This window comes from Streptomyces sp. NPDC087440, from assembly GCF_044744005.1.
Classification (GTDB): domain Bacteria; phylum Actinomycetota; class Actinomycetes; order Streptomycetales; family Streptomycetaceae; genus Streptomyces.
Genome location: NZ_JBIUXN010000004.1, coordinates 65,887 through 178,365, shown reverse-complemented (window position 1 = coordinate 178,365; position 112,479 = coordinate 65,887). Strand labels below are relative to the sequence as shown.

Below are 112,479 nucleotides of genomic sequence, written 5' to 3'. Positions count from 1 at the left end.
GCGCAAGCTCACGTACTACGTCGGCATGTCCCTCGACGGCTTCATCGCCGCCCCGGACCTCTCGATCGACGCCTTCCCGGTCAGCGAGGAGTTCCTGAAGGACTTCCTGGTCGGTGAGTACCCGGAGTGCCTGCCCACCCACGTCCGCGCCGCACTCGGCGCCGACGAGGCACCCAACACCCACTTCGACACGATGATCCAGGGCCGCACCACCTACCAGGCCGCCCTCGACATCGGCATCACCAGCCCGTACGCCCACCTGCGCCAGTACGTCGTCTCCCGCAGCCTCACCGAGTCCCCCGACCCGGCGGTCGAGCTGATCTCGGGCGATCTGGCCGCGAAGGTACGGGAGTTGAAGGCCGAGGACGGCGGGCTCGGCATCTACCTCGGCGGCGGCGGCGAGGTCGCCGGACAGCTCGTCGACGAGATCGACGAACTGGTCGTCAAGCTCTACCCGGTCGTCATCGGCGACGGCGTCCGCGTCTTCACCGCGGAGTTCGGCGTGCACTCCTTCACGCTCGACTCCACCCGCACGTTCGACAACGGCACCGCCGTGCTCACCTACTCCCGGCTGAAGGGCTGACCCGCTTGCGCAAGCTGATCTACTACGTCGCCACGTCCATCGACGGCTTCATCGGCGACCCGGACACCGGGGACGGCTCGTTCTTCGAGCAGTTCTCCTCCGGGGACTTCCACGACTTCATGCTCGGCGAGTACGGGGACGTCCTCCCGTCGTTCGCCCGCGAGCACCTCGGCATCGCGGACACCCCCCTGACCCGCTTCGACACCGTCATCCAGGGCCGCCGGAGCAACCAGGTCGCGTACGACATGGGCATCACCAGCCCGTACGCCCACCTGCGCCAGTACGTCGCCTCCCGGTCCCTGACCGAGACCCCGGACCCCGCGATCGAGCTGATCCAGGGCGATCTGGTGGAAAAGGTACGGGAGTTGAAGGCGGAGGACGGCACGCTCGACATCTACCTCTGCGGCGGCGGCGAGATCGCCGGTCAGCTCGTCGACGAGATCGACGAACTGGTCATCAAGACCTACCCGGTCCTCGTCGGCTCCGGCGTCCCCCTGGCGTCCGCCGGATTCGCCCTGCGCCGCTACGAGTTGACCTCCTGCCGGTCCTTCGACAACGGTGCGACCGTCACGACGTACCGCACGGTCCGGTGACCGCACCCCGGGCGGCCGCCGCGTACCCGCGGCGGCCGTTCCCGCTCGATGATCGACGCGTGCCCCGGACGCACTAAAGTCCCGCCCATGACAGGAGAGTCATGGGTCGGCTGGTACCGCGATCGCGCCGGTACGGAAGCCCTCACCCTCAGCACCGACGGGCGGCGCCTGCACGCCCGCATCCGGGGGCACGAGCTCACCGGCGAGACCTTCACCGGCCTCTTCCCCGACCCGGAAGTCCCGCCGGACGACGGCACGTTCACCCTCACCCCGGCGGGCGCGCTGTGCGGCTGCGTCCTGGAGTGGGACATACCGATGCCGGTGTACGACGACGGCACGGTGCACCGCGCCGCCCTGCGCTGTCTGCTCTCGCTCGGCCGCCCCGCCCCCGGAGCGCCCGACGGCGACCTGGAGCGCCTGCACCTCGGGCTCGCTCTGCACTTCGACGGGGCGCTGTTCACCTCCGGGCACGCCGAGAACGACTTCGAGGGCGCGCTCGCCGAGATCCAGCGGCAACTGCCCCCGGGCTCCTACCTCAAGTCCTGCCTCTCCTGCGCCTTCTCCGACTACTACCCGGCCGCCGGGGGAGGCCTGTTCGGCGGCCTGGCCTGCTTCCGGGACGCCAAGGACGCCTACCGGGAGGCCGCTGACGCGGACGCCGTCCTCGGCATCTGGGACCGCAACTCCGGCTCCGTCCAGGAGACCCACCGCTGCCCCGACTTCGAACGCAGGCCCGCAGAGGGGCCCGGCACGGGACATCGCGGCCCCTTCCCTCCGCCACGGGTCGAACTGCTCCCCGTACAGGGCGATTTCCAGCCTCCGCAGGCCTCGACGGCCTGAGGGCGCGCGGGTGTGCCCGTACGGTCCGGACCGTACGGGCACACCCGTCGTACGCGGGGGGCGTCAGCCTCTTCGGCCTCGGCCCCGGTCTCGGCCCCGGACTCAGCCGACGAGGCCGTTAGCCCACAGCTGGTTCACCCGGGCGCGCTCCTGGGCGTTCGGGTTGGTGTTCTGGCAGGAGGTGCCGGGGCCGCCGCCCGACATCAGCTCGCTGCACGGGCCCGAGTAGTGGTCCGGGAGGCCGAGGACGTGCCCGGTCTCGTGGGCGGTGACGCGGGTGGAGTTGTACTGCTGGTTCTGCCGGTAGTCCAGGAAGATGTAGCCGCGGCCGTGGCCGTCGGTGCTGGCGTAGGAGCCGCGCGAGTCATTGCCCTCGCGGTACGTGAAGTTGGCGCCGGAGGTGACCTCCTGGAGCTTCACGTTGGTCACCGAGCTGTTCCAGATCTGCGTGGAACGGGCTATCTGGGTGCGGAAGCTGGGCGCACTGGCGGCGCTGTAGCGGACCGTGACGACCTTGATGCCGGGGTTGGCGGCGCGCTGCTCGCGCACCGACTTCAGGACGGCGTCCTGGAAGGCCTTGGTGGCGGCGGCGTTCTCCGTGGACTGCTCGTACGCCGCGTAGCTCGCCGTCTGCGGGGCGGCGGGCGCGGTGGCGTTCGCGGCGGGGGCCGCTCCGACGGCGGCGAGGCCGAGACCGAGGGCGGCGGCGAAGAAGGCGCGGGGGTGTCTCATGGTGGGGGGTCTCCCTGCTGTCCGGCGGCCCGGCGGGTCCGGGCTCACATGGGGATCGGATGGGACTGGGGAGAGTGTGGGGGAGCGGGGGCGGGCCGCGCATGATGTCAACCGCTGATAACGCCATGACATCCCCCCGGCCGCACACTCCTCAACACACAGGAAATCAGGGGCAGTTGACGGGTGCGGCGCCGGGTGAAATCCGGCCAGTCGGGCGAGGAAGCGGAAGGCGGGCCTCTGGTGCCCATGGGGGTGCAGCCCTACCCTCGCCCCCATGGAGCTCGAAGTCCGCCACCTTCGTGCACTCGTCGCGATCGCCGACGCGGGCAGCCTGCACAAGGCCGCCCGCACCCTGGGCATGAGCCAGCCCTCCCTCACCACCCAGCTGCGCCGGATCGAGAACTCGGTCGGCGCGGAGCTCTTCTCCCGCCGCCGCACCGGCTGCCGCCCCACCCCGCTCGGCCAGTCCCTGCTGGCCAGGGCCCGCCCCCTGGTCGACGGCATGAGCGAGCTGATCACCGAGACCCGGGCCGAGGCCGCCCGCACGCACGGCGGCGGCCCCGCCCTGCGCATCGGCTCCACCGCGAGCCGGGTCGTCGCGCTGTGGATGCGAAGACTCCGGCTCAGACTCCCGGACGCCGACACCACCCTCCACGTCGACGTCTCCGCCAGCGCGCTGCTCGCCATGGTCGCCTCGGGGGCGCTGGACGTCGCCTTCGTGCACGAGGTCGAGGGCTGCCCGCTGCGGCTGCCGCCCGAACTCGAATTCCGCGTACTCCTGGACCGCGAGCCGCAGTTCGTGTCCCTGGCCGTGGACCACCCCGCCGCCGCGTCACCGGTCGTGGACCTCGCCGACCTCGCGGGGGACCGCTGGATGGTCGACCCCAGCGTCGACGGCGAACGCGACGGCCTGCGCCGCGTCCTCACCCAGGCGGGCATCGACCCGCCCCTCCTGCACGGCGACTACCTCACCGCCTCCTCCCTCATCGTCATCGGCGAGGCCGTCGCGCCCTGCCAGCCCACCTCGGGCCCGCGCGACGACATGGCCATCCGCCCGCTGCGGGGCGACCCCCTGGGCGTACGCCTGCTGCTGGCGGCCCGCCCCGGACTGCCCGAACTGCCGCTGCTGTACGCCGACCTGGAGGCCGCCTACCGGGACGCGGCGCTGCGGGCGCAGGGGTACCGGGAGTGGCTGGAGCGGGCGGGGAGCCCGCTGGTGGGGACGTAACGGGCAGTGAACGTGAAGGGGCCCCAAGGGCGAGAACGCGAAGGGGGCCCCGCCACGACGGGGGAACGTGGCGGGGCCCTCATCCAGGCACGTGCCCAGCGGCGGGAGCGGCATGCGTGGCGGAACGAAAAAGATCTCCCCGGCGCCGACCGCGTTGATCACGCCCGCCTCCGGGCACCCGGAGCGGCATGAAGGCGAACGCGATACGCATGCTGATGTGGCTGGCCGTGCTGGTGGAGCTGATGGCGCTGTTCCAGCACCAGGTGCTGGGGCGGACCTGGCAGGAGGGCTTCACGGTCGCGGGCGGCTGCGCGCTGGTGGGCCTGTTCGCCGCCCGCACGGCGGGGCGAACCCGGTCCCGCTGACCGGCCCGTCGTCCTCTTCGTCCGTTACGCTCGCCGTGTGACGGCCACAGGACAGACACCGGACCCGGCAGCGACGGCACGGGAACGGTACGAGGTCCTTGCGGTGGCGTCCTCCGCAGGCGGCATCCGCGGACTCGCCGTGCTGCTCGCGGGCCTGGGCGCCGACTTCCCGGTGCCCGTCGTCGTCGTACAGCACCTCACCCGCACACACCGCACCTTCATCGCCGAGGTCCTCGCCCGGCGCTCCTCCCTGCCGGTGAAGCTGGCCGAAGCGGGGGAGCGGATCGGGGCGGGCCAGGTGTACGTCGCGCCGCCCGACCGGCACCTGCTGATCCGCGCCCACGGCGTGACGGAGCTGTCCACCACCGAACTCGTGCACTTCGTCCGGCCGTCCGCCGACCTCCTCTTCACCTCCGTCGCCGACACCTACGGGCCCCGCGCCCTGGTCTGCGTACTCACCGGCACGGGAGTGGACGGAGCGACGGGAGTGACCAGGGTCAAGGAGGCGCGGGGCACCGTCCTCGCCGAGGACCCGGGCAGCGCCGAGTTCGACGGGATGCCGTCCGCAGCGGTCGCCACCGGGGCCGTCGACCGTGTGCTACCTCTTGAGGACCTCGCCGCGGAACTGCGTGACCTCGTGGGCGCGGCGCAGAGCACCTAGCGATCGGGCGCACCGGTCGGCCGATCCTTGAACAGAGGCAGTGAGCAGTGATGAGAGAGCCGGCTGCGGGCACGGAGGCCGAACAGGGCCTGGAGGAACTGCTGCACTTCCTGCGCGACTCCCGCGGATTCGACTTCACCGGCTACAAGCGCTCCACCCTGGGCCGGCGCATCCGCAAGCGGATGGTCGACGCCGGGGTGCAGGACTACGGGGACTACCGGGACCTGCTGGAGACCGACACCGACGAGTTCCGGACGCTCTTCAACACCATCCTGATCAACGTCACCTCCGTCTTCCGCGACCCCGACGCCTGGGACCTCCTCCAGCGCGAGGTCGTGCCGAGGATCCTCCAGGAGGTCGAGCCCGAGGCCGAGATCCGGGTGTGGAGCGCGGGCTGCTCCAGCGGCGAGGAGGCGTTCTCGCTGGCCATGATGTTCGCGGAGGTCCTCGGCTTGGAGGAGTCCTTGAACCGGGTCAAGATCTACGCCACCGACGTCGACGAGGAGGCCCTGCGCGAGGCCCGCTCCGGGCTGTACGCCGCGAAGACCCTGGAGCCGCTCGGCACCGAGCTGCGCGACCGCTACTTCGAGCAGAGCGGCGCCAAGTTCGTCTTCCGCCCCGACCTGCGCCGCCGGGTGATCTTCGGGCGGCACGACATCACACGGGACGCCCCGATCTCCCGGCTCGACCTGCTGGTCTGCCGCAACACGCTGATGTACTTCAACGTCGAGGCCCAGTCCCAGATCGTCGACCGCTTCCACTTCGCGCTGCGCGAGGGCGGCCACCTCTTCCTCGGCAAGGCCGAGATGCTGCTCAACGACGCCGACCGGTTCGAGGCGGTCAGCATCCGCCAGCGGATCTTCCGCCGGCGTCCGGGCGCCGACGGCCTGCCGTACGCCCCCAGCACCCACAAGGTCAGGGTGGGCAACGGCACCGGACCCGAGATGCGCGAGGCCACCCGCACCCGCCAGCTCCGCGACCTGATCCTGGACGCGGCCCCCAGCGCCGGGGTCGCCCTGAACGCCGAGGGCACCGTCGTCATGATCAACAGCCAGGCGCGCTCCCGCTTCGGGCTCACCGCCAACGACATGGGCCGCCCCTTCCAGGACCTGGAACTCTCCTACCGGCCCATCGAGCTGCGCTCCCTCATCGACCAGGCCACCCACGAGCGGCGCACCCTGCGGGTGAACGGCGCCGAACGCCACCTCGGCGACACCGTCCAGTACTTCGACATCCTCATCCAGCCGATCTCGGCCGGCCCCGGCCTGCCCGTCGCCACCAACATCACCTTCACCGACGTCACCCTGGCCACCCAGCTCAAGGCCGAGGTCAAGCGCGTACGGGAAGACCTGGAGACGGCTTACGAGGAACTCCAGTCCACGAACGAGGAGTTGGAGACCACCAACGAGGAACTCCAGTCCTCCATCGAGGAGCTGGAGACCACCAACGAGGAACTCCAGTCCACGAACGAGGAACTGGAGACCACCAACGAGGAACTCCAGTCCGGACACGAGGAACTGGAGACCATGAACGACGAGATGCGGCTGCGCACCGCCGACCTCGACGAGGCCCGCGCCTTCCTGGAGGGCGTCGTCAGCTCCATCGCCGCAGGAGTGGTCGTCCTGGCCGCGAACATGAAGGTGAAGAGCTGGAACCGGGGCGCCATCGAACTGTGGGGCCTGCGCGCCGACGAGGTTGTCGACGAGAACTTCTTCGCCCTGGACTTCGGGCTGCCCACCGTCGGGCTGCGCGAGGTCATCCAGGAGTGCATCGCCTCCGGCAAGCGCTCCCGGCCCGTCAGCATCGCCGCCGTCAACCGCATCGGACGCAGCATCAACTGCTCCGTCACCTGCTCCCCGTTCGACGGGCACAACGGGGGAGTGGTCCTGCTGATGGAGGACGTCCCCTCCGACAGCCCCGGCTGACGCGCCGACAGCCCCGGCTGGCCCTCCGGCAGCCCGGCCGGCCCGCCGGAAGATTCTTCCCGCACCCCCTCCCCGGCCGCCCCCCGGACGTACGCTGGTCGTATGACGGCACAGGGCGGGCCCCGCGAACCGGTCGGTGACCAGGCGGCTTCCGCGCTCCGCCGTGCCGTTCTGGCCGCCGCGCGCGAGACCCGCCAGAACCGTCTCGCCGAACGGCACGAGCGCCTCGCCGCCGAAACCGGGCTCCCCTTCCACCGCTCCATGGCCGAAACGCACCGCAAGGTCGCGGCGCGGCACCGGGCGGCGGCCCGGCTCCAGGAGGCCTTCGCCCGGCGCGCCGCGCTGTGGTCGTCGGACCGGGGGGCCCGCCCCCTGTTCATGACCGAGGTCGCCGACGCCTGCGGAACGCGCAGCGCCGCCCTCACCCTCGTCGGCGCGGACCTCGGCCAGCTCGCGGTCGCCGCCTCCGACCGGCTCGCCCGGCAGGCCCAGGACGTGGAGTACGTCCTGGGGGACGGCCCGGCCCGCGAGGCGGCCCGCGGTCGCCTGGTCGTCGCCGCCCACGGCGCGGACGTCGAGCAGCGCTGGCCCGGGTACGGCGTGGGGCTGGCCGGACTGGGACTGTCCGCCGTCGTCGCCGTGCCGCTGACCGCGCCCTCGGGCTGCTTCGGCGCGCTCACCGTCTTCGACCCCCGGCCCGGCCTCGCCGAGGAGGGGGTGCTCGACGAGGTCGCGGCGGCACTGGCCGACGGCGTACTCCTGGGCGCCGACGCGGAAGCCGACCTGTACGGCGGCGCCGACCTGCGGGCCGTCGTCCACCAGGCGGCCGGGGTGCTGTCGGAGCAGGTGCGCTGCTCCGTCTCGGACGCGCTGGAGCTGATCAAGGCACGGGCGTTCGCGGGCGGGGAATCGGCCGAATCCGTCGCGGAACGGATCGTTTCCGGTGAACTGCGCCTCCCCCCGGGCCCGTTCGGGGTTGACTGATCGCGTACGGGCCCGACTCGGACCGTACGGGACCCGCGTCGACGGAAGGGATGCCACCATGAGCACGCCCGAGCAGCACCTCGCGGACGCCTTCGTGACGGTCGCCGCCTCGCTCGGCCACGCCTACGACGTACCCGCCTTCCTGGACGTCCTCGCCACCACGGGCCGGGACCTCCTGGAAGCACACGCGGCCGGTGCGGTGCTCGTCCTGGACGCGGCGCAGCCCGCCCGGGTGGCCGGCTCGGACCCGCAGGTGGCACTGCTGGAGGAGGAGGCGGCCCAGGGGCAGGAGGGCCCCGGCCACGACTGCCGCCGCACCGGCGAGACCCTCGACGTCACGCTCGGCGCGGAGTCGGCGGGCCTGCGCTGGCCCCGGTACACGGCCAGGGCGAGGGAGCTGGGCTACGCACGGGTGGCGGCCCTGCCGCTGCGCGGGCACGACGAACGCGTCGGCGCGCTCGTGCTGCTGCGCGGCGACGAAGACCCCCTGTCGCCGGGCGCACTGGCCTTGGGGCGGGCCCTGGCGGACGCCGCGACGATCGCGCTGCTGCGCGAGCGCGCGCTGGACGAGAGCCGCCGGTTGACCGCCCAGCTGGAGCAGGCGCTGAGCAGCCGGATCGTCATCGAACAGGCCAAGGGCGTCCTCGCGTCCCGGCTGACCCTCTCCGTGGACGAGGCGTTCGTGCTGCTGCGTCGGCATGCGCGGGCACACCAGCGCAAGCTGTCGGACGTGGCGATGGACGTGGTGGGCGGACGGATGTGACGCGGGCTACGGCCTGCGCAGCAGCGTGATCCCGTCCCGGCGCACGACCTCCGTGTACCCGTGCTCGCGGTACAGCCGGAGCATGTGCTCGGACCGCTCGACGGGGCAGGGCACCTTGACGGTCGGATCGGTACGGTCGAAGACCACCCAGCGCGGCGGGTGCGCCGGCAGACCGGTCGGCAGGGCCTTCGGATCGTCCCCGGTCCCGTAACAGACGAGACTCACGGTGGTCCGCGAGGTGAGGAACGGGGCGAGCCGGTTGGAGGAGGCGACGGTGTCGCCGTCGGGGATGCGGTCGAGGACCTCCCGGGCCACGGCGACGTGTTCGGGCGTGCGCCAGGCGGACGGCAGCACGAGGTCGTGCAGCGGGTAGACGACGGCGCACACCGCCGTGAAGGCGGCGGAGAAACCGAGCGCCCGCCGCCGGCGCCGGCCCGGCAACAACTCTCCCCGCCTCCTGCTCAGCACATCCACGAACCCTGCGAACAGCACCGGCATCAGGATCGCGCTGTAGTGGAACCCCGGCGTCCAGTAGTGCTCGTTGCCCGCGACGAACCGCCACCCCACCGTCGGCACGCACAACAGCAGCAGCGGCGACCGCACCCCGACGAACGCGACCGGCGCCGCCAGCATGAACACCAGCAACCACTTCATCGGCGGCCACACCAGCCCCAGCGCGAGCGACAGCACTCCACCGCCGCCGGACCCCTCGTCGCCCGGCAACTGCCCCCAGTACGCGAAAGCCCCGCTCGGATTCATCGCCGGAAGCAGCACAAGAATCTCCACCGCGCTGCCGACGACCCCCAACACCACCACGGCGATCCCGAGCCCGAGCGGAGCGTCCTCCTGCTGCCCCGTGCCCTTGCCCTTGACCGCCTGCCAGACGATGTACGCCCCCACGGCGGCCAGCGTGATCCCCAGATCCTCCTTGACCAGCAGCAACGGCGCCGTCCACAGGACCGCAGCCCACCACCGCCGCTGCCCGAGCGCCACCGCGCCGAAGGCCAGCATGGGCACCGCGAACGCGATCTCGTGGAAGTCCTTGGCCGCCGCCGAGACGATCCCCCAGGACGCCCCGACCCCGCACCCGACCACCAGCGCCGCCACCGGCCCGACCGCCCGGTGCGCCCACCGGGTCAGCGGGTAACAGGCCAGCGCGAGCAGCGCGGCCTGCGCCACCAGCAAGGTGTACGTACTCGGAAACACCCGATATACGGGCGCGAGCAGCACCAGAATCGGATGGAAGTGATCCCCGAGCAGATTGAACCCGGGCCCCTTCAACTCCACGACCGGCGCCCGCCCGTGCGCGTACGCGCGTACCGCCTGCTCGAATATCCCGACGTCGAACCCGCCGTTGAGCCCCTGCCGGTGCCGCAGCACCGCCACGACGGCGTACAGCACGAAGAAGCCCCCGCTGAGCCCCCACCCCAGCACCCGCCCCCCGGGCAACCGGTTCCGCACCCACGCGGCACCTCCACCCCGGGGCGCCGGTATTCGTCCGGTGCCCGGGCTCCGTACCGCTGACTCCACGATCGTCTCCACATCCGGCTGCGCATCTTCGCCGGGCTGTGCGACACCCGGGCTCGCGAGGGCACCCCACGGCGGCCCTCGCCGCCCAACCTACGGCCCGGCCCGCGACCGCCCCAAGCCCGGGTCCCGGCCGCTCCGACGGCCTCCGCGCGCCACGGCCGCGGCCGGTCCTCCTACGCCGTGCGCCACCCGGACAGCCGGTCACGTGGCCCGACGGCTGCCGTGAGCCGCATCCCCGGCAACTCCGATGCCGCGACTCCCAGTTCCCGGGCGATCTCCCGCGCCGGGTACCGGGCCGGCTCCACGGCGTCCGGGGCGTCCGCGACGATCTCCGCCTGGTCGCCGAACACCAACAGAACCCGCACCTTCACCCGCTCGTCCATCCGTCCCCCTCCCGCATCCACCGAACCGTCAGGATGCCGCGCGCAGTGCTTCGCCGGGACGGAAACGCCACATCTCCCGGCAAGCACGAAGGGGCGCCCCCCAGGAACGTCGGGCCGCCCTGGGGCAGTGCCCCACCCCCCCGCCCGAAACGACCGGACCCGGTCCGCCCTGCCCACCCGAAAGGGCGAGCGGCGGACCGGGTCCGGTCAGTGCGGTGACGGTGGAGGCGTCAGGCCTTCTTGGTCTCCTAGTAGGGGGGTGGGTCGGTGACCTGCGGTGATGAGTGCTGTGGGTCGCTGACCTGGCCTTTTGGGGATGGGTGGCGATGGGTGCTGACGGTCGTCAGCGAGTGTCTTGCGGACTGTGTGCGGACTGGTCGCGTCGCTCGGTCATTTCCCTGACGTACTGGCGGTAGCGGCCGACTTCCGCGTTGAACTCTGAATTGTCCATGTCGAGTCCGTTCGCGGGGCCGGGCAGTTCGGCGAGTTCGCGGAGGGAAGGTTCGAAGTCCGGATTCAAGCCTTTGTGGCACGTACCGCAGAGTGTGACGAGGTTCTCCTCCGCTGTGGGTCCTGCCATTCGCCAGGGAACAAGGTGATGTACGTGGAGTTCCAGGTCGATGTGATCTGTTGCTTTGCGGCCGCAGATGACGCAACGAAAGTTGTCCCGCTTGAGTACCTGGCCACGGAGCTTTCGACTCGGGGCGCGACGGCTTACTGCGTCATGAGAGAGGTGGGATGTGCCGACGAAGCCGAATCCGCCAACCTCGATGGTCCCGTCGTGCATGCACTCAGACGGAGCGATCACCTTGGCCAGGCGCTTCTCGGCGATGGCCTTCTGGACCAGGGCGTTGCCGCCCAGACGATAGAAGATCGCGAGGCTCACGTCATCGTGGACCGCGATCCAGTCTTGGCCAAGCGCGGACCAGGCTTGCGTGATCCAGGCACCAGACAGGAGCCGAGCTTCGCGGATTTCCCACCGTGGGTTGCGTTCGGACCAGGCCACCCACTGAGTCTGGGCCTTCCAGAAGGGGCGGCCACGCCTGTTCATGCCCAAGGTCAGGGCGTAGTACTCACCATCGGGATCGAAATGGCGAAGCTTGCCTGTCGGCTCAGGCTCGTCAACTCCGCCGGTCTCAGCTGTCATATGGCGAATGTGCCATACCGGACTGACACTGGATGGGTTCGTAGCGAATCCCGACGGTGACGTACAGATACGGTTTGACAGCTAAGACGATCTCCCCGTTCAGGTTGGCCGCATGTTGTCTCCAGCCGCAACGCTTGGGCGAGATGGTGCCCTGCCACGGAGAGTCGAGTCGGTGGGCAACGGGCACCCAGGGCGACGGCCGAAACGCTTCTGGCTGATCCATTCAGAGCCTCCCGCCAGGGCTCCCTAGCACGGGTTCGGCTTCCTCAACCCCTGAGAACGGCGTCCAAGTCGCCTGAGTAGACCACGGCGAGTTCGTCGTTGGCGGGCGGCTCGAAGCGGGCGAAGAAGTCGTCCAGTGCTTCTGGGGTCACGGTGAGGGCGTTGGCGTCTTCGCGGCGGTTGCGTTCGTTGAGGCGGGTCAGGAGTTCGTCGCGGTCGGCCGGGAGGTAGACCAGGACGGGTTGGCCGCCGGCCTGGCGGGCGGTGGTCTGCCAGGCGGTGCGGTCGGCTCGGGTCCAGAGGCCGTGGTCGAGGACGACGTCGTGGCCTGCGGTGAGTTTGGCGGTGAGCTGTTGGCGGATGGTTTCGACGGCGGGGCGTTCGCGCTCGAAATAGGTGTGCTCGGGGTAGTCGATGCCGTAGCGGCCGTGGAGGCGGTGGACTTCCTCGTCGACGGAGAGGCGGGTGAAGCCTCGTTCGGCGAGGGCCTTGGCGAGGGTGGTTTTCCCGGAACCGGTGATGCCGATCAGGAGGACGGCGAGCGGCATGGGGCGGTCCCTTCGTGGCGCTGTGGAGTGGCGTGGGCATTGTCCCTAACTGCGGGCGGTGGGGGTGGGAGGACGCCAGGCGGTGTGGACGGCGTGGGCCTCGGAGTGCCAGTTGTACGGGAGTTGGTTGAGGCTGACGCGGCGGAACGCGAAGCGGGGGTCGGTGAGGTTGATGGTGCCGCCGTGGTCGTTGAGGTGGGTGAGGAGGCGGTTGGCTTCGTCGCGTACGGCCGGTGTGTGTTCCTGCCAGGTGCCGGAGCCGAAGTGGGTGACGCGGCGGCGGAGGTCTTCGAGGATTCCGGAGCGCCACTTGAAGTGGTGGACGGCGGCCAGGTGGGCGGGGTCGGAGTGGTGGCCATGGGCTCGGTGGTTGCCGGAGGCGAGGGCGACGTCGTGGTGGGCGAGGACGATCTTGCGGGGGTCGCCGTACAGGAGGCGGTGGGTGAGGTGGCCGCCGAGGGGATAGGCGTGGTCCAGGCCCTGGCCTGGGTTCCAGGCGGTCATGCGTCCCCTGGTGGAGATGCGGTCGAGAAGGAGGCCGCCGACGGTCTTGTGGCGGGTGTGGTCCGCGTGGTCGGTGATCTCGTGGAGTGGGGCCGCGTACTGCTGGAACTCGTCGGAGTCGGCGATCAGGTGCCAGCCGGGGCCCGCTGTGGCGCGCAGGGCGTCGCGGAGTTGGGTGTTGGTGTGCTCGTGCCAGGGGCCGGTGCTGCATCCGGTGGGGATGATGCCCAGCTCTCGGACGGTGGCGTTGAGCTCGTGGCGGAGGTCGGTGGGGACGTGGTCGGGGAAGTGGAAGGCGAGGAGGAACCGTTCGATGCCGAGTTCCCGGTAATGAGCCACCCAGGTGGTCAGCAGGGGTGGCTCGACGGGGCCGATGACGGCGATCAAGGGTGGGGGTGCGGTCAGCATCGGGGCTCCTTGGGGAGGAGGCGTGCGTGGGTTCGGGTGAAGAAGTCGGCCTGCTCGGTGGCCGGCCACATGCCCAGCAGGCGGGAGGCGTCCGGGCCGGGCTGGGGGAGTGGAGTGGAGGTGGTGGCGCGTAGGGCTTCGGCGAGGCGCGTCGGGTCTCCGGCCGTGAAGGTGTGGGCCCAGGGTTGGTCTTGGAGGGCGGCGGTGAGGGCCGGGTCGTGGTCGGAGATGAGGAGCGGGATGCCGTAGCGGGCGCTGTCCATCACCAGGCCGGATTCCTTGGCGATGCCTGGGCGGCGTATGACCAGGGCTGCATCTGCGGCGGCGTATACGAGCCGGAGGAACTGCTCGCCGACCGGTCCGCGAGTGAGATGCAGACGGACGTACGGGAGCTGTCGCCAGCGGTTCAGGGTGGGCTCGTCCAGTGGGTGACCGGCGACCAGTAGGTGCAGTGGATGGTGGAGCTTGGTGAGGGCAACGTCGAGGGTGGCGAGGTCCTTGTGCGGCCACCAGCCGCCCACCAGGCACACCGCTGGTTCGTCATCTGGGATGGCGAAGGCTGTTCTTCCGCTGGTTCGTTCTGAGAGCGAGATCCGCTCGGTGCCGTCGTCGATTGCGTACGTCCGGACCTGCCCTGCGAGGCGGGGGAACTGCTCCGCAGCCTCCGCGGCGACGGCAGTCGTGGGGTAGAGCGCGATGGTTCTTGCTTCTGCCCGCCGCGCGAGCCGACCGACGAGCCGAAGCGGGAGGTCTTCGGTCGTGTTGACCTCGTGCACGAAGCGGAGGTGCGGCTGGCCGCCAAGGAGTGCGGCCAGGCCGTGAAAGGCTTCGCTTGCCGTCAGGATGACTACGGAGTCGGCGTTCGGCGCGCGGATACGTGCCGTACGTAGGGCGGATGCTTCGGCCAAGCACCGTGCCAGCAGCGTCACTTGATGTGGCAGGCGTCGTGCCGCGCGGGGCCAGCGGCTGGAGCGGAGCGTACGCAGGACGACCGCGGAGACGGCCGCCGCCACGCTGGAGCCCATCATCAGCACAGCAGCGACAGCCCCGATCGGTGTCGTGATGACCCGCGCCCTCGCCTTCCGCAGGGCGGTGGTCGCCTCCCTCGTGATGCCGTGCGGGGCGATGACCAGGCTGCCGGGGCGGGCGCGGGCGAGCGCCACCAGGGCGTGCTGGTGGTGGCCGCCCGGCCGGTGGGCGTACGGCTCGATGAGGACGAGAGAGCCGGTCATCCGGAGACCGCCTGGTCGCCATGGGCCATGGTGAAGCGGGCGCGCAGCCAGTCCGGGTCGTTGAGGTAGTCGAACCGGGCGATGTCGCGTGCGGCCTCGCGGGCGAAGGCGATGCCGTCGTGGGCGCCGGCCGTTGCGTATGAGGCGTACTCGCCTGAGCGGCTGTTCGTCCACGACTGGAGCCTGGTGCGAGCGTCGGTGTCGTCCATGCCGTACTCGCTGCCGCGCGAGAGCATGGCGCACTCCCGGAACCCGGCCTTCCACGCGTGGAAGGGGGTCTGGTTGAAACGGGTGACGCCCGCCGTCTGCTGCGCGAACTCGATGCGGCCGGGGAGCGCCGCGAGTACGTCGACGGCCTGGCCCATCTCGCGCAGTGCGCTGCGGCGAATGAGCTTGAGGCCGCCGTACCCGTAGCTCAGACCAGTGATCGGGTTGGTGGCGCGCCAGACCCGCATGGAGACGCCCTCCTCCAGCGGAGCGACGGCACCGGGAGTGAACTCGGGGTCGATGTCGAAGTCGCCGTCGGCGAGGAAGAACTGCTCGCGGTCGACGACCTCCGCGCACAGCCGGTAGGCCCTGCGCATGCCGTGGACGCCGTGCAGGCGCTTGACGGTGCCGCCCAAGGCGCGTTGCAGGCGGGAGTGGAGTGCATTGGCCATGGGCTCGTCGTACGAGAGCAGGACCGCGTCGAAGCCGTTCATCGCGAGATCGCCTCCAAGTAGCGGGCGGCGATGAGGGCGGGCGTGAAGTCGGCGGTGGAGGCGTGGGCGCGCTTGGCGTGGACGGAGTGGAACTCGTCGTCGACGGCGAGGCGCTCGGCCAGTTCGACGGCCTCGGCGGTGGTGGAGAAGCACAGCTCGGGGTCGATGTGTTCGGCGAGCCAGCCCAGTCGCGGGGAGATCACTGGCAGGCCCATGCCCTGACAGTCGATGACGCTCATGGACCAGGGGCAGCCGGGCCGGAACGGAGCAATCCCGAACCGCGAACCTGCCAGGAGGTTCTTGTACCGGATGCGGTCGCCCCGGTCGGAGACGACCTGCACGTGCGGCAGCGCGGCGAGCTCATCGCGCAACTTTTCCGGGCTGCTGTCCAGGCCGGTACGTGAGGTGCGGCGGTCGCCGAAGAGGTCGAGGACGCGGAGTCGTACGGATGCCGACGTGGTCAGCGCGCGGGCAAGGTCCACGAACTGCGCGGTGCCGTAGTGCGCGTACAGGCGGTGGTTGTAGACGCCGATGGCTTCACCATCTGCCTGGCGTCGGACAAGGGCGGGGTCGCGTACCAGGCGCACGTCACGCGGGGCGGGCACCACCCGCAACCGGTCGCCCAGCTCGACCGTCATTCGCGAGGCCGCCGCCGAGATCCAGGAGGCAGCCGTCGAGGAGTGGGCCAGTATGCGGTCGCAGGCGGCCAGGCCGGCGGCGAAGGTCAGCAGGACGGTTCGACCCAGACCGGCGTCGTCCAGCGACGGGTCAAGCTGCATTTCACCGTCCTCGTCGAAGGAGAACGGCAGGTAGTGGCAGTACCCGGCCAGCAGCGCGTCCGAGCCCGCCTCCAGCAGCGCGGTGCGGACCGCCGGGGCCTCCTCGATCTGGTTGGCGACCACGACGTCCGGCTTCTCGCTGCGTACGAGGGCCACCAGCTCGTCGAGGTTGGCCGAGAAGCGGGCCCGGTACTTCGTCCCCGGGACGCGGGTGCGGTGGAACCCGCACCGGGAATCCCCCGCCGGAGCCGGGGCGGCCACGGTCACCTCGGCGCCGGCGTCTGCCAGCGCCGGGGCGAGCAGGTCCGCGAAGATCCACCCTGAGTCCGACGAGAGTCGGTCGGGATTGGAGATGTTGAGCAGGTACAGCACACGCATGACAGGGTCCGCCTTCCTCAACTGCCCTGGGATCGGGATCGATCAGGGCCGGTGAGGGAAGGAAAACGGCAACACGTGACGTGACGGGATGGTGAACTTGGATCACTCACGGTTCATTCATGCTCACCAATCAGCACCCGGGGGCGGGGCTTCGATGGACGCGCAGCACAACCCACCGCACGAATCGCATCACGATGCCGCAGTCGATCCAGTCGATCCAGTCGAGCAGGCAGCCAAGGACTACGCCGCCGAGCTGGCCCGCTGGCGCGAAGTGCGCGGTGTGTCCAAGCGGGCCCTGGCCCACAAGATGGGCTTCGACCCTTCCTACGTCAGCCACATGGAATCCGGCCGCCACAAGCCCAGCGAGGAGTTCTCCCGCCTCGCCGACGAAGCCCTGAACGCGGGCAAGGCGATCTGGAAGCGCTGGTGCGACTACGAACAGGCGCGGGCCCGCTCACGCCGCCCACCAACCGCCACACCCGCCCCACTGCGGCCCGAACAGCCTTACGCCACGGGCTCCGCCCTCGTCGTGGAGCACGACGCCGCACGCCTTGAATACGACGGTCACTCCTACCGCCTCACCATGCGCCGCCTGCTGCGCAACACCGGCACCGAGCCCGTCACCCGCTACCTCATCCGCATCTCCGTCGACCGCTACCCAGGCGACCCCGAGCGCTCCAACGCCCACTACCGTGCCCACCCCCTCACCTGGGAAGAACTCGCCCTGACCGCCACCTGCCGGGGCGAGGCCATGCGATGGGAGGCCAAGCACGACCGCGACGCCTTCAAGGAGATCTGGCTCGTCTTCGACAACCGCCAGGGCCGCTTCCCGCTCTACCCTGGCGAGTCCGTCTGGATCGAGTACGCCTACAGCGTCGGCGACGACAAGTGGGGCAACTGGTTCCAGCGCGCGGTCCGCCTTCCCACCGAACAGCTCGAAGTCCAGCTCGCCTTCCCCGCCGGCCTCGACCCGGTCGTCTGGGGCACCGAGACCTCCATGACCGCCGAGGCGTCCCCGCTCCGCACCCCTCCCGTCCGTACGGAAGAGGACGGGGTTCGCCAATTCACCTGGATCACGCCCACGCCCGCACTGCACGCTCGGTACCGTCTGGAATGGCGGTTCCGGGCGCGACCCGAACCCGAACGTGACACGGAACAAGAGGAGTTCAGGTGATGGACGTGCGGCCCAGCCAACGAATGCGTGACCTCGGTGTCGTCCAGCGAGGTGCCGGAATCCTCACCTCCACCGCGCGCGCCTTCGACCTACCCGCCGAACGCGAGGAAGCCGAGAGGGTCGTCGACGAGCTCTTCGCGGCCATAGAGCGCATCGGTCAGGTCCACCCTTTCGCCAAGGGCATGGGCATCGCTGCGCCGCAGATCGGGATCAGCCGGGCTGCTGCAGTCGTCCAGTCTGCCGAGCCCGGCGCACCCGCGATCATCCTGCTCAACCCCCGTGTCACCGAGCGCTCGCAGGAGGCAGACGAGCAGTACGAAGGCTGTCTGTCCTTCTTCGACGTACGGGGCATGGTGCCTCGACCACTGCGGATCACCGTCGCCACCACTGCCTTGGACGGCAGCGCGGTGACCACCGTCTACGAGCAGGGCCTGGCCCGCCTTGTCCATCACGAGATCGACCATCTGGAGGGCTTGTTGTACGTGGACCGGATGGAGCCGGGGGTCGAGCCGATCCCGGTCGAGGAGTACCGGCAGACCGGCCGGTCGTGGTCGTACAACTCCTAGTCGAGACCTCTGCAGAACCTGGGCGGTTAGCCATAACGGCGATCCGTCCATCACTAGGCCCTCCTGGTGGTGTCGGTTCCAGTGGGTCGTCCCGCGTGGTACCCCCGCACGCGCCGCTGCCGCTGAGCTGATGGGCACAGAAGTTCCCCGTCATCCCCTTCTTGTGTAACTGACAATAACCGAAGTACCTTGCTGGGCATGCAAGATGATGCGTGGTCACCAACTCCCGTACTGCTGACGGTAGATCTCGTGATCCTGACGTTGCGGGAGAGCCGTCTGCACGTGCTCTTGGTGGAGCGGGGCGAGGATCCCTTCCGGGGTATGCCCGCCCTGCCCGGAGGTTTTCTGAACCACGATGGGGAGGAGATCCTGGATGCCGCCCACCGTGAACTGAGCGAGGAAACGGCCCTGGCGGCCGGCCATGTGCACCTTGAACAGTTGGCCGTGTACGGGGACTCGGGCCGCGATCCGCGGGGTCGAGTTGTCTCCGTGGCTCACCTCGCGATCGCTCCGGGGCTACCCGACCCAGTTGCGGGAACGGATGCCACCGATGCAGCGTGGGTTCCTGGGGAAGCCGTCCTGTCCGGCGAGTTGGAGCTTGCCTTCGACCACCGTCGAATCGCTACTGACGGGATCGAACACGCGCGTACCAAGCTCGAGTTCTCGGCGCTGGCCACAGCATTCTGCGGGGAGAGTTTCACCCTCGCGGAGCTGCAACAGGTGTACGAGGCCGTCTGGGGCACCGAACTGGACACCCGCAACTTTTACCGGAAGGTCCAAGCTGCGAAGGGATTCATCGTCCCTGCTGACGCGGATCGCAGGACCACTGGAGGACGGCCCGCACGGTTGTACCGGGCCGGTCCCAAAACCGTGCTGTTCCCACCTCTGATCCGACCGGCACCATCCGCGACGGAAGAGAGCACGAAAGGGGAAGAGGCATAGATGTCGAATGGTCAGGTGGTGATTCTCACTGCCCTCAACCTTGAATATCAGGCTGTGCGCCAGAGGCTGGTGGGTCCGCAGGTGCATCGCCATCAGCGTGGTACGCGGTTCGAGGTGGGCACCGTGCGGGGTACATCGTGTCGTGTTGCACTCGGTCTGACGGGCAAGGGGAATCAGCCCGCCGCGGTGATCGCCGAACGCGCGATTCAGGAATTTTCGCCCGCGGCTGTGCTGTTCGTCGGAGTCGCCGGAGCCCTGTGGGACACGGCCAGGCTGGGCGACGTGGTGATGGCGACACACGTTTACGCCTACCACGGCGGGACCAGCGAGGACGACGGGACTAAAGCCCGGCCTCGAGTGTGGGAAGCACCGCACGGCATCAGCCAACTCGCTTCGCACTTGGCACGCCTGAACGACTGGGCGGACCTCACGCCCGGCGACGAGGACGCGCCGCAGGTGCGCTTCGGCGCAATCGCCGCTGGCGAGGTCGTCCAGAATTCGAGGATCTCGGCCGAGGCGAATTGGATCCGACAGCACTACAACGACGCACTGGCCATCGAGATGGAGGCGGCAGGGGTGGCACAGGCTGGCCATCTCAACGGGGCGCCGGTGGCCATCGTCCGGGGAATCAGCGACCGGGCTGACGGCACGAAGAACAGTGCTGAGGACCGTAACTGGCAGCCACGGGCCGCAGCGAATGCGGCAGCGTTCGCCATCCGGCTAGCAGTGGAGCTGGTGGGGGAACAGGAGGAGACCGCGATGCCCCAGGACGGCATGGCCCGATCGCTCGACCGGTTCGACCGAAGCGTCAGCAACACCGCCCACAACAGCACCGTCGGCATCATGGCCGGCTCGGTATCGAGCAGCAACGTCCACATGAACCCGGTACCAAAGGCATCCGACCCAATGGACCTGATTGCGGATCTGACCGGTTTCCGTGAGCAGCTGGGACGGCACCGCACCGAGGGCACCCTCGATGAGGACACCTACCGAGAAGCCCTGACCGATCTGGATTACGCGCTCCGGACGGCCGGGGGAAGCACCCCTGAATCATCGAAGCGAACCGCCATGACGCTCAGGAGGCTGCGCGGTTTGGTCGCGGAGTGCCCCGCACTAGTGGCCGCACTGGCCCCCATGGTCGCCGCGGCCGGTGAACGGACATGAACCAAGACAACGGCGCCTCATACAACTCGGCCGCCGACTCCACCGTGGGGATTCAGGCCGATACGGTACACAACTCCAACGTCTATTTCGTCCATCCGGATGCCTCACCGCAGGAGAAGTACACCGTAGGCGTTCGGTTCCTGGAGGACGGTATCCCCAGCCGTGCCCGCGAAATGATCACTGATGCGATTGCCCACGGTTACCTCGGCGCGGAGGTTCGTTTTCACTGGGTGCTCTCCGTTCTTAGCGCGCGCACTTACGACGAACTCAGCACAGAAGAGGTCCAACGGCTTCGCTACTTCTCCGAGCTCATACACACATACGCCGAGGACGAGTGGAAAGACGCTCTGCGCGTCACCTTCGACCTGCTGGCGGTGCTCAGCACCGCGACCGGCGAGACCGGACCCGTGCTGAAGCAACTCCACCACCTGCCGCTCCGCCAGCACAAAGCGATCCTTCGTCACCTCGACCTCATGCTCACCGGAGGGTTGAAAGACGACTTGTGGGTGGAGACCTGCGAACGGGCCACTGCGGAGCGCTTCGGCAACGACCGAGCCCGGCGGGTCTGGGCTTACTTCGTGCCTGCCCCCATTGGCGCGCGTGCCGTTCTGCCCAGCCCGAGCACCGCTGCCGCCGCCAAAGCGGCCCTTCCGGTCCGGACGGCCCTGTTTGCCGTCAGCAGCGTGCTCCTCTTTACCTTGGCACTCATCGCCAACCCACTCATGGCGATCGTCGAGTTGCTGGTAGCGCTCGGAGCGGGTCTTACTGCGACACGCTTCGGAGACCGGTGGTGCAGCCAAGAATCTCGGTTGGATCTCACATCCGCGACCCACGTCCCACACCCGCTCGGTCCCACCTCCGACGAGAAGGGGTTCACCAAGAGCGTTCGCCATTCTTTCGATCACTACTTCAGCGTCCGCACACCCTCAGAGTTCTCGCCGGACGCGTGGCTCGCCCATACCGCCCAGGTCCGCAGTAGCCTTGCCGCCGAGATCGCGGACCTTTATCGGGAGAGTCGGATCAGTGTGGAACGGGTCAATTGGTTGATCCGGTACCTCGCTGAGGACGCCCGGAACCGGCACAACAACGGCACCTTGTTTGAACCTCACGACCAATACCGGACTCCGTTCGGGACAAGAGCTCTGACCGTGGTGGCTTTAGCCGTGCTCTGCGCCACGGCTCTGACTGCGTTCGGAACGGCATTCTCGGGTGCCGCCTCACTGCGGTCGCTGTGGGCGTTCCTGGCCGTGCTGGGTGCGGCCTGGTCCGGGCACGCAGCCGCTTGTCTGTGGCTGGAGGTCCGGCGTGATGAGCACCGTCTGGCCCGGGAGACCCTGAAGTACCACGAGCAGTTGACTGCACGACAGGACGCCCACCAGCGCTGGAAATCGTCCCTCGATGCCACGCGCCCCAGCGAGCAGGAAATGGAGACCTGGCTCATCTGCGACAAGACTTTGTTCGTCGATGAAGCGCTCAGGCACCACCGGCTCACCTGGCGCGACCTGATCACTCATACCATCCTGGTGGCCCCTGCCCGTCCCTACAAACGAGGCCGGGTCAAGCACGGCCCCTGGCGGTACTCGCACTACGTTCTCCGCCTGTTCCTGTTCACCCAGGACGGCATTCGCGAAATGAGCTCGGAGTTCAACTTCTCCGACGCAACGCGCAAGAACGAGCAGCGGAGTAACTACCGATTCGACGCCCTGTCCTCCGTGCAAGTGACGGAGAAATCTGACGGAGGCTACGACCTGGAAGTCGTCCTCACCAACGGACCAGCCAGGAGCATCCGCGTTAAGGACGCCGATGCTCATCAATTGGCTCCGGAAGAGGATTCCAAAGAAATCTCCGAGATCAACCTCAGCGCGGCTGGCTCCACCCACACCTTCCGCCTATTGGAGGGGATGGCGGCGGATGGAAAGGGCTGGATCGAACGGTGCCGCCCTGACAACTTGGCACCTTTCCGGACCGCCGACTGATTCTGAACTCGAGCGTAGGAGTACCTGTGACTTCCACGGACGATGTCACCGAGAGTAAAATCCTGCTCTCTGAATACGACCGCCTCAAGGAGGAGCAGAAGACTCGCATAGGATTCCGCGACAACCTGCTCTATTTCACGCTCGCCGCGGCCACTGCGGTCGTGGCGGTTACTGTCCAGAGCGGGCAGTTTCGACTGCTGCTCTTCGTACCCGCGATCTGCCTGATTCTGGGTTGGACCTACCTGGTCAACGACGAGAAAATCTCGGCGATCGGCTGCTATGTCCGCGACCAATTGGGACCGCGTCTGGGGGAGCTCGCGTCCGCTCCCGGCACGGTGTTCGGCTGGGAGGTCTACCACCGCAACGTTGCGGGCCGCACCATGCGCAAGCGGCTTCAGACCGCGGTAGACCTGTCCGCGTACTTGGTTCTTCCCATGGTCTGTACGGCCGCGTTCTGGTGCTCTCCCCACGTTCAGCCCCTGCTCGTGCTCACTTCCCTCGTGCAGACGCTCGCTCTCGCGGTACTCGGTTGGCAGTTCCTGCGCCGCGCGGAGCGGTAGCACCAGCATTGCCGGAGCAGATCCTCCTCGCTTTGGAGCTCGTAACGGTCATGAGTGGATCATCTTGAGGTGTCGCCAGCAGATGAGGCCGCAGGCCAACGAGACGAAGACGTAGCGGAGGTCGGGTCTGCTTTCTCGGCGAACGGCGAGGCATTTGAAGTGGTGGAGCAAGGCGCAGGTCTGGTCCACGACATAGGGGAGTTTGCCCATGCCCCTCTATCGCGCGCGGCGAGGAAGCCGCCAGCCAAGCTGGTTGTCGCGCGCTGAGACTGTAGTTGGCGCCTTCGTAGCCGCTTCTTCGAAGTTCCTGCTGCGTAGGAGGGTGGCTCCGCGGAGTCCTTCGGGCTGGGCTTTCAGCCTCCATATCAAGACCTGGGCTGGATGGTTGGCGGTGTCGAGTTCGTGGATTTCTCCGGCTTCGGCGAGCAGCGTGACCGCCTGAAACCCGCTGGCCTCAGCGTGGCGCAGGACTGCCGTCAGCGCAGGCCATCCGGGGTCGGCCAGAATGCGCGTGGCGTGGACGGGGAGGGCGGTACGCAGAGTGGTTTCGTAACGGGTGACCGTCTCGGTGGATGGGGCACGGCGGGCGAGCTCGGTCAGGACGGGGGCGGCCTGTTGCTGGTACGCGGTACGTAGGTGGGTGAGGGCCTGGTGGGCGGTGGTTGCCTGTTATTGGTTGCCGCGCTGCTCGTGCCAGGGGGCGGAGGCGCGGGCCAGGTGGATGGCAGCGAAGAGGACGGCCATGAAGAAGCCGACCGCGTCGTGCGTGCCGTAGAGGAGTTCCTGTCCAGCCTTCCGCTGGGCGTGGCCGTCCTGGTGGTCGGCGCGGATCGCCGAGCGGTTGGCGCGGTTGAACGCGCTCGCTGCGGCGTGCAGTTCGGCACGGAGGGGGTGGGGTCCGTACACGGTGGCCGTGTGGAGGAAGTCGCCGAAGGCGGCGATCTCGCCCTGAGCCTGGTGTGCGTTGGTGTTTGGGTCGGTGAGGGTGGCGTGCGCGGTGCGCAGGGTGCGCTCGGCCTGGTGCCATGGGTGGGTCGGCGGGGCTGCGAGCGACGTGGACGCGTGGGTGGTGAAGCGTTCGCGCAGGCGGTGGATGGACAGGTCGGGGGAGAGTTTCGAGCCGCCGAACTTCACCGGCTGACCGGCTGCGGTGTCGCCGGGGGCCGACAGGCTGTAGCCGATCACCTCGCCGGACTCGGGGCCGATGCGGGTGTGGACCGCGATGCCCAGGTCGGTCAGGATCGCGAAGTAGTCGTCCTCGTTGCGGGACGCTGCGGCGGCGGTATGGGCTTTCTCGCGCAGCCAGGCGCGGGCGGTCACTGTACGGCCCTGGCGTTCCGCCTTGGCGCGCTCGGCACCGGTCGGGGTTTTGGGTGCGGTGCCGTCTCCTTGGCTGAGCTGGCGCAGGCCCAACTCCTTCTCGATCTTGCGGCATTCGGCTTGGGCGCGTTGTCCGTCGCGGTTGCTGCGGGGGCGGCGGCCGTCGGCGCGGACGCTGGTGGCGATGATGTGGATGTGGTCCTTGGCGTGCCGTACCGCGACCCACCGGCATGCCTGCTCGTCGCCCTCCGGGGCGATGCCGGCGGCGGCCACGATGCGGCGGGCGACCTCGGCCCATTCAGCGTCGCTGAGGTGGCGGTCGGTGGGCGCCGTCCGAACCGGACAGTGCCAGACGTGGTTTGTGGGCTTGGCTCCGCGCTCGCGGGTGGCCAGGGTGACGTACTGGTCGAGGCGCTTGGCGAGCTGGGTGACCGTGGCGGTCGGGTCGCGGCCGGGGTCGGGGGCACCGGCCATGTCCCAGGCCGCGATCAGGTGGGGGTCGAGGTGTTCGTCGCGGCGGCCGGGGCCGAAGGCGTAGGCGATCAGGCCACGGGTGTCGTTGCCGGTGGAGATGTCGGGGACCACCGGCTCACGCGCCCAGGACGTGGTCGGCCACGGTGTAGTCGTACCGGACGGCCTGCTCGACGGCGGCCAGGACGTGTTCGGTGCGTGCTGGGATCTCGCCCCGGTTGATGGCGGCGGTGATCTGATTGAGGTTCCGGCCGATGCGGTCCAGCGCCTGGGTGTGGGTTTCGATGGCGTGCAGGAGCTGACGGTGGGGATCGTCCTCCGGGCCTGACTGCCCGCCTGTGTGGCCGAGTGCGGCGCTCAGGGCGGCGTCTCCGACGAAACCCGCGAAGCGCTTCCCGCGGGCCGCCGCAGCCGCCGTGATCGCCTCGGCGGCCGAGGGCGTGAAGCGGACCTTCTTTTCCACGGTCCGCTTCTCCCGGGTGCGTCGTCGGTTCATCGCGAGCGGCAGCGGAGGGGCGTCGAGGTCACGCCAGACGGGACTCTCGATCGGTGACGGCTGGTCGGCGGAGGGGGTGGGCGTCGGCGGTGCCTCCTCAGTGGCGCTGCCCTCGGGCGGACGTGCCTCCTCCTGCTCCGGCGCCCCCTGGCGCTGGAGTTCCCCCGCCACCCCTGGGGCGGGGGCAAGCGCGGACGAAGCCCCGGAAGGGGCTCGTTCGCTCCAGCTTGCTGCTGATCGGTGGGCCAGGGCGAAGAGGCCCCTGCGACGACGTGCGGGGGCCTTGTCGGTGTCGTCGTTGTGCATGGTGATGGTGCTCCTGGGGCGTGGTGGCAGGGCTGCGACACATCCGTCCCATCCGTCGCATCGCTGGTCAGGACAGGTACGGATGGAGGGGCAGGTACGGGGGAGTCCGTCCCGGCGAGGAGATCCGTCCCCGCGCTGACCTGCGCGGGGACGGATGGGACGGTTTACCTCGATGGGCGTGCGGAGCTCAACGGGTGCGCTTGGGGCCGGAGATTCCGCCCATCACCCCGACGGGCATCCCTCCCGTCGGGGTGATGGGCGCGCTTCGGACCGGGCGGGCCGGAGTGGGCGGTACTACCTCCGAGGGTTCGGGGCAGTAACGGTCCCACGCGTCCACGAACTTGTTGCGGAAGTAGCCCTTGGCCTGCTTGCCCTGTTCCGGACGGAAGTTGGCTGGGTTGATGCCGAAGTCCCGCAGCAGGCCGGACAGGAGGTGCGCGTTGAGCCCGCTCTTGCCGTACTCGGGCCACGGGGATTCGGCGTCCGTGATGAGGGCTGCGAGCAGATCCTGCGTACGAAGGGCTTCGGGATCGCCGTGATCGGCGAAGACGCGTCGGATGTCGCGCAGCAGCCGGGTCCTGAGCGTGGACTCCTCGTCCTGGCCCGCCTGGTGCTTGGTCATGGCCAGACAGGCGGCTCGGGCGAGAGCGGGCCACTCCCCGCCGGCCAGGTCGGCGACGATGATCAAGGGTTCCCAGGTGTCTGCGGCGCGGTCCTCGACGGGCATGGGCGGTATGAGGCGTGAGGCGGCATCGAGGAGCGGGACCAGCCAGCCGCTCAACTGGTCTCGTAGCACATTCAGTTCGGGCACTGAGTGGCGCGAGCGGAACTGTGCGATCTTCTCGCCGTCCTTGCGCTTCTTCACGCGGACCACCACGGCCCGGTCCATGATCGTGTCTGGTAGGTCGCCGATTCCCGCCAGGGCGGCCATGGCGAAGGTGGGGAACGCCGTCGGCTTGTGCTCGGGGCCAGAGACCCGCCAGGCGGGCCGGTTGCGCTGGTGTCCGGCGTTCAGGAGGCCGCGCAGGTCCTCCTTTTCGCCGGCCTTGGGGCCGAAGATGGTGTCGGCCTCGTCCACCAGCAGGGTCGGCGGGTTCTCACCGATGACGCGGAAGATCACCGCCGGTGAGGTGTTCACCGTCATCATCGGCTGGTGCACGATCTCGTGGAGCACATCCAGGAGGCGGGACTTGCCGCACCCCTTGGTCGGGCCCACGACCGCCAGTCGGGGTGCGTGCTGCAACGCGGGCTGGAGGTGGGTCGCCGCCACCCATAGCGTGACGGCGGTCAGCACCTCCGGGCTCGGCAGGGCCACGTACCGGCCGATCGCCGTTTGCAGCTCGGCCAGCAGGTCCGCGCCCTTGGCGTCGGTCCGGCGGTCCCCGTGGTCGGTCCGGCCTCCGTCGTTGGTCCGGTCCGCCTGGTCGGTCCGGTCCCCACCGTCGGTCCGGTCCCCACGGTCCCCACGGTCCGTCCGGTCCGCCCGGTCCGTCCGGTCCCCGTAATCGGTCGGTCCCCGAGAGGGCCGGGGACCGGGTGCGCGGCCCGGTCCCCAAGGGGTGTCCGACTCGGTCCGGTCCCGTGGTCCGGTCCCCTGGGGACCGCCGTTCCCGGTCCCCGGTTCGGTGGGGACCGTGGCGTGGGGACCGGTCCCCACGCCGTTGACCTGCGAGTTTTCCGGTCCGATGAGTGGCTGGTCCGGGACTTCAGGTGTCCCGGGTGCCCCGGGAGCAGGCTCATGGCGCGGACGGTCCCCGGTCCCCGCGCGCGGTCCGCGGTCCGCGACGGCTTCGGTCCGGGGACCGGTCCCACCCTGGAGACGGTCCCCGATGTGGGGACGGTCCGTGTCCCGTTTCGGGACAGCTCCCTGGCCGGGGACCGCGACGGTAGGCCAGAGGGCCTTGATGGTCGAGGCGATGCCGCCGTACATCCGCGCAGCCATCGTCGTCCTCGCCGGATCAGGCTTGCGCATAGGGGAGTTGCTGGGGCTGAAGGTCTCGGACGTCGACTTCAAGCTCGGCACCATCCGTATCGAGCGGCAGCGGCTTCCGTCCGGCCTGATCGGGCCGCCGAAGACGAGCAAGTCGCGGCGTACGGTCCCGGTCGGCGAGGTCGTCACCGACGCGCTGCTCGCGCACCTCGCCGCACGCTCCTCGAAGTAGTGGCTGTTCACGATGGAGGAGGGGAGCCGCTCAACTACCGACGGGGGGAAGACGGAGTGGAACTGCGCCCGCAGGGCGCTCCAGGCGGCGGAGAAGGAGGCGGCCGAGCGCGAGGGCCGCAAGCCCGTCGAGCTGCCGCACATGGTGACCCACGACCTGCGGCACTTCTTCGCCTCCGCGCTCATCGCGGGCGGGGCGAGCGTCAAGCAGGTGCAGATTGTCCTCGGTCACGCGGACGCAGTGATCCCGCTGCGGATCTACGCGCACCTGTGGCCGGGGGAAGAAGACCGCACCCGCTCCGTCATGGACGCCGTTCTCGGCGGCCTGCGGACCGGGTGCGGGCAGGGAACCGATCTGACTAGCGAAACCGCGGGTCAGACCGCCTCACCAGAGATCAAGCCTTCTTGGTCTCCCAGAAGATGCGGTCGATCTCGGCGATCAGCTCGAGGGCCTTCTCGCCGGTCTTCGGGTCCGTGGACGCCTTGGCGGCGGACAGGGCCTTCAGGGTGTCGTTGACCAGCTGGTGCAGCTGCGGGTACTTCTCGAAGTGCGGGGGCTTGAAGTAGTCGCTCCACAGCACCGAGACGTGGTGCTTCGCGAGCTCCGCGCGCTGCTCCTTGATGACGACGGCGCGCGCCTGGAAGTGCGCGTCGTCGTTGGCGGCCATCTTCTCCTGGACGGCCTTGACCGACTCGGCCTCGATACGGGCCTGGGCGGGGTCGTACACGCCGCAGGGGAGGTCGCAGTGGGCGCTGACCTTGACCTTGGGGGCGAACAGGCGGGAGAGCATGTAAATCGCATCCTTCCTCGTGATCGTCTTCTCAAGGGTGGAGATTACTCCGTGCAAGGAGGGTTTTCGCGAGTGCCCCCATGGGCTTACGTCAAAAGTCCGGGGTGAGTATGGGACCGGGGGCGGTGAAGGATCGGGACGAGGAGGTGCCGCAGATGACGGACTACGGGCAGGGGCAGCCGCGTGAGCAGGGGCTGCCCGCGGGCTTGTTGCCGTTCGGGATGGCCGAGGTGACGGGGCTGTCCATGGTGCCCACGCTGCGGCACCGGGACCAGGTGCTGGTGCACTGGGGTGCCGCCGTGCGGGTGGGCGACGTGGTGGTGCTGCGGCATCCGTTGCGGCAGGACCTGTTGGTGGTGAAGAGGGTTGTGGAGAGGCGGGAGGGGGGGTGGTGGGTGCTGGGGGACAACCAGGACGAGGAAGTGTCGGACAGCAGGGCGTTCGGGGCCGTGCCGCCCGCCCTCGTGCTGGGGCGGGTGCGGGCGCGGTACCGGCCCGTGCGGGCCGGGCGTCAGCGGTCCGTGGGGGTCGTCGTGTCGTGGCTGGTGTCGGCGGTGCGGCCGGTGTGGGCGGACCGGTCGCTCTCCAGGCGCTTGCGGGCGCGGTAGGCGGCCACGTTCGCGCGGGTCGCGCAGCGGTCGGAGCAGTAGCGGCGCGAGCGGTTGGTGGAGGTGTCCAGGTACGCGTTGCGGCAGGGGGCCGCCTGGCAGAGGCCGAGGCGGTCCGGGCCGTACTCCGTGACGTGGAAGGCCAGGCCCATCGAGGCCGTCGCGGCGAAGCCCGCGGTCGCGTTCGAGGGGTGGTCGGCGAGGTGCATGTGCCAGTCCGGGCGGCCGTCGGACGTCCGGGTCTCGTGGCCGGAGATCTGGGGGCTCACCGGGAATTCGAGCAGGAGCGAGTTGAGGAGGTCGACGGCGAGCGTCTCGTCGCCCTCGTCGGCCGCCTCGAAGATCGCGCGCAGCCGGCTGCGTACGGAACGGAAACGCGTCACGTCCGCGTCCGTGGCCCGGCGGGCGGCCTGCTGGCTGGGGCCGAACAGTTCGCGGACGGCCTCCACGGAGGTGAGCGTGTCCTTGTTGCGGGCGGGTTCCTCGGTGTTCACCAGGCGCACGGCATGGTCCGCGTAATAGGCCAGTTCCACTTGTAGTCCTTACCGGGGCGGTTTAGTCTCGGTGCGAGTGCTCAAAGTAATGGGCGATTGTCTGTCTAGGGTATTACGGAGTGGGTGGTTTCTGTGGTGGACGGGTCGGTGGACGAGTCGGCGGCGGGGCGGAACGTGCGGGGCTGGGACGCGTGGCAGACGAGCTGGGACCGGCAGCAGGAGTGGTACATGCCGGACCGCGAGGAGCGCTTCAGGGTCATGCTCGACATGGTGGAGGCCTTCGTCGGGCGTGAGGCCCGGGTGCTCGACCTCGCGTGCGGTACGGGAAGTATCACGGGCAGGCTGCTCAAGCGGTTCCCGGGGGCGACGAGTACGGGCGTCGACCTGGATCCGGCGCTGCTCGCCATCGCGCGGGGGACCTTCGAGGGGGACGGGCGGGTGGAGTTCGTGAGCGCCGACCTCACCGACCCGGCGTGGCGGGACAAGCTGCCGTACGACTCGTACGACGCGGTCCTGACGGCGACGGCCCTGCACTGGCTGCGGCTCGGCCCGTTGGCCACGCTGTACGGGCAGGTCGCCGAACTCGTGCGCGAGGGCGGGGTGTTCCTGAACGCGGACCGGATGAAGGACCTCACCACCCCGCGGATCAACGCGGCGGAACGGGTGGTGCGGCATGCCGTCATGGAGCGCGCGAAGGGCGAGGAGGGCGTGACCGACTGGGCGGGGTGGTGGCAACTGGCCGCTGCTGACCCGAAGTTGGCCGCGCCGACCGCCGAACGCTTCGCGATCTTCGGGGAACACGCGGACGGCGAGACCCCGTCGGCGGAGTGGCACGCCTCGACCCTGCGCGCGGCCGGTTTCGCGGAGGCGCGGGCGGTGTGGGCGTCGCCGTCGGACGCGATGGTGCTGGCGGTGAAGTAGGGGGAGGGGCCTGTCCGTCGGGCGAGCCCGCCCGGTACGGGGCGCGCACCGGCGGCCGGTGGGTCCGCCTGGTACGGGGCGGGCTCGCCCGACGGTGGGGTCCGCCCGGTACGGGGCGCGCACCGGCGGCCGGTGGGGCCCGCCTGGTACGGGGCGCATCGGCCGCCAGTGGGGGCCGCCCGGCACAGCGCGTGCACGGGCCGGTGGAGGGCCGCCCGGTAAGGGGTGCGCCGTGCCCGGTGTGGCGTGCGAGCCCGCCCGGCAAGAGGCGTGCGAGCCCGCCCGGCAAGAGGCGTGCGGGCCCGCCCGGCACGGGCCGTGTGCGCGCGAAGGGGCGGTGCGGGAGTCGACCCGCACCGCCCCTTCTCGTACCGCAACGCGTACTGCCACCCGTACCGCAGCGGAGCGCTACAGCACCTTCGACAGGAAGGACTTCGTCCGGTCGTGCTGCGGGTTGGTCAGCACGTCACGCGGGTGGCCGGACTCGACGACCACGCCCCCGTCCATGAAGACCAGCGAGTCGCCGACCTCCCGGGCGAAGCCCATCTCGTGGGTGACGACGATCATCGTCATGCCGTCCTCGGCGAGGCCCCGCATGACGTCCAGGACGTCGCCGACCAGCTCCGGGTCGAGCGCGGAGGTCGGCTCGTCGAAGAGCATCAGCTTCGGCTCCATGGCGAGCGCGCGGGCGATCGCCACGCGCTGCTGCTGGCCGCCGGAGAGCTGCGCCGGGTAGTTGCCCGCCTTGTCGGCGAGGCCGACCCGGTCCAGCAGCTTCAGCGCCCGCTCCCGGGCGTTGGCCTTGGAGACGCCCTTGACCTGGACCGGGGCCTCCATGACGTTCTCCACCGCGGTCATGTGCGGGAAGAGGTTGAAGCGCTGGAAGACCATGCCGATGTCCCGGCGCTTCAGGGCGACCTCGCTGTCTTTCAGCTCGTAGAGCTTGTTGCCCTTCTGCCGGTAGCCGACCAGATCCCCGTCGACGTACAGCCGTCCGGCGTTGACCTTCTCCAGGTGGTTGATGCAGCGCAGGAAGGTCGACTTCCCGGAGCCGGAGGGGCCGACGAGGCAGAACACCTCGCCCGTGGCGACCTCCAGGTCGATGCCCTTGAGGACTTCCACGTTGCCGAAGGACTTGTGCACGCCCTCGGCCTTCACCATGGCGCTCATCGGACGCCCCTCCCACCGCTGAGGCTCAGCAGATTGGCCTTGATCTTCTGGAACGGGGTGTCCGGCAGCGCACGCAGCGTGCCGCGGGCGTAACGCCGCTCCAGGTAGTACTGGAAGACGGAGAACACGCTGGTCATCACCAGGTACCAGATCGCGGCGACGAAGAACATCTCCATCACGGCGTACGAGGTCGAACCGATCGCCGACGTCGAGCGCAGCAGCTCGTTGTACGTCACCGCGTACACCAGCGCCGACGTCTTCAGCATGTTGATGAACTCGTTGCCGGTCGGCGGCACGATCACCCTCATCGCCTGCGGGATGACGATCCGGCGCAGCGTCTTGCCCTGGCTCATGCCGAGCGCCTGCGAGGCCTCGGTCTGGCCCTCGTCGACGGCCAGCAGGCCGGCACGGCAGATCTCCGCCATGTACGCGGCCTCGTTCAGGCCGAGCCCGAGCAGCGCGCACAGGAACGGCGTCATGACGTCCGTCATCTCGTCCTTGTACAGCGGACCGAGGTTGAGGACGGGGAAGATCAGCGCCAGGTTGAACCACAGCAGCAGCTGGAGGTAGACGGGCGTGCCGCGGAAGAACCAGATGTAGAGCCAGGCGACCCCGCTGGTCACCGGGTTCTTGGAGAGCCGCATCACGGCCAGCACGATGCCCAGCGCCACGCCCATCACCATGGCGAGCACGCTGATCAGCAGGGTGCGTCCGGCGCCCGCGACGACGGTGTCGTCGAAGAGCTTGTCGCCGACCGCGCCCCACTGGATGTCGCCCTGCGAGAACGAGTACCCGAGCAGGAGCAGCAGTGCGATGACGATCACGCCGCTGATCCAGCGCCCGTAGTGGCGTACGGGAATGGCCTTGATGGTCTCGGGCGGCACGGCCGACGAGGGCGGGGTGGCCGCCTTCACCGCCGTGTCCGAGCGCTCCGACGGAGGTGTGTCCGCGGGCTCCTTGCTGAACTTCTCAGTCATGACGACTGCCCTTCAGTGGTGCTCAGTGGTACGCCGAAAAGGGACCGGGACAGGTCACTTGCCGCCGTTGATCGCGGCGGCCTCGATCGCACCCGTCTGGGCGCCCCACTTCTCCAGCACCTTCTTGTAGGACCCGTCCTTGATGATCGCGTCGACGGCCTCCTTGAGGACGTCGCGCAGCTTGCTGTTCTTCTTGTCGACGGCGATGCCGAACGGGCCCGCCTCGAACTGCTCGCCCACGACCTCGAAGGTGTTGCCGCCACCGGCCTTGCGGGCCAGGTCGGCCGCGACCGGGAAGTCGTTGACGCCGGCGACCACGCCACCGGCCCGCACGCGGGTCTGCGCCTCGGTGTCGTTCTCGAAGGACTTGATGTCGACGGCCTTCTTGCCGCCGTCGGTGCACTTCTTGGAGAGGTTCTTCAGGGCCGTCTCGTACGTGGTGCCCATCTGCACGCCGACCGGCTTGCCGCACAGGTCGTCGAAGGACTTGATGCCCGCCGCGTTGCCCTTCTTGACGTAGATGGCGGTGCCCGCGACGAAGTAGTCGACGAAGTCGACGCCCTGGCCGAGCTTCTTGCCCTTCTCGTCCAGGCCCTCCTGGCGGGACTTGTTGTCCGTGATGGAGGACATCGCGGCGTCGTAGCGGCCCGCGTTCACACCGGTGATCAGGGTGTCGAACTTGGCGTCGGTGAGCTTCACCTCGACGCCCAGCTTCTTGCCGATCTCGGCGGCCAGGTCGGCGTCGACACCGACGATCTTGCCGCCCTCCTTGGACTCCATCGGTGCGTACTCGGCGTTGGTGCCGATCTCCAGCACCTTCTTCTTCTGGATCTCCTCGGGGAGCTTGGCGAAGAGGGCGTTGCCGTTGGCCTTGGCGGAGCTGTCGCCGCCGTTCGGCTCGGCGGACTTCGTCTGGTCGCCGCAGCCGGTCAGAACCAGGGCTCCGGCGACCGCCAGGGCGCCGACCGCGGCTATGCGGGAACGTGCGGCAGAGCGGCGGGGGGTGCGAGCGGTCATGGGGGTCCTCCGGCAGACGAGGGTGAGCGTGCGGGCGCCCGGATCTTTCTCGGGCGCCGGGTGCCCGGACGATTCGGGCAGGTCGCGAGGGTTGAGCACGCGGCTCTGGGTGGCACGACCCGGACGCGACCAGGTGTGATGTCGGCATCTTGCCATTCGGACCCGGTCATGAAGGGGGCCGGTCATGTCAAAATCAGATAACGGGTGATCCCCGAACCCCAACAGGCCGGTACATCAAGGCCGGACCTTCTGCGGGCGGACGGCCGTACGGCCGGAGAAACTCCGGCAAGTCTCGCGATGCGGACACAAAAGAAGACGCAGAACGCGACATGTCCTGGACTTCCGCGGAACTTGTCCGACATGGCCGTACGAGTCCCCCCAGATCCCCTCGCGGCCCGCTCGCAATCGGCAACAGCGGGACCTCCGACCCGGAATCGGACTCGTCGCGGATGCGTTCGGTCCGGTAAGAAGGACGTTTACACCCCTCATCCGGGGCCCAGGGCGCGTGTGCGGCGCGCCCGCGCGTTCGCACCTCCCCCTGGCCGGGGCGGGGCCGACCGCTCTCGACGGAGCGGACCGACCCCCCTTGACAGGGCGCGAACGCGGACCCGCCCACCCCTCCTCAACCAGGAGTGGCCACCCTCAACTGATGAAGACTTAAGGGGTCAAAAGACAATGGCAGCGGAGATCGTCAATCCCGAGACCGGCACGGGCGCAGGGCTGGATGAGCCCTTCGACCCGGCCTTCGCGCTCCACCGGGGCGGAAAGATGGCCATCCAGGCCACCGTCCCCGTGCGCGACAAGGACGACCTGTCCCTCGCTTACACGCCCGGTGTCGCCAAGGTGTGCACCGCCATCGCCGAGCAGCCGGACCTGGTCAACGACTACACCTGGAAGTCGAACGTCGTCGCCGTCGTCACCGACGGAACGGCGGTCCTCGGACTCGGCGACATCGGCCCGGAGGCATCCCTCCCGGTCATGGAGGGGAAGGCCATCCTCTTCAAGCAGTTCGGCGGCGTCGACGCCGTCCCGATCGCGCTCGCGACCAAGAGCGTCGACGAGATCGTGGACACCGTCATCCGCCTCGCCCCGTCCTTCGGCGGGGTCAACCTCGAAGACATCTCAGCCCCGCGCTGCTTCGAGATCGAGGACCGGCTCAAGGAAGCCCTCGACATCCCGGTCTTCCACGACGACCAGCACGGCACGGCCGTCGTCACCCTCGCCGCCCTGCGCAACGCGGCCCGCCTCACCAACCGCTCGCTGAGCGACCTGCGCGCCGTCATCTCGGGCGCGGGCGCGGCCGGTGTCGCGATCGCCAAGTTCCTCCTGGAGGCCGGCCTCGGCGACGTCGCCGTCGCCGACCGCAAGGGCATCGTGAGCAAGGACCGCGACGACCTCACCCCGGTCAAGCGCGAGCTCGCCGAGCTCACCAACAAGGCGGGCCTGACCGGCTCCCTGGAGTCCGCCCTCGCGGGCGCGGACGTCTTCATCGGCGTCTCCGGCGGTACGGTCCCCGAGCCCGCGGTGGCCTCCATGGCCCCCGGCGCCTGCGTGTTCGCCATGGCCAACCCGAACCCCGAGGTCCACCCCGACATCGCGCACAAGTACGCGGCGGTCGTGGCCACGGGCCGCTCGGACTACCCGAACCAGATCAACAACGTCCTCGCCTTCCCGGGCATCTTCGCGGGCGCCCTCCAGGTGCGCGCGACGACGATCACCGAGGGCATGAAGATCGCCGCCGCGAACGCGCTGGCCGACGTCGTGGGCGACAAGCTCGCCGCCGACTACGTCATCCCCTCCCCGTTCGACGAGCGCGTCGCCCCGGCCGTCACGGCCGCCGTCGCCGCCGCCGCCCGCGCGGAGGGCGTGGCACGCCGCTAGCCGCTGCTCGCCGCGTTACGTGTACGGGCCGCGCCCGTGTCCCCAGTGCGGGGGGCACGGGCGCGGCCCGCTTGCGTGGGGGCGCCCCGGCAGAAGGCCGGGCCCGGCACACCGGGTGCGGACGCGGCACGGGTCACACCCGGGAGCTGTTCCGCCCCGCACCCCCTGCGGCCTATCGTCGGGCCATGTTCGCCGCCTACGCAGCCCGCATCGACCGTGACCGCCCCCTCGACGGCCTTGAGCTGGGGGAGCGCCCGGAGCCCGAAGTCCGCCCCGGCTGGACCACCGTGACGGTGAAGGCCGCGAGCCTCAACCACCATGACCTGTGGTCGCTCCGTGGGGTGGGCATCACCGACGAGGCCCTCCCGATGATCCTCGGCTGTGACGCCGCCGGTGTCGACGCGGACGGCAACGAGGTCGTCGTCCACTCCGTCATCGGCGAGACCGGCCACGGCGTCGGACCGTACGAGAAGCGCTCGATCCTCACCGAGAAGTACCAGGGCACCTTCGCCGAGCGGGTCACCGTGCCCACCTGGAACGTGCTGCCCAAGCCGCAGGGCATCAGCTTCGAGGAGGCCGCCTGCCTCCCCACCGCCTGGCTGACCGCGTACCGCATGCTCTTCACCAACGCCGGTGTGCGGCCCGGGGACGCGGTCCTCGTACAGGGCGCGGGCGGTGGCGTCGCGACCGCCGCGATCGTCCTCGGGAAGGCGGCCGGTCTGCGGATGTACGCCACCAGCCGCGACGAGGCCAAGCGCAAGCGGGCCGTCGAACTGGGCGCGGTGGACGCCTTCGAGCCGGGTGCGCGGCTGCCGCAGCGGGTCGACGCCGTCATCGAGACCGTGGGGGCCGCCACCTGGTCGCACTCGGTCAAGTCCCTGCGCCCCGGCGGCACTCTGGTCATCTCGGGCGCGACCAGCGGCCAGAACCCCTCCTCCGCCGAGCTGAACCGGATCTTCTTCCTGGAGCTGAAGGTCGTCGGCTCGACGATGGGCTCGAAGGACGAACTCGAAGACCTGCTCAACTTCTGTGCCGCGACGGGCGTACGTCCCGTGATCGACCAGATCCTGCCGCTGGACCGGGCCCGCGAGGGCTTCGAGCGGATGGCGGGCGGCGACCTCTTCGGGAAGATTGTGCTCACCGGGTCTTGAGAGTCGCGGGGGGCGCTGTTTGGATCACCGGCATCATCTGACTTGCGATGCCGGACGGCCGAGGAGTGCCCCCATGCGCAGCAGCACGTACGGAAGATTTGTCGTCGTCGGGGTGAGCTGTGCGGCGCTGCTGGCGGGTCCTGCCGCCCACGCGGCGCAGCCACAGCCGAAGGCCGGGCCCGCGATCCCGAAGCTCACCGACGACCAGGGCCGCACCCTCACCCTGCGCGGCTGGAACGTCGAGGACAAGACCAACCGGGGCGACAAGGCCCTGACGCTCATCACCGAGAAGCACTTCCGCGACATGAGCGCGCAGGGCTTCAACTTCGCCCGCCTGCTGGTCTACTGGGACGACATCGAGGCGGTGCGCGGCCGCTACAGCGAGGCGTACCTCCGAAAGATCGACCGCATCCTCGGCTGGGCCCACAAGTACGGCGTCAAGGTCCTCCTCGACGGCCACCAGGACGTCTTCGGCCCCGCCTTCGGCCACCGGGGCATCCCGGAATGGGCCACCCGCACGGACGGCCTCCCCTTCACCCCCAACCCCGACGACTGGTTCTCCGAATACTTCCAGCCGGCCGTGCAGCGCGCCTTCACCCACCTCTACGAGGACGCGGATCTCCAGCGGGCCCAGGCCAAGGTCTGGCGGCTGCTCGCCGACCGCTTCGGCGACCACCCCGCCGTCTTCGGCTACGACTTCCTCAACGAGCCGATGGGCGAGCTGAAGGAGGGCGAGGACCTGCCCACGGCCGCCCGCCGCATCGAACGCGACCAGATCACCCCGATGCACAACCGCCTTGCTGCGGCCGTCCGTTCGGTGGACCGTCAGAAGTGGCTGTTCGTCGAGCCGACCCCGATCGTCGGCGAGGGCGTCCCGACCGGCCTCGGCGAGATCAAGGACCCCAAGCGCAAGGTGGTCTACGCCCCCCACTTCTACAACACCGCCATGGAGGCGGGCGCGGACTACGACCCCGCGGAGGGCTGGATCGAACGCTACGAGGCCGCCGTCACCCAGTACCCGAAGCAGTACGGCGTCCCGGTCGTCGTCGGCGAGTGGGGCCCCCTGAACAACGACGGCCCGAACATGGGCGCCTTCTACCGCGACGCCCTCGCCTCCTTCTCCCGCTACAGCTCCGGCTGGACGGGCTACGTGTGGTGCTACGGCGGCGGTTACTGCGCGGTCGACGCGGCGGGCAGGTTGCGCGGCCACAAACAGCGGACGGCCGCCCCGTACGCGGCGAGCGTCGCGGGCCGCGTGAACTCGACCTCGTACTCGTACGAGAACAACTCCTACTCCCTCTCCTACACGCCGAGTTGGCGCGGCGGCACGGAGGCGGTGGTGTCCGTGCCCCCGACCGCGAAGGGCTGGCGGGTACGGGTGACCGGCTGGGGCTGGACGAACACGCGGGAGGTCCCGCCGTCCCGAGCCGGAACGGTGCGCGTCCACGGAGTACCCGGCGAGAAGGTCACCCTGACCGTCCAACAACGCTAGCGGCCCCACCAGTCGGCTCACGGCCGCCCAGGCTCGTGTGCTGCACATGCGGCTCCGCCGCTCCTTCAGGGGCGCGGGGAACTGCGCGAGCAACCACGACGGATCTGCACGGACCCGTGCAATGGCCGCGCGGCGAGCGCTTTAGGGAAAGGGGCGGGTCCGGGGCCTCTCCTGCCCGAGCCGGGCGGGGCTGACGTGTCCGGTACGGGGGCGGGCCGGGGCCCCTTTGGACGCGCACCCGGTGTCGGGGCTGGCCAAGGGGCGGCACCCGGGTGGGCCGGGAGCGGGAGGGGCCGCCCCCTTGCCCGCCCGTCCCGCCCCCGGGGGGCGGCCCCGCCGCCCAAGGGGGCTAGGGGGAGGAGGGAGGGGGGCGGCTCCGCCGCGCAAGGGGGTTCAGGGGGAAGAGGGGGTGGAGCTCAAGGGGGCTGGGCGGCAAGAGGCGGAGCCGTGGGGGTGGGGCGGCGCGAGGCGGAGCCAAGGGGCGGGCCCTCTTGTCAACTGGGGTTGACGGGTGGGGGTTGTCAACGTAAATTGACGAGCATGAGCGAAGCAACCGATCTCGCCGCCAGGGCGGGAGACCAGGACCCCAGGGTCGGGCTGCGCGCAGTGGTCGCCCTGAGACGACTGCTGGAGCAGCTGGAGGCCGTACAAGTACGGGGTGCTCGCAACCAGGGCTGGTCATGGCAGGAGATCGCCGCCGAACTGGGCGTCAGCAAGCAGGCCGTGCACAAGAAGCATGGGGGTCGATGATGTTCGAACGGTTCACGGAGAGCGCCCGCCGGACGGTGACCGGCGCGGTCGCCCAGGCCGAGCGGCTCGACCACCCCGAGATCACCGAGGAGCACCTCCTCCTCTCCCTCCTCGACACGGCGGAGGGCCGCGCCTTCTTCGCCTTCACCGCGCTCGGCGTACGCGACCGCCGCGCCGAGATCGAAGCGGCACTCGCGGCAGCCCGCCGCAGGGGCGGCATGTCGAAGGCGGACTCGGAGGCCCTCGCCGACCTCGGGATCGACGTGGACGCCATCGTCGCCAAGGTCGAGGAGACGCACGGCCCGGGCGCACTGGGCATGGGCACCCCGGAGACGGAGCCCGCCGGGCGTCCCCGGGCGCGCCGCAAGAGGGCACTGCTGGACCACCGGCCGTTCACGCCGGGCGCGAAGAAGGTGCTGGAGCAGTCGCTGCGGGTCGCGCTGGGCCGGGGCGACAGGCACATCGGCGAGGAGCACCTCCTCCTGGCACTGGCGGTGCGCCCGGGCGTCGTCTCGGAGGTCCTGGCGGACTTCGGGGCGGGGTACGGGGACGTGGAGCGGGTGATGTTCGGGAGCGAGGGCACCTAGCCTCCCCGCCCGCTCCGGACGGGCGTTGTCGGACCCGGCCGCTATGGTCGGGTCGACAACGCTCGTTTCGTCGCTTTGCGGGAGGTTCGTGGTGGTGGCTGATCCGGTGCCGGTGGAGTTCGTGCCCGCGGGGCGGGTGGTCGCGGAGCCGGTCACGAAGGTGGGCGGACAACCGGTGTGGCTCGACGCCCCGCAGTGGCCACTCTCCAAGGACTCGGGCGAACCCATGGAATTCATCGGCCAGTTCGAGCTGCCGGGCGACCGCCTGGCGTACGTCTTCATGACCGAGAACGCCCCGGGCACCTTCGTCCCGGACGGCGGCGAGAACGCGGTGATCGTGCAGCCGGGCGGCCGCGTGCCGTCCTTCGTCGCAGGGGTACGCGACCTGGCCTCCGGCCCCACCCTCGGGGACGACCACCTGGCCGTGCCGGGAAAGCTGGACGAGGACGGCGAGAGCTGGCAGTTCCTGGGCGGCCCGGGCGTGGAGCCCCTGTGGCTCCAGGGCGAGGAGACACCGGGCGAGGAAGAGGGCACGCCGTGGGACCTGCTGGTCCAGCTCGACGCGACGGCGCTGCCGGTGTACGTCAACTTCGGGGACGCGGGCATCGGTTACGCGTTCCTCTCCCCGGACGGGGGTGAGGGCCGCTTCCTCTGGCAGTGCACCTGAGCCGGGCCGGACGTATCCCGATCAATGCTTGACCTGAACCTTGGTTGACGTACGAGAGTCGTGCCATCGAAGCCCGACGTACGCGATGCGAGGAGATGCCCGATGACTCAGCCCACGATCCTGGTGACCGGCGCGACGGGGAAGGTCGGCGGCGCGCTGGTGGCCCAACTGCACGCGGCGGGCGTGCCGGTGCGGGCGCTGGTGCGCGGGAACACGCCGGACTTCCCGGAGGGTGTTCAGGCGGTGCGCGGCGATCTCGGCGACCCCGCGTCGCTGGGTACGGCCCTGGAGGGTGTCGACGCGGTCTTCCTGGTGTGGCCGTTCCTGAGTGCCGAGGGCGCGTCGGACGTGATCGACGCGATCGGCAAGCACGCCCGGCGGGTGGTGTACCTGTCGTCCGCCGGGGTCGGGGACGGGAACGGTGGCCGGGACGGGGCGGAGGAGCCCGACGAGGCGATCACCCTCTTCCACACGGAGCTGGAGCGGCTGGTCGAGGCGTCGGGCCTGGAGTGGACGGCGCTGCGGCCCACCGGGTTCGCGGGCAACACGCTCGGCTGGGCGGAGGAGGTCCGCACCACCGGTGCGGTACGGGCGCCGCTGGCCGCGCTGGCGCGCCCGCTGATCCACGAGGCGGACATGGCGGCGGTCGCCGTCCAGGCCCTGACCACCGACGCCCTGCTCGGCGCCCGCCCCCTGATCACCGGCCCCGAACTGGTCACCCAGGAACGGCAGGTGGAGCTGATCGGCGAGGCGATCGGGCGGCCGGTGCGGTTCGAGGAGATCACCTTGTCCGAGGCCGCCGCGGAGATGAAGGCCGCGGGCTACCCGGCGGAGCTGGTGGAGGCCATCGTGCCCGCCCAGGCGAAGATGCTCGCCGATCCGGAGCCGGTCAACGACGAGGTCGAGCGCATCACGGGCACCCCGGCCCGGTCCTTCCGCGAGTGGGCGCGGGACCACGCCGCGGACTTCCGCTGAGCGGACGGGCCTCGCTGAGCGCGAAGCGGCGCTTGTGCTGGAGGCGGGTGGTGCTCGATCGCCCGCTGGATCTGCTGCTCGACAAAGAGGCGCAGCGCTTCCTGGGCGGGGGTGGGCCGCCCTCGGGGGAGGCGTGTTCAAAGGCGTGTTCCGTCAGCTCGAGGAGGCCCGCGTCCGGGTGGGCAGGGGCGGGGCAGTGCGACCGGTCGGAGGCCGGGGGAGGCAGCAGTCATGACGCCACCCTCCGACCTCAACCGCGATCGCAGTCAGGTTCCGCGCGCCTGCGACTACCGCTTGAACCTGACGTACAGCGCCGCCGCGATGCCGATGACGACCACGACGGTCGCGATGACGGCACCCGACGCACCCGTGAGTGCGGCCAAGGTCTGAGTTGCCATGTCCTCTCCCCGATCCATCCGCCTCTTCCGCCGACCTCGGCGGCTCCTCCGCATGGCTTCTCGCGCCAGTACCCGGCTCCGAAGGGGGCATGCGCGGAGGGCTGCCGGGATGACGTACTGCACCGAGGTGGCCGTCGCGTCGGGTCAGGTGCGTCAGTAGTCGCGTGGTGGGTCGGGGGCGGCCGGGGTGCCCGTCACCGCGTCGAGCCGCCGTGTGCGTTCCGCCGTGCCCCGGGTGCCGACGTTCACCAGCCGCAGCGGGCGCCACTGCTCGTGCACCGGCTCGGCCAGGAGGAGACCGGTACCGATCACCGTTCACGTGCGGCCGCCGGCCTGCGCCGCCCGCCGCTCCGCCTCGGCGCGGCCGAACCGCGGGGCCGGGAGAACGGGGTCCGGGGCGAAGCGCGTGGTGAGCGACATCAGGCCACCGCCCCTGGTGAGGGTGAAGTCCAGGTGCAGGGGCATCAGGACGCCGTGACGGTAGCGCCGGTAGGTGACGAGCACCGGGCTGTCGAGCTGCGGGGTCTGCTGGACCCTGGTGATCCGGGTCTGCGGGCCGAAGAGCGTGGTGTTGGTCGTACGGGCCCAGTGGAGTGGGGCGGGGGTCAGATCCGGACCGTCGGAGAGGCCCGCGACGGGGGTGATCGCGGTCTGGAAGAGCGTCAGGACGGCCAGCGCCCCGCACGCGGTGAAGGCCGTGCCGCGTACGACCTCGGAGCGGGGGAAAGGCGTCGCCGGCCCGTCCGCGCAGCGCGAGCAGGAGCAGGAGCGTACTGGCTGCCCAACCGGCCCCGGCGCCTGCGTAGTTGAGCGCGAGGTCGATGTGCGTACAGCTGCGTCCGAGCGGCAGCGCGGCCTGGGCCAGTTCCACTCCCGGAACGGCCAGGCAGGTGACGCCGGGTGGCGAGTACGAGGAGGAGGCACGGCAGTGCGAAGAGCACCGCGTTGAGCTGTCCCGGGACCGTTTGCAGCGCCCCGTGCAGGGTCGTGCCCGTCGCACGCACCCGTTCCGCGGAGGTGCTGTTGTGCCCCGGGGTGAGGGTGACCGCGAACGCACCGGTGAACAGTGCGGCAGCCGCCGACGCGAGCCACGGACTGCGGCCGCGGGCACGCGCCCACAGGGTGGCGGGCAGGCCGAGGGGGAGCGCCAGGCCGAGGTGGCGGGTAGGTGCTCGTGCCGGGGGCGAAGGGGCGCTCGGGCGGCAGGGGTTGAGGGGCGGGCCCCGGACCGCCCCTGGGGCTTCTCCGCCGGGCCACCGACGGCTGAGCAGGTGCGGGACATGGCCTTCCCGCCGAGACTGTGCCCCTTGGTCTCGCTCTTGAGCGGCGTAGGACATAAGAAGGCAGGGCGGCGGAATGCTGGTCCACCCCCGTCGCCAACGCGCCATCCAGAAGGGTGAATGAGTCGTACGACGCCGATTCGGGGCGATCGCGATGCGTGCTGTGCCCGGCGGTGCCACCGCAAGAGAGGCTCTCGGAGGGGGCGGCCGATCCGTACGGCATGGGGTGTGACATGGGGCGGCCATCCCCCCCGCACGTGAGAAGTAGGACACCTTCGCGGGAAAGTGTCCTACTTCTCAGCGGGGTGGTCCTGGAGCGGTGTCGCTCCGAGGCCCGGGGTTCCAGGTGCCTAACCGGGTGCGTGGTGCTGGGCCGCTCCTTCTGCGGGCCTCGCTCCAGGCCGACCTCGCCGACGCCCAGGCCCGCAACACCCGCCTGGCCGCCCGTGTTCAGCATGGCCCCCCGCCGACATCGGCCAACCGACAGCCGACCAGGGCTCTCAACCGGCGCGGCTGAGACGTTCGGCCGGTATCGCCTCTTGCCTGCGACCCGCCCGACGCATGAGGCCACGAACGCCGACAGCCAGCGCCCAGAACAGGAGAGGAAGAGCGGCGACCCGTTCCATGCCTCCCATGCCGAGTCCGAGGTAGTGACGGGAGAGGAACAGCCCGAAGGCCGTGATCGCTGTGGCTCCCAGCAGGGTGGTGACCCACCGCAGGGGGGCCGGTACGTGTTCTGCCAGACCGAACCCCGCCACGACGAGACCGATATTGCCCGCTGCCATGATCAAGAGGGCGCCCAGGACATGCTGGTTCTCGTTGACGTCCGCAGGAGCCAGCCCGGCCAACACGAATCCCACGCCGGCACCGGCGAGCAGCAGACGGGCCACGGCAGCGGCCCGTCCCCTGCGCCACAGGGCACCACCGGTCAGGGCGGCACCCACAACGAGCAGCACCCCCAGGGCCACGAACGAAAAATTCATCAGACCGTGCTCGGGGGAACAGATGTACCGCGGCTCAGGATCTGGCTGTAGGGCGCAGTGAACGTTGCCCAAGTCGCTGATGTTGTTGCCTGCCCAGCTGTACGGTCTGGCCCAAGCCGACTCGGCAATTCCATGGATGACGAAGAACTGCACCACGCCCACGATCCATGCCGAGTACCCGATCCGGACTCTCACCTGTCCACCTTCCGCCTCGCGAATATCGTGCGGACAGCCGATCATGCGGCGCCGGGCTCGGGCACTCCGACAAGCCCCCTGGAACACAGTGGGGCAGACCCCACCGCGACCGTTCGTCCCCACCTTCACTGGCGGGACCGGCAGCTTCGTCGCGGGGAAGTGCCCTACTCCGCTACGGCCCTCACCCCGGAGCGGCGAGGCTCCGGGGTGAGGGGTGGGGCAGGTGTGTGTGCTGCGGGCCGTTACTTCTGCGTATCCCGCAACAGGTGGCCGATGTGCGCCGCCGCGCCCGCCAACCGGGCGCGTGCGTCGGCCAGTTGGGAGGCGGTCACGCCGTGGTCGCGGGCCGTGTCGCGGATGTCGTCGCGGAAGCGGTCCAGGAGGCGGTCCAGTTCGCGGGCCGGGTCCGTGCCGGGCTTGGTGTCCTCGTGGGCCCAGTCGGGGAGGGGGGCCGAGGTGGGGGTGTCGTCGCGGACGGCGTCCTCCCAGACGTTGCCGGACGAGGGGGCGGGCCTGTCGGTGCGTTCGACCGTGATGTCGGGGGCCTCCTTCGGGGCCTCCTGGCCGCCCTTGCCGAAGCGGCCGAAGTCCTTGCCCCAGGCGCGGGTGAACTCCTTCTCGATCTCGGCCAGTCCGTCCCGTACCGCAGAGGGCCAGTCGCCGCGCGACACGTGCTCGCGGACCTGCTCCTCGACCCGGCGGGCCGCCTGCTGCATGTGCTCGCGGGCCCGGTCGGCGGTCTCCTTGGCCTGGCGGCGGGCGTCCTGCGCGTCCTGGCGGGCGCGGCGGCTCTCGTCCTTCGCGCGGCGCGCCTGCTCCTTCCACTCCTGGCGGGCCTTGCGCATCTCCTCCTTGGCCGTGCGCCAGGCCTCCTTGTCGCCCCACGGGCCCCCGGTGCCCCAGTCGCCGCCGGACTCCTTGCCCGGCGTGGCGGACGTGCCCGAGGCGGCGGCCTGGGCCTTCATCTCGCGGCGCAGGTCACCCGCGGCGCTGCGCACGTCGTCGCGGATCTCGGCGGCCAGCTCGGAGACGGACTCGCGGATCTCCATCTCCAGGTCCGCCAACTCGCCGCCCCGGTCGGCCAGTTCGGCGCGGCCCGCGTCGGTGATCGAGTAGACCTTGCGGCCCCCCTCGGTGGCGTGCGTGACCAGGCCCTCCGCCTCCAGCTTGGCGAGCCGGGGGTAGACGGTGCCCGCGGAGGGTGCGTACAGGCCCTGGAAGCGCTCTTCGAGGAGGCGGATGACCTCGTAACCGTGGCGCGGCGCCTCGTCCAGCAGCTTCAGGAGGTAGAGGCGGAGGCGGCCGTGGGCGAAGACGGGAGGCATGTCAGAGGACCTTTCCGGAGGGCGAGTCGGTGGGCGAGTCGGTGGGAGGGGTGTCCATCGGTGCGTCGTCCACCGGTACGTCGTCCACCGGCGCGTCGTCCGTCGGCGGGCGGCGCAGCAGGGCGATCGAGCCGGAGACCGTCGTCGCGCGCAGCTTGCCCGCGCCCGTGCCCAGCGTTCCGGTGATCTTCTTCTGTGCCCACTGGCCCGAGACCCGCAGGTCCTCGAAGGCGCTGGAGACCGAACCGCTCGTCGTGTTCGCCTCGACCTTCGCGTCCGCCGGGTGCGGCAGGCGGATCGCCACCTCGCCGGAGACGGTCGTCAGGGCGATGTCGGCCGGACCGCCCCGGGCCGGGTCGACGTCGATGACCATCGCACCGCCCACCGACTCCGCCCGTACGGACGAACCCGCCCCGTCGACCATCGTCAGGTCGCCCGAGACCGACTTGAAGTGCAGGTCGCCGGTGAGGGAGTGGGCCTCCAGATTGCCGGAGACGGTCTCCGCGTTCACCTTGCCGGTCAGGCCGACCAGGGTGGTGTCGCCGGTGACGCCGCGCACGTCGGCCCGGCCGCGGATGCCGGAGACCACCGCGCTCGCCCCGACCGTGCCCACGCTCACCTTCGCGCCCGCCGGAACGGCGAGGGTGACCTCCGCCGAACGGCGCCAGCTCTGCCGCTCCAGGAAGCTCAGGAAGCCCTTCTTGCTCTTCCAGGGCAGGTCCTCGTACGTGACGGTCAGCGTGCCGCCCTCGTGCGTGACGAGCAGCGGCGGGCCGTCGATCCCGGTCACCTCCAGCCGGGCGCCGGCGGCCGGGTCGTCCGTGCCCACGACGTTCACGGCGCCGTTGACGATCTGGACGCTCAGGGCGTCGACGGGCTCGTCGAAGGTGAGTTTCTGCGGTTCGGTGACGGACCACTCGGTCATGGCGATCTCCCCGGTCTGGACGTGACGCGCGGCTTGCGGCATTGCGACGCAACATATCGCGTCTTCTCTCCAACACGATATATCGCGGTTGGGTGAAGTCAACATAAGGGTGGGTGACTGTGAGAGGTGGGGCGGGTGTATATGTCCTAGCGTGGGTGGTATGTCGCACCCTGTGTCCCCGTCCGTGTACGCCACCGGGGCCCTGCTCCTCTGCCGGGCGCCGGTCGCCGACGTACGCCCCGCGCTGCCGCTGCTGCGCGAGCGCGCCCTGCTGGCCCCCGCCGGGGACGGCTGGAGCGTCCTGGTCCCCGAGGGGAAGCCGTGGCTGGCCGAGGGGAGTGTGTACGAGCCGGTCGACAGGGTGGTGGCGGGCTGGGCCTCCGCCCTCGCCATCGGCACCAACTGGCCGGTGCTGGCGCTGTGGTGGGACCCCGACCGGGCGGGCTACACGCTGGCCTCGGGCTTCCGGCGGACGGTCGGTTACGAGTGGCTGGCCGACGGCACGCCGCTCGGCGAGGACGAGGCGATGCGGACCTTCGCGGTGCGGCTGGGGCTGGACCCCGTACACGACATGGAGAGCCTGGAGGGGCTGGCCCGGCCGGACAGCGACGCGGACGCGCGGGCGCGGCTGCTCGGGCTGATCGCGGTGCTGCACCGGGTGGGGCTGGAGCTGCCGGTGGGGCTGACCCCGGGGGAGAGCGCGGACCGGCTGCGGGAGGTGGCCAGGGTGGGGCCGCAGACGGTGGCGGTGGAGTGGGCGGGCTGGCGCGACGCGCTGGACCATGGGCCGCTGGCGGAGTGGGTACGGGGCCCGCGGGCCCGCGTGTTGGGGGCGGCGCAGGTGGTGGCGGGGGTGCCGATGCTGGTGTGGGGGTGGCGGAGGGGGTCCGCCGGGTGGGCGGTGGCGGGCGGACTGATGCTCGCCCAAGGCGTGGTGGGCCTGGCCTACGACCGCGTCCGCACCCGAACCTGACGGCTTCCGGCGCCGCGCGGTGCGCCCCGTCAGGGGCGCGGGGAACTGCGCGCCCAGCCACCCACTCACCCGCACGGGAACCGTGCGCAGCCGCGCGGCGAGCGCTTTAGGTGGAGGGGCGGGTCTGGGGCCTCTCTGCCTGAGCCGGGCGGGGCTGACGTGTCCGGTACGGGGGTGGGCCGGGGCCCCTTTGGACGCGCGTCCGGTACGGGTGCTGGGCCAGGGGCGGCACCGGGGTGGGCCGGGAGCGGGAGGGGCCGCCCCCTTGCCCGCCCGTCCCGCCCCCGGGGGGCGGCCCCGCCGCCCAAGGGGGCTGGGGAAGAGGGGGGAGGGCGGCCCCGCCGCCCAAGGGGGCTGAGGGGAGGTGGGGGAGGGGGAGGGCGGCCCCGGCGCCTAAGGGGGCTACAGGGGAAGCGGGGGCAGGGCGGGTTGCCCGGAGGGCATGCCGTTGGGGGGTGGGGAACGGCGCGACCAGCCACGACGGTGCTGCACAGGAACCGTTCACCAGTTCCCGCGATGAGCGCTACTCGTCCTCGTCCTCGTCGTCCAGGCGGGCCAGCCACGTGGCCAGGCGTTCCACCGGGACCTCGAAGTCGGGGTTCAGGTCCACGAACGTACGGAACTGCTCGGCGAGCCACTCGAAGGTGACTTCCTCCTCGCCGCGCCGCTTCTCCAGCTCTTCGATGCCACGGTCAGTGAAGTACATGCGTACAAGATTAAAGGGCCCGCCCCCGCGAAAACCTCTCGCGGGGGCGGGCCCCTCACATGCTCTGACCAGCGTCAGCGACTAGGCGTCGAAGACCTCGGTGACGAGAGCCTGCTGCTCCGCCTGGTGGCGCTTCGCCGAGCCGACGGCCGGGGACGAGCTGTGCGGGCGCGAGATGCGGCGCAGGCGCTCGCCGTGCGGGATGTCCGCGCCGACTGCCAGGTCGAGGTGGTCGATCAGGTTGAGGGCGATGAAGGGCCATGCGCCCTGGTTCGCCGGCTCCTCCTGGGCCCACAGGTACTTCTCGGCGTTCGGGTACTTGGCGATCTCGGCCTGGAGCTCCGCACCCGGGAGGGGGTAGAGGCGTTCGAGGCGGATGATCGCGGTGTCCGTGGCGCCGCGCTTCTCGCGCTCGGCCTCCAGGTCGTAGTAGACCTTGCCCGCGCAGAAGACGACCTTGCGGACGGCCGAGGCGTCCACCTTGTCGTCGCCGATGACGGGACGGAAGCCGCCCGTGGTGAACTCCTCCGCCTTCGACGCCGCCGCCTTCAGACGCAGCATCGACTTCGGGGTGAAGACGATGAGCGGCTTGTGGTGCGGGTTGTGGACCTGCCAGCGCAGGAGGTGGAAGTAGTTCGAGGGGAGGGTCGGCATGGCGACCGTCATGTTGTTCTGCGCGCACATCTGGAGGAAGCGCTCCGGGCGGGCGGACGAGTGGTCCGGGCCCTGGCCCTCGTAGCCGTGCGGGAGGAGCAGGGTGACGCCGGAGGTCTGGCCCCACTTCTGCTCGGCGGAGGAGATGAACTCGTCCATGACGGTCTGGGCGCCGTTGACGAAGTCGCCGAACTGGGCCTCCCAGATGACCAGCGACTCCGGGCGGGCGAGCGAGTAGCCGTACTCGAAGCCCATCGCCGCGTACTCCGAGAGGAGGGAGTCGTAGACGTTGTAGCGGGCCTGCTCGTCCGAGAGGTACTGGAGCGGGGTGTAGTCCTCGCCCGTCTCCTGGTCGACCAGGACCGCGTGGCGCTGGCCGAAGGTGCCGCGGCGGGAGTCCTGGCCCGCCAGGCGGACCGGGGTGCCCTCCATCAGCAGGGAGCCGATGGCGAGGGTCTCGCCCATGCCCCAGTCGATCGTGCCGTCGTCGACGGACGCGGCGCGGCGCTGCATCTGCGGCATCAGGCGCGGGTGGACGTGGATGTTGTCCGGGATGTTGACCTGCGACTCGGCGATCCGCTTCACGGCCTCCTGCGAGATCGCGGTGGTCACGGCCACCGGGAACTCGGCCTGCGGGTCGCTGTACGGGGCGGCGGCCGGGGTCGACGTGGCCTCGCGGACCTCCGCGAACACCTTCTCCAGCTGGCCCTGGAAGTCCTGGAGCGCCTGCTCCGCCTCTTCCAGGGTGATGTCGCCGCGACCGATCAGGGACTCGGTGTAGAGCTTGCGCACCGAGCGCTTCTTGTCGATCAGCGTCACCATCTGCGGGTTGGTGAACTGCGGGTTGTCGCCCTCGTTGTGACCGCGGCGGCGGTAGCAGATGAGGTCGATCACGACGTCCTTGTTGAACGTCTGGCGGAACTCGAAGGCCAGGCGGGCCACGCGGACCACGGCCTCCGGGTCGTCGCCGTTCACGTGGAAGATCGGCGCCTCGATCATGCGGGCCACGTCGGTGGCGTACATCGAGGAGCGCGAGGCCTCCGGGGCGGCGGTGAAGCCGACCTGGTTGTTGATGACGATGTGCACGGTGCCGCCGGTGCGGTAGCCGCGCAGCTGCGACATGTTGAAGGTCTCGGCCACGACGCCCTGGCCCGCGAAGGCCGCGTCGCCGTGCAGGGCGACGGGCAGGACGGTGAAGTCCGTGCCGCCCTTGTTGATGATGTCCTGGCGTGCGCGGGCGATGCCCTCCAGGACCGGGTCCACGGCTTCGAGGTGCGAGGGGTTCGCGGCCAGCGAGACCTTGATCTGCTCGCCGTCGAGACCGGTGAAGGTGCCCTCGGCGCCCAGGTGGTACTTCACGTCGCCGGAGCCGTGCATCGACTTCGGGTCGAGGTTGCCCTCGAACTCGCGGAAGATCTGGGCGTACGACTTGCCCACGATGTTCGCGAGGACGTTCAGGCGGCCGCGGTGGGCCATGCCGATGACGACCTCGTCCAGACGCGACTCGGCGGCGCTGTCGATGACGGCGTCGAGGAGGGGGATGACGGACTCGCCGCCCTCCAGGCTGAAGCGCTTCTGGCCGACGTACTTGGTCTGCAGGAAGGTCTCGAAGGCCTCGGCGGCGTTCAGGCGGCGCAGGATGCGCAGCTGCTCCTCGCGCTCGGGCTTCGAGTGCGGGCGCTCCACCCGGTCCTGGATCCACTTGCGCTGCTTCGGGTCCTGGATGTGCATGAACTCGATGCCGGTGGTGCGGCAGTACGAGTCGCGCAGGACGCCGAGGATGTCGCGCAGCTTCATCATCGACTTGGAGGCGAAGCCGCCGACGGCGAACTCGCGCTCCAGGTCCCACAGCGTCAGCCCGTGCTCGTTGATGTCGAGGTCGGGGTGCTTGCGCTGCTTGTACTCCAGCGGGTCCGTGTCGGCCATGACGTGGCCGCGCACCCGGTAGGAGTGGATCAGCTCGAAGACGCGGGCGGCCTTCGTGACGTCGTCGTCGTGGCTGGCGTCGATGTCCTTGAGCCAGCGGACCGGCTCGTAGGGGATGCGCAGCGCCTTGAAGACGTCGTCGTAGAAGCCGGACTCGCCGAGCAGGAGGTTCGCGACGATGCGGAGGAACTCGCCGGAGGCGGCGCCCTGGATGACGCGGTGGTCGTACGTCGAGGTCAGGGTCATGACCTTGGAGATGCCGAGCTTGTTCAGGGTGTCCTGCGAGGTGCCCTGGAACTCCGCCGGGTAGTCCATCGAGCCGACGCCCATGATGACCGACTGACCGGGCATCAGACGCGGGACCGAGTGGACGGTGCCGAGGCCGCCCGGGTTGGTGAGGGAGACCGTCACACCGGTGAAGTCGTCCATCGTCAGCTTGTTGTCGCGGGCGCGGCGGACGATGTCCTCGTAGGCCTGCCAGAACTCGAAGAAGTCGAGCGTCTCGGCCTTCTTGATGCCGGCGACGACGAGCTGGCGGTCGCCGTTGGGCTTCACCAGGTCGATCGCGAGGCCGAAGTTGATGTGCTCCGGCTTCACCATCGTGGGCTTGCCGTCCTTCTCCGTGAAGGAGTAGTTCATCGACGGCATGGCCTTGATGGCCTGCACCATCGCGAACCCGATGAGGTGGGTGAAGGAGATCTTCCCGCCCCGGGCGCGCTTCAGGTGGTTGTTGATGACGATGCGGTTGTCGAAGAGCAGCTTCACCGGGACCGCGCGCACGGACGTCGCCGTGGGGACCTCGATGGAGGCGTTCATGTTCTTCGCGACCGCGGCGGACGGGCCGCGGAGGGTGACGTACTCGGGACCGGCCGGGGCGGAGGTCGCCTCGGCGGCGGGAGCGGGCTTCACAGGTGCGGCCTTCTGTGCGGGTGCGGGTGCCTTGGCGGCCGGTGCGGCCTGGGCGGGAGCGGATGCGGCGGGGGCCGCTGCGGCGGGCTTCGCGGCCGGCGCAACTGCGGGCTGCGCCGGAGCGGCGGGGGCCTGCGCCGGGGCCGCGGGCTGGGCCGGGGCGGGCACCTGGGCGGCGGGCGCGGCCTGCTGCGCCGGAGCGGCGGCAGGTGCGGCCGGGGCCGGGGCGGCCGGGGCGGCGGCGGGTGCCTGTGCGGCGGGGGCCGACTTCTCTGCCGTACCGCCGGTGGCTCCCGGCTTGTAGTCGGCGAAGAAGTCCCACCACGCTCGGTCGACGGAACTGGGGTCCTGGAGGTACTGCTGGTAGATCTCGTCGACGAGCCACTCATTGGGACCGAAGGCAGCGGCAGGGTTCTTCCCCTGCTCGGCTTGGTCGGTCGACGAGAGACTTGAGCTACTGGGGGACTGAGACGACACGGCGTTAACCGCCCTCTTCCGCTTCGCAAGGTGGTGGACAGCGGAAATAAAGGCTACGCCTCCCCGGCCGGGAGATGCAGACCGGGCGGTGCATCCGTCGCGTAAGTCACATCGGAGAGCTGGTTTCGGCGCACGAAATGGCGGGAAACAAGCGGGGTTCCGGTGTGGACCGCGCGTCAAGCGGATGCGAGCCGGGTGCATCCGACCGAGGATGCGGCCTTCAGCCCCGCATCCTGGCAGGACGAACGCAGAACGTCCGTTTCTGGTTCGAACCCTACGTCAACTGCGCGAAGAGGCGGTCCCCGGAAGGGTCACCTGAATCCGGCAGCCCCGTTCGGATTCGGCCACGCCGATCCGGCCGCCGTGCAGATCGACGGCCCAGCGCGCGATGGCCAGACCGAGACCCGTACCGCCGTCGCTGCCCGACGTGGGCTTGGCGGGCGACTTGCCCTGATTGAAGCGTTCAAACACCCGGTGCCACTCCGACTTCGGTATGCCCGGACCCTCGTCCAGCACTTCCAGGTCGAGGCTCTCCGGGAGTTCCCCGCGCCGCGCCCGTACCGTGACCCGGCCGTGCGGCGGGGAGTGCTTCACCGCGTTGTCGATCAGGTTGGCGACCACCTGGTGCAGCCGCTCCTGGTCCGCGTGCGCGGTCAGCTCCGGTGGGGAGACGTCCAGGTGGAGGTGGACGTCCTTGCGCATGTGGCGGCCGGACCCGGAGGCCAGGTTGCGCTGCGCGGCGGCCAGATTGGCCTCCTTCAGCACGCCCGACAGATACGGCCACACCTCGAAGCGGCGCGCCTTCAGCGGTACGACACCGTTGTCGAGGCGGGCCAGGTCCAGGAGGGTCTCCACGAGGCCGCCGAGCCGCTCGGTCTGCTTGAGCGCGGTGCGCATGGTCTCGGGGTCGGCGGCGACCACGCCGTCCACCACGTTCTCCAGTACGGCACGGAGCGCGGCGATCGGGGTGCGCAGCTCGTGGGAGACGTTCGCGACCAGTTCCTTGCGGTTCTGGTCGACGGCCTGGAGCTCCTCGGCCATCCGGTTCAGGGTGGTGGCCAGGCCCCCCAGCTCGTCGCGGCGGTTCTCACCGTCGATGCGGCCCGTGTAGTCGCCGTGCGCCATGGCGGCGGCGACCTCGCGCATCTCGTCGAGCGGCTTGGTGAGGTTGTGCGCCACGAACTGGGTGATCAGCATCGACGCGATGATCGAGAAGACCGTGATGAAACGCAGCTCGGTCTTGGTGGCCAGCGCCACCATCACCAGACCGGTGGTCAGCGCCACCGACACCACGACCAGGGCGATCAGCTTGCCCCGGATGGTGAAGGGACGCAGAGCGAGCGGCCGGGACGCCAGGTTCCCGAGGCGGCGCAGCAGCCGGCCGGGGCGCAGCCGCTCCCGCAGGGGGCGCCTGACGCGCTGCCCGCAGTCGCCGCACCGGCGCGCCGGGCGCGCCGGCTCCCGCCGCTGCTCCGGCACCCGCCGTCGCAGCGACCCGCGCCCGGTCCCGCCGCGCTTCGTCCCGGCCGTACTGCTCACGGCGCCGGCGTCTCCAGCGCATACCCCACGCCGTGCACGGTACGGATGCGCTCCGCGCCGATCTTCCGGCGCAGCGCCTTGATGTGGCTGTCGACCGTACGGGTGCCCGAGGCGTCCGCCCAGTCCCACACCTCGGCGAGCAACTGCTCCCGGGAGAGGACGGCGCGCGGCGTGTTCGCCAGGCAGACCAGCAGGTCGAACTCGGTGGGCGTCAGGTGTACGTCCTCGCCGTGCACCCGCACCCGCCGCTGTGCGTGGTCGATCTCCAGCTCGCCGAGGCGCAGGATGCCGCTGCGCGGCGTGGCGGCGGCGATCGTGGCCCGCTCCACCCGGCGCAGCAGGACGTGCACCCGGGCCGCCAGCTCGCGCATGGAGAACGGTTTCGTCATGTAGTCGTCCGCGCCGACCCCGAGTCCGACCAGCATGTCGGTCTCGTCGTCGCGTGCGGTGAGCATCAGGACCGGCACGGGTCGCTGCGCCTGGACTCTGCGGCAGACCTCGAGGCCGTCGAAGCCGGGCAGCATGATGTCGAGGACCATCAGGTCCGGCTGCCAGGCCTCGGCCGTGTCGACGGCCGCCGGGCCGTCGCTCGCGGTCTGCACCTGGAAGCCCTCGGCCCGCAGCCGGGCCGCGATGTTGTCCACGATCGTGGAATCGTCCTCGACGACCAGTACCCGGCGCTGAGCGCCGGGCGTGGCCGCGAGGCCGTTGTGGCTGGTGTGTGTCTGCTCCATCGCCCCGCCCCTGGAGTGCGTTCGTAAGATCCCGCGGTCAGATGAGCAGCGTACGGGCACTGACCTGCTCACGGCTACGCGGTGCAACTGCCTGCCCCGGCACCGAAAGCGACGCCTCGGGCAAGTTGTTGGTTATGGCTTTAATCCCTCTGAATACGACATTCCGCAATGACTCTTCGTAAGTCGAGGCCGCGCAACTCGCCCTGTGCACAAGGAAGTAGACGTTGCGTAGGCGTCGTGCCCCGCCGTGTCGGCCCGGTGACCCGTTGTTCACCGTAGCCAGGGTTGTACGCGCAAACGTGCGGAACCTGTGAATGTTGTCTCGCGCGGGGCGCCGGGGGCCGCCGGGGCCCCGCGCGAGGCGTGTGGGGGCCGCCGCTCCGGGGGGTTGAGGGGCGGCGGCCCGGGGTGGTGACCGGCTGCTTCGATCAGACGCGCGGGGCGCTGTGCTTCACGTAGCTCTCCAGCTTGCGCAGCTCACGCGTGCCGTCGATCGAGGTGCCGTAGGTGCGGTCCCAGGTGATCGGGGCGATCGTCACGTGGTTCTTCTCCAGCAGCCAGACCTGGTCGGCGTCCTTGCGGCTCTCGTCGCACTCGCCGCCGGAGGACAGCTTGCCCTCGCACAGGCCCATCGTGATGTCGAAGCTGTCGCCGCCGTTCTTCTGCTCGTAGTCGTGGTAGATCGCCGCACCATTGCCGACGCGGGTCCAGACCGGGGCCTTGACCTTCTCGCCGTTGGTGGTGTCGGGGTAGTCGACCTTCACCGCGAACTTGCCGGTGAGCAGCTTGTTCTGGCGCATTCCGGCGAGGAACCGCGCGCCGAACTCGGCGGTGGCCCGGTAGGTCTGCACCGGGTAGCTGGTGTTGGTCGCGTCGCCCTCGGCACTGAACGCGACCGCCGGGACCTGCTGGTCGATGGCGGCGACGGCCGCGCCGACGGTGCCCGAGTCGTTCACGCTGGCGGCGATGTTGGGGCCGGAATTGATGCCGGTGAGGACGACGTCCGGGTCGCCGCTCCAGCCGACCTTGGCCTTCAGGCCGCCGCGCAGGGCCAGCTTCACGGTGTCGGCGGGGGTGGCGGACGGGGTGTCCTTGCCGCACGGGCCGTCGGCCACGCACACGCCGAACACGGGGGAGCCGGAGGGGGTTCCGGCGCAGTCGTTCTCGTACCCCTGGGGGAGGGCCGTGCGCCGCTGGGCGGTGAGGACGCCGCCGTTGGTGACGGCGGTGCCCTTGCCGGACTGGACCTGCCACGGGGCCATCACGACGACGTCGGCACCGGCGGCGCACATGGCGCGGCGCAGCTCGTAGAGGCCGAGGCCGTCGGAGTGGGAGGGCTTGGCGGCCTGCATGCCGTCGTCGTTCGAGATGAGGACGCGCAGGCCGGCGAGGGGCTTGGCGGAGGGCTTCTGGGGGTGGTGCTTGGCCTGCGGGGCGGGCGGGGCCGGGGTGGGGGCGGAGACGTAGGCCGTGGCGCCGAGGCCGGCGACGACGGCACCGGCCGTGGTCAGTGCGAGGAGATTGCGACGAGCGGAACGCATGGGATGGCAGTCCCTTCCAGGCAGAGAGTGGTGGGTGGTGGGGGAGGGCGGCTCTGTGGTGCGTGGTGCGTGGCCTGTGGTGTGTGGCCTGTGGTGTGTGGCCTGTGGTGTGTGGTGGTGTGGTCCGGGACCCGGCCCCCCACAGGCGGGTCCCGGACCTCGGCAGCGCGCGAGGCGTTGCCGCAGCGGGGTTGATCAGGAACCCCGCGGTCTGACATCGGTCGGTGCCCGACCGAAAGCTGTTGTGTCGTGCTGGGTGGGGGTGTTCGGCCGGACCCTGTTCCGACCGGCCCGCCGCCGATCCCTCGGGCTCGGCTTCCGCCCCGGCCCCTCGGACTCGGCTTCCCCCCTTGCCCCTTGGGCTCGGCCTCCCCCCAGTGCCCTGGGGCTCCGCCCCCCTCTTCCCCCGTAGCCCCCTTGGGCGGCGGGCCCGCCCCCCGGGGGCGGGACGGGCGGGCAAGGGGGCGGCCCCTCCCGCTCCCGGCCCACCCGGGTGCCGCCCCTGGCCCAGCACCTGTGCCGGGTGCACGTCACCGCCAAGGCCCCGGGTCGCCTCCCGGTGCCGGGCATGCGCAGCTCTGCCCCGCCGGGGCAAGGGGGTCCCCAGCCCCGCCCCTTCACCTAAACCCGCGGGGCTGATGGGGGGTGGGTCCCGGGCAGGGGGTGGTGGGTCTCGGTTCCGTGCGGATGCGTCGTGGCTGGTCGCGCAGTTCCCCGCGCCCCTGAAGGGGCACGGAGGCAGCGCAGCCGGTCGCGACCGCGCGGCGGAGCCGCAGGTTGGTACAGCCCCGCGCCCCTGAAGGGGCACGGAGGCAGCGCGGCCGGTCGCGCCTGCGCGGCGGAGCCGCAGGTTGAGCACAGCCCCGCACTCCTGAAGGGGCGCCCGCGCGGCGGAGCCGCAGGTTGAGCACAGCCCCGCACTCCTGAAGGGGCGACCGCGCGGCGGAGCCGCAGGTTGAGCACGGTCCCGTACCCCTCGCGGGGTGCCCGCGCGGCGGAGTCGCACCGTGAGCACGGTCCCGCGCCCCAGACAGGGCGCGAACGCTCCGGACGGGTCAGATTTCGAGGCCGTGGGCGTAGGGGAAGACCGGGTTCTCCGTGTCGTTGGGGACGTCCGGGCGGGCCGCCTCCACCGCCGCCATCGAGCGCGGGAGCTCGAAGGGCAGCCGGCCCTCCGCCTTCGCCCGGCCGAAGGCCACGTCCAGGAGCGCCGCGTCCGCCGCGCCGAAGTCGGCGATGACCGCCGCCGCGTGCTCCGCGATCTCCGGGATGACCGCCGCCCGCTCCAGGTTGATGCCGACCAGGGTGGGGACGGAGTCCAGCAGACCCACGATCCGCGCGAGCTCCTCGCCCTCGAAGGCCAGCGTGCCCGAGTGGAAGAAGGACTCGAACTTGTTGGCCCGCTCCTCGTAGGGGGTGCGCAGGCGGATCACCGCGAAGTCGGCCTCGGCGGGGGTCGCGACGACCTCGCCGTAGGCGGCGGCGACCGCGGGGTCCACGTTCTCGACGTACAGCTTCGGACGGCCGGAGAGGGGGAGCGTCAGCTCGCGGTTGGACAGGACGGTGAGGGAGCGGCGCTGGGCGCGCTCGCCCGCGGCCTTGAAGTCGGCGCGGCCCACCGTCTCCTCGGCCAGGTCCACGTCGACGTAACGGTTGTCGAAGAGGCCGAGGACGAACTTTTCGCGCAGGATCCGGCGTACCGAGACGTCGATGCGCTCCTCTGCGATGCGGCCCGAGCGGACCAGCTCCACGATCACCTCGGGGCAGGCCTCGCCGCCGAACTGGTCGCAGCCCGCGTCCAGGGACTTCGCGGCCAGCTCGGGGCGCGAGAGGTGCTCGACGCCCCAGGCGCGCGCGGGGTGCGGTTCGCCGAAGATGTTGGCCTCGGTGAGCAGGCCCCAGTCGGTGCACACGATGCCCTGGAAGCCGAGCTGGTCGCGCAGGAGGCCCTGGATGACGCCCTTGTTGAAGCCGAAGCCGACCTCTTCCCAGTCGGTGCCGACCGGCTGGCCGTAGTACGGCATCATCTGCGAGGCACCGGCGGCGATGGCCGCCTTGAACGGTTCGAGGTGCAGATCGCGCATGCCGCCGGGGTAGACCTGCTCCTTGCCGTGCGCGAAGTGCGGGTCCTCGCCGTCCTTCTGCGGGCCGCCGCCGGGGAAGTGCTTGACCATGGTGGCGACCGAGGCCGGGCCGAGCTGCTTGCCCTGGAGACCGCGCACGTACGCCTGGACCAGCTCGCCGGTGACCTTGGCGTCCGAGCCGAAGGTGCCGTTCTGGCGGGACCAGCGGGGCTCGGAGGCGAGGTCGATCTGCGGGTGGAGGGCGACCCGGAAGCCGACCGCCAGGTACTCGCGGCGCACGATGTCCGCGAACTCCTCGACCAGGTCCGCGTCGTTGATCGCGGCCATGCCCAGCGGCTCCGGCCAGGCGGAGAACGCGCCCGCGTTGAAGGACGCACCGACGTTGTCGGTGAAGGAGTGGCGCGGGTCGGTGGAGAGGGAGACCGGAATGCCCAGGCGGGTGCCCGCCGCCAGCTCCTGGATGTTGTTCGCCCAGGTCGCCATCTCACGGGGGCCGTAGGTGCCCATGAGGTTGAAGTGGGTGAGGTGCTTGCCCTCGACCAGCTCCGGCGTGGTGAAGGGAAGCATGGAGCCGTCGGTCTCGGTGACCAGGCTCCCGTCCGCGTTCATCATCAGCATGTCGTGGAACATCTGCCCGGCCTTCTCCTCCAGCGTCATGCGGGGGAGCAGGTCGTCGACGCGCTGGTCGGGGGTGAGGCTGGGGTCCTGGTAGGGGTGCATCCGGTACTCCTGAAGGGTGCTGCGAGGGGGGGAAGTGGTGTGCGGTGGCGGGGAGTTCGCGGGGGCGTGACTCCCGTACGGGACCTACGGGACCTAGGTGACCGACCTGATCAGCCGGGCGGCCACCGCGCCGCCCGCCGCGCAGAGGGCGCCGAAGAGGAACAGCGCCCCGTAGTTCTGGCCGCCGTCCGCGCTGCCCGCACCGATCGCGAGGACCGCCGGGGCGATCATCGGGACCAGCGACTGCGGGAAGGCGATGGCGATGTTGAGTACGCCCATGCCCTGGGCGGAACTGTCCTTGTCCGGCAGGACGCTCGCGCCGATCGCCATGTCTACCGACAGGTACAGGCCCTCGCCGAACCCGAACACCGCCATGGCCAGCAGGAACAGTCCGTACGACCCGGTCAGCGCCATCAGGGCGAGCGCGACCGCGACCAGCGCCGCCGAGGCGAGGACGAAGGGCTTCCGTCTGCCCCACCGGTCCGAGAGATTGCCGCCGAGCAGCGAGCCCACGACCGTCGAACCGACCATGATCAGCGTGCCGAGGAACATCTTCTGCGCGACCTCGGACCGGCTGAAACCGAGCCGGTCCATCAGGAAGTACACCTGGTAACTGGTGACGCAGGAGTCCGCGACGAAGATCATGAAGCGTGCGCCGAAGTACCGGGCGAAGTCCGGGTGCTTGCGCGGGCTGATCCAGAAGGAGCCGAAGAAGTCCTTCGTACGGTACGGAGGGAACGTGCCCGGTGCGGCCGGGCGGTCCTTCATCACCGAAGCGAGATAGACCACCGCGACCAGTCCGATCGCGCCCGGCACCAGGAACGCCAGCAGCAGCGAGCCGTGGAAGAGCTGGGCGAGGAAGGACCCGGTGACCATCGCCACCGAGATCATCATCCCGACCAGACCGGACACGCGGCCCCGCTGGTGTTCGGGGATCAGGTCCGGCAGGCAGGAGGAGAGGGCGCACAGTGCGGCATTGCAGCCGAGCTGGGCGACGGCCCAGCCGAGGGTGAGGACGAGGATCGAGTCCCCGAGCGCCACGACCGTCAGCCCCGCCATCGCCACCGCCATGCCGCCCAGCAGCCAGGGCCGGCGGCGGCCGAAGCGGCCGGTGGTGCGGTCGGACAGCGCGCCGAAGAGCGGGTTGCCGAGCATCGCCAGGACCGCGCCGACCGACAGGACCAGGCTGAGCCGCCCGCCGCGCCCGCTCTCGGGGACCAGCTGCGAGACGCGCAGGGCGAGGGTGACCAGGACCGGGGTGAGGACGGTCAGGTACAGCCCGAGCTGGGCGAAGGCGAGGCCGAGGACGAGGGAGCGGGGGGCGTCGGAGGGGGTGGGGGTGGGTTCCGGGGCCGGGGCCGAGAGGGCGGTGGTGGACGTGACACGTGTCAACGCCGTGCCTGCCGCCGCTGCGTCGCGGTCCGTGACCATGGGGAACTCCGAGAGGAAAGGGGGCCGGTCGGCTTCGGTGCCGACCCGGCGAGCACAGGCTAAACGCGAAAACCGAGTACCTACTAGGTTTGTGGTGTGTTGCGTGGATCACACGGCATATCCGGGCGGAAGGGGCGGACCGGGGGGCGGGGTCGGGACCGGATTCGGGGCGGATGCGGGCCGGATCCGGGGCGGGCCCGGGGTGGGCCCGGGGCGGGGCGGGGCGCGTCCGGGCGGGTGTCCGGGGGCGCTCTAGGGTGGGTGCATGGCAGCAAGCACGGGGGGCGCGACCCGGAAGAGCGCAGGTCGGGGCAGTTATGCGGTGGGCGAGGCGCGCCGCCAGCAGATCCTCGACACGGCGATCGAGCACTTCGGGCAGTGGGGCTTCCACGCCTCGTCCATGGCCCGGATCGCCCACGACTGCGAGATCACGCAGGGCGGGCTGCTGCACCACTTCCGCAGCAAGGAGGACCTGCTGCTGTCGGTCCTCGCCCAGAGCGAGCAGCACGACATGGAACAGCTCTTCGCGACGGACCCGGCGACGGTGGTCGAGGGCATGGAGGCGGTGATCCGCCTCGCGGAGTCGAACACGAGGCGGCCGGGGCTGGTGCGGATGTTCAACGTGCTGGTGGGCGAGTCCGGGAACCAGGGCCACCCGGCCCACACCTACTTCCGCGCCCGGTACGAGAGGGTGCTCGACCACACGGTCGGAGTACTCCGCGCCGGGATCGCCCGGGGCGAACTCCGCCCGGACGTGGACGTGTTGGAGCTCGCCCAGGAGCAGATCGCGGTGATGGACGGGTTGCAGTTCCAGTGGGCGCTGGCGCCCGAGGCGATGGACATGCCGGGGCGGCTGCGGGCGTACATGGATCGGATGCTGCGGTCGGTGACGGTGGACGGGAGCGGACTGGCAGGGGTCCCGGCGGGGTGATCGGGTCCCGGCGGGGTGATCGGGTGCCGCCGGGGTGATCGGGTGCCGCCGGTGGGGCGGGCTCCCGTCGGCCGGGGCGCGGACTACCCCCGCTCCACCCGCGCTCCCCGCCACACGTACAGACCTCCCCCCAGGGCGAGCAGCAGCAGCGCCGTCGTCCAGGCCGCCCCCTGCGGTCCCGGCTGCATCGGCCAGGCCCACACGGCGGCGGATCCGCCCGGGGTACGGGGGGCCGCGAGGTAGGCGGCGCCTCCGTAGGCCGTCATCGGCAGCCAGCTCAGGCGTGCTCCCAGGAGCGCCGCCCCCGCCGCCGCCAGGCCCGTCGCGCCGAGGGTGTTGCGGACCATCGCCGGTGCGCCGAACGCCTCGGGGTGGCCCGGCACCGCCAGGGCGAGCAGGACCGCCGCGAGTGCGGTCAGGGCGCCGAGGTGGAGGAGGCGCAGGGTCCACCACGGCCGTACGGCGGTGCGGTCCAGTTCGTCGGAGCGGGTGAGGAGTCCGGTGCCGATGGCGGAGGAGACCAGCAGGGTGGCCAGGAAGATCACGGGCGCCCGGGCGTGATGGTCGAACTGCGGCTGCCCCTGGATCCAGTCGGCGGCCCACGCGGCGGACCCGGAGGTCGCGACGAGCGCGGCGAGGGTGAGGGGGAGGGAGCGTGAGCGGGCGTGGAGGAGCCAGAGGGTGCGGGGGGTGCAGGGGGTGACGCTCCATGTCCCGGCGGCCGTGCGGCTTCCTGTCACCTCCGTCCCCTCCGTCGTGTCCGTCGCACCTGTCGTGCCCGTCGTGTCCGTCGTGTCCGTCGTGTCCGTCGTGTCCGTCGTGTCCGTCGTACGGGAGTGGGCGGGCCTCACAGCTTCGGCAGCCGCTTCGGGTCGCAGGCACGGGTGGCCGCGGCGTACCTGTCGAGCCAGGCCTTCCGGGCCGCCGGGGTCATCGCGGCCAGCGGGGCGCGGAGTTCGGTCTGCCGGGCGGGGGCCGGGGCGTCGGTGCCGGATGCCCCGGTGGGCGGAGCGTCCGGGGACGGCGGGGCCAGCCAGGCCAGGACGGCGTTCCTGGTCTCCCAGAAGTGTGCGGACTCGGCCTCGGTGAACTTCTCCGCCGGGCAGCTGCCGAAGAGCGGAAGCCTCGCCGCGGTCTCCCGGGCGAACCCCGCCGGGTCGACGAGTTCGTTGCGGGCCACGGTCCAGCCCCGGGTCAGCAGGGGCAGGCGGGCCTCGGCGGGACCGGGCCCCGTATCGGTCGAGACGTACGAGACCGGGGGGTCCGGCAGTTCCGCCACCCGGGAGTTCAGCCCGGCCAGGGCCGCCCTGATCGCGGGCAGCAGGTCGCGGTCCGGGTCGTCCACGCAGATGCCGGGCAGGGTGTCGTAGTCGCACACCCGGACGCCGGGGGTCGGTACGTGCCGCCACATTCCGGTGCCGACCTGCGCGACGGTGGTCCCGGCCGCGACCGCCACCACCAGCGGCACGACCGCGAGCACCCGGCGGCGTGCGGCGTACAGGACGAGGAGGGTGGCAGCCAGCCCGCACGTCCAGGCGGACATCACCAGGGGCTGCCACCACAGCGGGACATGGGTGGTGTCCACCTGCTCGTTGGGGCTCAGCAGACGCAGGTCCGACGAGACGTAGGAGGGGAAGCCCAGTCCGAGGTACGCGCAGGCGGCGAGCAGCGGGGCCGTCAGCCGCCACGGGATCACCCGTCCCGCGACGAAACCCACGACGGTGATCGAGGCCAGGAAGGTCAGGTCGGTCAGGGCGTACGGGACCAGGGGCCTGCCCCGGTGGGTGTACGGCAGGGTCGCCAGCAGGGAGGCGGCCAGGGCGACGGCGTAACCGATCAGCACCCAGGCGACGAGCGGGGCGACCGCGACGAGGGTGCGGGCGCACCGCCCGCGCGAGGCGGTGGAGAGGAGTTCGACGGTACGCCGACGGCGCTCGCGGCCGCCCTGCCAGCAGCCGGCGGCGACGGCGAGCGGACCGCCGATCAGGGTGGCCGCGGTCTTGAGCAGGGACTGGGTCTCGCCCCAATTCCCCTGCCACTGCCCGCTTTTCGCGGCCATGAGGACGGTCAGGGTGACCGCGACGGTCGCCCCTGCCCAGGGGGCGAGTCCGCGCCGGAACTCGCTGCGGAGAGGGGGCGGGCCCGAGGCGTGCCGGGGGCGGCGGAGGGGGCGGTGGTCCGGGGCGGGTGCGTGGCCGGGGGAGGGCGAGTGGTCCGGGGCGGTCGTGGTCATCGGCGGGCCGCCAGGCGGTGGGCGCGCAACACGCTCGTGTAGCCGCGCTCGATGGCGTTGTCGCCGAGGGCGTCCGTGTCCCCGCCGTCCCCGTCCGGGTGGCTCTCGTCGCCGATCGCGCTCAGTTCCTGCGGTGTTCCCCGGTAGGCGATACGGCCCGCCTCCAGCAGGGTCACCTCCGTGCAGGCCGCGGCCACGTCCTCCACCAGGTGGGTCGAGACGATCACTGTGGAAGCAGTGCCCACTTCGCGGAGCAGTGCTCTGAATTCGACGCGCTGCTCCGGATCGAGACCGGCGGTCGGTTCGTCGAGGAGCAGCACCGCGGGGTCGTTGACGATCGCCTGCGCGATGCCGACCCGCCGGATCATGCCGCCCGACAGCGACTTCACCTTCGCGTCGATCCGGTCGGCGAGACCGACCCGCTCGACGGCCCGTTCCACGGCTTCCGCCACGACGGCCGCGTCCATCTCCTTCAGCCAGGCCACGTACGCGACGAACTCCCGCACAGTGAAGCCCGGGTAGTACCCGAACTCCTGCGGCAGGTAGCCGAGCCGACTTCGCGCCGCCGTCCGTTCGCGATGGCCCGCGACGTCGCTGCCGAGCAGGGAGACGGTGCCGGAGGTGGGGGCCGCGACGGTGGCCAGCACCCGGATCAGGGAGGTCTTGCCCGCGCCGTTGGGCCCGAGCAGCCCGTGCACGCCGGGCCCGAAGTCCAGGTCGACGGAGTCGAGGGCGACGGTGCGGCGGTGCCGCACGGTCAGCCCGGTCACGGCGGCTCCGTCGTTGTCGATGGTTCGGCCGAGGGGGGTGTCGTGGTGGCGGCTCACATGCGTTCCATTCGGTCGAAGACGGTCCGCCGTACGGCGACGAGTCCCGCGCACAGCAGGGCCGCCAGGGCCCAACCGGCCTGGCGGGCAAGCCCGTCGAGGTAGGGGGTGGCGTAGTCGGGCGGCTGGTGCAGGGCGGCGCTGCCCAGCGAGGGCGCGGTCACCGCGAGCACCCAGCCGCCGCCGACGATCGCGGAGGCGGCCCGGAACCCCACCCAGCTGCCCAGCGCGAGGGTGAGCAGGGTGAGCGCGAGCCCCGGCAGCAGCCAGGCGGCCGCTCCGGGCACACCGGGCACGGCCGGCAGTGCGGCGCCGGTGGCGGTCAGCAGCGGCACGCTCACCCCGAGCGTGCAGGCCGTCCGGAGCAGCAGCAGGCGCAGCCCGCCGCCGGGGGTGGACGCATGCAGTTCGTGCACGGGGTCGGCGTGCCTGCCGTACGAGAGGGCCACCCCGGCCAACGGCACCAGCGGTGCGACGGCGAGCAGCAGCGGCCGCGCGAGGTCCTGCCCGCCTCCGTACGCCAGCGCGACGGCCCCGACCCCCACGGCGAACACGGCCAGCACCCACCCGACACGCAGGGCGGGCCCGAAGGTCCACAGGAGGCGTCGGACGCGGAGGGGAGCGGCTGTGGGCCGGACGCGTGGGGGTGCGGGGGCGGGGACGGGGGCGGGGGCGAGGGCGGATGCGGGCGCGGGTGCGGGCGCGGTCCGGTGGCGGGCCGGGCTCGGGGCCGGCGGCGTGGCGGCTGCCGGTCCGCCCACCAGGTTCAGCAGGGCCTCCCGTTGCAGGGCCAGTTCCGGGCCCGCCGCTCCCGCCCGTACCGCCTCCGACACCCGGCCCGCGCATGTCCCGCACGCCTCCACGTGCTTCTCCAGCGACCACGCTTCAGGGTCCGGGGCCGTGCCCGCGGCGTAGCGGGCGGCCAGGTCCGGGGGGACGTGCCAGGCCGGGTTCTTCCCGTGGGTGCTCATGCTGTTCCTCCCAACGGGTCGGATTCGGTGGTGAGTTGGGCCAGGGCGGCTCTCAGTTCGCGGCGGGCGCGGGAGGCCCGGGTCTTGACCGTGCCCTCCGGTATGCCCAGCAGGCGGGAGGCCTCGCGGGTGGTGAGGCCGTCGACGACCGTGGCCCGCAGGACCTCGCGCAGCTCCGGGGAGATGCGGTCCAGGGCCGCGCCCACGTCGCCGAACTCCAGCCCCGCCAGGACGTGTTCCTCGGCGGAAGGGGCGGGGAGGCGCGAGACGGGCTCGGCCGGGACCGGGCGGCCGGCCCGGGCCCGTACCCGCTGCGCGTCCACCAGGCGGCGGGCCGCGATCACCCACAGCCAGCCGCCCGCCTCGCCGCCCCGGTGCGAGGCGGCGGACTGCCAGACGGTGACGAAGGTGTCCTGGAGGACGTCCCGCACCGTCTCCGGGTCGGGGCAGCGCCGGGTCAGCCGCGCGTGCAGCCAGCCCGCGTGCCGGTCGTGCAGCGTGCCGAGCGCGGCGGCGTCACCGCGCGCGACCGCGCGCAGCAGGGCCGCGTCGTCGTCCGGGGCCTGGGCGGCCCGGGGTTCCCCCGAGGGGCGCAACAGTCTCACGCCCCTCTATCGCTCGACGTCGCTCGATCGGTTCACGGTGTCCGCCGGACGGTGCACCGGGGACCGGGGGACGGCCCCGAACCTGTGAAGGTTGCCTCAACACGCACAGGTGTGAGGTGTGTCATAGACGGGGCGGGAGATATGGGCGGAGGGTGAGCGTTGTCCTCGACGAAGAGGGACAGAAGCAGCGCAGCAAGCGAACGCGAAAGACGCGGCCGAGGGACACGGGCGTGGCTTGACGATTCCGGCCGCCCGCCCTACCGCGCGGTGCCCGGGGGAATGGGGCCTCACGCAGTGCACCGCACCAGCACGACACCGCAGAAGCAGATGCAGATGCAGAAGCAGCAGGGACAGGGGCAGGAGCAGGGGCCCGTGGGCACCGCCGACGGGGGCGCCGCGACGCTGACCGCCGTGCCGGGGCAGCGGGCCCAGGCCGAGGAGCAACCGCAGCCGCGGGCCGAGGCGCCCGCGCCCGAGACGCAGGCCACGGGAGCGGCCCGGACCCCTGGATCGGCTCAGGTCCCAGGAGCAGCCCCGACCGCCGGTGCGGCCCCCACCGCCGGTGCGGCCCAGGCCGTCGGCGCGGGCCAGGCTCCCCGAGCAGCCGCAACCCCGGGAGCAGCCCCGACCCCGGGAGCAGCCCCGGCCCCGGGAGCAGCCCCGACCCCGGGTGCGGCCCCGACCCCCGGAGCCCCCGCGACCCCCGCCCCCGACCGCCGCTGGCACCTCTGGCACCTCCTGCCCACCCCCACCGGCACCCCCTTCACCTTCGGGTACGCCCTTGTCCTCATCGCCACCTCCCTCTACGCGGAGCTCGGCGATCCGGCGACCGTCGACTCCCTCCTCCGGGCGTCCAGCACCGACGTCGCCCACCTCACCCACACCCCCGTCCTCGCCCTCGTCGGCAGCGCCCTGTGGGTCGCCGGGGGACTGGCCTCCCCGTACGCCATCGGGTTCCTGGTGATCCTCACCGCCCTGGAGCGGCGTATCGGCGGGCTGCGGAGCGCCGCCGTCTTCGCGTTCGGGCACGTGGTGGCCTCGCTCGCCACCGAGCTCCCGGTCGGCGTCGCGGTGTGGGCCGGGCACCTGCCCGAGACCTCCCTGCACCGCCTCGACTTCGGCATCAGCTTCGGGCTGATGGCGTGCGTGGGCGCGCTCGCGGCCGTTCTGCGGATCACGTGGCTGCGGTGGGGGCTGCTGGGGGCGGTGGCGCTCGTACTCCTCCAGGACCTGATCGCGTACGCCGACCCGCTGACCGCCCTCGGGCACCCGCTGGCCCTGTGCCTGGGGCTGGCCACCTGGCCGGTCGTGCGGCGCTGGAAGGCGGCCCGCGCCGCGCCGTCGTACCTGTAGATCACAAATGGGTGGCCGATGACTTCGTCCCCTCCGTACGGTCATCCCTTGGTGACGACTGACGACTACGGAGGGGACGGTCATGAGCGCCGCCGACGTGCAGAAGCAGCTTCAGCGCACCGCCGAGGAGCTGGTGGAGAGCGGGGCCGAGCGCAGTCTTCAGATCGCCGTGTACCGGCACGGTGAGCCGGTCGCCGACGTCGCCGCCGGGATCGCCGACCCGGCGACCGGGCGCGAGGTCCAACGCGACACCCCCTTCTACAACTTCTCGATCGGCAAGGGCGCCACGGCGACCCTCGCGCACGTGTGTGCCGAGAAGGGGCTGTTCTCGTACGACACCCCGGTCGCCGAGCTGTGGCCCGAGTTCGCCGCGCACGGCAAGGAGCGGGTGACCGTACGGCACGCGCTCAGCCACTCCGCGGGCGTTCCCGGCATCCCGCCGGGCACCACCCACGCCGAGCTGTGCGACTGGGACGCCATGTGTGCGGCCCTCGCGGACGCCGAGCCCTGGTGGGAGGCGGGGACGGCGGTCGGGTACCACGCCTTCACCTTCGGGTTCCTCGTCGGCGAGATCGTCCGGCGCGCCACCGGCCGCGAGCTCGCCGAGGTGCTGCGCACCGAGCTCACCGGCCCGCTCGGCATCGCCGACGAGCTGTACCTGGCCATGCCCGCGTCCGAGCACGGTCGCCTCGCCGTGCTGGAGGAGTCGCCGTCCCGCGCCGCGTCCTTCGACCTGAACGCGCTGCCGGACGACCTGCCGATGTTCAAGGCGGCACCCAAGCAGCTCTTCCCGAGCGCCGCGTTCGGCAACAGGACCGACGTCCTGGCCGCCGCCGTCCCGGCGGGCGCGAAGACCTCCGCCCGGGCGATGGCGCGCGTGTACGCGTCCGTGCTCGGGGAGGTCGACGGCGTACGGCTGCTGTCGCAGGACCGTACCCGCGAAGCGACCGCGCCCGCCGCGAGCGGCACCGACCAGGTGATGGGCAACGCGTCGTCGTGGGCGCTGGGGTACGCCCTCGGGCTGCCCGACAACAGCCCCGAGCCCGACCTCCAGGTCTTCGGGATGGCGGGCGCGGGCGGCAGCTGGGCGGGTGCGGACACGGCGAGCGGGACGACGTGGGCGATCACCAAGAACGCGCTCGGGGACCTGTCGACGGTCGCGCGGGTGACGGAGCTCGTGCGCCACCACGTCTGAGGCGGCGTTACGTGAGGCCGGGCAGGGCCGCGATCACGCGGTCCAGCTTCGGCAGCTTCTTCATGCCGTCCGTCGCGACCTCGTGGCCCTGGTAGATCACGGCGGTGGTGATGCCGTCCATGATCGGCGGGTCGGCCATCGAGACGCGCGGCAGCTTCGCGAAGTCGGAGTCGGCCAGGGCGTCCTTGAGTTCGGCCAGGTCCTTGGCGCCCATCCGGCCGGTCTTCGGCGGCTTCTTGCGGTCGAGGGTGGTGTAACTGCCGTCGTTGCTCACCAGCACGCTGCGGTGCCGCCCGTCGATGCCGCCGCTGACGGTGGCGGTCACGAGGCGCTCGCCCTGCGGGGGCAGGGACGCGGAGGGCTGGGGGTCGGTGGCGGGCGGAGGCGCGGGCGCGGGTGAGGTGGGGTCGCCGTTCGCGGGCGGAATGGTGGGAGGGGTGGCGGTGACGGGTGCCTGCGTGGAGGGCGGTGCCGTCACGGGTGTGCTCGGGCTCCCGGTGGGGGGCTCCTTGCCGTCGTCGCAGCCCCCCAGCAGCAGGGTGGTGCAGAGGGCGGCGGCGGAGATCGCCGCTGTCGAGACCGTCGCCGCCGTCGACCGCGCGGATCGAGTGGATCGCATGATGCTCCCGTCGTGTGCCGTGCCGTCTGATGCCGCTGGCTGAGGCTCTGACGTACGGACCACGCCTGCGCGTTCCCTTTCTGCGGGCCCCAGGTCGTCCCTGGGTGCGGAACACTCCCGTCCGGTGACCCCCAGGTAGCCCTCAGGCGGCCCTCAGGCGCGGAACACCCCCGTCAGCGGCGAGTGCCGGTGCCAGCCCAGCGTCGCGTACAGGGCCCGGCCGTCGTCCGTCGCGCCCAGCACGCAGTCCCGGGCCCCCTGCTCGGCCGCGTACGCCTGGAGGGTGCGCATCATCAGCGTGCCCAGGCCCCGGCGCTGGTGGAGGGGGTTCGTCTCCACCTGGTCCACCACCGCCGTGCGCCCCGTGACGGCCACCTGCCCGCGCACCCCGAGCGCACCGTCGGCCGCCAGCACCACGACCCGGGTCAGCCCGGCCCGGGTCCAGCTCCGCCGGGTGTAGCCGGCCGGCACCTCGGGGGCGGTCAGGTCCGGGGTGAGCGCGAGGGACATCAGGTGGCCCGGGGTGTCGTACTCCCAGCCCTCCGCCAGCCACGGCGCGATGTCCTGGGGCGGCTGGACGAACTTGATCCAGGTGCCCGGCGCGCTGTCCGCCCGCAGCACCTTGCGGACGGTCGCCTCGTCGGAGGCGTACGTGTCGAACAGGACGTGCCGGGTGACGGCCTTCGGCAGGCCGATGTCGATCGTGACGCCCCACGGCTGCGGCACCGGATCGGCGGTGCCGCGCGAGAGCGCCCAGCCCCCGGCCCAGGCGCGGACGGCGTCGTCGGTGGTGGCGAAGGCCATGGGATTCCCCCGGTGTAATAGTCACTGGTTGAGTTGGTCTATTACATCGCGTCGAAGGGGCGGGCGTCGACGGCTGATCGCTCAGAGCGAACACGGGTTGGGGAACACTGGAGCGCTCATATGCATTGAGTCCACATAGCTCAACTTCACTGCCCAAGGGGAGATCATGGCATCGACGTCCACACCGCTCACCCTGCCCGTGCTGCCGCTCGACGACGAGGTCGTGCTGCCCGGGATGGTGGTGCCCCTGGACCTGTCCGACACCGAGGTGCGCGCGGCGGTCGAGGCGGCACAGGCTGCCGTTCGTACCAACGGCAGCAAACCGCAGGTGCTTCTTGTTCCGCGCATCGACGGGACGTACGCCGGGACCGGCGTCCTCGGCACCGTCGAGCAGGTCGGCCGGCTGTCCGACGGCGACCCCGGCGCCCTCATCCGGGCCCGCAGCCGCGTCAAGATCGGCGCGGGCACGACCGGGCCGGGCGCGGCCCTGTGGGTGGAGGGGGCCCGGATCGAGGAGCCCGACCCCGACCCGCTGCCCGGCTCCGTCGCCGAGCTGGTCAAGGAGTACAAGGCCCTCGCGACGACCTGGCTGAAGAAGCGCGGCGCCTGGCAGGTCGTGGACCGCGTGCAGCAGATCGAGGGCGTCTCCGCGCTCGCCGACAACTCCGGGTACTCGCCCTTCCTGACCACCGCCCAGAAGGTCGAGCTGCTGGAGACCGCCGACCCGGTCGCCCGCCTGCGCCTGGCCCTGGCCGCCCTCAGCGAGCACCTCGCCGAGCAGGACGTCGCCGAGACCATCGCCAAGGACGTCCAGGAGGGCGTCGACAAGCAGCAGCGCGAGTTCCTGCTCCGCAAGCAGCTCGACGCCGTACGCAAGGAACTCCGCGAGCTGAACGGCGAGGCCGAGGGCGAGGAGTCCGACGACTACCGGGCCCGCATCGAGGCCGCCGACCTGCCGGAGAAGGTGCGCGAGGCCGCCCTCAAGGAGGTCGAGAAGCTGGAGCGCTCCAGCGACCAGTCCCCGGAGGGCTCCTGGATCCGCACCTGGCTGGACACGGTTCTGGAGCTGCCCTGGAACGAGCACACCGAGGACCAGTACGACATCCGCGGCGCCCGCGAGATCCTGGACGCCGAGCACGCGGGCCTGGACGACGTGAAGGAGCGCATCACCGAGTACCTGGCCGTGCGCAAGCGGCGTGCCGACCGCGGTCTTGGTGTGGTCGGGGGCCGTCGCGGGGGTGCCGTGCTCGCCCTGGTGGGCCCGCCCGGTGTCGGAAAGACCTCGCTCGGCGAGAGCGTGGCGCACGCCATGGGCCGCAAGTTCGTACGGGTCGCGCTCGGCGGCGTACGCGACGAGGCCGAGATCCGAGGGCACCGGCGCACCTACGTCGGGGCGCTGCCCGGGCGCATCGTGCGGGCCATCAAGGAGGCCGGGTCGATGAACCCCGTCGTCCTCCTCGACGAGATCGACAAGGTGGGGTCCGACTTCCGGGGCGACCCGGCGGCCGCCCTCCTCGAAGTCCTCGACCCCGCCCAGAACCACACCTTCCGCGACCACTACCTGGAGGTCGAACTCGACCTCTCCGACGTCGTCTTCCTCGCCACCGCCAACGTGCTGGAAGCCATCCCCGAGGCCCTCCTCGACCGGATGGAACTGGTCCGCCTCGACGGCTACACCGAGGACGAGAAGGTCGTCATCGCCCGCGACCACCTCCTGCCGCGCCAGCTCGACCGCGCGGGCCTGGAGCCGGGCGAGGTCACCCTCGACGAGTCGGCGCTGCGCAAGCTGGCGGGCGAGTACACGCGGGAAGCGGGTGTACGGAACCTGGAGCGCGCGGTGTCCCGGCTGCTGCGCAAGGTGGCCGCCCAGCACGAACTGGGCGACCGCGAGCTGCCGTTCGCGATCACCGACGGGGACCTCCGGGACCTGATCGGCCGACCGCACCACGTGCCGGAGTCCGCCCAGGACCCCGCCGAGCGGCGCACCGCCGTCCCCGGCGTGGCCACCGGGCTCGCCGTCACCGGCGCGGGCGGCGACGTCCTCTTCGTCGAGGCCTCCCTCGCCGACGCCGAGACGGGCGGCTCCGGACTGACCCTCACCGGTCAGCTCGGCGACGTGATGAAGGAGTCCGCACAGATCGCCCTCTCCTTCCTCCGCTCGCACGGCGCGGAACTGGAACTCCCCGTCGCCGACCTCAAAGACCGGGGCGTGCACATCCACTTCCCGGCGGGCGCGGTGCCCAAGGACGGGCCGAGCGCGGGCATCACCATGACCACCGCCCTCGCCTCCCTGCTCTCCGGCCGCCTGGTCCGCACCGACGTGGCCATGACCGGCGAGGTGTCCCTGACCGGACGCGTCCTGCCCATCGGCGGCCTGAAGCAGAAGCTCCTCGCCGCACACCGGGCGGGCGCCACCACGGTCGTCATCCCGAAGCGGAACGAGCCCGACCTGGACGACGTACCCGCCGAAATCCTTCAGAAGCTGGAGGTCCACCCGGTGACGGACGTCCGCCAGGTGCTGGAGATCGCCCTGGCTCCGGCGCAGGTGGCGGCACCGGTCGCCGCGTAACGACACCTCATGTGCGAGGGGCCGTACGGGAGTTGATCCCGTACGGCCCCTCCTGTCGCTCCCGTACCCGGTGATACAGATGGATGCCATGGACATCGGAATAACGCTGCCGCAGTACGGAACCCACGCCCGCGCCGACCTCATCGCCTCCTTCGCCCGCGACGCGGAGGAGATCGGCTTCGACTCCCTCTGGGTCGGCGACCGCGCCCTGACCCCGGTCGCCCCGAGTGACATCTATCCCGGGTACACGGCCGAGAGCCCGTACCCCGAGGGCTTCAAGAACTTCGTGGACCCGTTCGTCGCCCTCTCGGTCGCGGCGTCCGCCACCACCCGCGTCCGCCTGGGCACCAGCACCCTGAACGCCCCCTGGTACCCGCCGCTCCTCCTCGCCCGCAGCCTCACCTCGCTCGACCTCCTCAGCAACGGCCGCCTGGACCCGGGCTTCGGGATCGGCTGGATGCGGGACGAGTACACGGCCGTGAACGCGGACTTCTCCCGGCGGGGCGCACAGCTCGACGAGACCCTGGACCTCCTCGCCGCCATCTGGTCCGACAACCCCTTCTCCCACACGGGCAAGACCTGGCAGGTCCCCCTCTCGTACGTGGACCTGCGCCCGGTCCGGCCGGGCGGCCCGCCGGTGTACCTGGGCGGCTTCGGCCCCGCCGCGATGCGCCGCGTGGGCCGCCGGGCGGCGGGCTGGGCGGGCGCCGCGATGCCGGACGAGGGGCATGCGGTCCTCTGGGGAATCGCCCGCCGGGCAGCCGAGGCCGCGGGCCGAGACCCGGACGCACTGCGCCGGCAGATCCGGGTGAACGTGGCGCCGGGGCAGTCGGCGCAGGACGTGGCGGCCACGCTGCGCTCGGTACGCGAATGGGGTGCGGAGGGCGCCTTCGTGGAACTCCAGCAGCGGGTGTCGGAACCCGCGCAGGCACTCGAACTGGGCTCCACGATAAGGGACTTGGTGCTGGCGGGCTGAGCGGCCTCGGGGTCCGGGCGCCGGCCGTCGGATTCCGGGCGGCCCGCCGCGAACACGCCAGCCCTCCCCCCGGCGCGAGGTCGGGAAGTGGACAGGGCCGCGCACCGCGCCCCCGCTTCGGGGGCGGCCCCCGCCATCGCCCGGGGGAGACCGGCGCGGCCCCCTCCGCGCGCGGGCCGAAGGAGCCCAAGAGGTTCGACGTGCCTGCGCAGGCGTGGGGGTGGCCCCGGTGCGGCGGCCCGGAAGCAGGAGGCGAGAGCCTCCTCCGTGGCGCGGCAGTGGCGAAGCGGAAGGCGAATGCGCGCACTCCGTTTTCGGTCATCGCCGCCGCCCGCCCGGATTGGCCGGGAACGCGAAGGACATGCCCCCGGCTGCGTCACCAGGATGGGGTCCCTGCGGAAGGCCGAAACCTCAGGGGGACGCCATGCACGTCTACCAAGATCCTTCGGGCGGCTGGGAGTGGGCGTGGGCGGCACCGTGCCCCCGGCTCTCCCCGGGAGTCATCCGCTACCGCGGATACCGGCTGGCCCTCGGTGCTCCCCGCCGTCGGCTGGAGGTTCCCACCGCCACCGTCGCTCTCGTACTCAACTTCGAGCACGAACTGCTGCTCTCCGACGCGGTACGGAGTCCGGGCGTGCAGCAGGGTCCGGAAGCGGCACGGGCGCACCACTCGCTCGTCTCCGGGCTCAGGACCTCGGCGACGGTGGGCGCGCACGGGGGCCGGCTGTGCGGGATGGAGGTCGTTCTCGCGCCGTGGGCCGCCTTCACCCTGTTCGGAACCACCCTGCAGGACTGTTCGGAGCGGATCGTCGACGCCGGTGAGCTGCTCGGCCACCGCTTCGACGAACTCCTCGAATCCCTGGCGGGGCTGCCCCGCTGGGCGCAGCGCTTCCAGCGGCTCGACACCGTACTCACCTCCTGGGCGGAGGGGGGACCGGACTGTCCGCCGCAGATCATGTGGGCCTGGGACCAGCTCGTCAGCACGTCCGGGCGGGTGCGCATCAGCCAGGTGGCCGACGGCACCGGCTGGGGGCCGCGGCAGTTCGAGAACCGCTTCCGTCAGCACATCGGCGTCCCGCCCAAGTCGGCGGCGCGCATCCTGCGGCTGCAACGGGCGCTGGGGCTGCTGGCGAGGGGGATTGCGCCGGTGGAGGCGGCGGGGCGGGCCGGATTCTGCGACCAGGCGCATCTCACCCGTGAAGTGACGGCCATGACCGGCCGGCCCCCGACGCGCCTGCTGGCCGCCCGCAGGGCCGCGCCCCCGGGAGCCGGGGCGGGCGACCGCCTGGACGGACACGTCACCAGCGTGCTGCTCCCCGCGTGAGTGTGCGTGCGTTCACACGTGAGTGCGTATTCGTCCAAGACACCCGCGGCGGTGGGGTGGCACCGTTCCTCGCGCCCCGGCACTTCGTCGGGGCACCACCCAACAGGGGAGAGGGCACATCATGTCTGCTCGCACACGCATCGGGCTTCTGGCCGGGGCAGCCGCGCTGGCAAGCGGCTTCGCCTTCGCACCGACCGCCGGGGCGGCCGGTGCCACCGGGGGAGCCGCCCAGGAGACCGCGGCGAACACCTGCAACACCGGTTACTACTGCGTCTACTGGAACGCCGGCTACGGCGGCAACGAGTACCTCTTCGGCGGAAACAACCCCAGCTGGGCGCGGTGGGCCATCTTCAACGACGACTCCTCCTCCTGGAACGGCGGCACCTCGGGCATGGGCGTGATCCTCTACGGCGACGAGGGGTACAGCCGTCCGCTCGGCTGCCTGCCCCAGGGCAGGGGCTGGACGCAGCACCGGCCCAACGACGACGGCGAGGGCAACCAGTGGACGTGGAGCTGCTGACCTCGTACGCGTGATCGACCCCAGTGGCTCCGGCCCCGGGCGGGCCCGCCCCGCCCGGGGCCACGTCCCGCGTCCCCAGGAGGCCCCGTCATGCACCTCGCCCCTGCGTCGCGCCCCGCACGGGGACTCGCCCGCGCCGCACTCCTCCTCGTCCTCGTGAGCGCGTGCGCGGCACCCGCGAACAACCCGCCGGCCAGGTCCCCGGCCCGCGCCGTCACGGGCGCCGAACTCGCACAGGCCCGGGGCAGCGCCGCCGAACGGCGGACGCTCTTCGACGCCGAGCAACGGCTCACCGCCGCGTGCATGCGGGAACGCGGCTGGCCGTACCGGCCCTTGACGTGGCGCGCCGACGTACCGCGGCCCGAGACGGACCCGCGCCGGGCGGACGACGTGGACCTGCGCCGCCGTGCCGGGTACGGGGCGGCCGCCGCGGCCACGGAACGGCCGCCCGCCGACCCCAACGGAGACCGCCTGCGGGCGATGGCCAAGGCGCAGCGCGAGCGGTACGGACAGGCGCTCTTCGGCACGCCCGGGCACCGGATCGAGGTGAAACTCCCCGACGGCACCGCGTTCATGAACACGGACGGCTGCATCGCACGGGCCGAGAACCGGCTCTACGGGGACCTGAAGGTATGGCTCGGGGCACAGATGAGCGTGATGAACCTGGAAGGAGAAATCAGCCGCAGGAACTTCGCCGACCCGCAGGTGGAGCGAACGCTGCGCCCCTGGCGTGCCTGCATGAAGGAAGCCGGCCACACCTACCCGGACCCGGAGGCGGCGAAGGCCGCCTTCGTACGCGCCTACGGGGAGCTCGCGGAACGCGGCGGCCGTCACCCGGACGGTGCGCGGGAGCTCCGGCGCCGGGAGGTCCGGGTCGCGGTGGCCGATGCCACGTGCGACCGGAACACCGGCCGCGCCAGGACCCTCCGGACCCGGGACGCGGCGCACCGCGACGAGGTGGCGCGCGAGCGGGGGCAGGCGGTGCAGACGTACCGGACACTGCGCGAGCAGGCGCTGGCCGAGGCGGAATGAGGGCACCGGGGGTCAGGCCAGCCACCCCCGGGTGGCGGCCTGGGCCCCCGCCTGGAAGCGCGTCTCCGCGTGCAGGGCCTCCAGGAGGCGGGAGATGCGGCGCCGGGCCGTGTGGACATGGACACCGAGGCGGCGCGCTATCGCCTCGTCCTTCAGGCCCGCCGCCAACAGGCCCAGCAGCTCCCGCTGTTGGCCGGTCACGGGGTCCGACCCCGGCTCCGTACCGCTGAGCGGTATCGAGCGTTCCCACACCGTCTCGAACAGCGGGAGCAGTGCGTTGCGCAGCAGCGCGTCCCCGACGACGAGGGCCGAGGCGCGCGGGTCCCCCGACTCCGTGGGCGGCAGCAGCGTGATGCGGCGGTCGATGCCGATCAGCTTGGTCGGAACACCGGACGTCACCCGGGCCCGCAGGCCCCGCGCGGCCAGCGCCGTCAGGGAGCGCATCCGGCCCGGGAAGCCGAGCCCCTCCCGGTCGATCACGGCGCGTACCGTGATGCCCCGGTCCAGCAGCGCCTCGATGTCCAGTGCCGGAGGCCGGTCCGGATGGGCCGCGTCGGCCTTCACGTACGGCGGCCGGTCCAGGATCACCACCTCCTGCTCGGCGGAGGCCAGCAGCGACTCCGCGCGCTCCCCGATCTGCCGCTGCCCGGTGACGACCTCGATGCCTCCCTCGGACGCGCTCTGCGATCCGGCGGTGAGCCGCCCCGCGATCCGGTCCGCGGACATCATCAGCTGCTCCAACTCGGCTGACCGGATATGGAGTTCGGCTTGACGGCGGTGGATGAGTGTGCGGATGGCGGCGGCCGGTGCGGCGGGGCGGGGTGCCCCGTCGGTCCCGCGGACCGTGAACCCGGAGTCTTCGAGGCTGGTCAGGGCCTCGTCGATCCGAAAGTCCGGCAGGTCCAGCAGTGACGCCAACTCCGTTGTGCAGGAGGCCCGTTCCTTCAAAAGGGCCTCATAGACGCGTCCCTCGACCTCCCCCAGGCCGAGGCTGTGCAGTTCTTCCCCCTCGATCATGGGCCGAATTCTTTCGTGGACACACCATGCACACAAGTGTGCGTGTCCACATCTGAACACACGGGAAACATTGCCGACTTGAACACACAGCGACTTGCATGGCGATGCCCGACGACCGCCCGAAGTCCGTTCGTCCCGTGGGAGGGGAAGCGTGCAGCACAAGACCCGAGTGCGTGCAGCAAGACCCGGCATCACAAGTGCCGGTATATCCAAGGGAGTTGCCGCGACGTTCGCCGCGGCCGCCCTGCTCGCCGGAGTCGTTCCCGCCGCGCAGGCCGCCCCCGCGGCCCCGGCCGGACCGGCCGCCGAGGTGATCCCGGGGACGGACACCGCGACCCCGGCCCTCGTCGACGGCATCAACGAGCCCGCGAAGGCGACCGGCAGCGCCGCCGACGCCGCCGTCGGCCACCTGACCGAGAAGAAGAGCCGGTACCGGATCGGCAACCCGAAGGGCGACCTGAAGGCCGTTGCCGCGGTGGCCAAGGGCGGCACCGAGACCGTACGCCTGCAGCAGAAGTACAAGGGCCTCGACGTCCTCGGCGGCCAGTACGTCGTCCGGATGGAGAACAAGGGCGGCAAGCGCAGCGTCGTCGGCACCTCCGGCAAGTACTTCACCGAGCTGGCGACCGGCACCACCGCCACCGTCTCGGAGAAGACCGCCGTCGAGCGCGCCGTCGCGGCCGTGACCCGCGAGCTGAGCGGCAAGAACCTCAGCCTCAAGGACGTCCGCAAGGCCCAGGGCCAGAAGTCGAAGGCCGCGACCGCCCTCACCGGCACCGCGGGCAAGCTCGTCGTCCTCCCGCAGGGCAAGGGTGTCCTGACCCGCCAGGTCACCGTCAAGGGCAACGACCCGGTGACCGGCGAGGCCGTGCTCCGCCAGGTCTACATCGACGCGAAGGCCGGTTTCCCGGTCCTCCAGTACAGCTCGATCAAGACCTTCGGCGTCCCGAAGCAGGCCAAGGGCACCGCCCCCAAGAGCGCCGCGAAGTCCGGCGCGAAGGCGCTGGGCCCCGGCGACGCCACCGGCACCGGCGTCAAGACCGACGGCACCAAGGTCGACCTGAACCTGTACTACGACGCGTCGCGCAAGGAGTACACGCTCAGCGACTACGTCCGTATGCAGAACACCAGCAAGAACCCCATCACCACCTGGGACGCACGCGGCGTCGAGGCCGACGACGCGGCCGGCAAGTGGCCTTCGGGCATCAAGGAGTTCGGCTCGCCCGTCCAGGACTTCGGCAAGGACGCGACCGACGCGGGCGCCATCGACGCCCAGTGGGCCGGCACCCAGGTCTACGACTACTACAAGACCAAGCACAACCGCGACAGCCTCGACGGCCGCGGCATGACCATCAACTCCCTGGTGGGCGTCACCAACGGCGGGCAGCCGTGGGTCAACGCCTTCTGGGACGGCTCGAAGATGGTGTACGGCGTCGGCGACGACGAGTACAAGCCGCTGGCCTCCGACGTCGACGTGGTCGGCCACGAGATGACGCACGGCGTTGTGGAGAACACCGCCAACCTGGTGTACGCGGGCCAGTCCGGCGCCCTGAACGAGGGCATCGCCGACTACTTCGGCAACGCCATCGACACCAACTCCTCCGGCACCGCCATGGACGACCCGGACTCCGGCCTCCTCGGCGAGGACCTGTGCCGCACCCTGCCCAAGGGCGAGTGCGCGCTGCGCGACCTCAACGACGGCCGCACCACCTCCAAGGACTTCCTCGGCGTCTCCTACGACGTCGACAACGGCGGTGTGCACCTCAACTCGACGATCTTCTCCGGCGCCCTGTGGGACATCCGCCAGGACATCGACAAGGACCTCGCCGACCGCATCGTCTACAAGGCGCTCTCCGAGTACCTGACCCCGCTCGACGGCTTCACCGAGGGCCGCAACGCGGTCATCGCCGCCGCGAAGGACCTCAAGGTCTCGGCGAAGGACCAGAAGGTCATCACGCGCTCCTTCAACGCCCACGGCATCGTCCCGGGCTGGGAGGACGCGCTGGGCATGGACTCCGACACCCTGCTCGGCAAGCTCAACACCGCGGGCACCGGGGCGGGCGCGGGCGGCGGCCAGTACGCCGTCTCCAAGTCCAACGACGACGGCTCCGAGCCGTACTCGGTCTACACCGGCCGCACCGACGGCAAGGGCGCGCCCAAGCTGGTCAGCCCCAACGATGGCCGCTACCACGTCTACCCGGCGACCGACGGCAAGAACGTCGTCTGGGCGGCCTTCGGCACCACCAGCATCGACGTCCTGGTCCGCCCGGTCGCGGGCGGCCCGATCAAGAAGGTGTGGTCCTCCTACACCGGCCTGTCGGGTCTGCGCATCGACGGCGACCTGGTGGTCTGGGAGGAGAACGACCCCTTCGGCGGACGGCACGCCGCGTACAAGAACCTGAAGACCAACGAGCAGGCGTACGTCGACGGCGGCCGCTACCACCTCAGCTCGGCGCTGCCCTCCGTGAAGAACGGCAAGGTCGCGTACGCCAAGCTGTGGCCGGTCAACGGCGAGTACAAGCTGGACGTCGAGCTGCTGGACACCACGACCAAGAAGACCAGCATCCTGCCGCAGACCGCGACGGTGGAGAGCCTCGGCCAGACCGGTCTGTCCAAGACCCACGTCTCCTGGCTGGTGGACGAGAACGCCGCGGACGACGGTCAGATGGCCGTCCGCCGGGCCAACCTCGACGGCACCAAGGTCATCGACCTCAGCCCCGAGGCCGGCGCCAAGGCGCTCTTCGCCACCGACCTGACCGCCTCCGAGGAGGCCGTGACGGTCACCGCGGCGCTGCCGGACACGCAGTGGCGCAACGAGACGCTGCCGAAGCTGTGGCAGTTCGACGCGGCGGGCATCCGTGCGGGTGAGCGGGTCTCCTGCAACCGCGGCGACCAGGCCGGGGCCTCGGCCGACACCGGCAAGCGTGTGGTGTGGATCGACGGCACCACCAGCAACCAGGACCTGGTGGTCCGGGACCGCGCGGCGGGCCGTTGCTGATCCCGTTGGCCGCATGACCCTGTGAACCGGACCCCCGGCGCCCGTGCGCCGGGGGTCCTTCGCGTGCTCCGAGGGGCGTGCTACCCGTTGGCGAGGGCGCGGACGCGGTCCAGGGCGCCGTTGAAGCGGTTGTGGTCGCCGACGACCGGGCCCGTCGAGGTGTACTGCCACATCGTGTACGTGCCCCAGCCCGCCGGGAGTTCGCCCACGGTGGTGTTGTAGCGGGCCACCCACAGGGGGTTCGTGGCGGCGAAGCCCGCGTAGTTGCCGGTGCAGGTCTTCCACCAGCTGGTGGCCGTGTAGAGGACGGCGTCCCGGCCGGTGCGGGCCCGGTAGGTGGTCAGGAAGTCACGGATCCAGGCGACCATCTGCGCCTGCGTCTTGCCGTAGCACTGGGCCCCGTACGGGTTCCACTCGATGTCGAGGGCGCCGGGCAGCGTACGGCCGTCGCGGGACCAGCCGCCGCCGTTGCCCGCGAAGTAGGCGGCCTGGGCGGCGCCGCTGGAGTTGTCGGGGAGGGCGAAGTGGTACGCGCCGCGGATCATGCCGACGTTGTACGAGCCGTTGTACTGCTGGGCGAAGGAGGGGTTCTTGTACGTCGTCCCCTCGGTGGCCTTCACGTAGGCCCACTTGACGCCGCTGCTCCACAGGGCCGGCCAGTTGACGTTGCCCTGGTGGCTGGAGACGTCCACGCCTTCGGTCTGTACGGCGCGGGGGGCGGCCGGGGGGAGCCCGCCGACGCCGTCGTGCGCGGCGACGCCCATGCCCATGTGGGCGGAGCCGGGCGGGGGTGGGGGAGTGGGGGCGGCGGTCGCGGCGGTCGCGGCTCCTGCTGCGAGGGTCAGGGCTGCTGCTGCCGCGGTGAGGGCGGTTGCTGCGGATCTTGCTCTGAGCACGTGCATGAGCGTGCCTCCGAAAGATCGACAAAGCGACTGAAGTGGCCTTGCCGTACTGAAGCTACGCACGTAGATGTGAGGGGCGGAAGGGGGTCTCTGCGCCGACATTGGTCCACACCTGCGAAATACTGGACGAACTGCGGTGATGCGTGCCGCTGAAAGTTTCCGGGTGCGGTCCGGGGGCGACAGGGTCGAACAAGAAGGGTCATCGTGGATCACGAATTCCTCGCGCTGGAACGGGAGTTGGCACTCTTCCTGCGCCGGGCGCGGGCGTCGTCGGGGGACATGGCCCGGGAGGTCCACCCCGAACTGGAGCCCGCCGCGTACGGACTTCTCGTACGGCTGGACGAGGTGGACCGGCAGCGGGCGACGGAACTGGCGGCGTGGTTCGGGGTCGGCAAGGCGACGATGAGCCGGCAGCTGCGTGCGCTGGAGGAGCTGGGGCTGGTCGCCCGGGAGCCCGATCCGGCGGACGGGCGGGCCTCCCTCATCCTCCTCACGGCGGAGGGGCGGGACCGGTTCCGCCGGGTGCGGGACGCGCGGCGGGCGAGCTACGTCCAGAAACTGGCCTCCTGGGACCGCCGCGAGGTGGCGGAACTGGCCCGCCTCCTCCACCAGCTGAACACCCGGGCGGGTGAGTAGGCGGGGGTTTCCGCGCGGGTGGGTGGGTGGTTGCTCGCGCAGTTCCCCGCGCCCCTGGATGGATGCCCTCCGGGCACCATCCCCCGACCTCCCGGCGGCGAAGCCGCCCTCTACCTCCCCCTCGCCCCCTTGGGCGGCGGGGCCGCCCCCCGGGGGCGGGACGGGCGGGCAAGGGGGCGGCCCCTTCCGCTTCCGGCCCAGCCCGGTGCCGCTCCTGGGCCAGCACCTGTACCGGGTTCACGTCACCGCCCGGGCCCACCCCTCAGAGCTCCGCGTAGACCACCGCCGCGTCGTCGTGCCGCTTCCCCCGGGCCGGGCCCTCCGGCGCCAGCTCCAGGTCCCGTACGCGCGCGATCAGCGCATCCGCCCCCTCCTTGCGGAGGACCCCCAGGCAGTCCGCCCAGGACCCCGCCCCGAACAGCTCCACCCAGCGCGACACCCCGTCCGTCATCGCCGCCACGGCCCGCACCTCGCCACGGGGTGTCGAGCCCGTCACCGCCCGCGCCGCCACCGACGGGTCCGCCGCCGCCGTGAAGAAGCCGCCCTCCGCGTTGCGGTAGACGTCCGCCGTGGCCTGGGAGCGGAGGGCCTCGCGCGGGACCCGGTCCAGGCGGTCGTCGAGGACCGGACGCACCTCCCCGGACGGGGACTCCAGGAGCAGCACCGAGTCCGAGAGGACCAGGTGCTCCACCCGCTCCGCCCCCCAACGCACCATGACCACCGTCGCCTGAGGCGTCCGCACGTGAGAAAGGTCACAGGTGGACCGGTGGGCGTCCGCCGTGCGGGCGATGGCCCCGGCGAGCACCTCACGCAGGGGCAATTCCGGCCGGGAAGCGGACAATTCGATCATGGAGCCGCCCAGGTGTGCCGTGAACCACGGAACCGAGTGCACGCACCCCGTTTCGCTCGGTGGCGGCGTCACTCCGTCCAGGACGACGATCACTCCGCCCTGCCCCGCCGAGCCCTCGGGCCCGCCCGCAGGCAGGGCCACGGATGTCCAGTCCTCGTTGGGGCGTTCGGGGCTTCCGGGTGCGGTGGAGAGGTCGATGCGCATGGCGGCCAGTCTGCCGGACCGTGCGCGCCGCCCCCGCGCGGGCGCGAATTGGCCCATACCAGCAGGTCACACTGCGGCAATTGGGCCGGAATGATCCATTCCGGGAAGCTGCGGGGGTGCATCCTGCCAAAGCCCGCACCGAACTTCCAACCGGCGCACAGGAACGGCTCCTGACGGACCGTGACGGAAGTTGTTCGCCAACTCCCGAGTGATGTTCACTCGTTCGGGTGGCGGGGCGGATGATGTGCGCCTCCCTCCCCGGGGCGCTGGAAGGGTCGAAGGCTCCAACAGGGGTGGGGGTGGGGGCGCTCGGTCCGTACGTACCGGAGGTACCAGTCGTCACCTCGGCCAGCTGGGCGATGAATCTGGGCGGACGAAAACAAGGATGCGAGCACCGGTGCAGAACAAGCGGCCTCGGGGCGGCAGCAGCGAAGGCGGCAAGGGCGGCCGGGGCGGCAGCGACACGAGCGCTGCGGGCCCCCTCGGCTCCGCAGGCCCGGCGGGCTCCGCAGGCTTCCCGGGCCCTGCGGGCTCCCCGAGTTCCGCGGGCTCCGCTCCCGGTGGCAAGAAGAGGCGCGCCCGGCGGGTTCGCAACCGGCTGGTCGCCTCCGTCGCGGCCGTCGGGGTCCTGGTCCTGGCCGCCGGAGCGCCCTCCCTCCTCACCGCCTCCGACGAGCTCACCGGCAGCCAGCGCCTCCTGGACCTCGCCGAGCTGAACAAACAGGCCGTCACCCTCGCGCACTCCCTCGCCGACGAGCGCGACGACGCCACCTTCCGCAAGGCCGCCGCAGGGGAGCAGAGCCGCGACAAGGGCTCCTCCGGCGGCGAGCGCAGCTCCCGGGTCGACCGGCAGATCGCCGAGCTCACCGTGCTCTCCGGGGCCGCCGACCTGCCCGACGGTCTGCGCAGCGCCCTCGCCAAGGTCTCGGGACTGCGCAAGGACGCCGGGAACGACCAGGTCTCCGCCCTGGCCCTGCACCGCGCCTACACCACCGCCCTCGACGAGTTGCGCTCCCTCGCCCGCGAGCTGGCGACCCGGACCCCGCCCCGCGCGGGCGGCTCCGGCACCGCCCCGGCGGCCCTCGGCAACGCCGTCGAGCAGGCCGCCGCCACCCGCGGTCTCCTCCTCGCCGCCCTCGCCGTGCCGCGCGGTGAGACCGTACGGAGGATCGACCCCGAAACGGGGCTCCTCACCCGCGTGGAGGGCGGCGCCGCCAAGCGGGAGCGGGACCAGCTCTCCGCCGCCGCCCAGCAGGCCCGCCACCGCGAGCAGGCCGCCCTCGCCGACTTCGCGCTGGCCGCGCCGCCCAAGGACCGCGACTCCGTCTCCGCCACCGTCAGCGGGCCCGAGGTCACCACCGCCGAGCGGTATCTGAAGACCCTCACCGACGAGTCCACCCTGAGCACGGCCGACCGCAGGCTCGGGGCCGAGCAGGTCGGGGCCGCGCTCACCGCCCGCGTCGACCGCATGCGCGGCGCCGAGGCCGCCCTCGCCTCCGCACAGGCCCAGAACCTCGCCGCCCTCCGCGACGACGACGTCAGTGCCCTGGAGTGGCGGGTCGGCCTGCTCGCCGCCTGCTTCCTGCTGGCCGTCGGCATCTCCACCGCGATAGCCCGCACCCTCACTCAGCCCCTCGCCGTGCTCCGGCTCGGCGCGGCCCGGCTCGCGGGCAGCCCAGAGACCGAGGAGCCGGTGCGCTACACCGGCCGCAACGACGAGTTCGCCCAGGTCGTACGGTCCCTCAACGCCCTGCACGGCAAGCTGCTGGAGCTGAACGCCCGCACCGAGAAGCTCGCGGGCGACCGCACCCACCTGGTCGGCCAGCGCGAGACCCTCGACGCCCAGCGCCGCACCCTCGCCGTCGAGAACAGCCAACTCGCCGCCGAACACGCCGAGTTGCTCGCCCGCGCCCAGGACACCACCGCCCGCCTGGACGAGCTGCGGGCCACCGTGCACTCCTCCTTCGTCAAGCTCTCCCTGCGCACGCTCGGCATCGTCGAGCGCCAGCTCGCCGTCATCGAGTCCCTGGAGGAGCGCGAGCAGGACCCCGACCGGCTCGCCACCCTCTTCAAGCTCGACCACATGGCGACCGTGATGCGCCGCCACGGCGAGAACCTCCTCGTCCTCGCGGGCACCGACCACGGCGTCGCCCACACCGGGCCCGTCCCGCTGGTGGACGTACTGCGCGCCGCGATCAGCGAGATCGAGCGGTACGAACGGGTCACCCTCCAGGCCCTCCCGCCGCACGCCCAGGTCGCCGGGTACGTCGCCGACGACCTCAGCCACCTGCTGGCCGAGCTGCTGGAGAACGGCACCTCCTTCTCGCCGCCCGACGCCCACGTCAAGCTGTCCGGCTGGCTGCTGGAGAGCGGCGAGATCATGCTCTCCGTGCAGGACGAGGGCATCGGCATGACGCCGGACCGCCTCGCCGACCTCAACGACCGCCTCGCCGACCCGGCCGCCTACACCCCGCCCGCAGACAGCGACGGCCTCGGACTCCAGGTCGCCGCCCTGCTCGCCGCCCGCCACGGCGTCCGCATCCAGGTCCGCGCCCAGGACCAGGGCGGCGTCACCGCCGTCGTCGTCCTGCCCACGGCGCTCCTGCCGGCCGGGCCGCCCGCCGTGCCGCCCGTGACCGGGGCCGCACACGGGCTGCCGGGCTCCGTCGCCGAGGCCAACTCCAACGTCCTGCCGGGCGGCCGCACCGCCGGACGCGACCCGGACCAGGACCCCCTGATCGCCATCGCGGAGAAGGCCGTGCAGGAGGCGGCCGTCCAGGAGACGTCCGGGCAGGAGGCGACCGTCCGGGAGCCGGAGGACTCCGCGCACGCACGGACACCGGACGAGTCGTCCGTACGGGAGGACGTGCAGCCCGTACGAGAAGAGCCCTCCGCACCCGAGACCCCCGAGGTGGACCAGCCCACCCGCGAGATCCGGCTGCCCAAGCCGACCCCCGAGCCCGCGCCCGAGCCCGAGCCCGAGCCCGCGCCTGAGCCCGAGCCCGCGCAGACCCCCGAACCCGCCCCCGCAGCGGAGCCGACCCCTCCGCCGCTCACCGCCAAGGGTCTCCCCAAGCGCACCCCCAAGGTCGTCAAGCCGACGACCCCCGCCGCGCCACCGCGCACCGGCGGTGTTGACGCCGAGGCCCTGCGCCGTCGCCTGGGCGGATTCCAGCGCGGCGCGCAGAGCGGCAGGCGCGACGTCGAGGCGGAGATCGCCAACAGTGATAACAACGCCAGTGATAACAACGGGACGCACGGGGTAGACGGGGCACTCGGGGAACCCCATGCCCGGTCCACGACCGACCGCAGGACCACGGGGCACGACCAGACCGACACCGAGGGGGACACCGTCGAGGAGGCACGCAGTTGACCGCGCCGATCACATACGGGCTGAGCACCGAAGCCCGTAATCTGCACTGGCTGTTGAGCAATCTGGTGGAGGAGGTGCCCGGCCTCGTCTCGGTCGCCGTCGTGTCCTCCGACGGACTGCTCCTGCTGTCCTCGGACCCCGACCACATGCTGCCGGACACCACGCCCCGGCTGGTCAGTCCCAAGGGCTCCACCGCGGACCTCGCCACCATCGTCTCCGGCCTCGGCTCCCTCACCCTCGGGGCGGCCAGCCTGATGGAGGGCGGCGGCGTCAAGCAGACCATGGTCGCCATGGAGTACGGCAGCCTGTTCGTGATGTCGATCAGCGACGGCTCGCTGCTCGGCGTGCACGCCGCCCCCGACTGCGACATGAGCATCGTGGCGTACCACATGGCGCTCTTCGTCGGCCGCGCCGGACACGTCCTGACCCCCGAACTCCGCAGTGAGCTGCGCCAGTCGCTGGAGAGTGCCGACCGATGAGCGCCTCGTCCGTGAAACGCCTTCCGATACGTGGCGAGGGCCGCCGTCCCGCGCGCGTGCGCCCGTACTCCCTGACCGGGGGGCGGACCCGCTTCACGCACGCCCTCCTGGTGGAGACCTTCGTGGCGGCCCTCGAAGCACCCCCGGAGAGACCCGAGCTGACCGGCCGTCAGGCCAGTAGTCGGGTCGGCCCCGAGATGCAGGCGATCGTCGAGATCTGCCGCCGGATGCGCACCGTCGCGGAGATAGCCGCCCTGCTGAAGATGCCGCTGGGCGTGGTCCGGGTCCTCCTCAGTGACCTGGCCGACCAGGGAAAGATCCGCGTGTACGGAACCGGCCACGGAGCCGGTCGCCCCGATCGCGCACTGCTGGAAAGGGTCCTGGATGGGCTCCGTCGCCTCTGAGGCACCACTCGAAACACCCGCCGAACCCGCCACGCCCGCCTGGCAGTTGGACCACACCCGGGCCCCCACCGCCGTCAAGGTCGTGGTCGCGGGCGGCTTCGGCGTGGGCAAGACCACCTTCGTCGGTTCGGTCTCCGAGATCACCCCGCTGAAGACCGAGGCGGTCATGACGACCGCCAGCGAGGAGACGGACGACCTGTCCGCCACCCCGGACAAGACGACCACCACCGTGGCCATGGACTTCGGCCGGATCACGCTCGACGACGACCTCGTCCTGTACGTGTTCGGCACCCCCGGCCAGCAGCGGTTCTGGTTCATGTGGGACGACCTGGCGCGCGGCGCGATCGGCGCGGTCGTGCTCGCCGACACCCGCCGCCTCACCGACTGCTTCCCGGCGCTCGACTACTTCGAGAGCTGCGGCCTGCCCTACTTGGTGGCCGTCAACCACTTCGAGGGCACCGACCGCTACGAGGCCGACGACGTCCGCGAGGCGCTCAGCGTGCCGCCGCACGTGCCGGTCGTCGTGATGGACGCCCGCAGCCGCGTCTCGGTCGTCGACACGCTCCTCGGCCTGGTCGGCCACGCCCTCGACGCCACCCCCGCCTAATCCCCGCTTCTTCTTGAGAGAGTCACCCACCCCATGCGGAAGATCCTCATAGTCGGCGCCGGCCAGTCCGGTCTCCAGCTCGCCCTCGGCCTCCAGTCGAAGGGCTACGAAGTCACCCTGATGTCGAACCGGACCTCCGACGAGATCCGCTCCGGCAAGGTCATGTCGACGCAGTGCATGTTCCACACCGCCCTTCAGCACGAGCGCGACCTCCAGCTCAACTTCTGGGAGTCCCAGGCCCCCCGCATCGAGGGCCTCGGCGTCTCCGTCGCCGCCCCCGACTCCTCCCGCGCCGTCGACTGGGTCGGCAAGCTCGACGGGTACGCCCAGTCCGTCGACCAGCGCGTGAAGATGGCCGGCTGGATGGACACCTTCGCCCAGCGCGGCGGCCAGCTCGTCATCCACGGCGCCGCCGTCTCCGACCTGGACTTCTTCTCCCGTACGTACGACCTCGTGCTGGTCTCCGCGGGCAAGGGCGAACTCGTCCAGCTCTTCGGCCGGGACGCCTCCCGCTCCCCGTTCGACGCCCCGCAGCGCGCGCTCGCCGTCGCCTACGTGCACGGCCTGGGCCCGCGCCCCGAGCACCCCGAGTTCGACGCGGTCCGCTGCAACCTGGTGCCCGGCGTCGGCGAGCTGTTCGTCATGCCGACCCTCACCGTGTCCGGCCGCGCCGACATCCTCTTCTGGGAGGGCGTCCCCGGCGGCCCGGTCGACGCCTTCAAGGGCGTCAAGGATCCGGCCGACCACCTCTCCCTCACCCTGGAACTGATGGAGAAGTTCCTGCCCTGGGAGTACGCCCGCGCCACCAAGGTCGAGCTGACCGACGCCAACGGCACCCTCTCCGGCCGGTACGCCCCCACCGTCCGCAACCCGATCGGCCGCCTCCCCGGCGGCGGCGCGGTCCTGGGCGTCGCGGACGTCGTCGTCGCCAACGACCCGATCACCGGCCAGGGCTCCAACTCGGCCTCCAAGTGCGCCGCTTCGTACCTCGACGCGATCGTCCGGCACGGCGACGCGGAGTTCGACGAGGCCTGGATGCAGCGCACCTTCGACCGCTACTGGGACACCGCCCAGCACGTCACCAAGTGGACCAACGCCATGCTGGGCGTCCCGCCGGAGCACGTCCTGAACCTGATCGGCGCCGCCGGCCAGCTCCAGCCCGTCGCCGACCGCTTCGCGAACGGCTTCAACGACCCGTCCGACTTCGAGAACTTCTTCTACGAGCCGGAGAAGACAAACGCCTACCTGGCGTCGGTGTCCGGCTGAGTATTCATTGGGCGCACTTCATTGTGCGTCCGGTGCATACGTCGCCGAGTACCCCGCGTCGGATTCGTTCCCGTCCGTCGTGCGCCCCGTCGGCAGGTCCGGCGGGGTGTAGGACGGCAGGGAGGCGAGCGCCGGGTCGGGGCGGACGGCCCCCAGCACCGGGTTCGACGCGAGCGGCGACACCTTCACGTACGCACCCGGCCGGGGGGCCTGCACGACCTGCCCGTTGCCCAGGTAGATCGCCACATGGGTGGCCTTCGGGAAGTAGATCACCAGGTCGCCCGGGCGCAGCGCGGACAGCGGAACGCGCGGCAGGTACTTCCACTGCTCCTGGCTGGTGCGCGGAATCGTCCGCCCCGCCGCCGCCCACGCCTGCTGGGTGAGCCCGGAGCAGTCGAAGGACCCGGGGCCCTCCGCCCCCCACACGTACGGCTTCCCGAGCTGGCGGGTCGCGTAGGTGAGCGCCCGGTCGCCCTCCCGCGAGGGGGCGCGCGAGGCCCGTACCCCTTGCGGACCCAAGGCTCCGGAGCCGAGCAGATCCTGGGTGGCCCGTTCGGCCGTACGGCTCTCCAGCGCGGCCAGCGAGGCCAGTTCGTCGGCGGTCAGCGCGGCCAGCATCGCCTCGACCTGCTTGAGCCGGGACTGCACGGCGTCCCGCTCCTTCTTCTGCTTCGCCGCCAGGGTCTGCTGCCTGTCGAGCGCGGCCCGGGCCTTCGTCGCCAGGTCGTCGGCGCGCTTCTCGGCGCCCTCCAGCCGCGCCACCTTCACCGCCCGGGCGGCCGCCGCCCGGCGCAGGGCGTGATTCTGTGCCAGTGCGTGCCCGGGGTCGGTGGAGGTCAGCATCCGTACGAAGGTGGAGTACGCGTAGTCGCCGCGCCCCTTGTACTGCTCCCGGGCGAGCATCCCGGCGGCCCGCTTGCCGTCCGCGAGGGTGACCCGGGCGGCCCCCAACTCCTTGGTCACCCTTGCCAGTTCGGTCTTCTGGGTCTTCAGTCTCTCCTCGGTGGCGTTGAAGGCCTCGGTGGCCTCCTCGGTCTGCTGGTAGAGCCGCCCGAGGTCGGTGAGGAGCCGCCCGACGCCGCCGCCCGGGTCGCCCGGTGCGGCGTGCGCGCTCCCGGTCGCCGTCAGTACCGTCGTCGCCGCTGCCAGTGCCACCGCGGTCGCGATCCTCGACACACCATCACCTCCGGTACGAAGCCGGGAAGTCGACCCGGCTCACGGCGATGGTGCGCCGCCGCACACCGGTCAACCCGGCGTGTGGGCCCTGCGGCGCAGTTCAGTCACCCGTACCGGTCGAAGGGCGGTCGTCGTCGGCGTGGCGGGTGGACGCGGGGGCGGGTTTGGTCCACGGCCACTTCGGGGACCAGGGCTCGCGCCCCTCGGGGACGTACACGTACCGCCAGCCCCGCTGGAGACCGAGCCGCTTGGAGTGTCCGGCGGCCCGGCGCTCGTACGCGTACACGGTGGGCGGGCCGTCCTCGCTGGGCACCGGCACCTCGTACCACTTGGGCGGATTGCCGGTGGGGCCGGTCAGGACGTCGAGGGCCTGCCCGTCCAGGGGGCCGCCGACGAAGGGGGTCTTCTCGCTTCTCACCCCACCAGTGTCACAGCAGTGCGGTGGTCACAGCAGGTGGGCGGCCTCGGAGATCACCGGTATGACCCGGCGGGCCAGCACCCCGGCCGCCCCCTCGGAGGTCTCCAGGGCGAGGGCCTCACGGGTGACGTCCGCCGTCTGGGGGTCGGTCGCGGAGGTGGCGGTGAGCAGGGCGACGAAGTGGTCGACCATCCAGTCCCGCAGCTCGGGCAGCGGCGGCTGCTTGCCCTCGTCCAGCCAGATCAGGGAGGCCGCCTCGACGGCGGCGATCCAGGTGCGGACCATCATCCGCAGCCGGGGACCCGCGGTGTCGGTGACGTCCAGGTGGAGCAGGATCTGCTCGGCGGCCTCGCGCCGCACCCCGTCGACGGTGGCGGTGGTGCGGGACGTCTCGACCACGCTGCCGCCCTGGAGGAGGGCGCTGAACCCGGTGTCGTGGGTGTCCACGAAGCCCAGGTACCGGTCGAGGGCGCTGGCCAGCCGCTGGGTGAGCGGGCCGGTCTGCGGTTCGGCGAAGCACAGCTTCAGCTCGTCGGCCGCCGAGCCCAGCGCCACCTCGTACAACTGCACCTTCCCGCCGGGGAAGTAGCGGTAGACCAGCGGCCTCGACACCCCGGCGGCCTCGGCGACGTCGTCCAGCGAGACGTCCTCGGGGGCGCGGTGGGCGAACAGGGACAGTGCCGCGTCGATGAGCTGGAGACGGCGCTGCTCGACGCTGAGGCGGCGGTAGGCGGGGGTGGACGCGGCGGTGGTCATGGCTCGCAGCGTAATCGGCCGTCGGCCGGTGCGGGGCGCTCCTCGGACCGGGCTGCTCGGCCCGGGCTACGGCTCCGTACGGGGGTCCATGTCGCAGGTGCCTTCGGTGACTTTGCCGTCGGTGCCCGTCAGCACCACGTTGGACCGGCCCTCGCGCTCCTCGCCGTAGGCGGCGGTGCAGATCAACTGGCGTACGCCCGTGGGGTCCAGCTCATCGACGCCGAAGGGGAGGGACACCGTGATGTCGTCGGCCCGGGGGCCCTCGCCGGCGCCGCTGCCGGGCCCGGCCACCGAGAACCGGTCGGGGGTGCGGGCCGCGGGGAGCGCGCTGGTGAAACCGGCGGCCCGCTCGGTCCTGTTCGGGCCCGCGATCAGGGCGGTGAGTATCTTGTCCGCCGCCGCGGGCTGCGGCTCGAAGTGCTCGGCGGAACTGCCCAGGCGCCCCATGGGACGCAGCACGGGGGCCAGTTCGCCGCTCGGCTGCCGGAAGAACAGCAGCGCGTCGACACCGTGCTGGGCGTAGCTGTCCACCGTGGCCGGACCGCCCGCCTCGATGACGTCCGTCTCCCGGATGCCGCAGCCGGCCAGCAGCAGCGCGGCCAGCGCCCCGGCGGCCGGGGCCCGGCGGCGCAGACGCCCCCGCCTCACGCGTGCTCCCCTTCCCTGTGCAGCGGTATCTCCACGGTGAAGACGGCGCCGCCCTCCGGGCGGTTGCCCGCGCGGATCTTCCCGCCGTGCAGGCGGACGTTCTCCACGGCGATCGCCAGGCCGAGGCCGCTGCCCGCCGAGCGGGTGCGGGCCGCGTCGGCCTTGTAGAACCGGTCGAAGATGTGCGGCAGCACGTCCGGGGCGATGCCGGGGCCGCTGTCGGCGACCTCGGTGACCAGCACGGGCGCCCCGTCGGAGCCCGACTCGCTGCGCAGCCGCACGGTGACCGGTGCGGACCCGTGCCGCAGGGCGTTGCCGACGAGGTTGGCGACGACGACGTCGAAGCGGCGCGGGTCGAGCCGCACCCGGATGCCGTCGGGGAGTTCGGTGTGGATGCGGGCGTCCGTCCAGTGGCGGTTGGCGAGGGTCTTGCGGATGGCTTCGGCGGCGTCGAGCTCGTCGGTGTTCAGCTCGGCGGCACGCGCGTCGAAGCGGGAGATCTCGATCAGGTCCTCCACCAGGACGGCCAGCTTGCCGGTCTCGGCGCTGATCAGCCGCACCGCCCGCGCGGTGTCGCTGTCCAGGTGCCCCGCGTCCTCGTCCAGCACCTCGGTGACCGCGAGCATCCCGGCCAGCGGGGTGCGCAGTTCGTGCGAGACGTCGGAGGCGAAGCGCCGGGCGCGTGCCTCCGCCCGGCGCAGTTCCCGTACCGAATGTTCGAGGTTGGCGGCGGACTCGTTGAACGTGTGGGCGAGGTCGGCCAGTTCGTCCCGGCCGCGCACCTGGATGCGGGTGTCCAGCTTGCCGCTGCCCATGCTCCGGGCCGCCCGGTGCAGCTCGCGCACGGGACGCAGCACGCTGCGGGCGGCCAGCAGACCGGGCAGCAGGGCGACCGCCAGGCCGGGCAGGGCGCCGTCGCGGGCGGCCGTCAACAGGGCGTCGACGTTGAGCTGTTCGTCGCTCATCCGCATCACGGCGTACAGCACCAGACCGGTGGGCAGACGGCCGTTCGGCCCGGTCTTGAAGACGGTCGGCATGGCGATGGTCAGGTACGGGACGCCGTCCTTGACGACCCGCTCGAAGCTGCCCCGGGGCTCGGTCTGCGCGGCCCGGCGCAGCTGCGGGGTGATGACGCCGGAGACGCGGCTGGTGCCCGAGGAGGCCCGGATCGAGCCGTACTCGGCGAAGACGATCCAGGGGCGCGGCTTGCCCTTGCGGGCGATGTCGCGCAGGTTGGCCTCCAGGTTCCCGACGTCCGTGGGGGTGGCGAAGCTGTTCAGCTGCACCTGGTCGCGGAAGGACGAGACGGCCGTGTCCTGGGCGGTCTTCAGCAGGGCGGTACGGGCCTCCCGGTAGGTCAGCGCGGACGTGGTCCCGGCACTGACCGCCGCGACCAGCAGGAACGCCAGCACCAGCCGGGTGCGCAGCCCGAACGCCCGGGTCCGCTTCCCGTGGTCCCGCTCCCGGCGACGGCGCCGGGGTCTGCCGCTCACAGCGGCCCGAAGCGGTAGCCGAAGCCCCGCAGGGTCTGGACGTAGCGGGGCGCCCCGCCGTCGTCCTCGATCTTGTTGCGCAGGCGGCGCACACACGCGTCGACCAGGCGGGCGTCCGCGTGATAGCTGTGCTCCCACACGTGCTCCAGCAACTGCTGGCGGCTGAAGACCTGGTCGGGGGCGGCCGTCAGGTGCAGCAGCAGCTTCAGCTCGGAGGGGGCCAGCGCGAGCCGCTGCCCCGCCTTGGTGACGGTCAGCCCGGCCCGGTCGATCGTCAGGTCGCCGTGCGTCTCCACGGCCGGCCGGTCGCCGCCGGTGACGTCGATGCGGCGCAGTACGGCCCGGATGCGGGCCTCGATGACGTCGGGGCGGGCGGGCTTGACGATGTAGTCGTCGGCCCCGGCCTCCAGGCCCACGATCATGTCGAAGTCGTCGCCGCGCGCGGTGAGCATGATGATCGGCAGCTGGCTGTCCTCGCGGACCCGGCGGCACACCTGCACGCCGTTCATGCCGGGCAGCATCAGGTCGAGCAGCAGCAGGTCGGGCCGGAAGTCGTCCAGCGCGGCGAGCCCGGCCTCGCCGGTGGCGGCCGACCGTACGTCGTGGCCCCGGCGGCGCAGGCCGAGTTCGACGCCCTCCCGCACGGCGGGGTCGTCCTCGATGAGCAGTACGCGGGGCATGGGCAGGTTCTCCATGTTTTCGGGGGGCTCTTTCAGCGCCGGGCGATACGGCGACGTGCACCACGGATCAGGGCGTCGAGTTCGGCCAGCCGCAGCGGCCGCGCGAGCAGCGCGAAGGCGAGCGCGACGACCGCCGCACCGGCCGCCGCCGCGGCCACGGCCCCCGCCCGTCCCGCCCAGGAGGCGACGACGTACGCCAGGACGGTGGCGGGCACGGCGGCCACCAGCAGCCGCACGACGGCACCGAGCGCGGACGACCGCCACGGCCGGTCCACACCCAACCGGCGGCTCAGCACCAGCCCCGTCACCGCCCACCCCGCGAACAGGGCCAGCGAGTACGCCGCCGCGAGCCCGGTGACCGCCCAGCGGGCGGGCAGCACCTGGGCCGCGGTCACCGACAGGCCCGCGTTGAGGGCGACGATCACCAGGTTGAGCAGGAAGGGCGTACGGGTGTCGCCGAGCGCGTAGAAGGTGCGCGCCAGCACGTACTGCCCCGACAGGGCGAGCAGCCCGGGCGCGAACGCCATCAGGATGGTGGCCATCGCGGCGGTGTCGGCCGCACTCGTCGCACCGTGCCCGTAGACGACGGCCATGATCGGGTGGGCGAGCGCGAGCAGCGCGCAGGCCGCCGGGACGATCACGGCGGACGTGGAACGCAGGGCGTACGCGACGTCCCCGCGCACGGCCGCGAGGTCCTGGTCGGCGGCGGCCGCGCTCATCCGGGGCAGCAGCGCCGTCAGCAGGGAGACGGTGACGATGCCGTGCGGGACGAGCCACAGGACGTAGGCGTTGTTGTACGCGCCGTAGCCCGGGGCCCCGTGGGAGGAGCCCGCGGCGGTGGCCAGCCGGGTCGTCACCCAGTACGCGCCCTGGTTGGCCAGCACCAGCAGCACCAGCCAGCCCGCCGACCGCAGCGGCCGGGTCAGCCCGCTGCCCCGCCAGTCGAAGCGCGGCCGCCACCGGAAGCGGGCCGCGCGCAGCGCCGGGGCGAGCGCGAGGGCCTGGACGGCGATCCCGGCGGTGGTGCCCCAGCCGAGCAGGGCGGTCTCGGAGGGGGTCAGGAGGCCACCGCCGCCCAGCGAGAGCCCCAGGAACAGCCCGAACACCCCGATGACGACGACGTTGTTGAGGACCGGCGCCCACATCATCGCGCCGAACCGGCCGCGCGCGTTGAGCACCTGGCTCAGCAGGGTGAACACGCCCAGGAAGAAGATCTGCGGCAGGCAGTAGCGGGCGAAGGCGACCGCCATCGACGCCTGCGCGCCGGTGTAGTCGGTGTACGCGCCGACGATCGCGGGCGCCGCCCACACCCCGGCGGCGGTGATCACCAGCAGGGCGAGCACGCACACCGTGATGAGCCGGTCGGTGTACGCGGCCCCGCCGTCCTGGTGCTCCTTGGCCGCCCGGACCAGCTCGGGCACGAAGACGGCGTTGAGCGCGCCGCCGAGGAGCAGCATGTAGACGATGGTGGGCAGCGAGTTGCCGACCGCGTAGCCGTCGGGGACGGTCCCGATGGTGCCGATCGCCGCCGCGACCACGGCGGACCGTACGAAACCGGTGGCCCGCGAGACCAGGGAGCCCGCGGCCATGAGGAGGCTGCTGCGGGCGGCGGACGCGGGCTCGGGGGAGGAGGGCCGGGGGCCGGCCTCCGGGGCAGTCTCGGCCTCGGGGGGAAGCGCCTGGCGCGCGGAAGCGCTCACCGGCGGTTCAGGTACGCCTGGAAGGCGCGGTACAGCGTCCGGTTGGTGGTGCCGCTCAAGGCCTTCTCCCATTCCCCCAAGGTCTCGACGACCTGTCCCCCGGTGCCGAGCTTCCACCGCAGGAGGCCGTACGCACGTTCGCCCGGGTCGAGAGTGGAGGGTACCCCGCGCATGTCGTACACGTCAGCGCCCGATGCGTGGGCGTCCAGCAGCATGTGCCACTGGAGGGCGTTGGACGGGCGCACCTCGCGGCGGTGGTCGGCGGAGGCGCCGGTCTGGTACCAGGCCCTGCGCCCCACGGTGATCATCGTGTGGGCGGCGAGGACCTCCCCCTGGTGCCGGGCCAGGTACAGCTTCATCCGCCCCGGCTCCTCGGCGTTGAGCGCCGCGAACTGCCGCTCGTAGTACGCGAGCGAGCGCCCCAGCCGGAAGCCGTCCCGCTCCTCGGTGATGCGCAGCAACCGGTAGAACTCGGGCAGATCGGCCGCACTGCCCACCACCACCTCCACGCCCTCCTTCCGGGCCCGCCGTACGTTCCTGCGCCACTCCTGGCTGAGCCCGGACCACAGGTCCTCGGTGCTGCGCCCGGCGAGCGGCACCCGGAAGACATGGCGCGGCTGGGCGTCCCCGTCACCCCCCTGGGCGTCGTCGCCGCAGCGCTGCCAGCCCCGGGCGCGCAGCCGCTCGCCCACCGCCGCGCCGAGCGGGTCGACCTCGCTGGCCAGGACGTCGCCGAGCCGTCGGCCCGGGTGGCCGGCGGACTTCAGCAGGGCGGCGTCCCAGCGCCGGTACGCGGGCGAGGGCCCGATGCGGACGGCGAAGGCGCCCTCGGCCCGCAGGTGTTCCACCAGGGGGTCGAGCCAGCGGTCGACGTCCGGCTCCGCCCAGTCGACCACGGGCCCTTCGGGGAGGTACGCGAAGTACTTGCGTGTCCCGGGCAGTTGGCGCAGCAGCACCAGCGCCACGCCGGTGAGCCGCCCGGCCCGCGGATCGGGCCCCCAGCCGAGCAGCAGCGACCGCCACCCCTCCTTCACGTCGGCCCAGGAGGGGCACTGGAGGAAGGCGGCCTCCAGATCGGTGCCCTCATGGGAGGCGAGGAAGGCGCGGTAGGCCTCGGCGGTGACGGGGGCCAGGACGAGGGCGTCCTCCGCACGGGGTTCCTGGCGGGACGCGCCGGATGCGCGGGATGCGGGGGACGCGGGGGACGCGGGCGGAACGAGCAGCGCTGTCACGGTCTGGGCCTCTCCATCTCCCCGGACGGGGACGGGGGTTCTCCCCGGACGGTCCGTGGGGTCGCCGCAGATGCTCACAGCCGTCCATGACCGCTCCGTACGGCGAATGTGACCGGACCATGACCGTTCCTCACCAGTCGCCGTCACATTGCTCCGGCACCGCTGACCTGCCCTTATCCCGTCCTAGAGTCACAACCCGGGTCGCCGTCGGCGCACTTGCCGACCCCTGCGCCCGCCTTTCCCGCCACGGAGGTCCCGTTGACCCGCACTCGCGCCCACCACTCGATACGTACGGTACGAACCCTCGTCGCCGCGGCCCTGCTCGCACCGCTCGTGGCCGCCTGCACCGCGGACCCCGCCCCGTCGGCGGCCGGAGGAGCGGGGACGGGGACGGGAACGGGCAAGGGCGCCCCGGCCGCCGACAACGAGGGCCCCGTCACGGTGAAGGTCACCCCCACGGGCAAGCAGGCCGAGGCGGGACAGCCGGTGACCGTCACCGCGACCGGCGGCCGCCTCACCTCGGTCACCGTCACCGACACCAAGGGCGGCGACCTCCCGGGCAGGGCTGCCCCCGACGGCCTCACCTGGACCTCCGCCCGCAAGGCCGCACCCGGCACGACGTACGCGGTGACGACGCAGACCCGTACCCGGGGCGGCACGTCCTCCACCCACCGCGCCTTCTTCACCACGACCGCCGCCGCCCAGGTCAACAAGGTCGACTGGCGCCCGGGCACCGGCACCACCGTCGGCGTCGCCCAGCCCGTCTCCCTGGTCTTCGACCACCCGGTCAAGAACCGCGCCGAGGTCGAGAAGCAGCTGAAGGTCACCACCTCGAACCCCACCGAGGGCTCCTGGGGCTGGATGCGGGACTACTCCGGCAAGGACCGTGTCGACTGGCGCCCGAAGGACTACTGGAAGCCCGGCACCAAGGTCACGGTGACCGCCGAGCTCAACGGCACCGCCTCCTCCGACGACCGCTGGTTCGTCCGCGACTACACGACCACCTTCACCGTCGGCCCGCAGCAGATCGTGAAGGTCGACCTCGACACCCATCGGCTGACCCTGCTGCGCGACGGCAGGACGGTCCGTCGCATCCCGGTCTCCGGCGGCACCCCGGGCGGCGACAAGCGCTCCTGGCGGGGGACGGCCGTCCTGATGGCGAAGGAGGGCACGATCAACATGAACTCCGAGACGGTCGGCCTCGGCAACGCCTACGACAAGGACGTCGCCTACTCGATGCGCCTGACCTGGTCGGGCATGTACGCCCACGCCGCCCCGTGGAACGCCCGCTACTTCGGCAACTCCAACCAGAGCTCCGGCTGCATCGGCATGAGCAACGCGGACGCGTCCTGGTTCTACGCCCAGGTCCGCCCCGGCGACCCCTTCGAGATCACCGGCAAGGACACCAAGGGCGTCGTCGCCCCGAACAACGGCTTCGGCCAGTGGAACATGTCCTGGCCCGCCTGGCAGGCGACCAGCGCACTCCACTGAGGCCGGCGCACTCCGCTGAGGCCGGCGCGCCCGTCTCCCCGCGCGCCCTTCCGGCGCTCAGCCGCCGCAGCCCCCGCATCCGCCGCAGCCCCCGCACGAGGAGGACGCGTCGCCGTCGTGCGACGCGTCGTTGTCGGAGTGGAGGTCGTTCAGGGCGGCCGTCCACGCGGCGGTTCCCACCACCGCGCCGCCCGCCACCCAGCTCGTGGCGCTGCCCCCGTGTGTCGCGTACGGCGCGGGGCGCGGGGTGCGACGTCTGCGGGCCCTCCTGGCGAGGGCGATCACCACCAGCAGGAAGGCCGCCGCGAGCACCGCGATCCAGATCCCCGACACGGACCTCACCGTCCCTCTGGGTTTCCCCCGCCACACGGGGGGCGCACTTCGACGGTCCCAGAGGGGGGAGGGGCGCGTCCAGAGTGCGGCGCGCCCCTGTCCCGGGAGGGGGCTCAGCGGGCCAGCAGGCCCGAACTGACCCACAGGCGGCGGCCCGCGCCGCGCAGTACGCCGATGTCGTCGAGGAAGTCGGTGAGGCGGCGGGCCCCGTTCTGCATGACCTCTGTGCGGTGGCCGCTCGCCTTCACCTGGGCGATCGCCTCGCGCCGGTCGAGGCCCACGTTCTCGTACACCTTCGGGTTGATGAAGCAGGTGGAGAAGACCCGTGCGGCCTCCCCGCAGCTCAGCCGGGTGAACTCCTGCTCCCAGCGCGGCGCGGTCACCATCTGGCGCCGCAGCTCCTCACGCGCGTACCGCACGTGCCGCGCCTCCTCGATGACGTGGATGCGGGTCACCCCGCGCACCAGGGTCTGGATGCGCTCGTCCGGGAAGGTCAGCCGCTGCATCCAGTCGAGGATCTCCTCGCCGAGGAGGGTGGCGGCGAAGGAGCCGGGGGTGGTGGAGACGGTCTTCAGGACGCGGGCGAGGTTGTGATAGACGCGCGGGACCGGGTAGTTGGGCGCGCCGCCCTTCTGGATCATCTTCGCGAACATCATCGAGTGGCGGCACTCGTCCGCGATCTCGGTGAGCGCGTAGCGGACGTGATTGCTGGTGACCGACTTGTCGTAGATGTGGCGTACCAGGAGCTGCATCAGGATGATTTCGAACCAGATGCCGAGGGAGGCGATCGCCGCCGCCTCGTGCCGGGCCAGCTCCATCCGCTGGTCCTCGGACATCTTCTTCCACAGCGGGGTGTCGTAGAGGGACACCAACTCCGGCGGCCAGTACCACTTGCCCTCGTCGGCGGGCGCGTCCCAGTCGAGTTCCGTGTCCGGGTCGAAGGAGTGCTTGGCCGACGATTCGAGCAGCCGCTCGGCGACCTGCTCGCGGTCCTTGAGCCACCCGAGCGCGTCGCGGAGTGCGGTGAAGTCGGTCTCGGTCGGCTCGGTATTCCGTGCCGGGGCGGTCGTCATGGTCGGAGCACCTCGTGGTTGGGGAACCGGGGATTCCCGGCGGCCGGGCCGTGGGGGACAGCCGGGTTACCGGGGGTCACCTCTTATGAGACTCCTTGTCAGCAAGGCCGTCAATCCCCTGTGCAGCACTTGTTGGCGCCGTGTTGACGGGCTTGTTGACCGTGCGTCTACCTACGTGTGAGCCTGCCAACTAAGCGATTGCATACGTCTGTTGGAGATGCGAAGGGGCCGTTCATGTCGACGCACGAGCTCTACACCAACCCTCCGTCCGAGCCGGTCTGGCAGGTGCCCGCCACCGGTCAGGCGCGTTTCTCGTGGGAGTACGACGAGGGCCGCGAGCGCCTCATCGCCCTCTACCAGAAGGGCAAGGACAAGCAGTGGGACGGTGCCAAGCGCATCGACTGGTCCCTCGAAGTCGACCCGATGGACCCCCTGGGCACCCCCGACGAGGCCCTGAACCTCTACGGCACCCGCTACTGGGACCGGATGACCGACAAGGACAAGGGCGACCTGCGCCGGCACTACACCTCCTGGCAGTTCAGCCAGTTCCTGCACGGCGAACAGGGCGCGATGGTCTGCGCGGCCCGCATCGTGGAGTCCGTCCCCGACCTCGACGCGAAGTTCTACTCCGCCACCCAGACCATGGACGAGGCCCGCCACGCCGAGATCTACTCCCGCTTCCTGCACGAGAAGATCGGCATGCTCTACCCCGTCAACGACAGCCTCCAGGGCCTGCTCGGCGACACCCTGCGCGACTCCCGCTGGGACATGCCCTACCTCGGCATGCAGGTCCTCATCGAGGGCCTGGCCCTCGCCGCCTTCGGCATGATCCGCGACACCACCACCAAGCCGCTGCCCAAGCAGATCCTCGCGTACGTCATGCAGGACGAGGCCCGCCACGTGGCGTTCGGCCGGATGGCCCTGCGCGACTACTACAAGCAGCTCTCCGACGCCGAACGCAAGGAGCGCGAGGACTTCGTCATCGAGGGCTGCTACCTGATGCGCGACCGCCTGCGCGGGGTCGAGGTCCTGGAGAACTTCGGCGTGCCCAAGCAGGAGGCGCACGAGTTCACCGAGCAGTCCGAGTTCCTGCACCTCTTCCGCAAGCTGCTCTTCTCGCGCATCGTCCCATGCGTGAAGGACATCGGCCTGTGGGGCGAACGCCTCCAGAAGGCGTACGTCGACATGGGCGTCTTCGAACTCGGCGACTCCAACCTCGACCTCCTCATGACCCAGGACGAGGAGATCGCCGAGCAACTGGACCGCGAACGCTTCGCGACGGAGGAGGCGGAACGGGTGGCGGAGGTACGGGACGCCATCGCGGCCGGTGCGGCGGACGCGGAGTCCTGACCCCGCGAACCCGGCCGGTCACCGCGTCCACCAGCGCGTAACCGCGCGTGCCGGGCGTCGCCGGTGCCGCCACGACCGCGTCATCGGCCTCGGGCAGCACCTCGCCGATGGCGGTGCGCACGGGGGCCGCGACACAGTGCACGAAGTCCTCGGCGGAGGAGATGGTGGCCACGCAGGGGCGGGGTCCGAGGCGCGGACGGCGGAGGGGGCCCTCTGAAAAGTGGGACAGTTTGCCGCCGAAGTGTCCCACTTTTGAGCGCGACCCCCTCCGCCCGGCCGCCTCAGCCGCCCAGGGCGCAGGATTCCCCGCCACCGTTCAGGAGGCGTTCGACCTCGCCCTGCGCCGCGTGCACGACGGCCCGAACCCGTTCCGCAGCGCCCGGTTCCCCGTTTCGCCTCGCTACGTCAGCGGGCCGCGGCCCGCGCGAGCCGGTCGAGCAGGGTCCGTACCCGTTCGCCCGCCGCCCCGGCCCCGCCCGACGTCAGCGCCGAACCCATGCCGCAGGCCACCGCACCGGCCGAGATCCACTCCGGTGCGTTGTCGATGGTCACACCTCCGGTGGGTATCACGGGGGCCTGCGGGAGCGCCGCGCGCACGTCCCGCAGCCAGGAGGGGGAGACGGCGGAGGCGGGGAAGAGCTTCAGGCCGTCGGCGCCCTCCTCCAGGGCCCGGACCATCTCGGTCGGCGTCGCGACACCCGGGAAGACCGGCACCCCGTACCGGTGACCGGTACGGATGACCTCCGGGTGCAGGCTCGGCGAGACCAGGAAGCGGGCCCCCGCCTCCACGGCCGCCCGCGCCGCCGCGCCGTCGATGACGGTGCCCGCCCCGATCAGCGCCTCCGGACGGGTCTCGGCGAGGTGCGCCACGGCGGTCAGCGCGCGCGGGGTGGTCAGCGACACCTCGACGGCGTGCAGCCCGGCGTCGAGCACCTGCGTGGCGGCCGCGACCGCGTCCTCGGGCCCCGCGCTCCGCACGATGCCGAAGACACGCTGTTCGGTGACGGCACGGACGAGTTCCCAGCGGTACGTCATGTCAACTACTCCTCTGATTCACGGGTGTTCAGCGATTCACGGTCTCGGCGTCCCCGCCGAACGACGTCAGCGCGCGCTCCAGGCCCCGCCGGTCCGGCAGCCCGTCGGTGTCCGTGGCGCACTGCACCACCAGAGCGGCCACCGCCGCCGCCTCACGCAGACAGGTCTCGTACGGTGCCTCCCGCAGCAGCGCCGACAGGAACCCGGCGGCGAACGCGTCCCCCGCCCCGACCGGGTCCACCACCGGCACCGAGAAGGCCGGGTGGGTCCAACTCCCCTCCGGGGTCAGGCACGTGGCCGACTTGTCACGGTGCTTGACGACCACCACCGGCGGCCGGTCCGTCGCCGCCCGGGCCACCCAGTCCTGCACGCCCCGCCGCCCGGCGAGCGCCGCCTGCTGTGCCGTCAGCACCCCGGCCGCCCCGTTCCGTACGCCCAGGACCTCCAGCTCGTCCTCCCCGGCCAGCACCACGTCCGCCCGCGCCAGCAGCGGCGCCACCACCTCGCGCCACTGCTCCGGCGCACCCAGCTTCAGCCGTACGTTCGGGTCGAAGGAGATCCGTACGCCTGCCGCGTCCGCCAGGTCGAACAGTCGCAGCGTCGCCCGGCGGGCGGCCGCCGACAGCATCGGCGTGATGCCGGTGACGTGCAGCAGCCGGGCCCCGCCGAGCGCCTCCGGTGTCAGCTCCCGGGCCGACAGCCGGGACGCCGCCGAACCCGCCCGGTAGTACTGCACGTCGATGCCGCGCGCCGGATGGCTGTCGCGCAGCAGCAGCCCGGTCGGGGCCTCGGGGTCGACCACCGCGTGCGTGGTGTCGATGCCCTCGGCCCGCAGCAGGCCCAGCACCGCCCGGCCCGCCGGATCGTCGCCGACCCGCCCCAGCCAGCGCACCGGGTGGCCCAGCCGGGCCAGGCCCGCCGCCACGTTGGACTCCGCGCCCGCGACCGACCGCCGGAAGGCGACCGCCCGCTCCAGCGGAATCCCCGGCTCGGCCAGCATCAGCAGCATGGCCTCCCCGTACACCACCACCTCGGGGCTCATCGGCCGAGCTCCGGTATCTCGGCGGCGAATTCCACGCAGAACCGGTCGATCATCCGCAGTTCCTCCTCGTCCAGCCGGTGCCCCGGCGCCCGGCAGTGCGCGGAGCCGAACCAGCCGCGCCGTACCGAGATCTCCTTCTCGGCCGCCACGATCAGCTCCACGCCCTGCATCCAGTACGAGAGATACGGAACCATCCGGGTGTGCAGGGCCACCGCACCGGCCTCGTCGCCCGCCTCCCACCGGCGCCACAGCTCGACGTACAACTCGGTGAACGAGCACCCCGGCTGCACCCCGACCGCGCCGCGCCGGCGTACCCGACGAACGCGGGCAGCGGACGCTCCCCGGCGGCGAGCAGGTGCAGCGTCGCCGCGTCCAGGGCGGTGCCGGTCTGGGCGGGCGCGTACTGCACCACCACCGGCAGCGGGTCCATGGCCGTCAGCACGGCCCGTACGTGCGCCGGCACCGCGTCCCGGGAGGGGCCCAGGAAATGCGGCGGCAGCAGGTTCAGGGCGTCCGCGCCCAGCTCGGCGGCGCGCAGCGCCTGCGCGACGGCGTGCCGGGTGGCGTGGTCGGGCACGGACACCACGGCGGCGACGTCGGTGCGGCGGCGGGTGCATTCCAGCAGCAGCGTGGTCAGCAGCTCCCGCTCGACGAGGTCCAGCTTGCGATCCGTCGGCGTGGAAGGGCACTTCGAGGACGGGGGAGACGCCAGGCGGACCAGGTCCCCGGTGTGCACGAAGGCGAGCGGGCCGCCCACCGCCGCCTCCGGCGCCACGTGCAGCACGCACGTGCCGAAGGCGGTGCCCGACATCCGGGCGTCGGAGATCCGCACCATGTCGCGCACGCCCGCGTCGAAGACCAGCGCCGGGCCGGTGTGCTCCAACCCCCTCACAGCCGGGCAACTCCCCACACCCTGAGGGATGTACCCCCTCCCGCCCACCGGGCACGATGCTGCCCATGAACCCACCCGGTACGAGCACGGACGCACCCGCCGAGAACCGCCCCGCCGCCCGCCGCAGCCTCGAAGCGCTCGCCCTCGGGGACGCCTTCGGGGAGCGCTGGTTCCCCCTCTTCCGCTTCCGGGAGGGCCTGGTCCCGGACACCGCGTACGACGACGTCCGCGCCCGGCGCCTCCCGGAGGGCCCCGTCTGGCACTGGACCGACGACACCGCGATGGCCCTCGCCCTGCACCGCGTCCTCACCGAACACGGCCGCGTCGTCCCCGACCGCCTGGCCGCCTGCTTCGCCCTGACCTTCGACGCGGACCCGGGGCGCGGCTACGGCCACGGCATGCACGTCCTGCTCCCCGGACTCCTCGCCCACCCCGGCGACTGGCGCACGCTCGCGCCCTCCCTCTTCGAGGGCGGCAGCCTGGGCAACGGGGCGGCGATGCGGGTCGCCCCGCTGGGCGCCTGGTTCGCACCCGACCTCGACCGTGCCGCCGAAGAGGCCGCACTGTCCGCCCGGGTCACCCACGCCCACCCGCAGGGCATCGCCGGGGCGGTGGCGGTCGCCGTCGCCGCGGCCCTCTCGGTACGGGGCGAACTGACCCTCACCGGGGTCGCGGAACGCACCCCGCCCGGCCCGGTGCGTGACGGACTGCTCAGGGCGGCCGGCCTCCCCTTCACCACCGCCCCGTGGAAGGCGGCCGACCTGCTCGGCAACGGGCAGCGCATCCGGGCCGACGACACGGTCCCCTTCGCGGTGTGGACGGCCGCCCGCCACCCCGACTCCCTGGAGGACGCCCTGTGGTCGACCGCCGAGGGCTTCGGCGACGTCGACACGACCTGCGCGATCACGGGCGGAATCGTGGGGGCACGCGTGGGAGTGGAGGGGATGCCGGGGGAGTGGTTGGAGCGGAGGGAGGCGCTGGGGTGAGGGGGCGGCTGTCAAGGGCGGATCGCCGATCACTCGTACGAGGGGCGGTTCGGCAATCACTCTGGGTAGGCTTTCCGCGTCAGACAGACTCCGCCCCATGGGAGCAATCATGAGCGCCGCACGCGAGTACGGGCTGGACGAGAGCTACGAGTGGGTCCGTCCGCCCGTCGGCGGGTGGACGGCTGACGACCTCGACCGGCTTCCGAATCTTCCTCCGCACACGGAGCTGATCGACGGGAGCCTCGTCTTCATGAGTCCGCAGACCCGGTTTCACTCGCGCGTCATGCGTCTGCTGGAGAACGCGCTGATGGAGCAGGCTCCGGAGCATCTGGAAGCGGTCCGGGAGCTGACAGTCCGGCTGAATGACCGGAACCGCCCGGAGCCCGACATCGTCGTCGTGCCGGTCGACGCGGACACAGGGCCGGGGCAGACCTGGTTCACACCGGAGGACGTCGTTCTCGCGGTGGAAGTCGTCTCTGCCGAGTCCGCTGAGCGTGACCGTGAGACAAAGCCGCGCAAGTACGCCGCCGCCGGTATCCCGCACTTCTGGCGCGTCGAGGAGAGTTACGGCCTCCCCGTCGTGTACGTCTTCGAACTCGATCCTGCGACCCACACGTACGGCGCGGCCGGAATCTTCCACGACCGCCTCAAGCTTTCCGTCCCCTTCCCGATCGACATCGACCTGACCGCGATCAACCGCCGCCGCTGAACCGGGGCGGCGGCCCCGGGGCCACCCGTGCCGCCAGCCCCGCCAGCAGGTTCTCCGCCCCGAAGCCCGCGACGAGTTGCAGGCCCACCGGGCAGCCGTCCGCCGTGAAGCCCGCCGGGACGCTCGCCGCCGGATGCCCGCTCACGTTGAACGCCCACGTCAGCGCGGTGGAGAAGCGGCCGTCCGGCCCCTCGTGCCCGTGCGGGCCAAAGGGGGTGACCGGAGTCGCCAACACCCGTACACCGGAGAAGAGTTCGGCCAGGCGGGCATCGTTCTCCCGGGCCACCGGCCCCGGCGCACCCCCGCCCCGTATCGCGAACCACTCCTGTCGGGGGTCCAGGAGGGCGAAGTCCGCAGCCTCCTCCAGTACGAACAGCCGCTCCGCCGCCCGCCGCGCGATCCCCGCCACCTCCTCGTCCAGGTCAGGGCCCGCCGCGAAGCCCAGGTCCGGCGACCACACCGCCCGCGTCGGCAGCACCTCCGCAGCCTCGTACCCCTCCACCACGCACCCCAAGTACGCCTCCAGCTCCGCCGCCGACCTCCCCAGCACCCCCGCCGTCGCCAGCCCCGTACGGTCCGGCGACGGCAGCAGTCCCCGCGTCGTCCGCAGCCCGAACACCCCGCACCACGCCGCCGGAATCCGCACCGACCCCGCCCCGTCGCTCCCGGTGGCCAGCGGCACCATCCCCGCCGCGACCGCCACCGCCGAACCGGCCGAGGAACCCCCGGGGGTGAGGTCCGGCCGGTGGGGGTTCAGGGTCCGGCCCCCGGCGCCCAGGCCCCACGTCTGCCAGTACGTCCCCGGGCCCGGCACCGACGTCGCCCCCACCGGCACCGCCCCCGCCGCGACCAGCCTCCGCGCGGCGTAGGAGCGTAGACCCGCACGCCCCTTCACCGCGAACGGCAGCCCGTACAGCGGGAGTTCGGAGAGGGCGGGGTCGGGAGCCGCGTCCTGCCACACCTCCAGGAACGCGCACAGGCGCGGGTCCGCCTCCGCGATCCGCGCCAACGACCGATCCACATCCATGCGGATCAGTCTCCCAGCACCGCCTCCATCACCGACCGCGCGATCGGCGCCGCCAGCCCCCCGCCCGTGATGTCCCCGCGCCGTGCCGCCGCGTCCTCCACCACCACGGCCACCGCCACCCCCGGCACCCCCGCCCCGTCCTTCTGCGCCCAGGAGATGAACCAGGCGTACGGCACACCGGAGTTGCCCACCCCGTGCTGCGCCGTGCCCGTCTTGCCGCCCACCGTGACACCCGGGATCGCGGCATTGCCGCCGGTGCCGTTCTCCACGACGTCGACCATCATCCGCTGGAGCTGCATCGCCGTCGCCGGATTCATCGCCTGCTGGTACGAGCGGGTGGCCGTCTGCGCGACCAGCCCGCCCTTCTTCGTGGTCGTGCTGTCCACCAGGTGCGGCCGGTTGAGGTCGCCGCCGTTGGCCACCGCCGCCGCAACCATCGCCATCTGCAAGGGAGTTGCCCGCGTGTCGAACTGCCCGATGGAGGACAGCGCCAACTGGTCGTCACTCATGCTCTTGTCGAAGTTGCTCGCCGCGACCGGCGACGGAATCCGGATGCCCCGGTCGTTGAACCCGAACCGCCCCACCGTGTCCAGCATCGACGCCAGTCCCGTCTTCACCCCCAGGTTCGCCATCACCGTGTTGCACGACACCCGGATCGCGTACGCCAGCGACGCCTTCTCGCAGCCGCTCGCCTCGTTGGGGAGCGGGGTGCGGGTGCCCGGCAGGACGTACGGGTCCGGGGTGTCCGTCGGCGCGTCCACGTCGCCCACCACCCCCGCGTCCAGCGCCGCCGCCGCCGTCACGATCTTGAAGGTGGAGCCCGGCGGATACGTCTGCCGGATCGCCCGGTTCAGCATCGGCTGGCTCGTCGCGGCGTTGAGCCGCGCCCACGTCTCGGCGACCGTGCGGCCCGTCCCCGACAGCAGTCCCGGATCGTACGAAGGGCTGCTGACCAGCGCCAGAATGCGCCCGGTGGCGGGCTCCAGGGCGGCGACCGCACCGCGCCGCCCGCCCAGGCCCTCGTACGCGGCCCGCTGGGCGGCGGCCCGGATCGTCGTCGCCACGTTCCCGCCGGGCTGCTGCGCCCGGGTCAGCTCGGTCCAGAAGGGGAGCGGGGCGAGCATCGGATCGGTGCCGGAGAGGATGTCGTCCTCGGCGGCCTCGACGAAGGCCGTCCCGTACGTCTGCGAGGCGTAGCCGGTGACCGGCGCGTACAACGGGCCCTGGGCGTAGGTGCGTTCCCAGCGCAGCTGCTCGCCGGTGTCCTTGGAGCCGGTGACGGGCTTGCCGTCGACCAGGATGTTCCCGCGCTCCTGGGCGTACCGGACGATGTTCTGGCGCCGGTTGGCCGGGTTGTCGTCGAGCGCGTCGGCCTGGAGGACCTGGACGCGGGCGGCGTTGAGGAGGAGGGCGACCAGCAGGATCAGGCAGCACCCGGCCGCCCGGCGGATGTAGCGGATCACGTCGGCCGCTTCCCTTCCAAGGTCGACTGTTTCCCTTCCGACTTCGTCCGTACGTCGCTGAGCCCGGCCAGGTCCCGTTCCACCACGGCGGCGATCTGCCCGGTGTCCGCGGCGGACGGGCGGGGGCTGCGGGCCGAGTCGCTGACCCGGATCAGCAGCGCCACGATGATCCAGTTGGTGACGACGGACGAGCCGCCCTGGGCGAGGAACGGCATCGCCATGCCGGTCAGCGGGATCAGGCCCATCACCCCGCCCGCGATGACGAAGACCTGGAGCGCGACGATCGAGGCGAGACCGATGGCGAGCAGGCGGCCGAACGGGTCGCGCAGGGCGAGGCCCGCCCGGTAGCCGCGGGCCACCAGGAGCGCGTACAGCAGGAAGAGCGCGGTCAGGCCGGTCAGGCCGAGCTCCTCGCCCGCGGTGGCGAGGATGAAGTCGGACTTCGCGGCGAAGCCGATGAGGATGGAGTGGCCGAGGCCGAGACCGGTGCCGAGCATCCCCCCTGCGGCGAACGCGAAGAGGGACTGGGCGAGTTGGCCGGGCCCGTTGCCCGCCTCGATGGAGGCGAAGGGGTGCAGCCAGTCCGCGACCCGGCTGTGCACGTGCGGCTCGACCGACCCCACTGCGTACGCGCCGACCGCCGCGAGCAGCAGGCCCACCGCGATCCAGCCGGTGCGGCCGGTGGCGACGTACAGCATGATCACGAAGAGGCCGAAGAAGAGGAGCGAGGTGCCCAGGTCCCTCTCCAGGACCAGGACGCCCACGCTGAGCAGCCAGATCGCGGCGATCGGGCCGAGCACCCGGCCGGTCGGCAGCTGGAGGCGCTTGAAGAGGAAGGTGCGGCCGGTGTAGGCGAGGGCGTTGCGGTTCGCGGCGAGGTAGGCGGCGAAGAAGACCGCCAGGAGGATCTTCGCGAACTCGCCGGGCTGGAAGGACAGGCCCCCGAACCTGATCCAGATCTTCGCGCCGTTGATGGCGGGGAAGAAGATCGGCACCGCCATCAGGAACAGGGCCGCCGCGCACGAGACGTACGCGTACCGGGACAGCACCCGGTGGTCGCGCAGCAGCACGACGACCGCGATGAACAGGCCGACCCCCAGCGTCGACCAGGTGAGCTGGGTGAACGCCGCCTGGTCCTTGGGCGTTTCCAGGTCGAGGCGGTAGATCAGGACCAGCCCGATGCCGTTGAGCAGCACGGCGATCGGCAGCAGCAGCGGATCGGCGTACGGGGCCCGGAAGCGCACCGCGAAGTGCGCGACCAGGGCGAGGACGCCGAGACCCGCGCCGTACTTCAGGGCGTCGGGCGGGGCGGTCCCGGTCTTGCCCAGGCCCGTGGCGCAGTAGCCGAGCACCGCGATCAGGACGGCGCCGACGAGGAGGCAGAGCTCGACGCCGCGCCGCTTGGGGAGGCGGAGCTCGGGTGGGGGAGCGTCGGTCACCCCGGGAGCGTCGGTCACCCCGGAAACGTAACAAGCGATTGTGCTTAATGTCCGTATATGTCATCGAGGGGGCGGGGGCGTCATTCCGGAGTGTGGCCCCAGGTGCGCGCCCGCCCCTCGACGGAGTCGCGGGTCAGCACCAGCGGGGGGAGTGCCCGCCCCTCGGCACGATGTACTGGGCGGAGCCCCAGGCCCAGGTGCCGTCGGTGAGCAGGTACCAGTGGTCGTTGCCCTCGACGTGGTCGCCGGTGGTCTTGCAGAAGATGTGGACGATCGCGCCGTAAGGCTCGGTGCGGATGATCCGGCTGCTGCGGGTCGGCTTGTCGCGCAGCTTCAGCCCGGACCTGGCGGTGACGCGGCCCTCGGTGTGCTGGGGGTGGGCGGCGGCGGGGTCGACGGACGCGGTGTCGGGGACGGCCTGCCCGGCGAGGGCGCTGTCGGGGACGGCCTGCTCGACGGGGGCCGTGTCGGGCACGGCCTGGTCGGCGAGGGCCGGGGTGGCGGCGAGGGCGGCGGACAGTGCACCGGCGGCGGCGCACAGGGCGACCTTCTGGAGCTTCGTGGGGGTGAGCATGTTGCCTCCTAGGGAGGAGTGGCCGCGCCCCGTTGCGGGACGCAGCCCTCAACTCGCTTGTCTCACCCTAGAATCGCCACTTATTGATCGCAAAGTGTCACTTTGTGTTGATGTGCGGGGCTTTGGGGAGTTGCTCGTGCACGGGGAGTACGAGCCGGGCGACGGCCCCTCCCTCCGGCGCGTTGGTGAACGTCAACCGGGCCCCGATCACCTCCGCCTGGCCCACCGCGATGGTCAGCCCGAGCCCGTGCCCGCCCTGCGAGCCGCCCGCCTCGGTACGGAAACGCTGCGGCCCGTGCTCCACCAGGTACGCCGGATAGCCGTCCCCGTGGTCACGCACGGTGATCACCGGACCGTCCACGGTCAGTACCACCGGCACCCGCCCGTGCTTGTGCGCGTTCGCCACGAGATTGCCGAGCACCCGCTCCAGCCGTCGCCGGTCCGTCTCGACGCCCACGTCCCGTACGACCCTGACCTCGGTCGGAGCGGGAATCGCCCGCACCGCCCGCTCGGCCAGCGGACCGAGCCGGTGCAGGTCCAGCTCCACCTGCTCGCTGCCCGAGTCGAGCCGGGAGATTTCGAGCAGGTCCTCGGTCAGCCGCCGCATGGCGTCCACCCGCTCCTGCACCATCTCCGACGGCCTGCCCGGCGGCAGCAGCCCGGCGGCGGCGGTCAGACCGGTCAGCGGGGTGCGCAGCTCGTGGGCGACGTCGGCGGTGAAGCGCTGCTCGCTCAGCAGCTTGCCCTGGAGCGTCCCGGCCATGGTGTCCAGGGCGCCGGAGACGATGGAGACCTCGTCCTCGTGCCGGTCCGGGTCCTGGTTGCGGGGGTCGTGCACCCGGGCGTCCAGGTCGCCCGCGCCGATCCGGCGGGCCACCCGGGCGGTCTGGTGCAGCCTGCGGGTCACCCGGGTGACGGCGAACGCGCCCACCAGCAGCGTTGCGCCGATGGCCAGCACCGAGGAGCCGAGGATGGCCCGGTCCAGGCCGGTGATGGTGTCCACGCCCTGCTGGTAGTCGAGCGCCACGGCCAGGGACCGCCGGTCGGCGGCGCGGGCCGCCCACATCCGGGGGCGGCCGTCGAGGTCGTTCTCCACGACGGTGCCCTGCTCGCCCTTGCGGTTCAGCTGCCGCAGGGGCTCCGGCAGCCCCGGCAGGTCGATGCCCGCGCCCGGCGGCAGCGGCTCGCCCGCCTCGTACGCCTCGGCCGCCCGGCCGAGGCGGTCGAGGGCCTTCTCACGGGCCTGCTCGACGGTCTGGTGGGTGACGGAGACGTGCACGAGGGCGCCCAGGAAGAAGGCGAGCAGGCAGCAGATCACGGTGAGGAAGGCGAGCGCCTTCCAGGTCAGCGAGGCGGTCCAGGCGGGGAACCGCAACCGGCGGGGGCTCATGCGGGGGGTCCGGGGGTGGGGCCGGGGTCCGGGTGGGCGTGGGGGCCTCCACCGCGACCGGTGCCGGGGCCGGTTCCCGGACCCGTGCCGGTGCCCGTTCCCGGGCCGGTGCGGTGCGGTCTCGGGCCGCGGACGACATGGACGATCTGGTCCTGCGTGGCCAGCATCGCGTGCTGGCGGGCGTCCCAGGTCCAGGCCGTGCGGTACTCGTATCCGGCGATCCCCGCGGGCACCCGCAGCACCAGGTCGCGGCCCGCGAACGCCACGCTGGTCACCGCGTCCGAGGTGCCCATGATGCGGGTCAGCCCGCCCTTCTCGGCGAGGTAGGCGCGGATGGCGAGCTGGTGCTCGGGCATCTTGATCCCGAGGATCAGCTCGTCCTTCCCGTCACCGGTGAGGTCGCGGTAGTACGGCTGGAGCACCGGGCACTGCTTCGGCCGCTCCCCGCACCGGTCCAGCTGGGCCACGGTCTCCGCGTACAGACCGTCGGGTCCGCTGTACGTGTCCGGGTGTGCGGCCACCTCCGCCTGGACGACCGCGACCGCGTTCACCTTGTGCACGTCGCCGTCCGGGACCTTGATGCCCCGGGCGGTCTCGGTCTCGGCCGCCCCGAAGTCCTCGGCGGGCGCGGTGGCGGGCGGCAGTGTGGGCCACAGCCGCACCGGGCCGACCGCCGTGGGGGCGGGGCCCGCGCTCTTCAGCTCGCCCGCCTGGACGCAGCCCGTCATCCCGGCGCAGACGGCGCCCGCCAGAACGGCCGCCGACACGACGGAGCGCCGTCGCGCGGTGGGCGACGGCGACAGCGACAGCGACGGCGACGGTCCCGGCTCGGGGGTGCGGCCGTGGGGGGGGGGGGGGGGGGGGGGGGGGGGCGGGCGCGGGGGGGGGGGGGGGGGGGGGCCCCGCCCGGCCCCCCCCCCCCCCCCCCCCCCCCCCCACACGCCCCGCACAGCG

102 protein-coding genes and 3 pseudogenes (1 of these 105 only partly in view) are annotated in these 112,479 nt (G+C 71.6%); 45 read left to right on the top strand and 60 right to left on the bottom strand.

The features are described from left to right. The 3 genes from ACIO3O_RS11870 to ACIO3O_RS11860 all read left to right on the top strand — a co-directional run. On the top strand, positions 1-583 hold the 3' portion of the coding sequence (locus ACIO3O_RS11870) for a dihydrofolate reductase family protein (RefSeq protein ID WP_401744712.1). It extends 2 nt beyond the left edge of the window; only the last 583 of its 585 coding nucleotides appear in the window; only part of the start codon is in view: it crosses the left edge, with 1 base visible at position 1; the stop codon is at positions 581-583. A gap of 5 nt (positions 584-588) precedes the next feature. Then, the gene (locus tag ACIO3O_RS11865) at positions 589-1,176 is read left to right on the top strand and encodes a dihydrofolate reductase family protein (protein WP_401744711.1); all 588 of its coding nucleotides are present in this window, start codon (positions 589-591) and stop codon (positions 1,174-1,176) included. Between the two features lie 87 nt (positions 1,177-1,263). After that, entirely contained in the window at positions 1,264-2,016 is a 753-nt protein-coding gene (locus tag ACIO3O_RS11860) for a DUF6304 family protein (protein ID WP_401744710.1), read from the top strand. 102 nt (positions 2,017-2,118) lie between these two features. Here ACIO3O_RS11860 and snpA read toward each other — a convergent pair whose 3' ends face one another. Next, on the bottom strand, positions 2,119-2,748 hold the full coding sequence (snpA, locus tag ACIO3O_RS11855) for a snapalysin (protein ID WP_401744709.1): 630 nt from the start codon (positions 2,746-2,748) through the stop codon (positions 2,119-2,121). A 274-nt stretch (positions 2,749-3,022) separates the two neighbouring features. Here snpA and ACIO3O_RS11850 point away from each other — a divergent pair, with 274 nt between their 5' ends. The 6 genes from ACIO3O_RS11850 (at position 3,023) to ACIO3O_RS11825 (ending at position 8,674) form a co-directional block, all read left to right on the top strand. Beyond that, positions 3,023-3,976 (top strand): LysR family transcriptional regulator, encoded by a 954-nt coding sequence (locus ACIO3O_RS11850; RefSeq protein ID WP_401744708.1) that lies wholly within the window; start codon positions 3,023-3,025, stop codon positions 3,974-3,976. Between the two features lie 188 nt (positions 3,977-4,164). Beyond that, complete coding sequence (locus ACIO3O_RS11845; RefSeq protein WP_401744707.1) at positions 4,165-4,341, top strand: hypothetical protein; 177 nt, start codon at positions 4,165-4,167, stop codon at positions 4,339-4,341. A 37-nt stretch (positions 4,342-4,378) separates the two neighbouring features. Further along, positions 4,379-5,002, top strand: a complete 624-nt coding sequence (locus tag ACIO3O_RS11840; protein WP_401744706.1) for a chemotaxis protein CheB — start codon at positions 4,379-4,381, stop codon at positions 5,000-5,002. A gap of 50 nt (positions 5,003-5,052) precedes the next feature. After that, positions 5,053-6,927 carry a CheR family methyltransferase gene (locus ACIO3O_RS11835; RefSeq protein WP_401744705.1) on the top strand — a complete coding sequence of 625 codons (1,875 nt, stop codon included), beginning with the start codon at positions 5,053-5,055 and terminating at the stop codon, positions 6,925-6,927. A gap of 102 nt (positions 6,928-7,029) precedes the next feature. Then, positions 7,030-7,911: a GAF and ANTAR domain-containing protein gene (locus ACIO3O_RS11830; protein ID WP_401744704.1), complete on the top strand. Its 882-nt coding sequence runs from the start codon at positions 7,030-7,032 to the stop codon at positions 7,909-7,911. A gap of 58 nt (positions 7,912-7,969) precedes the next feature. Next, a complete protein-coding gene (locus ACIO3O_RS11825) occupies positions 7,970-8,674 on the top strand; it encodes an ANTAR domain-containing protein (RefSeq protein ID WP_401744703.1) in 705 nt (234 codons plus the stop codon). 6 nt (positions 8,675-8,680) lie between these two features. On the opposite strand, the gene ACIO3O_RS11820 is transcribed toward ACIO3O_RS11825, so the two are convergent. From ACIO3O_RS11820 to ACIO3O_RS11785, 8 genes are all read right to left on the bottom strand, one after another. Then, a complete protein-coding gene (locus tag ACIO3O_RS11820) occupies positions 8,681-10,135 on the bottom strand; it encodes a DUF2079 domain-containing protein (protein ID WP_401744702.1) in 1,455 nt (484 codons plus the stop codon). A 242-nt stretch (positions 10,136-10,377) separates the two neighbouring features. Beyond that, on the bottom strand, positions 10,378-10,587 hold the full coding sequence (locus ACIO3O_RS11815; protein WP_401744701.1) for a hypothetical protein: 210 nt from the start codon (positions 10,585-10,587) through the stop codon (positions 10,378-10,380). A gap of 343 nt (positions 10,588-10,930) precedes the next feature. After that, positions 10,931-11,734 carry an HNH endonuclease gene (locus ACIO3O_RS11810; RefSeq protein WP_401744700.1) on the bottom strand — a complete coding sequence of 268 codons (804 nt, stop codon included), beginning with the start codon at positions 11,732-11,734 and terminating at the stop codon, positions 10,931-10,933. Positions 11,735-12,000: 266 nt separating this feature from the next. Continuing rightward, positions 12,001-12,504: an AAA family ATPase gene (locus ACIO3O_RS11805; RefSeq protein ID WP_401744699.1), complete on the bottom strand. Its 504-nt coding sequence runs from the start codon at positions 12,502-12,504 to the stop codon at positions 12,001-12,003. A gap of 45 nt (positions 12,505-12,549) precedes the next feature. After that, the gene (locus ACIO3O_RS11800) at positions 12,550-13,416 is read right to left on the bottom strand and encodes a hypothetical protein (RefSeq protein ID WP_401744698.1); all 867 of its coding nucleotides are present in this window, start codon (positions 13,414-13,416) and stop codon (positions 12,550-12,552) included. Then, positions 13,410-14,648, bottom strand: coding sequence for a hypothetical protein (locus ACIO3O_RS11795; protein ID WP_401744697.1), 1,239 nt, complete (start codon positions 14,646-14,648; stop codon positions 13,410-13,412). The genes ACIO3O_RS11800 and ACIO3O_RS11795 overlap by 7 nt, the downstream gene beginning before the upstream one ends. Beyond that, on the bottom strand, positions 14,645-15,349 hold the full coding sequence (locus ACIO3O_RS11790; RefSeq protein ID WP_401744696.1) for a hypothetical protein: 705 nt from the start codon (positions 15,347-15,349) through the stop codon (positions 14,645-14,647). Before ACIO3O_RS11790 ends, ACIO3O_RS11795 begins: the two co-directional genes overlap by 4 nt. Then, positions 15,346-16,506, bottom strand: coding sequence for a glycosyltransferase (locus ACIO3O_RS11785; protein WP_401744695.1), 1,161 nt, complete (start codon positions 16,504-16,506; stop codon positions 15,346-15,348). Before ACIO3O_RS11785 ends, ACIO3O_RS11790 begins: the two co-directional genes overlap by 4 nt. A 154-nt stretch (positions 16,507-16,660) precedes the next feature. On the opposite strand from ACIO3O_RS11785, the gene ACIO3O_RS11780 reads away from it, so the two are divergent. The 6 genes from ACIO3O_RS11780 to ACIO3O_RS11755 all read left to right on the top strand — a co-directional run bounded on the left by ACIO3O_RS11780 (position 16,661) and on the right by ACIO3O_RS11755 (position 22,888). Beyond that, entirely contained in the window at positions 16,661-17,680 is a 1,020-nt protein-coding gene (locus ACIO3O_RS11780) for a multiprotein-bridging factor 1 family protein (protein WP_401744694.1), read from the top strand. Next, on the top strand, positions 17,680-18,246 hold the full coding sequence (locus tag ACIO3O_RS11775; RefSeq protein WP_401744693.1) for a peptide deformylase: 567 nt from the start codon (positions 17,680-17,682) through the stop codon (positions 18,244-18,246). Before ACIO3O_RS11780 ends, ACIO3O_RS11775 begins: the two co-directional genes overlap by 1 nt. A gap of 198 nt (positions 18,247-18,444) precedes the next feature. After that, positions 18,445-19,188: an NrtR DNA-binding winged helix domain-containing protein gene (locus ACIO3O_RS11770; RefSeq protein WP_401744692.1), complete on the top strand. Its 744-nt coding sequence runs from the start codon at positions 18,445-18,447 to the stop codon at positions 19,186-19,188. Beyond that, positions 19,189-20,352 carry a purine phosphorylase gene (locus tag ACIO3O_RS11765; RefSeq protein WP_401744691.1) on the top strand — a complete coding sequence of 388 codons (1,164 nt, stop codon included), beginning with the start codon at positions 19,189-19,191 and terminating at the stop codon, positions 20,350-20,352. After that, a complete protein-coding gene (locus ACIO3O_RS11760) occupies positions 20,349-22,328 on the top strand; it encodes a hypothetical protein (protein ID WP_401744690.1) in 1,980 nt (659 codons plus the stop codon). The genes ACIO3O_RS11765 and ACIO3O_RS11760 overlap by 4 nt, the downstream gene beginning before the upstream one ends. Before the next feature lie 26 nt (positions 22,329-22,354). After that, positions 22,355-22,888: a hypothetical protein gene (locus ACIO3O_RS11755; RefSeq protein ID WP_401744689.1), complete on the top strand. Its 534-nt coding sequence runs from the start codon at positions 22,355-22,357 to the stop codon at positions 22,886-22,888. A 216-nt stretch (positions 22,889-23,104) separates the two neighbouring features. On the opposite strand, the pseudogene ACIO3O_RS11750 reads toward ACIO3O_RS11755, so the two are convergent. From ACIO3O_RS11750 to ACIO3O_RS11740, 3 genes and pseudogenes are all read right to left on the bottom strand, one after another. Next, positions 23,105-24,793 (bottom strand): annotated as a pseudogene (locus tag ACIO3O_RS11750) (relaxase/mobilization nuclease domain-containing protein). A 4-nt stretch (positions 24,794-24,797) separates the two neighbouring features. Further along, positions 24,798-25,481, bottom strand: a complete 684-nt coding sequence (locus ACIO3O_RS11745; RefSeq protein ID WP_401744688.1) for a hypothetical protein — start codon at positions 25,479-25,481, stop codon at positions 24,798-24,800. A gap of 187 nt (positions 25,482-25,668) precedes the next feature. Then, the gene (locus tag ACIO3O_RS11740) at positions 25,669-26,796 is read right to left on the bottom strand and encodes a DUF3631 domain-containing protein (protein ID WP_401744687.1); all 1,128 of its coding nucleotides are present in this window, start codon (positions 26,794-26,796) and stop codon (positions 25,669-25,671) included. A gap of 595 nt (positions 26,797-27,391) precedes the next feature. Here ACIO3O_RS11740 and ACIO3O_RS11735 point away from each other — a divergent pair. Continuing rightward, positions 27,392-28,027, top strand: a pseudogene (locus ACIO3O_RS11735) (site-specific integrase); the annotation flags it as partial. A 10-nt stretch (positions 28,028-28,037) separates the two neighbouring features. Here ACIO3O_RS11735 and sodN read toward each other — a convergent pair. Further along, a complete protein-coding gene (sodN, locus tag ACIO3O_RS11730; RefSeq protein ID WP_189820622.1) occupies positions 28,038-28,433 on the bottom strand; it encodes a superoxide dismutase, Ni in 396 nt (131 codons plus the stop codon). A gap of 155 nt (positions 28,434-28,588) precedes the next feature. Here sodN and sodX point away from each other — a divergent pair, with 155 nt between their 5' ends. After that, positions 28,589-29,041: a nickel-type superoxide dismutase maturation protease gene (gene sodX, locus ACIO3O_RS11725; protein ID WP_401744894.1), complete on the top strand. Its 453-nt coding sequence runs from the start codon at positions 28,589-28,591 to the stop codon at positions 29,039-29,041. On the opposite strand, the gene ACIO3O_RS11720 is transcribed toward sodX, so the two are convergent. Then, positions 28,945-29,574 (bottom strand): CGNR zinc finger domain-containing protein, encoded by a 630-nt coding sequence (locus ACIO3O_RS11720; RefSeq protein WP_401744686.1) that lies wholly within the window; start codon positions 29,572-29,574, stop codon positions 28,945-28,947. The genes sodX and ACIO3O_RS11720 overlap by 97 nt on opposite strands. A gap of 93 nt (positions 29,575-29,667) precedes the next feature. Here ACIO3O_RS11720 and ACIO3O_RS11715 point away from each other — a divergent pair, with 93 nt between their 5' ends. Continuing rightward, positions 29,668-30,456 (top strand): class I SAM-dependent methyltransferase, encoded by a 789-nt coding sequence (locus ACIO3O_RS11715; protein WP_401744893.1) that lies wholly within the window; start codon positions 29,668-29,670, stop codon positions 30,454-30,456. Positions 30,457-30,864: 408 nt separating this feature from the next. Here the strand turns inward: ACIO3O_RS11715 and ACIO3O_RS11710 are convergent, their stop codons facing one another. From ACIO3O_RS11710 to ACIO3O_RS11700, 3 genes are read right to left on the bottom strand one after another with little or no spacing between them, the layout of a single operon-like run. Further along, positions 30,865-31,626, bottom strand: coding sequence for an amino acid ABC transporter ATP-binding protein (locus ACIO3O_RS11710; protein WP_401744685.1), 762 nt, complete (start codon positions 31,624-31,626; stop codon positions 30,865-30,867). Further along, positions 31,623-32,603, bottom strand: a complete 981-nt coding sequence (locus ACIO3O_RS11705) for an amino acid ABC transporter permease (RefSeq protein ID WP_401744684.1) — start codon at positions 32,601-32,603, stop codon at positions 31,623-31,625. The genes ACIO3O_RS11710 and ACIO3O_RS11705 overlap by 4 nt, the downstream gene beginning before the upstream one ends. 54 nt (positions 32,604-32,657) lie before the next feature. After that, positions 32,658-33,620 carry an ABC transporter substrate-binding protein gene (locus ACIO3O_RS11700; RefSeq protein WP_401744683.1) on the bottom strand — a complete coding sequence of 321 codons (963 nt, stop codon included), beginning with the start codon at positions 33,618-33,620 and terminating at the stop codon, positions 32,658-32,660. Between the two features lie 675 nt (positions 33,621-34,295). Between ACIO3O_RS11700 and ACIO3O_RS11695 the strand changes: the two genes are divergently transcribed. The 7 genes from ACIO3O_RS11695 to ACIO3O_RS11665 all read left to right on the top strand — a co-directional run bounded on the left by ACIO3O_RS11695 (position 34,296) and on the right by ACIO3O_RS11665 (position 41,123). Continuing rightward, positions 34,296-35,501, top strand: coding sequence for an NADP-dependent malic enzyme (locus ACIO3O_RS11695; RefSeq protein ID WP_401744682.1), 1,206 nt, complete (start codon positions 34,296-34,298; stop codon positions 35,499-35,501). Between the two features lie 185 nt (positions 35,502-35,686). Continuing rightward, a complete protein-coding gene (locus ACIO3O_RS11690; protein ID WP_401744681.1) occupies positions 35,687-36,652 on the top strand; it encodes a zinc-binding dehydrogenase in 966 nt (321 codons plus the stop codon). Positions 36,653-36,725: 73 nt separating this feature from the next. Then, positions 36,726-38,144, top strand: a complete 1,419-nt coding sequence (locus ACIO3O_RS11685; RefSeq protein ID WP_401744680.1) for a glycoside hydrolase family 5 protein — start codon at positions 36,726-36,728, stop codon at positions 38,142-38,144. 540 nt (positions 38,145-38,684) lie between these two features. Beyond that, positions 38,685-38,894 carry a helix-turn-helix domain-containing protein gene (locus tag ACIO3O_RS11680; protein ID WP_401744679.1) on the top strand — a complete coding sequence of 70 codons (210 nt, stop codon included), beginning with the start codon at positions 38,685-38,687 and terminating at the stop codon, positions 38,892-38,894. Next, a complete protein-coding gene (locus ACIO3O_RS11675) occupies positions 38,894-39,481 on the top strand; it encodes a Clp protease N-terminal domain-containing protein (protein ID WP_401744892.1) in 588 nt (195 codons plus the stop codon). Before ACIO3O_RS11680 ends, ACIO3O_RS11675 begins: the two co-directional genes overlap by 1 nt. A 94-nt stretch (positions 39,482-39,575) precedes the next feature. Next, a complete protein-coding gene (locus ACIO3O_RS11670; RefSeq protein ID WP_401744678.1) occupies positions 39,576-40,148 on the top strand; it encodes a hypothetical protein in 573 nt (190 codons plus the stop codon). Between the two features lie 102 nt (positions 40,149-40,250). Continuing rightward, a complete protein-coding gene (locus tag ACIO3O_RS11665) occupies positions 40,251-41,123 on the top strand; it encodes an NAD(P)H-binding protein (RefSeq protein ID WP_401744677.1) in 873 nt (290 codons plus the stop codon). 551 nt (positions 41,124-41,674) lie between these two features. Here ACIO3O_RS11665 and ACIO3O_RS11660 read toward each other — a convergent pair. The 5 genes from ACIO3O_RS11660 to ACIO3O_RS11640 all read right to left on the bottom strand — a co-directional run bounded on the left by ACIO3O_RS11660 (position 41,675) and on the right by ACIO3O_RS11640 (position 46,229). Continuing rightward, positions 41,675-41,833, bottom strand: coding sequence for a hypothetical protein (locus ACIO3O_RS11660; protein WP_401744676.1), 159 nt, complete (start codon positions 41,831-41,833; stop codon positions 41,675-41,677). A 3-nt stretch (positions 41,834-41,836) separates the two neighbouring features. Continuing rightward, complete coding sequence (locus ACIO3O_RS11655; RefSeq protein ID WP_401744675.1) at positions 41,837-42,445, bottom strand: hypothetical protein; 609 nt, start codon at positions 42,443-42,445, stop codon at positions 41,837-41,839. A gap of 856 nt (positions 42,446-43,301) precedes the next feature. Continuing rightward, a complete protein-coding gene (locus ACIO3O_RS11650) occupies positions 43,302-43,940 on the bottom strand; it encodes a DUF998 domain-containing protein (RefSeq protein ID WP_401744674.1) in 639 nt (212 codons plus the stop codon). Between the two features lie 281 nt (positions 43,941-44,221). Then, the gene (locus tag ACIO3O_RS11645; RefSeq protein ID WP_401744673.1) at positions 44,222-45,304 is read right to left on the bottom strand and encodes a helix-turn-helix transcriptional regulator; all 1,083 of its coding nucleotides are present in this window, start codon (positions 45,302-45,304) and stop codon (positions 44,222-44,224) included. 1 nt (position 45,305) lies between these two features. Further along, positions 45,306-46,229 carry a DUF4097 family beta strand repeat-containing protein gene (locus ACIO3O_RS11640; RefSeq protein WP_401744891.1) on the bottom strand — a complete coding sequence of 308 codons (924 nt, stop codon included), beginning with the start codon at positions 46,227-46,229 and terminating at the stop codon, positions 45,306-45,308. A 160-nt stretch (positions 46,230-46,389) separates the two neighbouring features. Between ACIO3O_RS11640 and ACIO3O_RS11635 the strand changes: the two genes are divergently transcribed. Beyond that, positions 46,390-47,202, top strand: a complete 813-nt coding sequence (locus ACIO3O_RS11635) for a hypothetical protein (RefSeq protein WP_401744672.1) — start codon at positions 46,390-46,392, stop codon at positions 47,200-47,202. 523 nt (positions 47,203-47,725) lie between these two features. Here ACIO3O_RS11635 and ACIO3O_RS11630 read toward each other — a convergent pair. The 7 genes from ACIO3O_RS11630 to ACIO3O_RS11600 all read right to left on the bottom strand — a co-directional run bounded on the left by ACIO3O_RS11630 (position 47,726) and on the right by ACIO3O_RS11600 (position 59,923). Then, a complete protein-coding gene (locus ACIO3O_RS11630) occupies positions 47,726-47,908 on the bottom strand; it encodes a DUF6104 family protein (protein WP_401744671.1) in 183 nt (60 codons plus the stop codon). A gap of 81 nt (positions 47,909-47,989) precedes the next feature. After that, positions 47,990-51,874: a multifunctional oxoglutarate decarboxylase/oxoglutarate dehydrogenase thiamine pyrophosphate-binding subunit/dihydrolipoyllysine-residue succinyltransferase subunit gene (locus ACIO3O_RS11625; protein WP_401744669.1), complete on the bottom strand. Its 3,885-nt coding sequence runs from the start codon at positions 51,872-51,874 to the stop codon at positions 47,990-47,992. A 279-nt stretch (positions 51,875-52,153) separates the two neighbouring features. After that, a complete protein-coding gene (locus tag ACIO3O_RS11620; protein ID WP_401744890.1) occupies positions 52,154-53,209 on the bottom strand; it encodes an ATP-binding protein in 1,056 nt (351 codons plus the stop codon). A gap of 200 nt (positions 53,210-53,409) precedes the next feature. Then, entirely contained in the window at positions 53,410-54,147 is a 738-nt protein-coding gene (locus tag ACIO3O_RS11615; RefSeq protein WP_189820597.1) for a response regulator transcription factor, read from the bottom strand. A 428-nt stretch (positions 54,148-54,575) separates the two neighbouring features. Next, entirely contained in the window at positions 54,576-55,688 is a 1,113-nt protein-coding gene (surE, locus tag ACIO3O_RS11610) for a 5'/3'-nucleotidase SurE (protein WP_401744667.1), read from the bottom strand. Between the two features lie 1,055 nt (positions 55,689-56,743). After that, positions 56,744-58,492, bottom strand: coding sequence for a glycoside hydrolase family 3 protein (locus ACIO3O_RS11605; RefSeq protein ID WP_401744665.1), 1,749 nt, complete (start codon positions 58,490-58,492; stop codon positions 56,744-56,746). Between the two features lie 93 nt (positions 58,493-58,585). Further along, on the bottom strand, positions 58,586-59,923 hold the full coding sequence (locus tag ACIO3O_RS11600) for an MFS transporter (protein WP_401744663.1): 1,338 nt from the start codon (positions 59,921-59,923) through the stop codon (positions 58,586-58,588). A gap of 265 nt (positions 59,924-60,188) precedes the next feature. On the opposite strand from ACIO3O_RS11600, the gene ACIO3O_RS11595 reads away from it, so the two are divergent. Beyond that, the gene (locus tag ACIO3O_RS11595; protein ID WP_401744661.1) at positions 60,189-60,854 is read left to right on the top strand and encodes a TetR/AcrR family transcriptional regulator; all 666 of its coding nucleotides are present in this window, start codon (positions 60,189-60,191) and stop codon (positions 60,852-60,854) included. Positions 60,855-60,937: 83 nt separating this feature from the next. Here the strand turns inward: ACIO3O_RS11595 and ACIO3O_RS11590 are convergent, their stop codons facing one another. The 5 genes from ACIO3O_RS11590 to ACIO3O_RS11570 form a co-directional block, all read right to left on the bottom strand. Next, positions 60,938-61,594 (bottom strand): hypothetical protein, encoded by a 657-nt coding sequence (locus ACIO3O_RS11590; RefSeq protein ID WP_401744660.1) that lies wholly within the window; start codon positions 61,592-61,594, stop codon positions 60,938-60,940. 107 nt (positions 61,595-61,701) lie between these two features. Then, the gene (locus tag ACIO3O_RS11585; protein ID WP_401744658.1) at positions 61,702-63,087 is read right to left on the bottom strand and encodes a hypothetical protein; all 1,386 of its coding nucleotides are present in this window, start codon (positions 63,085-63,087) and stop codon (positions 61,702-61,704) included. After that, positions 63,084-63,857 (bottom strand): ABC transporter ATP-binding protein, encoded by a 774-nt coding sequence (locus ACIO3O_RS11580; protein WP_401744889.1) that lies wholly within the window; start codon positions 63,855-63,857, stop codon positions 63,084-63,086. Before ACIO3O_RS11580 ends, ACIO3O_RS11585 begins: the two co-directional genes overlap by 4 nt. A gap of 53 nt (positions 63,858-63,910) precedes the next feature. Continuing rightward, positions 63,911-64,885, bottom strand: a complete 975-nt coding sequence (locus ACIO3O_RS11575) for a zf-HC2 domain-containing protein (protein WP_401744657.1) — start codon at positions 64,883-64,885, stop codon at positions 63,911-63,913. Then, a complete protein-coding gene (locus tag ACIO3O_RS11570; RefSeq protein ID WP_401744655.1) occupies positions 64,882-65,490 on the bottom strand; it encodes an RNA polymerase sigma factor in 609 nt (202 codons plus the stop codon). The genes ACIO3O_RS11575 and ACIO3O_RS11570 overlap by 4 nt, the downstream gene beginning before the upstream one ends. Positions 65,491-65,784: 294 nt before the next feature. Between ACIO3O_RS11570 and ACIO3O_RS11565 the strand changes: the two genes are divergently transcribed. Then, complete coding sequence (locus ACIO3O_RS11565) at positions 65,785-66,843, top strand: rhomboid-like protein (protein ID WP_401744654.1); 1,059 nt, start codon at positions 65,785-65,787, stop codon at positions 66,841-66,843. Positions 66,844-66,925: 82 nt separating this feature from the next. Next, complete coding sequence (locus tag ACIO3O_RS11560) at positions 66,926-68,038, top strand: serine hydrolase domain-containing protein (protein ID WP_401744652.1); 1,113 nt, start codon at positions 66,926-66,928, stop codon at positions 68,036-68,038. Between the two features lie 7 nt (positions 68,039-68,045). Here the strand turns inward: ACIO3O_RS11560 and ACIO3O_RS11555 are convergent, their stop codons facing one another. Both ACIO3O_RS11555 and ACIO3O_RS11550 read right to left on the bottom strand, forming a co-directional pair. Beyond that, on the bottom strand, positions 68,046-68,657 hold the full coding sequence (locus tag ACIO3O_RS11555; protein WP_401744650.1) for a hypothetical protein: 612 nt from the start codon (positions 68,655-68,657) through the stop codon (positions 68,046-68,048). A gap of 153 nt (positions 68,658-68,810) precedes the next feature. Next, a complete protein-coding gene (locus ACIO3O_RS11550; protein ID WP_401744649.1) occupies positions 68,811-69,461 on the bottom strand; it encodes a GNAT family N-acetyltransferase in 651 nt (216 codons plus the stop codon). A 166-nt stretch (positions 69,462-69,627) separates the two neighbouring features. Here ACIO3O_RS11550 and lon point away from each other — a divergent pair, with 166 nt between their 5' ends. From lon to ACIO3O_RS11525, 5 genes are all read left to right on the top strand, one after another. After that, on the top strand, positions 69,628-72,030 hold the full coding sequence (gene lon, locus ACIO3O_RS11545) for an endopeptidase La (RefSeq protein WP_401744647.1): 2,403 nt from the start codon (positions 69,628-69,630) through the stop codon (positions 72,028-72,030). An 88-nt stretch (positions 72,031-72,118) separates the two neighbouring features. Then, a complete protein-coding gene (locus ACIO3O_RS11540) occupies positions 72,119-73,006 on the top strand; it encodes a TIGR03619 family F420-dependent LLM class oxidoreductase (protein WP_401744645.1) in 888 nt (295 codons plus the stop codon). Between the two features lie 424 nt (positions 73,007-73,430). Beyond that, the gene (locus ACIO3O_RS11535; protein WP_401744644.1) at positions 73,431-74,330 is read left to right on the top strand and encodes a helix-turn-helix domain-containing protein; all 900 of its coding nucleotides are present in this window, start codon (positions 73,431-73,433) and stop codon (positions 74,328-74,330) included. A 121-nt stretch (positions 74,331-74,451) separates the two neighbouring features. Beyond that, positions 74,452-74,850: a peptidase inhibitor family I36 protein gene (locus ACIO3O_RS11530; RefSeq protein WP_401744642.1), complete on the top strand. Its 399-nt coding sequence runs from the start codon at positions 74,452-74,454 to the stop codon at positions 74,848-74,850. A 90-nt stretch (positions 74,851-74,940) separates the two neighbouring features. After that, positions 74,941-75,882: a hypothetical protein gene (locus ACIO3O_RS11525; RefSeq protein ID WP_401744641.1), complete on the top strand. Its 942-nt coding sequence runs from the start codon at positions 74,941-74,943 to the stop codon at positions 75,880-75,882. Positions 75,883-75,894: 12 nt separating this feature from the next. On the opposite strand, the gene ACIO3O_RS11520 is transcribed toward ACIO3O_RS11525, so the two are convergent. Beyond that, positions 75,895-76,899 (bottom strand): helix-turn-helix domain-containing protein, encoded by a 1,005-nt coding sequence (locus tag ACIO3O_RS11520; protein ID WP_401744639.1) that lies wholly within the window; start codon positions 76,897-76,899, stop codon positions 75,895-75,897. Between the two features lie 169 nt (positions 76,900-77,068). Between ACIO3O_RS11520 and ACIO3O_RS11515 the strand changes: the two genes are divergently transcribed. Further along, the gene (locus tag ACIO3O_RS11515) at positions 77,069-79,897 is read left to right on the top strand and encodes a M4 family metallopeptidase (protein ID WP_401744638.1); all 2,829 of its coding nucleotides are present in this window, start codon (positions 77,069-77,071) and stop codon (positions 79,895-79,897) included. 80 nt (positions 79,898-79,977) lie between these two features. Here the strand turns inward: ACIO3O_RS11515 and ACIO3O_RS11510 are convergent, their stop codons facing one another. Further along, entirely contained in the window at positions 79,978-80,799 is an 822-nt protein-coding gene (locus ACIO3O_RS11510; protein ID WP_401744636.1) for a lysozyme, read from the bottom strand. A 204-nt stretch (positions 80,800-81,003) separates the two neighbouring features. Here ACIO3O_RS11510 and ACIO3O_RS11505 point away from each other — a divergent pair, with 204 nt between their 5' ends. Then, positions 81,004-81,435, top strand: coding sequence for a MarR family winged helix-turn-helix transcriptional regulator (locus tag ACIO3O_RS11505; RefSeq protein ID WP_401744635.1), 432 nt, complete (start codon positions 81,004-81,006; stop codon positions 81,433-81,435). Positions 81,436-81,697: 262 nt separating this feature from the next. Here the strand turns inward: ACIO3O_RS11505 and ACIO3O_RS11500 are convergent, their stop codons facing one another. Then, complete coding sequence (locus ACIO3O_RS11500; protein WP_401744633.1) at positions 81,698-82,489, bottom strand: protein phosphatase 2C domain-containing protein; 792 nt, start codon at positions 82,487-82,489, stop codon at positions 81,698-81,700. Between the two features lie 385 nt (positions 82,490-82,874). Between ACIO3O_RS11500 and ACIO3O_RS11495 the strand changes: the two genes are divergently transcribed. The 5 genes from ACIO3O_RS11495 to ACIO3O_RS11475 are packed head-to-tail and all read left to right on the top strand — an operon-like array spanning position 82,875 to position 88,618. Further along, positions 82,875-85,862, top strand: a complete 2,988-nt coding sequence (locus ACIO3O_RS11495) for a nitrate- and nitrite sensing domain-containing protein (RefSeq protein ID WP_401744631.1) — start codon at positions 82,875-82,877, stop codon at positions 85,860-85,862. Further along, positions 85,859-86,341, top strand: coding sequence for a roadblock/LC7 domain-containing protein (locus ACIO3O_RS11490; RefSeq protein WP_189820575.1), 483 nt, complete (start codon positions 85,859-85,861; stop codon positions 86,339-86,341). The genes ACIO3O_RS11495 and ACIO3O_RS11490 overlap by 4 nt, the downstream gene beginning before the upstream one ends. Then, a complete protein-coding gene (locus tag ACIO3O_RS11485) occupies positions 86,338-86,745 on the top strand; it encodes a DUF742 domain-containing protein (protein ID WP_401744629.1) in 408 nt (135 codons plus the stop codon). The genes ACIO3O_RS11490 and ACIO3O_RS11485 overlap by 4 nt, the downstream gene beginning before the upstream one ends. Further along, positions 86,726-87,352 carry a GTP-binding protein gene (locus ACIO3O_RS11480; protein ID WP_401744627.1) on the top strand — a complete coding sequence of 209 codons (627 nt, stop codon included), beginning with the start codon at positions 86,726-86,728 and terminating at the stop codon, positions 87,350-87,352. Before ACIO3O_RS11485 ends, ACIO3O_RS11480 begins: the two co-directional genes overlap by 20 nt. Before the next feature lie 33 nt (positions 87,353-87,385). Then, positions 87,386-88,618, top strand: coding sequence for a styrene monooxygenase/indole monooxygenase family protein (locus tag ACIO3O_RS11475; protein ID WP_401744625.1), 1,233 nt, complete (start codon positions 87,386-87,388; stop codon positions 88,616-88,618). 18 nt (positions 88,619-88,636) lie between these two features. Here the strand turns inward: ACIO3O_RS11475 and ACIO3O_RS11470 are convergent, their stop codons facing one another. The 8 genes from ACIO3O_RS11470 to ACIO3O_RS11435 all read right to left on the bottom strand — a co-directional run bounded on the left by ACIO3O_RS11470 (position 88,637) and on the right by ACIO3O_RS11435 (position 96,721). Continuing rightward, positions 88,637-89,794 carry an NlpC/P60 family protein gene (locus ACIO3O_RS11470; protein WP_401744623.1) on the bottom strand — a complete coding sequence of 386 codons (1,158 nt, stop codon included), beginning with the start codon at positions 89,792-89,794 and terminating at the stop codon, positions 88,637-88,639. Between the two features lie 100 nt (positions 89,795-89,894). Then, a complete protein-coding gene (locus ACIO3O_RS11465) occupies positions 89,895-90,212 on the bottom strand; it encodes a hypothetical protein (RefSeq protein ID WP_401744621.1) in 318 nt (105 codons plus the stop codon). Between the two features lie 27 nt (positions 90,213-90,239). Further along, entirely contained in the window at positions 90,240-90,968 is a 729-nt protein-coding gene (locus ACIO3O_RS11460; RefSeq protein ID WP_401744619.1) for a TetR/AcrR family transcriptional regulator, read from the bottom strand. 66 nt (positions 90,969-91,034) lie between these two features. Continuing rightward, positions 91,035-91,616 (bottom strand): hypothetical protein, encoded by a 582-nt coding sequence (locus ACIO3O_RS11455; protein ID WP_401744617.1) that lies wholly within the window; start codon positions 91,614-91,616, stop codon positions 91,035-91,037. Next, entirely contained in the window at positions 91,613-93,109 is a 1,497-nt protein-coding gene (locus tag ACIO3O_RS11450) for an ATP-binding protein (RefSeq protein WP_401744615.1), read from the bottom strand. The genes ACIO3O_RS11455 and ACIO3O_RS11450 overlap by 4 nt, the downstream gene beginning before the upstream one ends. Beyond that, positions 93,106-93,789, bottom strand: a complete 684-nt coding sequence (locus tag ACIO3O_RS11445; RefSeq protein ID WP_401744613.1) for a response regulator — start codon at positions 93,787-93,789, stop codon at positions 93,106-93,108. The genes ACIO3O_RS11450 and ACIO3O_RS11445 overlap by 4 nt, the downstream gene beginning before the upstream one ends. Before the next feature lie 32 nt (positions 93,790-93,821). Then, complete coding sequence (gene murJ / locus ACIO3O_RS11440; protein ID WP_401744611.1) at positions 93,822-95,561, bottom strand: murein biosynthesis integral membrane protein MurJ; 1,740 nt, start codon at positions 95,559-95,561, stop codon at positions 93,822-93,824. Continuing rightward, positions 95,486-96,721 (bottom strand): lipid II:glycine glycyltransferase FemX, encoded by a 1,236-nt coding sequence (locus tag ACIO3O_RS11435; RefSeq protein WP_401744609.1) that lies wholly within the window; start codon positions 96,719-96,721, stop codon positions 95,486-95,488. Before ACIO3O_RS11435 ends, murJ begins: the two co-directional genes overlap by 76 nt. A 258-nt stretch (positions 96,722-96,979) precedes the next feature. Between ACIO3O_RS11435 and ACIO3O_RS11430 the strand changes: the two genes are divergently transcribed. Continuing rightward, complete coding sequence (locus ACIO3O_RS11430) at positions 96,980-98,212, top strand: Ig-like domain-containing protein (RefSeq protein ID WP_401744607.1); 1,233 nt, start codon at positions 96,980-96,982, stop codon at positions 98,210-98,212. A gap of 57 nt (positions 98,213-98,269) precedes the next feature. On the opposite strand, the gene ACIO3O_RS11425 is transcribed toward ACIO3O_RS11430, so the two are convergent. Continuing rightward, positions 98,270-98,545 (bottom strand): hypothetical protein, encoded by a 276-nt coding sequence (locus ACIO3O_RS11425; RefSeq protein WP_401744606.1) that lies wholly within the window; start codon positions 98,543-98,545, stop codon positions 98,270-98,272. Positions 98,546-98,658: 113 nt separating this feature from the next. Continuing rightward, a complete protein-coding gene (locus ACIO3O_RS11420) occupies positions 98,659-99,618 on the bottom strand; it encodes a diiron oxygenase (RefSeq protein WP_401744605.1) in 960 nt (319 codons plus the stop codon). A 234-nt stretch (positions 99,619-99,852) separates the two neighbouring features. On the opposite strand from ACIO3O_RS11420, the gene ACIO3O_RS11415 reads away from it, so the two are divergent. Further along, entirely contained in the window at positions 99,853-100,968 is a 1,116-nt protein-coding gene (locus ACIO3O_RS11415; RefSeq protein ID WP_401744604.1) for a ferritin-like domain-containing protein, read from the top strand. A 405-nt stretch (positions 100,969-101,373) separates the two neighbouring features. Here ACIO3O_RS11415 and ACIO3O_RS11410 read toward each other — a convergent pair whose 3' ends face one another. The 5 genes and pseudogenes from ACIO3O_RS11410 to ACIO3O_RS11390 all read right to left on the bottom strand — a co-directional run. Continuing rightward, positions 101,374-102,003 (bottom strand): bifunctional 4-hydroxy-2-oxoglutarate aldolase/2-dehydro-3-deoxy-phosphogluconate aldolase, encoded by a 630-nt coding sequence (locus tag ACIO3O_RS11410; protein ID WP_401744602.1) that lies wholly within the window; start codon positions 102,001-102,003, stop codon positions 101,374-101,376. 28 nt (positions 102,004-102,031) lie between these two features. Then, positions 102,032-103,045, bottom strand: coding sequence for a sugar kinase (locus ACIO3O_RS11405; protein ID WP_401744601.1), 1,014 nt, complete (start codon positions 103,043-103,045; stop codon positions 102,032-102,034). Further along, positions 103,042-103,206 carry a hypothetical protein gene (locus ACIO3O_RS11400; protein ID WP_401744600.1) on the bottom strand — a complete coding sequence of 55 codons (165 nt, stop codon included), beginning with the start codon at positions 103,204-103,206 and terminating at the stop codon, positions 103,042-103,044. Before ACIO3O_RS11400 ends, ACIO3O_RS11405 begins: the two co-directional genes overlap by 4 nt. After that, entirely contained in the window at positions 103,197-103,781 is a 585-nt protein-coding gene (locus tag ACIO3O_RS11395; RefSeq protein ID WP_401744888.1) for a dihydrodipicolinate synthase family protein, read from the bottom strand. Before ACIO3O_RS11395 ends, ACIO3O_RS11400 begins: the two co-directional genes overlap by 10 nt. Continuing rightward, a pseudogene (locus tag ACIO3O_RS11390) lies at positions 103,755-103,895 on the bottom strand (dihydroxy-acid dehydratase); the annotation flags it as partial. The gene ACIO3O_RS11395 and the pseudogene ACIO3O_RS11390, both read right to left, overlap by 27 nt. Positions 103,896-104,002: 107 nt before the next feature. Here ACIO3O_RS11390 and ACIO3O_RS11385 point away from each other — a divergent pair. Continuing rightward, on the top strand, positions 104,003-104,923 hold the full coding sequence (locus ACIO3O_RS11385; RefSeq protein WP_401744598.1) for an ADP-ribosylglycohydrolase family protein: 921 nt from the start codon (positions 104,003-104,005) through the stop codon (positions 104,921-104,923). A gap of 109 nt (positions 104,924-105,032) precedes the next feature. Then, positions 105,033-105,632 (top strand): Uma2 family endonuclease, encoded by a 600-nt coding sequence (locus ACIO3O_RS11380; RefSeq protein ID WP_401744597.1) that lies wholly within the window; start codon positions 105,033-105,035, stop codon positions 105,630-105,632. On the opposite strand, the gene ACIO3O_RS11375 is transcribed toward ACIO3O_RS11380, so the two are convergent. The 6 genes from ACIO3O_RS11375 to ACIO3O_RS11350 form a co-directional block, all read right to left on the bottom strand. Beyond that, positions 105,616-106,659 carry an amidase family protein gene (locus ACIO3O_RS11375; RefSeq protein WP_401744596.1) on the bottom strand — a complete coding sequence of 348 codons (1,044 nt, stop codon included), beginning with the start codon at positions 106,657-106,659 and terminating at the stop codon, positions 105,616-105,618. The two genes, ACIO3O_RS11380 and ACIO3O_RS11375, sit on opposite strands and share 17 nt — an antisense overlap. A 5-nt stretch (positions 106,660-106,664) precedes the next feature. Next, a complete protein-coding gene (locus tag ACIO3O_RS11370) occupies positions 106,665-108,122 on the bottom strand; it encodes a penicillin-binding transpeptidase domain-containing protein (protein ID WP_401744594.1) in 1,458 nt (485 codons plus the stop codon). Then, positions 108,119-109,579, bottom strand: a complete 1,461-nt coding sequence (locus ACIO3O_RS11365) for an FtsW/RodA/SpoVE family cell cycle protein (protein WP_401744592.1) — start codon at positions 109,577-109,579, stop codon at positions 108,119-108,121. Before ACIO3O_RS11365 ends, ACIO3O_RS11370 begins: the two co-directional genes overlap by 4 nt. Positions 109,580-109,694: 115 nt before the next feature. Continuing rightward, complete coding sequence (locus ACIO3O_RS11360) at positions 109,695-110,135, bottom strand: SH3 domain-containing protein (protein WP_401744590.1); 441 nt, start codon at positions 110,133-110,135, stop codon at positions 109,695-109,697. A 97-nt stretch (positions 110,136-110,232) separates the two neighbouring features. Beyond that, complete coding sequence (locus ACIO3O_RS11355) at positions 110,233-111,525, bottom strand: ATP-binding protein (protein WP_401744588.1); 1,293 nt, start codon at positions 111,523-111,525, stop codon at positions 110,233-110,235. Next, positions 111,522-112,292 carry a hypothetical protein gene (locus tag ACIO3O_RS11350; RefSeq protein ID WP_401744587.1) on the bottom strand — a complete coding sequence of 257 codons (771 nt, stop codon included), beginning with the start codon at positions 112,290-112,292 and terminating at the stop codon, positions 111,522-111,524. Before ACIO3O_RS11350 ends, ACIO3O_RS11355 begins: the two co-directional genes overlap by 4 nt. Positions 112,293-112,479 lie beyond the last annotated feature (187 nt).

What these genes read in the sequence shown, in the direction of transcription:
- sodX (WP_401744894.1), top strand. Translation starts at nt 28,589, where the DNA reads ATGACGGACTACGGGCAGGGGCAGCCGCGTGAGCAGGGGCTGCCCGCG.
- ACIO3O_RS11615 (WP_189820597.1), bottom strand. Translation starts at nt 54,147, where the DNA reads ATGGAGCAGACACACACCAGCCACAACGGCCTCGCGGCCACGCCCGGC.
- ACIO3O_RS11790 (WP_401744696.1), bottom strand. Translation starts at nt 15,349, where the DNA reads ATGAACGGCTTCGACGCGGTCCTGCTCTCGTACGACGAGCCCATGGCC.
- ACIO3O_RS11825 (WP_401744703.1), top strand. Translation starts at nt 7,970, where the DNA reads ATGAGCACGCCCGAGCAGCACCTCGCGGACGCCTTCGTGACGGTCGCC.
- ACIO3O_RS11665 (WP_401744677.1), top strand. Translation starts at nt 40,251, where the DNA reads ATGACTCAGCCCACGATCCTGGTGACCGGCGCGACGGGGAAGGTCGGC.
- ACIO3O_RS11460 (WP_401744619.1), bottom strand. Translation starts at nt 90,968, where the DNA reads ATGACCACCGCCGCGTCCACCCCCGCCTACCGCCGCCTCAGCGTCGAG.
- ACIO3O_RS11525 (WP_401744641.1), top strand. Translation starts at nt 74,941, where the DNA reads ATGCACCTCGCCCCTGCGTCGCGCCCCGCACGGGGACTCGCCCGCGCC.
- ACIO3O_RS11630 (WP_401744671.1), bottom strand. Translation starts at nt 47,908, where the DNA reads ATGTACTTCACTGACCGTGGCATCGAAGAGCTGGAGAAGCGGCGCGGC.
- ACIO3O_RS11420 (WP_401744605.1), bottom strand. Translation starts at nt 99,618, where the DNA reads ATGACGACCGCCCCGGCACGGAATACCGAGCCGACCGAGACCGACTTC.
- ACIO3O_RS11605 (WP_401744665.1), bottom strand. Translation starts at nt 58,492, where the DNA reads ATGCACCCCTACCAGGACCCCAGCCTCACCCCCGACCAGCGCGTCGAC.
- ACIO3O_RS11550 (WP_401744649.1), bottom strand. Translation starts at nt 69,461, where the DNA reads ATGGCCTTCGCCACCACCGACGACGCCGTCCGCGCCTGGGCCGGGGGC.
- ACIO3O_RS11585 (WP_401744658.1), bottom strand. Translation starts at nt 63,087, where the DNA reads ATGACCACGACCGCCCCGGACCACTCGCCCTCCCCCGGCCACGCACCC.
- ACIO3O_RS11410 (WP_401744602.1), bottom strand. Translation starts at nt 102,003, where the DNA reads ATGACGTACCGCTGGGAACTCGTCCGTGCCGTCACCGAACAGCGTGTC.
- surE (WP_401744667.1), bottom strand. Translation starts at nt 55,688, where the DNA reads ATGCGTTCCGCTCGTCGCAATCTCCTCGCACTGACCACGGCCGGTGCC.
- ACIO3O_RS11500 (WP_401744633.1), bottom strand. Translation starts at nt 82,489, where the DNA reads ATGCGCATCGACCTCTCCACCGCACCCGGAAGCCCCGAACGCCCCAAC.
- ACIO3O_RS11850 (WP_401744708.1), top strand. Translation starts at nt 3,023, where the DNA reads ATGGAGCTCGAAGTCCGCCACCTTCGTGCACTCGTCGCGATCGCCGAC.
- ACIO3O_RS11705 (WP_401744684.1), bottom strand. Translation starts at nt 32,603, where the DNA reads ATGACTGAGAAGTTCAGCAAGGAGCCCGCGGACACACCTCCGTCGGAG.
- ACIO3O_RS11770 (WP_401744692.1), top strand. Translation starts at nt 18,445, where the DNA reads ATGCAAGATGATGCGTGGTCACCAACTCCCGTACTGCTGACGGTAGAT.
- ACIO3O_RS11700 (WP_401744683.1), bottom strand. Translation starts at nt 33,620, where the DNA reads ATGACCGCTCGCACCCCCCGCCGCTCTGCCGCACGTTCCCGCATAGCC.
- ACIO3O_RS11510 (WP_401744636.1), bottom strand. Translation starts at nt 80,799, where the DNA reads ATGCACGTGCTCAGAGCAAGATCCGCAGCAACCGCCCTCACCGCGGCA.
- ACIO3O_RS11380 (WP_401744597.1), top strand. Translation starts at nt 105,033, where the DNA reads ATGAGCGCCGCACGCGAGTACGGGCTGGACGAGAGCTACGAGTGGGTC.
- ACIO3O_RS11595 (WP_401744661.1), top strand. Translation starts at nt 60,189, where the DNA reads ATGGCAGCAAGCACGGGGGGCGCGACCCGGAAGAGCGCAGGTCGGGGC.
- ACIO3O_RS11785 (WP_401744695.1), bottom strand. Translation starts at nt 16,506, where the DNA reads ATGCGTGTGCTGTACCTGCTCAACATCTCCAATCCCGACCGACTCTCG.
- murJ (WP_401744611.1), bottom strand. Translation starts at nt 95,561, where the DNA reads ATGGGAGAAGGCCTTGAGCGGCACCACCAACCGGACGCTGTACCGCGC.
- ACIO3O_RS11830 (WP_401744704.1), top strand. Translation starts at nt 7,030, where the DNA reads ATGACGGCACAGGGCGGGCCCCGCGAACCGGTCGGTGACCAGGCGGCT.
- ACIO3O_RS11535 (WP_401744644.1), top strand. Translation starts at nt 73,431, where the DNA reads ATGCACGTCTACCAAGATCCTTCGGGCGGCTGGGAGTGGGCGTGGGCG.
- ACIO3O_RS11765 (WP_401744691.1), top strand. Translation starts at nt 19,189, where the DNA reads ATGTCGAATGGTCAGGTGGTGATTCTCACTGCCCTCAACCTTGAATAT.
- ACIO3O_RS11800 (WP_401744698.1), bottom strand. Translation starts at nt 13,416, where the DNA reads ATGCTGACCGCACCCCCACCCTTGATCGCCGTCATCGGCCCCGTCGAG.
- ACIO3O_RS11815 (WP_401744701.1), bottom strand. Translation starts at nt 10,587, where the DNA reads ATGGACGAGCGGGTGAAGGTGCGGGTTCTGTTGGTGTTCGGCGACCAG.
- ACIO3O_RS11445 (WP_401744613.1), bottom strand. Translation starts at nt 93,789, where the DNA reads ATGCCCCGCGTACTGCTCATCGAGGACGACCCCGCCGTGCGGGAGGGC.
- ACIO3O_RS11560 (WP_401744652.1), top strand. Translation starts at nt 66,926, where the DNA reads ATGAGCGCCGCCGACGTGCAGAAGCAGCTTCAGCGCACCGCCGAGGAG.
- ACIO3O_RS11635 (WP_401744672.1), top strand. Translation starts at nt 46,390, where the DNA reads ATGTCGCACCCTGTGTCCCCGTCCGTGTACGCCACCGGGGCCCTGCTC.
- ACIO3O_RS11685 (WP_401744680.1), top strand. Translation starts at nt 36,726, where the DNA reads ATGCGCAGCAGCACGTACGGAAGATTTGTCGTCGTCGGGGTGAGCTGT.
- ACIO3O_RS11360 (WP_401744590.1), bottom strand. Translation starts at nt 110,135, where the DNA reads ATGCTCACCCCCACGAAGCTCCAGAAGGTCGCCCTGTGCGCCGCCGCC.
- ACIO3O_RS11835 (WP_401744705.1), top strand. Translation starts at nt 5,053, where the DNA reads ATGAGAGAGCCGGCTGCGGGCACGGAGGCCGAACAGGGCCTGGAGGAA.
- ACIO3O_RS11575 (WP_401744657.1), bottom strand. Translation starts at nt 64,885, where the DNA reads ATGAGCACCCACGGGAAGAACCCGGCCTGGCACGTCCCCCCGGACCTG.
- ACIO3O_RS11690 (WP_401744681.1), top strand. Translation starts at nt 35,687, where the DNA reads ATGTTCGCCGCCTACGCAGCCCGCATCGACCGTGACCGCCCCCTCGAC.
- ACIO3O_RS11480 (WP_401744627.1), top strand. Translation starts at nt 86,726, where the DNA reads ATGGGCTCCGTCGCCTCTGAGGCACCACTCGAAACACCCGCCGAACCC.
- ACIO3O_RS11710 (WP_401744685.1), bottom strand. Translation starts at nt 31,626, where the DNA reads ATGAGCGCCATGGTGAAGGCCGAGGGCGTGCACAAGTCCTTCGGCAAC.
- ACIO3O_RS11645 (WP_401744673.1), bottom strand. Translation starts at nt 45,304, where the DNA reads ATGCCTCCCGTCTTCGCCCACGGCCGCCTCCGCCTCTACCTCCTGAAG.
- ACIO3O_RS11805 (WP_401744699.1), bottom strand. Translation starts at nt 12,504, where the DNA reads ATGCCGCTCGCCGTCCTCCTGATCGGCATCACCGGTTCCGGGAAAACC.
- sodN (WP_189820622.1), bottom strand. Translation starts at nt 28,433, where the DNA reads ATGCTCTCCCGCCTGTTCGCCCCCAAGGTCAAGGTCAGCGCCCACTGC.
- ACIO3O_RS11680 (WP_401744679.1), top strand. Translation starts at nt 38,685, where the DNA reads ATGAGCGAAGCAACCGATCTCGCCGCCAGGGCGGGAGACCAGGACCCC.
- ACIO3O_RS11600 (WP_401744663.1), bottom strand. Translation starts at nt 59,923, where the DNA reads ATGGTCACGGACCGCGACGCAGCGGCGGCAGGCACGGCGTTGACACGT.
- ACIO3O_RS11780 (WP_401744694.1), top strand. Translation starts at nt 16,661, where the DNA reads ATGGACGCGCAGCACAACCCACCGCACGAATCGCATCACGATGCCGCA.
- ACIO3O_RS11520 (WP_401744639.1), bottom strand. Translation starts at nt 76,899, where the DNA reads ATGATCGAGGGGGAAGAACTGCACAGCCTCGGCCTGGGGGAGGTCGAG.
- ACIO3O_RS11775 (WP_401744693.1), top strand. Translation starts at nt 17,680, where the DNA reads ATGGACGTGCGGCCCAGCCAACGAATGCGTGACCTCGGTGTCGTCCAG.
- ACIO3O_RS11640 (WP_401744891.1), bottom strand. Translation starts at nt 46,229, where the DNA reads ATGACCGAGTGGTCCGTCACCGAACCGCAGAAACTCACCTTCGACGAG.
- ACIO3O_RS11745 (WP_401744688.1), bottom strand. Translation starts at nt 25,481, where the DNA reads ATGCACAACGACGACACCGACAAGGCCCCCGCACGTCGTCGCAGGGGC.
- ACIO3O_RS11810 (WP_401744700.1), bottom strand. Translation starts at nt 11,734, where the DNA reads ATGACAGCTGAGACCGGCGGAGTTGACGAGCCTGAGCCGACAGGCAAG.
- ACIO3O_RS11845 (WP_401744707.1), top strand. Translation starts at nt 4,165, where the DNA reads ATGAAGGCGAACGCGATACGCATGCTGATGTGGCTGGCCGTGCTGGTG.
- ACIO3O_RS11385 (WP_401744598.1), top strand. Translation starts at nt 104,003, where the DNA reads ATGAACCCACCCGGTACGAGCACGGACGCACCCGCCGAGAACCGCCCC.
- ACIO3O_RS11355 (WP_401744588.1), bottom strand. Translation starts at nt 111,525, where the DNA reads ATGAGCCCCCGCCGGTTGCGGTTCCCCGCCTGGACCGCCTCGCTGACC.
- ACIO3O_RS11530 (WP_401744642.1), top strand. Translation starts at nt 74,452, where the DNA reads ATGTCTGCTCGCACACGCATCGGGCTTCTGGCCGGGGCAGCCGCGCTG.
- lon (WP_401744647.1), top strand. Translation starts at nt 69,628, where the DNA reads ATGGCATCGACGTCCACACCGCTCACCCTGCCCGTGCTGCCGCTCGAC.
- ACIO3O_RS11540 (WP_401744645.1), top strand. Translation starts at nt 72,119, where the DNA reads ATGGACATCGGAATAACGCTGCCGCAGTACGGAACCCACGCCCGCGCC.
- ACIO3O_RS11375 (WP_401744596.1), bottom strand. Translation starts at nt 106,659, where the DNA reads ATGGATGTGGATCGGTCGTTGGCGCGGATCGCGGAGGCGGACCCGCGC.
- ACIO3O_RS11795 (WP_401744697.1), bottom strand. Translation starts at nt 14,648, where the DNA reads ATGACCGGCTCTCTCGTCCTCATCGAGCCGTACGCCCACCGGCCGGGC.
- ACIO3O_RS11495 (WP_401744631.1), top strand. Translation starts at nt 82,875, where the DNA reads ATGCGAGCACCGGTGCAGAACAAGCGGCCTCGGGGCGGCAGCAGCGAA.
- snpA (WP_401744709.1), bottom strand. Translation starts at nt 2,748, where the DNA reads ATGAGACACCCCCGCGCCTTCTTCGCCGCCGCCCTCGGTCTCGGCCTC.
- ACIO3O_RS11555 (WP_401744650.1), bottom strand. Translation starts at nt 68,657, where the DNA reads ATGCGATCCACTCGATCCGCGCGGTCGACGGCGGCGACGGTCTCGACA.
- ACIO3O_RS11860 (WP_401744710.1), top strand. Translation starts at nt 1,264, where the DNA reads ATGACAGGAGAGTCATGGGTCGGCTGGTACCGCGATCGCGCCGGTACG.
- ACIO3O_RS11675 (WP_401744892.1), top strand. Translation starts at nt 38,894, where the DNA reads ATGTTCGAACGGTTCACGGAGAGCGCCCGCCGGACGGTGACCGGCGCG.
- ACIO3O_RS11405 (WP_401744601.1), bottom strand. Translation starts at nt 103,045, where the DNA reads ATGAGCCCCGAGGTGGTGGTGTACGGGGAGGCCATGCTGCTGATGCTG.
- ACIO3O_RS11415 (WP_401744604.1), top strand. Translation starts at nt 99,853, where the DNA reads ATGTCGACGCACGAGCTCTACACCAACCCTCCGTCCGAGCCGGTCTGG.
- ACIO3O_RS11695 (WP_401744682.1), top strand. Translation starts at nt 34,296, where the DNA reads ATGGCAGCGGAGATCGTCAATCCCGAGACCGGCACGGGCGCAGGGCTG.
- ACIO3O_RS11485 (WP_401744629.1), top strand. Translation starts at nt 86,338, where the DNA reads ATGAGCGCCTCGTCCGTGAAACGCCTTCCGATACGTGGCGAGGGCCGC.
- ACIO3O_RS11760 (WP_401744690.1), top strand. Translation starts at nt 20,349, where the DNA reads ATGAACCAAGACAACGGCGCCTCATACAACTCGGCCGCCGACTCCACC.
- ACIO3O_RS11475 (WP_401744625.1), top strand. Translation starts at nt 87,386, where the DNA reads ATGCGGAAGATCCTCATAGTCGGCGCCGGCCAGTCCGGTCTCCAGCTC.